Below are 115,343 nucleotides of genomic sequence, written 5' to 3'. Positions count from 1 at the left end.
CCGCTCCGCAGCTGGTCAAGCATATCGATGGCCACGTGCGCGCCTTCATCCAGGTGCAGAACGGCTGCGACCATCGCTGCACCTTCTGCATCATCCCCTATGGCCGCGGCAATTCACGCTCCGTGCCGATGGGCGCCGTCGTCGACCAGGCCCGCAGGCTCGTCGAAACCGGCTACTGCGAGATCGTCTTGACCGGCGTCGACGCCACCAGCTACGGCGCCGATCTGCCGGGCGCGCCGACCCTCGGGCTGCTCGCCAAGACGCTTCTGAAGCAGGTGCCGGAAATTCGCCGCCTGCGCCTTTCCTCGATCGACGGCATCGAGGCCGACGAGCACCTCTTCGACCTGATCGCCGACGAGGCGCGCTTCATGCCGCATCTGCACCTGTCGCTGCAGCATGGCGACGACATGATCCTGAAGCGCATGAAGCGCCGCCATTCGAGCGCCGATGCCCGCGCCTTTGCGGACCAGGTCCGGCGCTTGCGCCCCGATATCAGCCTCGGTGCCGACATGATCGCCGGCTTTCCGACCGAGACCGAAGAGATGTTCGAGAATGCCGCAAGGCTCGCCGAGGATTGCGGCATCGCGCATCTCCACGTCTTTCCCTATAGCCCCCGTCCCGGCACGCCGGCGGCACGCATGCCGCAGCTCGACCGGGCGCTCGTCAAGGATCGTGCCGCGCGGCTTCGTGCCGTCGGCGCGACGCTCTACGCCCGCCACCTCGAAGGCATGGTCGGCAGCGCGCAGACGATCCTGGTCGAGAACAACGGGCTTGCCCACACACAGAACTTCACGCTCGTCGACGCGGCTGGCCTGACGCCCCGTGCGCTTGTCCCGGTCTCAATCACCGGCCACAATGGCAAGCATCTGACGATGCAGGTAAAACAGATGGCTGCGGCCTGATTTATGCGGATTTCCTGAATGGCAATGGGTTTCATCAAGAGGATCTTCACCTTCGGCAAGGGCGCGGTGGAGGAAACGAAGCCGCCCGAGGGTGTGCCCGAGGAGGCCGTGGTATCTTCGCCTGAAGTCGAGGCGCAACCGGAGCCGCGTGCCGAGACGGTCGAACCGCCTGCCGCCGTTGTCGAGGCAGAGATCGTCGAAGAGATCGTCGAAGAGAGCCCCGAAGCCAACTTCGAACCGCCTGTCGATATCGAGACCTTGCCCTTGTCCGACGACGATCCGGTGCTTGAGGCCGAGATCGAGACGGCAGGCGGCCCGGCGTCGGACGAGGTGGCCGGCGGTGAGGCCATTGCATCGATGGACTCCGCCACCGACCGGCATGAACTGTCGCCGGCAGAGCAGGAGGCGCTGGACGCTTACGGCGACCTTCAGGAAACAGCACCTGAAGAACCGCCCGTAGAGCCCGAGGATCTGGCCGAGCAGGAAGAAATCGCCGACGCTGAAACTCAAGCGATCGACGACGAAGCAAGCCACGTGGCTGCCACAGACGAGGAGCGTGCGGAAGAGATCGTCGCCAAGAGCGACGTGGTTGCCGAGACGCCGGTTTCTGAGGCGTCGGCTTCTGAGGCGCCGGTTTCTGAAGCCCCGACCGTAGAGACGCCAGTCACCGAACAGTCCGCCCTCGAAGCACCCGTCGAGCCCGTCGCCGAAGCTCCCGCTGCAACCGCGGCCCTCCCGAAGGGCTTTGCAGCCACCGACAGCAGACCCAAGGAAGAGCCCGTTGCGGCGCCGAAGGAAAAGCTCTCCTGGTACCAGCGCCTGCGCCGCGGCCTTGCCCGCACCTCGTCGCAGCTGACCGGCCAGATCGCCAGCCTCTTTACCAAGCGCAAGCTCGATGAGGCGACGTTGCAGGATCTCGAAGATCTCCTGATCCAGGCCGACCTCGGCGTCGAGACCGCGATGCGCATCACCGACACGCTCGCCTCCGAGCGCTACGGCAAGGATGTCACGGGCGAGGACGTTTCACGCATCATGGCCGGCGAGATCACCAAGGTGCTTTCGCCCGTCGCCAAGCCGCTGGAGCTCGATCTCAGCCACAAGCCGCATGTGATCCTCGTCGTCGGCGTCAACGGCACCGGCAAGACGACGACGATCGGCAAGCTTGCCGCCAAGCTTTCGGGCGCGGGCCTGAAAGTGATGCTTGCCGCCGGCGACACCTTCCGTGCCGCGGCGATCGAGCAGCTGAAGATCTGGGCCGAGCGCACCAAGTCCGACATCGTCTCCTCCAAGCTCGGCGCCGATGCGGCAGGCCTTGCCTATGAAGCCTTCCAGCAGGCGCGCGAGAAGAAGTCCGACGTGCTGATCATCGACACCGCCGGCCGCCTGCAGAACAAGGCAGAGCTGATGGCGGAACTTGAAAAGATCGTGCGCGTGCTCGGCAAGCTCGATCCCGACGCGCCGCACACCGTGCTGCAGACGCTCGACGCGACCACCGGCCAGAACGCGCTGCAGCAGGTGGAAATCTTCCGCAATGTCGCCGGCGTCAGTGGTCTGATCATGACCAAGCTCGACGGCACGGCGCGCGGCGGCATCCTTGTCGCCATTTCTGCCAAGCACAAGCTGCCGGTCTATTTCATTGGCGTCGGCGAAGGCATCGACGATCTCGAACCGTTCGAGGCGAAGGATTTTGCCGAGGCGATCGCCGGCGTCGCCGCCTGACGTGGCAGTTTGGAGCCCGCGCGTTTGCGCGGGCCCGTTGCCTTGATATGGTTTTGCCGCAAAGCTGGTGTTATGAGCAGCAGGTACATGCAGAAACAGGACCCCCAGATGTCGTCGATCGAGGCTGCCAAGCCGCAGAAGGAAGTCAGCCCCTTGCTCAAGATGGTGCTGGAGCTTGGGCCACTGATGGTCTTCTTCTTTGCCAATTCGCGCGGCGAATGGCTGGCCGGGCATTTTCCCGCGCTCGCCGAACTCGGCGGCCCGATCTTCATCGCCACCGGCCTGTTCATGGCCGCGACCGCGATCGCGCTTGCCGTCTCCTGGATGCTCACCCGGACGCTGCCGATGATGCCGCTGATCTCGGGCATCGTCGTCTTCGTCTTCGGCGCGCTGACGCTCTGGCTGCAGAACGACACCTTCATCAAGATGAAGCCGACGATCGTCAACACGCTGTTCGGCGCGATCCTGCTCGGCGGCCTTCTCTTCGGTAAGTCGCTGCTCGGCTACGTCTTCCACTCCGCCTTCAAGCTCGACGAAGCAGGCTGGCGCAAGCTGACGCTGCGCTGGGGCCTGTTCTTCCTGGTGCTCGCGGTCCTCAACGAAGTGGTCTGGCGGTCGTTTTCGACCGACTTCTGGGTGGCGTTCAAGGTTTGGGGCACGATGCCGATCACTATCCTCTTCACGCTCGCCCAGATGCCCTTGATCATGAAGCACTCGCTTGACCAGGAGAACGCCGAGTGAGCACGACGCTTGAGGAGAATGACAGCCGCAACCGTCACGCGCTCCTCTGGCTGATCGCCTGTCTGGCGGTCCTCGCCCTTCAGATCGTCACCCAGCACCTGATGGGCCGCATCTGGATCTGCGACTGCGGCTACGTCAAACTGTTCGAGCCCGTCGTCAAATCCAGCGGCAACTCGCAGCACATCGCCGACTGGTACACGCCGTCGCACATCATCCACGGTTTCCTGTTCTACGGCCTCGGCCACCTGCTTTTGCGCAGGAAGCCGCTGACGGCAAAGCTCTTCCTGGCAATGATTATCGAATCCGCCTGGGAGATCGCCGAAAACACCCCGATGGTCATCAACCGCTACCGCTCGGCGACGATCTCGCTCGACTATTTCGGCGACAGCATCCTGAACTCGACCATGGACACGCTGGCCATGGTGGCCGGTTTCCTGTTCGCCGCCCGCATGCCCGTCTGGCTGACGGTGACGATCGCCATCGTCTTCGAGCTTTTCACCGGCTGGCTGATCCGCGACAATCTCACGCTCAACGTGCTGATGCTCGTCTGGCCGCTTGATGCCATCAGGGACTGGCAAGGCGCAATCTAGAGGCGCGGATCTAAACTTTAAAATCTTCTAATTTAGCGATTGCTATATATACTTGCACCGTTCAAACCTTTGAGCGTAACCAAGTGGAGGGAGTTATGCGCAACGCCTTGGCTATCCCCGCAGTATTTTTCGCTCTTGCCATGACGCAGGCTCCTGCAGGAGCGGCCGACAAGGTCCTGAGCGAAGCGGACCTGACCAAGCTTCTTGCCGGCGGCAAGACGCTCGCGTTGGGCGGCAAAGGCATGGGATACACCGGGTCGATCGATCTCACCGCCGATGGGAAAGGCGACGGCAGCGCCAAGACCGACGACGGAACCGTGATCCCGATCAACGGCACCTGGCACATCAAGGGGGACAGGTTCTGCCGGAAATGGAAGGATTTGGACGGCGGTAAGGAAGTCTGCGAAACTTGGCGGCTAACATCACCTGGCCACGTGGACGTCTACAACGGCAAGAAGAAGATCGGCGTCAATTCCTGGTAAGAACCGGCCGAGCCGCTCAGAGTGAGCGGGACGGCGCAGCCTTCTCGATCGCCGGCAGCAGCCCGTTCTTCACGCTGTCCGCATCAAACGGACCGACACGCTTGTAGAGGATCGTGCCGTCGGCGCCGACGAGATAGGATTCGGGGATACCGTAGACACCCCAGTCGATCGCCGCCTTGCCGCGCGGATCGACGCCAATCGCCGAGAAAGGATTGCCAAGCTCGCCGAGGAACCTGAGCGCGTTTTCGTTCTGGTCCTTGTAGTTGATGCCGACGACGGTAAGCCGCGGATCCTTCGACAGCTCCAGAATGAAGGGATGCTCCTGACGGCAGGGCACACACCAGGACGCCCAGACATTGACGAGCGTCAGCTTGCCCTTGATCGCCGCATCGGTCAAAGCCGGCATCGGCTGACCGTCGCGCACAGCCCCTTCGAGCGCCGGCATGTCGAGTTTAGGCGCCTTGGTGCCGATCAGCGCCGACGGGATCTCACTCACGTCCTTGCCGGAATTGAGCTGGCTCCAGAAGATCGCGGCAAGCGCCGCGAATATGATAAGCGGCAACGCAGCCAGCACGAAGCGCATCGGCCCAGGCTTGCGCTCCTCACCGCGCCGAGCGGGGATGTTTCTCATGGCGTTTCTCCCGGGGCTTTGGCCGCAGAGCGCCGGCGGATGCCGGAAGCCTCGAGTTCGGCAAGTTCTCGCCGACGGGCGCGGCCATCCAAGACGACCCAAGCGACCAGGCCAAGGACCGTCAGCGCCGCTATTCCATAGCTCGTGAAAACATAGGCGGCATGGCTCATCATTGCGTGCGGGCTCCCCGTCCGGCAGCGCGGGCGGCAAGCCGCCTGAGCGCGGTGACGCGCCGGCGCAGGATTTCATTGCGCATGGCGGCGACGTGCAGCGTGAAGAACAGCAGCGTGAACGCGATCGCCATGACGATCAGCGGCCACAGGAACTCCGGATCGATCGTCGGTCCGTCGAGCCGCATGACGCTCGCCGGCTGGTGCAGCGTGTTCCACCATTCGACCGAGAACTTGATGATCGGGATGTTGACGAAACCGACCAGCACCAGGATGGCGGAAACCTTGGACGAGCGCGCCGGATCGTCGATCGCCCGGTTCAGCGCCATCAGCCCCAGATACATCAGGAACAGCACGAAGACCGAGGTCAGTCGCGCATCCCAGACCCACCAGGTGCCCCACATCGGCTTGCCCCAGAGCGAGCCGGTAACAAGCGCCAGGAAGGTGAAACAGGCGCCGATCGGCGCTGCCGCCCGCGAAGACACGTCGGCGAGCGGGTGCCGCCAGACGAGCGTACCGAGGGCGGCCAGTGCCATCACCGAATAACACATCATCGACAGCCAGGCGGCCGGCACGTGCACATACATGATGCGCACCGTCTCGCCCTGCTGGTAGTCGCCTTCCGTCGTGATGGAGAGCCAGAGGCCGACGACGAAGAACAGCGCCGTCAGGCCGGCAAGCCACGGCAGCAGACGGTCGGCCAGCGCCAGGAACCGCGTCGGGTTGGCGAGATCGCTGAATTTGCGGATAGCCAGGCTGTTTTCGCTCATGCTGGCTCTTTAGCGCTTAAGGCGCCCGCCTGCAATTGATCCGCGTCAATCGGACGATCACGATCGAGTTGGGACCGAGATCACAAATGCGTTCGATCTGAACAGCTTAGCGCGACATCCTTGGCAACGTCGCAAACAGTTTCGCCAAATCTGCCCCGATTGCGTCAATCGGACGCGTGGCGAAGGGCAGCGGCTGCGGCAACCGGACCGATAACGGCGAAGAACAGGGTAATCGCCGCAAGGATCATCAGGGGCGGCAGGAACGGCGCCGGGTCCTCGATCACCGCATAGACGGCACTGACGCCGAAGATCAGCACCGGGATCGCCAGCGGCAGCACCAGGATGGAGACCAGGAGCCCGCCGCGCGGCAGCGACACGGCGACGGCCGCACCAACGGCACCGATGAAGGTGATCGCCGGCGTGCCGATCAGAAGCGTCAGCATCGTGGCGCCGATCGCGATCTCGCTCATGTTCATGAAGAGCCCGAGCAAAGGCGAAGCGATCACCAGCGGCAGGCCGGTTGCCGCCCAGTGGGCGGCGCATTTGACGAAGACGGTGAAGAGCAGCGGCGTTTCCTGCATCAGCATCAGGTCGAGCGAGCCGTCGTCGCGCTCGGCCTGGAACAGCCGGTCGAGACCGAGCAGCGAGGCGAGCAGCGCGCCGATCCACAGGATCGCCGGGCCGATCCGCGACAGCAGGTTGAGATCCGGGCCGACACCGAAGGGAATGACCGCGACCACCGTCATGAAGAAGAGCACGCCGATCATCGCCCCGCCGCCGGCGCGGATCGACAGTTTGAGATCGCGGAAGAACAGCGCCATCATGCCGGCATTCTCCGGCACGGCACAGGGCGGCTTCCAGGCGTTGCGTCCCTATGCATCATGCCAGTGATCTCCTGCCAGATGCTCGAACCCCGTCATGTGCAGTTCCTTCATGCGGTCGAGCCCGAGCGGCTGGTGTGTCGCCGCAACGACGATGCCGCCTTTGCCAAGATGCGCCTTCACCAGATCGGCAAACAGCCGGTCGGCGCCGGCGTCGAGCGCTGCGGTCGGCTCGTCGAGGATCCAGATCGGGCGATAGGCAACGATGAGCTTGGCCATCGCCATGCGCCGCTGCTGGCCGGCCGAAAGATACCCGAAGGGCAGATGGGCGATATCCGGGAGGCCGACCGCTTCGACAGCCTCGGCGAGCGTGGCGCCGCGCCCTCCGGGCGAATCGCCCATGAAGTCGCGCCAGAAGGAAAGATTTTCCGCGACGGTCAGTTCGCGCTTCATCGCGTTGCGGTGTCCGAGATAGTGGCTGAGCTCGGATGGATGGGCTATTTCCGGGGGGCCATTCTCAAGTTTCAGGTGGCCGCTTTCGGGCCTCAACAGCCCCGCCAGAACCCGCAGCAAAGTCGACTTGCCGGAGCCGTTCGGACCCGTCACGACAAGGGCCTCCGAGGCGTCGAGAACGAAGGAAATATCGTTAAAAATCAGGTCCTCACCGCGCTTTGCGCTCAACCCTTCAGCCATGAGGCGCATGAATTTTCAGCTTCCCTTCACTCTCTTTGTCGCAGGGCAAAAAAAAGTCCCGTTTCGACCTTCGTTGCTCTGGCACGTTTTGGAGAAATTATCTATAAGGCGGCCAACACGCCAGCGGTCGGCGTGAATTTCATCCTAGCGCCGAACATGGAATGAATTTCCACGTACGGACAGCGGAAATGGCCGCACCCGCATCCCAATTCGCGCTTCACAAGCGCTCGGGCGTTCGTACGTCAGTTTTTGGCGATCAGACGGAACGGGGTATTATCCAGTGTCCAAATCCCTAGACAGCTTCAATTGTCGCTCCACGCTCACCGTCAACGGTGTCGACTACGTCTATTACAGCCTGCCCAAGGCTGAGGCGAACGGTCTCGCCGGCGTATCCAAGCTGCCCTATTCGATGAAGGTTCTGCTCGAGAACCTGCTGCGCAACGAAGATGGCCGCTCCGTCACCAAGAAGGACATCGAGAACGTTGCCGCCTGGCTCAACGACAAGGGCACGGCTGAAAACGAAATCGCCTACCGTCCGGCCCGCGTGCTGATGCAGGACTTTACCGGCGTTCCCGCCGTCGTCGACCTCGCCGCGATGCGCGACGCCATGGTTTCGCTCGGCGGCGACCCGGAAAAGATCAACCCGCTGGTTCCCGTCGATCTCGTCATCGACCACTCCGTCATCGTCGACGAATTCGGCACGCCGAACGCCTTTGCCCGCAACGTCGAGCTCGAGTATGAGCGCAACGGCGAGCGCTACCGCTTCCTGAAGTGGGGCCAGCAGGCGTTCAAGAACTTCCGCGTCGTTCCGCCCGGCACCGGCATCTGTCACCAGGTCAATCTGGAGTATCTGGGCCAGACGGTCTGGACCCGCGAAGAAGACGGCGTCGTCACCGCCTACCCGGATACCTGCGTCGGCACCGACAGCCACACCACCATGATCAACGGTCTCGGCGTTCTCGGCTGGGGCGTCGGCGGCATCGAAGCGGAAGCTGCCATGCTCGGCCAGCCGGTCTCCATGCTCCTGCCCGAAGTCATCGGCTTCAAGCTGACCGGCAAGCTGAAGGAAGGCGTCACGGCGACCGACCTCGTGCTCATGGTCGTGCAGATGCTGCGCAAGAAGGGCGTGGTTTCGAAGTTCGTCGAATTCTTCGGCCCGGGCCTCGACAACATGACGCTCGCCGACCGCGCCACCATCGGCAACATGGGCCCGGAATACGGCGCGACCTGCGGCTTCTTCCCGGTCGACAGCGAAACCATCAACTACCTCACCATGTCCGGCCGCGAAGAGCAGCGCATCGCGCTGGTCGAAGCCTACTCCAAGGCGCAAGGCATGTGGCGCGACGGTGACGGTTCCGAGCTCGTCTTCACCGACACGCTCGAACTCGACCTCGGCGACGTCGTTCCGGCCATGGCCGGTCCGAAGCGTCCGGAAGGCCGCATCGCGCTCGAAAACATCGCCTCCGGTTTCGCAACCGCTCTCGAAAACGACTACAAGAAGCCGGGCCAGCTCTCGAACCGCTATGCGGTCGAAGGCACCGACTTCGACCTCGGCCATGGTGACGTCGCGATCGCCGCGATCACGTCCTGCACCAACACCTCCAACCCGTCGGTGCTGATCGCAGCCGGCCTTCTCGCCCGCAACGCCGTTGCCAAGGGCCTGAAGTCCAAGCCGTGGGTCAAGACCTCGCTCGCACCGGGAAGCCAAGTCGTCGGCGAATACCTCGCCAAGTCCGGCCTGCAGAAGGATCTCGACGCGCTCGGCTTCAACCTCGTCGGCTTCGGCTGCACGACCTGCATCGGCAACTCCGGCCCGCTGCCGGCACCGATCTCGAAGACGATCAACGACAAAGGCCTGATTGCGTCCGGCGTTCTCTCCGGCAACCGCAACTTCGAGGGCCGCATCTCGCCGGACGTCCAGGCGAACTACCTCGCCTCGCCGCCGCTCGTCGTCGCCTACGCGCTCGCAGGCACGGTCCAGAAGGACCTGACCAAGGAGCCGATCGGTGAGGACAAGGACGGCAAGCCGGTCTACCTCAAGGACATCTGGCCGACCTCGAAGGAAATCCAGGAGTTCATCTTCAAGTACGTCACCCGCGAACTCTACGCGACCAAGTACGCGGACGTGTTCAAGGGCGACGAAAACTGGCAGGCCGTGCAGGTTCCTCCGGGCCAGACCTACGCCTGGGACGATGCCTCGACCTACGTGCAGAACCCGCCCTACTTCGTCGGCATGGGCAAGTCCGGTTCGGGCATCTCCGACATCAAGGGCGCGCGCGTGCTCGGTCTCTTCGGCGACAAGATCACCACCGACCACATCTCGCCGGCCGGTTCGATCAAGGCCGCCTCGCCGGCCGGAGCCTACCTCATCGGTCATGGCGTCGGCGTTGCCGACTTCAACCAGTACGGTACGCGTCGCGGCAACCATGAGGTGATGATGCGCGGCACCTTTGCCAACATCCGCATCCGCAACCACATGCTCGGCCCGAACGGCAAGGAAGGTGGCTACACCATCCACTATCCGTCGAAGGAAGAGATGTCGATCTACGACGCCGCCATGCAGTACAAGGAAGAGGGCGTTCCGCTCGTCATCTTCGCCGGCGTCGAATACGGCAACGGTTCGTCGCGCGACTGGGCTGCAAAGGGCACCAACCTGCTCGGCGTCAAGGCCGTCATCGCGCAGTCCTTCGAGCGCATCCACCGTTCGAACCTCGTCGGCATGGGCGTCATTCCCTTCGTCTTCGAGGAAGGCACGACCTGGGAATCGCTGGGCCTCAAGGGCGACGAGATCGTCACGATCGAGAACCTCGCCAACGTCCAGCCGCGCGAAAAGCGCGTTGCCAAGGTCACCTATGGCGACGGCAGCGTGAAGGACGTGCCGCTCGTCTGCCGCATCGATACGCTGGACGAAGTCACCTACGTCAACAACGGCGGCATCCTGCAGACGGTTCTGCGCGACCTCGCCGCCTGATCGCACGACCACGTTCAAGGCTCTGGAGCCGGGACGCCGAAAGGCGCCCCGGCTCTTTCCTTGAGGGGCACCCGCAGGCGATCCGGTACTGGATCGCGCTCACCTGCCACCTCACTCCAACGTGACTTCCCGTTGATGGAGCGCCGTCGTATGTAGTGAACTCCCCCACAAGGAGTAGGCCGACGGCCGGTAACGAAGTGACGCCATGACATCCGCAGACCGTTCTTTCATTCGTCCTGTTGCACTGGCTTTCGGGCTGCTCGCAGCCGCCGGTGCCCCTGCCGGGGCGCAGGAGAAACAGGCGGTCAAGGGCGTTGTCGAACTGTTCACGAGCCAGGGCTGCTCTTCCTGTCCGCCGGCGGACGCGGCGCTGAAGACGCTGGTCGACGAGGGCGATGTGGTGGCGCTCGCCTATCACGTCGATTACTGGAACTATCTCGGCTGGGCCGACACGCTGGCATCGAAGGAAAACACCGAGCGGCAATATGCCTATGCGCGCATGCTCGGGCGCAACGGCGTTTACACACCGCAGGCGATCCTGAACGGCCGCGATCACCTGAACGGCGGCAACCTGCAGGCCATCAAGGCACGGCTGGAAACGATGAAGGCGGAAGGCAAGGGACTTGCCGTTCCCGTCGACGCCAGGATCCTCGGCGACGAAATCCAGATCACGATCGGCAACGGCATCGGCAAGGCCAATGTCGTCGTCGTCTATTTCGATCGCGCGAAAGTCGTCAAGATGGAGAAGGGCGAGAACACCGGCAAGGAAATCCCCTATTGGCATGCGGTGCGCGACATCCAGACGATCGGGATGTGGGACGGCCAGCCCGCAACGTTCACGCTGCCGGCAACGGTGCTGACAGAGCGCCCCGGCAACAGCGGTTGCGCGATCCTGCTGCAGTCGATGAAAGACAAGGAAACGCCGGGCGCGATCATCGGCGCCGCGGCCGTGCTCGCCGGCCCTCAGGGAAAATTGTAAGGGCGGCAAAGCGCAAGGGGTTGGTTCGGCCCGGCAGCATCGAGGGGCTGGGGCTGAGGGTTCGAAGTTACCGGACCGAACCGGCCATGGCTGCGTTCGGTGAACTCCCGCAGCATGACGACCTGACCGGACATACGGTGGCAACGACTCTGTCCGTCAGCGCTCGCGAGTTTTGCGATGAATTGGGGCGCCGGTTTGACTGAAATGGGGCAGAGGCAAGAAATGACGTCACCGTCCCATGGCTTCTGGCTTGCTTTTCGGCTCGTGTCAGGCACACTGTTATCGTTCTGTCACAACAGAAGGCCGGATTGCCGATGACCGATGAGCCGGACTTGCCGGAAGGCGAGGCGCGACTTCAGCGCCACACCACTTCGGATGTGGTTGTCGATTTTCACGAATACAGGAACGCCAAGGACCCCCTCCCCGTCACCTTTCATCGCCGTGAGCTGGACCAAATCCTCTGGGTCTATGGTCGCATGGTCGGCGAAGGTGAGTGGCGGGATTACGCCATCGACCACCTGAAGGATCGCGCGGTCTTTTCGGTGTTCAAGCGTTCGGGCGAGATGCCGCTCTATCGGATCGAAAAAAATCCGAAACTGGCGGCAAAGCAGGGCGCTTTCAGCGTGCTCAACGTCCACGGCACCATTCTCAAGCGCGGCCACGAGCTCGCGCAGGTGCTGAAGGTGTTCGACAAGGTGCTGCGACTGGTGGAAACCTAGAGCATCCTGCCCTCAAGTGGAATCACTTAAGGCACAAAGATGATCTAGAATCAAAGTGCTAGCGTCCTGGTGCGTTCATATGCACCCGCGGCGCTCCAGAACATCTCGCACAAAAGTGCGCAGCGGCTATGCGACGACATGCGTAAAAGCGCGTTGCATGAGGCCGTTTAAACGCAGCGCGTTTCAGAGCCTCCCTGGGAGAGGACGATGGCGAACGTATTGATCATTGGCGGCGCCGGATTTATCGGCTCGCACCTGGTGGCGCGCTTTCTGGAGGAGAAGCACACCGTCCACGTGCTGGCTCGGCCCGAAACCAACTTGCACCGTCTGGAGCAGGTACGTGCTGACATTCAGCTGCACATTTTGCACCTGGACGACCGCAAGGCACTTCAGCGCTGCTTTGAGACGGCCATGCCCCACTACGTCTTCTACCTTGCCGCCGCAACGAGACGTAAGCCGGAACCCGGGCTCGGCGATGCCTTTGGAAGCGTCCAGGAGGATCTGCTCGGCCTCCTGTCTACGATAGCGGTAGCCGCCGAGGCGCGTGTACCCCCGATCGCTTTCGTGCGCGCTGGAACTTTGGCCGCCTATGGTGGAACTCCCATGCCGCATGTGGAAACACAGCGGGAAGTGCCGAAAACAACCTATGCCGCCGCCCTCGTTGCAGGCGCCCACTATGTCGAGGCGTTGCAGCAGCGATTGCCGTTCCCGATCGTGACTGCCCGGCTTTCCCTTGTTTTCGGGCCGAACCAGTCAGACGAGTTCCTCATCCCGTCATTGATCCGGTGTTGCCTTGTTGGAGAGCACTCGATCGTCCGCCGACCGAACGAGCGACGGGACCTGTTGTTCGTGGATGATGCTGTGGAGGCGCTGTACCGTCTGTCCATGGTGCACGCACAGGGGGCATCAATCGTCAACATCGCCTCAGGCCATGCTCCGACCATGCGGGAGGTCGCGACGCTGATCATTGCAGCAAGCGGCGCGGACCCGGCACTGGTCGAGTTTCTTCGGACCGTCACATCCGGTGACATCGATCTATGCCCGTCTCCAGCTTTGGCAGAGGAAGTGGTTGGCTGGAAGGCACGCATCACGTTGGACCACGGCATCGCGCGAACCGTCGCCTGGTGGCGAGAGAACATGCGGCTTCCCGCCCCTTCGACGACGGCCGTGCAAACGCCTTGTCGCAACAACGGCTCACCGCCTGGACGGCCGTAAGCTTCTTGCCGGCCTGCAATTCAAAAGAGCCGACTGCAATCAGACTCCGTACAGTGTATCCGGATAAACATCCTCCGGTGGATCGCTCGATTGGCCCTCGCCGAGCGCAAGCTGCATGATCGCCGTGTCGAGCCAGCGGCCGTGCTTGAAACCGGTCGCCTTCATTGTTCCCTGGTGCTCGAAACCGACTGAGCGGTGCACGGCGATCGAGGCCGGATGGGCGCCACCGATGACCGCAACCATCTGGCGGAAGCCGAGCTCAGTGCAGCGACGGACGAGTTCGACCAGCAGCGCCTTGCCGGCCCCCTTGCCGCGCGCCTCCGGCGCCAGGTAGATGGAATCCTCGACCAGGAAGCGATAAGCCGCACGCGTGCGGAAGCCGGATGCGTAGGCATAACCGATGATCGTCCGGTCGCCGTCCACCGCGACCATATAGGGGTAGCCATTGCCGATGATCGTCTCGAACCGGCTCCGCATCTCCTTTTCGGATGGCGGGTTGATCTCGTAGGTCGCCACACCGTTCAATACGGATTCGCGATAGATCTCGGTGATGACGGGAAGATCGGCCAGCGTGGCGTCGCGCAGGGTCAAGGACATGGCGGAAGACTGGATCCCAAGGTTTCGTCGTCCTTTCACTCCCACGGAGCCCGGACGCTTTCAAGCCGCTTCAGGAAACAAAAAAGGCGGCCGAAGCCGCCTTTTCCGTCTGCTGTTCAGACTTAGTTGTTCCGGTTGCCCATGAACTGGAGCAGGAACATGAACAGGTTGATGAAGTCGAGGTAGAGCGTCAGCGCGCCCATGATCGCCTTGCGGCCGGCAACGGTGCTGTCATCGGCTTCGTAGTACATTTCCTTGATCTTCTGCGTGTCGTAGGCGGTAAGGCCTGCGAAGATCAGCACGCCGATCACGTTGATCGCAAAGGCGAGCGCCGAAGACGCCAGGAAGATGTTGACGATCGACGCGATGATGACGCCGAACAGACCCATGATCAGGAACGAGCCCATGCCTGACAGGCTCTTTTTCGTGGTGTAGCCGTAGAGCGACAGGGCGCCGAACGAAGCTGCGGTCACGAAGAACGTCTGAACGATGCTCTGGCCGGTGTAGATCACGAAGATCGACGACAGCGACAGGCCCATCAGGGCCGCATAGATCCAGAACGTCGTCTGCGCGGCAGAAACGCTCATGCTATTGATGCGGAAGCTCATGAAGAACACGAGCGCCAGCGGCGCCAGCATCACCACCCACTTCAGCGGGCTCGTATAGATCGCAGCACCGAAGGCGGTCAGCTGGCCATCCGAAAACGCCATCTGGAACGCCAGATAGGCGGCGACGCCAGTGATCGCCAGACCGAGCGCCATCAGGTTGTAGACCTTCAGCATGTATGCGCGAAGGCCTTCGTCGATCACGGCACCCGCCTGAGCGCCGGCGGGCGACATTCGGGTTTGGTAATTTCTCAGATCAGCCATTGTTTCCTCATTCAAGCTCCGGTGGATGTTACGGTGTCGGGCGGCGAGGTTCGCCCTGGAAGACTTGCTTCCACGCCCAGGCGCCGCTGCGGAGCTCCAGCATGCCTGTGGACAAATATGATGCCGAAACCCGCTGTACACAAGACCCGGCCGCTTTGGATTCGGTCGCACCGGACCGAATCGCGCCCGGTGCGACAGGGTTTACGGTTAACTCGGCCCGTCAAAGCTCGCGCAGGACCGGCGCCGCCTTCTGCCCGAGAATGCGCCATGTGCCGGCCAGGCCAATACCCACCGTCATGACCAGCGCCGCCAGAACCGTCACGATCGCCACGTCGGGCAGGAAGCTCGACGGCAGCGTCATGATGCGGTTGACGACGAACCAGGCGGCGATACCGCCGGCAAACAGCGCAAAAACTGCGGTTGCAAGACCAAGGATGGCATATTCGTAGCTGAACGCCTTGATCAGCGTCGCCCGCGTCGCGCCCAGCGTCTTCAGGACGACGGCGTCATGGACGCGCGCCCGGTTGCCGGCAGCAAGCGCGCCGGCAAGCACCAGCACGGAGGCGACGAGGGCCACTGCCGCAGCCGCCCGGATCGCCGTTGCCAGCTGTCCGAGCAGCCCGTTCACAATGTCGAGAGCGTCCTTCACCCGCACGCTGGTGATCGTCGGATAGGCATTGGTGACGGCCTTCAGAACCGCCGCTTCCTCTTCCGGCGTCGCCGAGGGATCGATCACGGTCGCCAGCCAGGCATGCGGCGCGCCGGCAAAGGTGTTCGGCGAGAACACCATGACGAAGTTGATCGACAGCGATTCCCACTCGACATTGCGGAAGTTGGCAATCTTGGCGGTGATGTTGCGACCGAGCACGTTGACGGTCACCGTGTCGCCGATCTTCAGGCCGAGTTCTCCGGCCTCCTCCGCCGAGAACGAGACGAGAGGCTCTCCGCTGTAGTCGGCCGGCCACCAGGCGCCCTCCGACAGCGTCGAGTTCTCCGGCTTGTTCTTGGCATAGGTGATGCCGCGGTCGCCGCGCAGCACCCATTGGCCGGCGGGCGGCACGTTGCGGCTGTTCACGTCCTCGCCGTTGAAGGCGATGATGCGACCGCGCAGCATCGGTACCTCGATGACCTTGCCCTTGGGTATCGTCTGGTTGAGGACCCCGCGGAAGCCTTCGATCTCGTTGCTCTGGATATCGACGAAGAAGAAGTTCGGCGCCCGCTCGGCCATGTTGCCGGTGAGTTCGCGGCGCAGGTTGCCGTCGATCAGCGCGAGCGTCACCAGGAGCGCGAGCCCGAGGCCGAGCGACAGAACGACCGAGGACGTCAGCGCACCGGGCCGATGGATGTTGCCGATCGCCAGTCTGAGTGCCGGCGAATTGACCCGCGGACTGCGGCGCGCAAGCCAGGCGATCGCGAGCGCCACCAGTCGGAGCACGATGAAGGCGAAGGCGATCGCACCGAGGAAGACAAGCGAAATATAGCGGTCGTAAGCCGTCCAGATCGCGAGGCCCGCGAGCGCGGCAAGACACGCGACGGCGCCAAGCAGATAGGGCCAGGCCGGAAAGCCCGAGGGATCGAAACCCTGCTGACGGAAGAGCGCGGTCGCCGGAATGGCGCGCGCCCGACCGAGCGGCAGGATGGCGAAGGTCAAGGCCGTCAGCACGCCGAAGAGGGCGGCAAGCCCAAGCGCGCCCGGATAGAGATGGAAGGCGGTCGAAATCGGCAGCAGCTCGGCCAGGAACTGCGCCGCGACGAAGGGGATCAGCGCGCCGATCGCGAGCCCGATGACGATGCCGATCAGGGCGATCATCAGGATCTGCGCGAGATAGATCATCGCCACCAGCGCGGCCGGCGCACCCAGGCATTTGAAGGTCGCGATCACGCTGCGCTTGGCATCGAGATAGGCCCGCACCGCATTGGCGACGCCGACGCCGCCGACGATCAGCGCCGTCAGGCCAACAAGCGTCAGGAACTGCGAGAAGCGCGTAATGTTGGCCGTCAGCGCCGGTGCTGCGTTACCGCTGGTGCGGATCGACCAGCCGGCGGCCGGATAACGCTTCTCCGCCTCCGCGCGAACGGTCGCGACCCGTGGCGGGTCGGCGAGCTTTAGCTTGTAGGTGTGTTCGACAAGGCTTCCGGTCTGCACCAGTCCCGTCGCCGCCAAGGCTTCTTCCGAGACCATCAGGCGCGGCGCGAAGCCGAATCCGTCGGAAAGCGCGTCCGGCTCGCGCGTGATCGTGCCGGTGATCCGGACACGGGCGTTGCCGAGAAGGATTTCGTCTCCCACTTTGACGTTCAGGCGGTCGAGCAGCAGAGGCGCGACGACGGCGCCGAAGACGTCGCCGTCGCGGGCGATGAGGTCGTGCAGCGGCCTGCCGGGTTCGCTTTCCAGCCTGCCATAGAGCGGATAGAGGGCATCGACCGCCTTCAGTTCCACCAGCGCCTGGTTGGAGCCGTCGGGCAGCCGCGCCATCGACCTGAGGCCGGCAGAAACCGCAACCGTTCCAAGACCGTCGAGATAGGCGCGCTCTTCGGTCGTCGCGACGCGATTGTTGAGTTCGAAGCGGATGTCGCCGGCGAGCAGCTCCTGCCCTTGCGAGGCGATCGTCGCCGTGATCGATTGCGACAGCGAGTTGACGCCGGCGATCGCCGCCGTCCCGAGCGCGATGCAGGCAAGGAAGATGTAGAAGCCCTTGAGCCCGCCGCGCATCTCGCGCAGCGCCAGCCGCAGGGCAAGCAGCGGCCGCAGCCGAACCGGTGACGCGCCGGTCATGCGGAGGCCGCCTGCTGAACCGGCGCCGCCGCCAGCGGACCAGCCTCGCCGCCGGCGACGATCTCGCCCGAACGCACCCGCACCTGCCGCGCGCAGCGATCGGCAAGGGCGGCATCATGGGTCACGAGAACGAGTGTCATGCCGCGGTCACGCTGTTCCGCGAAAAGCAGGTCGGCAATCTGGCGTCCGGTTTCGGCATCGAGGTTGCCGGTCGGCTCGTCGGCGATCAGAAGCTTCGGTGAGGGCGCCAGCGCCCGGGCGATCGCCACGCGCTGCTGCTCGCCGCCCGAGAGCTGGCCGGGATAGTGGCTGAGCCGCTCGCCAAGGCCGACGGCAACGAGTTCCTTGCGGGCGATCTCGAAGGCGCCGGCGACATTGGCAAGCTCGAGCGGCACGGCGACGTTTTCGAGCGCGGTCATGTTGGGAATGAGATGGAAGGACTGGAAGACGATGCCGATGTTGCGCCCGCGAAAATCCGCCACCCGGTCCTCGTCGAGCCGGTGCAGCGGCGTGCCGTCGATGACGATCTCGCCCCGATCCAGCCGCTCGAGCCCGGCAAGCACCATCAGAAGCGTCGACTTGCCCGAACCCGACGGGCCGACGATGCCGACGGATTCACCGGCATCGATGGTCAGGCTCATGCCTTTCAGCACATGCACCGAGGCGGCCGCCTCGCCCAGCGTCAGATCCGCGTTTTTGAGTTCGATGATGGTGCTGGCCAAGCGAAACAACCCTATATGAAACGAAGTGGGGAACAGAAACGGCATTCGGGATTTAGGAACAGGCCCATGGCATTAAAAGGATTTCAACGGGTTTTCTTGGCACTGATGATGACATTTGCGTTATCATGGACGGCACGTGCCGAGACGATCAGCCTCATCGGGTTCGGCGACAGCCTGATGGCCGGTTATCAGCTCCCGCCGCAGGACGCCTTCCCGGCCCGACTGGAAAAGGCGCTGAAGGAAAAGGGCTTCGACGTGACGATCGCGAACGCCGGCGTTTCCGGCGACACGAGTTCCGGCGGTCTTGCCCGCATCGACTGGTCGGTGCCGGACGGTACCAAGGGCGTGATCCTCGAACTCGGCGCCAATGACGCGTTGCGCGGCATTCCGCCTGAAGAGACCCGCAAGAACATCGAGGCGATGATCGCACGTCTCAAGGATCGTGGCATTGCGGTGCTTCTCGCCGGCATGATGGCGCCGCCGAACATGGGCGCCGACTACGCCGCCCGCTTCAACCCGATCTATCCGGAGCTCGCCGAAAAACACGGGCTGGAGCTCTATCCGTTCTTTCTCGACGGCGTGGTGACGGAGGCGAAACTCAAGCTGGAAGACGGCATGCATCCCAATGGCGACGGCGTCGGCGTCATGGTCGAAAGAGCGCTGCCCGTCGTCGAGCGGTTCCTGGCAACGCTGAACAAGACGGAGTGATGGCATCGTCCACAGTTAAGAGAACGTTAATATTCTGAAGTGTCAAATACCAGTTGCGTGCAGGTGCGATGCGTGATTCGCTAAGACATCTGCAAGAGATTCGGGGAGCTCGCCATGCCGAGACTATTCACCGCCCTCGAAATTCCGCGCAATGCTGCAATGAGTCTTTCATTGCTGCGCGGAGGTCTTCCCGGAGCTCGCTGGATCGATGTGGAGAACTACCACATCACCCTGCGCTTCATCGGTGACGTCGACTGGCGCACCGCCGACGAGATCATCGACAAGCTCGATCGCATCGAACGTCCCGAGTTTCAGTTGCAATTGACCGGCACCGGGGCCTTCGGCTCGAAGAAGCCGCACTCGGTCTGGGCCGGCGTCAGCAACCATCCGGAAATGTATGCGCTGCAGGCCGAAATCGAGCGCATCTGCCAGAGGCTCGGACTGGGGCCGGACCCGCGCAAGTTCACCCCGCACGTGACGCTTGCGCGATTGCGCTCCAGCCGCGTCGAGGATGTGGTCGAGTACCTTTCGGGGCGCGGCAATTTCATGACCTCGCTCTTTGCGGTCTCCCGCTTCGTGCTGCTCTCCTCGCGCGATTCGGTCGGCGGCGGACCGTACCTGACCGAAGAGGTCTTCCCGCTTCACGAGGCGCGTTCGCCGAGCCTTTCGAGCAACGACGAGCATCCGGCCTCCAGCATCTGGTAAAGCGCCTCGAAGGCTTCCGGCCCTTCGTAATAGGGGTCCGGCACGTCCTGGCCGTCACCGGACGCATAATCCAGAAAGAGGTGCACCTTCGCTGCCGTGCCTTCCGGCGCCAGCCTTTTCAGGGTGCCGACATTGTTCTCGTCCATGCCGAGGATAAGGTCGAAGTCGCTGAAATCTGCCGCCGCCACGCGGCGCCCGCGCAGCTCCGAAATATCGATGCCGTGCCGCCGCGCCGCCTCTATCGACCGCCGGTCGGGCGGATCGCCGACATGCCAGGCGCCGGTGCCGGCCGAATCCACCGTAAGCACCGGGCTCAGACCCTTGCGGCCTGCCAGTTCCCGCAGCACCCCCTCGGCCAGCGGCGACCGGCATATGTTGCCGAGACAAACGAAAAGAACTCTGACCGGTTTCATGCTATTCAGTTTCGAAAGGCTGGAGATTGCAGACGCTTATACGCGACAGCTCGGTCTGAGAACAGGCGGATGCGAGGGAGAGAGACGATGGCAGCGGAGAAACTGGACGAAGCGACGATTGCCGACAATCTGCACAAGATGGAAGGCTGGGTCAGGGGCGAAGACGGAAACTCGATCTGGAAGGCGTTCCGCTTCAAGAACTTCGTCGAAGCCTTCGGCTTCATGACCGAATGTGCGATCGTCGCCGAAAAACTCAACCACCATCCGGAATGGTTCAACGTCTACAATCGCGTCGACGTGACGCTGACGACCCATGACGCCGGCGGATTGACGGAACTCGACTTCAAGCTGGCGGCGCGCATGGACAAGGCAGCCGCCGGCCGCATGCCCGACCATTTGAAATAGACCTGCCAATCCCCATATTGAAAGCGCTGCAACAGCGGAAGCGGGACGATGGACGACATCAAGATTGGTGAAATTCTCTTGCCTGGCGAAGAATCCGAGCAGGAGCGCCGGGAAAAGCGCGTCAAGCGCCGCTTCTGGCCGACCTTTCGCCGGGCAGCGCGCCAGATCCCCTTCAGCCGCGATCTGGTGGCGGCCTATTATTGCGCGATCGATCCGAAGACGCCGACGCGGACCCGCGGCATCCTGCTCGCAGCACTTGCCTATTTCGTGCTGCCGATCGACATCATCCCCGATGTGCTGGCGGTCGTCGGCTTCTCGGACGACGTCGCCGTCTTGACCGCGGCCTTTGCCGCCATCAGCGGGCAGATCAAGGAAACGCACTATAGCAAGGCCGACGAGACGCTGGCCGATACGCCAGAGAGCTGACGCTGGAGGCAGCCGTTCGGTTGTGGCGCCGCATTCCCGCCCGAAAGTCAAACTCTTGCCCAATTCTTTGTGGCATAGATCTGCAAGTGACGCTGGTCGCGCGATTTGGCGCGACTGACGCCATGCAATGGCTTGGGGCAGGAAACCTTCTGGAACGGGCATTCCGAGGCAACGCGCATCCGGCATCGACCGCGGTTCGGCGAAGGCGCGAATCGGCGGTCGAAAGGCACTGTGCACTGGGGCAAACTGCTCCGTTTCGGGGCTAAAACCGCGGTTTTCGGCCATCGTTGACGGTTTGGTAACCTGAATTAAGTCAAAACAAATTCAAATCATGACTACGCGTCGCCCGTCTGACCTGTTTCGGGTGATCGAAAAGCAAGAAAAGCGGCAGGACCTCATGTTTGTAAGAAAGATCGCAACGGCAATCGCACTCGTTCTGGCGACCGCCAGCATGGCTGCCGCCCAGTCTCCGACACGCATCCAGCAGTTCAACGCCTGGGGCGCCTATTCCTACAATGCCGGCGGCGGCAAGGTCTGCTACGTCCTCTCCGTTCCGAAGGAAAAGAGCCCGGCCGGCGTCGACCACGGCGACATCTTCTTCCTCGTCTCCCAGCGCCCCGGCCAGAACATCAGCTATGAGCCGCAGGCGATGATGGGCTATGCTCTGCAGGAAAACTCCAAGGTCAACGTCGTCATCGACGGCCGCACCTTCGTGATGTTCACCAAGGGCAACTCCGCCTGGGTGGAAAACGCTGCTGAAGAGCCGGCACTCGTCGCCGCGATGAAGAACGGCAAGGCCATGTCGGTCAACGCCAAGTCGCGCAAGGGCACGGCAACCTCCTACTCCTACTCGCTCTCGGGCATCTCGGCCGCGCTGAAGCAGATCGAGGCCTGCAAGTAATCACGGGACGACACGTCACGCGCAAAAGGCCGGCTGCAAAGCCGGCCTTTTGCGTTCGAGGGGGCTGCCTCGTGACTCCGGGCCAAAACAATGCTAAAGCCCGGCCAACTTGAGAGCCTCCGCGCCCCGATTGGCCGCTTTCGATGGCTCGACCGATTTCAATTCGCGCATCAGGACGATTTCCGGACCCGCTCTCCGGACGGCCTCACGCCGTATGACAGGACATCATGAGCATGGCAGCCACTGAAATTCTGAACCGGGTGGAAATCGCCAAGGCGCCGCAGGTACGCGCAGCCGTAGAGGCGGAAAAGCCGTCGCTGATCGGCCTTCTGCGCGAGGACATGGCCAAGGCACTGGTCGAAAAGGGCGTGCCGGAACGCCAGGTCAAGATGCGCGTCAGCCAGCTCTGGCACTGGCTCTACGTGCGCGGCGTCTCCGACTTCGATCACATGACAAACGTGTCGAAAGACATGCGCGAGATGCTGAAGCAGCATTTCACCATTGCCCGGCCCGAAATCGTCGAGGAGCAGATTTCCGGCGACGGCACCCGCAAGTGGCTGCTGCGTTTCCCGGCGCGCGGCGCCGGCCGACCGGTCGAGATCGAAACCGTCTACATTCCCGAGGAAGGCCGCGGCACGCTCTGTATCTCGAGCCAGGTCGGCTGCACGCTCACCTGCTCCTTCTGTCACACCGGAACGCAGAAGCTGGTGCGCAACCTGACGGCCGAGGAAATCCTGGCGCAGCTCTTGCTTGCCCGCGACCGGCTCGGCGACTTCCCGGAGCGCGACACGCCGCAGGGCGCGATCGTGCCCGCCGAAGGCCGCAAGATCACCAACATCGTCATGATGGGCATGGGCGAGCCGCTCTACAACTTCGAGCACGTGAAGACCGCGCTTTTGATCGCGTCTGACGGCGAGGGCCTGTCGCTCTCCAAGCGCCGCATCACGCTGTCGACCTCCGGCATCGTGCCGGAAATCTACCGCACCGGCGAGGAGATCGGCGTCATGCTGGCGATCTCGCTGCATGCGGTGCGCGACGACCTGCGCGACATGCTCGTGCCGATCAACAAGAAGTACCCGCTGAAGGAGCTGATGGACGCCTGCCGCGCCTATCCTGGCCTGTCGAACGCCCGCCGCATCACCTTCGAATACGTGATGCTGAAGGACGTCAACGACAGCCTCGAGGACGCCAAGCAATTGGTAAAGCTCCTGAAGGGCGTGCCCGCGAAGATCAACCTCATCCCCTTCAACCCCTGGCCCGGCACCAACTACCAGTGTTCCGACTGGGAGCACATCGAGAAGTTCGCCGACTTCATCAACCAGGCCGGCTACGCCTCGCCGATCCGCACCCCGCGCGGTCGCGACATCCTCGCCGCCTGCGGCCAGCTGAAATCGGAATCCGAGCGCATGCGCAAGGTCGATCGCCTCGCCTTCGAGGCGATGATGATCGCCAATCACGGCGAGGATTGAGACGAAGCGTCCGCTCGGGTCCTTCGTTCCTCGCCATCACCCATCGATGAAGAACTTTGATGGGTGATGCAGTTCCTATCGATTGATTTCATGTCACCGGTTTCCTAAGAAAGCGGGACATCAATTGGAGGACAACCCATGCGCTCACTTCTCATCGCCCTTGCCGCCACGGTGGCATTCACCCTGCCCGCCCGTGCCGATGAGGTGACCGTCGCCGTAACCGCGATCGTCGAGCATCCGGCACTCGACGCGGCACGCGACGGCGTCAAGGACGCGCTGGCAGCCGCCGGCTACAAGGAAGGCGAGAACCTCAAGTTCATCTACGAGTCGGCCCAGGGCAACCCGGCAACCGCCGCCCAGATCGCCCGCCAGTTCGCAGGCGAAGGCCCGAACGTGATCGTTCCGATCTCGACGCCGTCGGCCCAGGCCGTCGTTTCCTCGACCCGCGACATTCCGGTTGTCTTCACCGCCGTTTCCGACCCGCTCGGTGCCCAGCTCGTCAAGGACATGGACAAGCCCGGCGGCAACGTCACCGGCCTCTCCGACATGTCGCCGGTTGCCGAACACGTAGCGCTGATCAAGGAAATCCTGCCGAACGCCAAGTCGATCGGCTACCTCTACAACTCCGGCGAAGCCAACTCCGTCTCGCTGCTCGCCGTGCTCAAGACCGAAGCCGAAAAGGCCGGCCTGACCGTCGTCGAATCCGCCGCCACCAAGTCGGCTGAAGTTCAGGGTGCCGCCCGCGCGCTCGTCGGTCGCGCCGATGCGATCTACGTGCCGACCGACAACACGATCATCTCCGCGCTCGAAGGCGCCGTCGCCGTTGCCGAAGAAGCCAAGCTGCCGCTCTTCACCGCCGACACGGATTCCGTTGCCCGCGGCTCGCTCGCAGCCCTCGGCTTCAACTACTATGACGTCGGCAAGCAGACCGGCGACGTGGTCGTTCGCATCCTCAAGGGCGAAAACCCCGGCGACATCGCCGTGAAGGTCGCCGCCGGTTCCGACCTGGTGATCAACAAGAAGGCCGCCGAGAAGATGGGCGTCACCCTTCCGGAAAGTGTCGTAAAGCGCGCAACCCGCGTCGTTGAGTAAGGCTTTCGGCCTTTTCAGGTTCAAGTTTGTTGCGTTTTGCCCGCCTCCGTTCCATACGGGGGCGGTTCGCTATGAGGGCCCGGGATCCTTGCGATACCGGCCTTCCAGAGTTTTGAGCCGCATGTGCGCCGTCACGGATCGCGCAATGCGCCAAGCGGGAGCGTCGCGCCCATAACGACAACCACGCGCGACAGGTAGAAAAGAGGGTCTGGGCTTGAGTCTTATCGCTTTCTGGGGAGCCGTGGAGCTGGGGCTGGTCTACGCCTTCGTCGCCGTCGGCGTCTTTCTTGCATTCCGGGTTCTCGACTTCCCTGACCTCACGGTCGACGGGTCGTTTCCGCTGGGCGCCGCCGTCACTGCCGTGCTGATCATCGCCGGCGTCAATCCGTGGCTTGCCGCTTGCGTGGCGATGGTCGCGGGTGCCGCGGCCGGCATCGTCACGGCGATGCTCAACGTACGCTTCAAGATCCTCAATCTGCTTGCATCGATCCTGACGATGATCGCGCTGTTCTCGGTCAACCTGCGCGTCATGGGCAAGCCCAACGTCGCGCTGATCAATGCCGACACAATGCTGTCGCCCTTCTATGGTCTTGGCCTGCGCGATTTCTACGTCCGGCCGCTGTTCATCGGCGTGCTCGTCGTCATCGCCGTCATCGTCGTCTGGCGCTTCCTTGAAAGCGATGCCGGCCTTGCGATGCGCGCCACCGGCGCCAATGCCCGCATGGCCCGCGCTCAAGGGGTCGACACCAACCGCCAGATCTATCTGGGCATGGCGATCTCCAACGCGCTGGTCGCCTTCGGCGGCGCGCTCTTTGCCCAGACAAACGGTTTCGCCGACGTGACTTCGGGCGTCGGCACCATCGTCGTCGGTCTCGCCGCCGTCATCATCGGCGAGACGCTGCTTGGCGCCCGCGGCATCCTGATCGCGCTGATCGGCTGCGTGCTCGGCTCGATCCTCTACCGCATCGCCATTCAGCTGGCGCTGTCGACCGATATGCTCGGCCTGCAGGCTTCCGATCTCAACTTCGTGACCGCGGCGCTCGTCACCTTCGCCCTCGTCCTTCCCCGCCTGCGTCGTGGAGGTGCGGCATGATCAGCGTCAACAACATCGAAGTCATCTTCGGCAAGGGCACGCCGCTGCAGAAGCAGGCGCTGAACGGCGTCAGCCTGACGATCGAGCAGGGCTCCTTCGTCACCGTCATCGGCTCCAACGGCGCCGGCAAGTCGACGCTGCTCGGCGTTCTTGCCGGCGACGTGCTGCCGAGTGCCGGACAGGTGACGATCGGCAAGACCGACGTGACCCGCAAGGGCACGGCTGCCCGCGCCGGCCTCGTCGCCCGCGTCTTCCAGGATCCGCTGACGGGAAGCTGCGGCGCGCTGTCGATCGAGGAAAACCTGGCGCTCGCCGCCAGGCGCGGCGAGGCACGCGGCCTGGCCTCTGCCCTCGGGCCGAAACGGCGCGAGCATTTCCGCGAGCGTATCGGCGAGCTCAATCTCGGGCTTGAAAACCGCATGGGCGACCGCATGGATCTGCTTTCGGGCGGCCAGCGTCAGGCGGTCTCACTGGTGATGGCAACGCTCGCCGGCTCCGAAGTCCTGCTGCTCGATGAACATACGGCAGCCCTCGATCCGGGCATGGCCGAGTTCGTGATGAACCTCACCCAGAAGATCGTCTCGGAGCGCAAGCTGACGACTATGATGGTGACCCACTCGATGCGCCAGGCACTCGATTACGGCCACCGCACCATCATGCTGCACGGCGGCGAGATCGTGCTCGACGTCGCCGGCGACAGCCGCAAGGAATTGCAGGTCGAGGACCTGATCGCCATGTTCCGCCGCATCCGCGGCCAGACGCTCGACGACGACGCGTTGCTGATCGGCTGAGTACAGAAGACTACTTCATGACAGGGCCCGGACATCCACGATGTCCGGGCTTTTTGTTTACCGCGCCGTCGTCATAAAAATCTTCACCGCGAACACCGAAAAGACGCCGGCAAAGCTGAAGTCGAGTGCCCGCATCACGCCCCTGTTGCGCTGCAGCCAGGAGGCAAGCCAGTCGGCCGTGCAGACGACCAGCATGTTCACCGGCATGCCGATGGTGATGAAGAACAGGCCGAGGAACAGAAGCTTGCCGGTGACCGAGGGATCATCGGCGCTGACGAACTGCGGCAGGAAGGTCATGAAGAAGATGATGACCTTGGGGTTCAACAGGTTCACCCAGAAGCCAGCCGAGATATTGGCAAGCGCCTTGCCTTCCGTCGCCTCGACCTTCTGGACGGAAATGCTGGAGCCGAAGCGGATCGCCTGCACTGCGAGCCAGAGCAGATAGGCGGCACCACCGGTCTTCAGGATGGTGAATGCGGTTGGCGAGGCGGTGATCAGCGCAGAGATGCCGAACGCGGCGAGCAGCGTATGGACAACGATGCCGAAGCTGGTGCCGAGCACGACGAAGAGCGCGGCCTTCTTGCCCTGGGCGAGCGCGCGGCTGATCGACAGCGTCATGTCCGGGCCGGGTGTGGCCGCCAGAAGCAGCGTCGCAGCCGCAAAGGTCAGGAGGGTTGGAAGGCTGGGGATGAAGTCCATCGTCGTTTCCTCGGCATAGGTTCATCTCCCCTAATCCCGCGCCCGCGCTTTTGCCAACGGATTCGCGACATCCGGCGTTCTAATGCTTGTATCCCAGCAGGTTCTGGCTAAAGTGCCGCAGATTTACACGCGGCATCGCCGCCCTCCCCAAGACCAGACGGACGGAAACCATGGCATCGCATAAAGACGTGAAAAAGGTCGTTCTCGCCTATTCGGGCGGTCTCGACACCTCGATCATCCTGAAGTGGCTGCAGACCGAACTCGGCGCGGAAGTCGTCACCTTCACCGCCGACCTCGGCCAGGGCGAAGAGCTCGAGCCGGCCCGCAAGAAGGCCGAAATGCTCGGCATCAAGGAGATCTACATCGAGGACGTCCGCGAGGAATTCGTGAAGGATTTCGTCTTCCCGATGTTCCGCGCCAACGCCGTCTATGAAGGCGTCTACCTGCTCGGCACCTCGATCGCCCGCCCGCTGATCTCCAAGCACCTGATCGACATCGCCAAGAAGACCGGCGCCGACGCGATCGCCCATGGCGCCACCGGCAAGGGCAACGACCAGGTCCGCTTCGAGCTTTCGGCCTATGCACTGAACCCCGACATCAAGATCATCGCTCCGTGGCGCGACTGGTCGTTCAAGAGCCGCACCGACCTGCTCGAATTCGCCGAGAAGCACCAGATCCCGGTCGCCAAGGACAAGAAGGGCGAAGCGCCGTTCTCCGTCGACGCCAACCTCCTGCACTCCTCGTCCGAAGGCAAGGTTCTCGAAGATCCGGCCCAGGAAGCCCCTGAATACGTGCACATGCGCACGATCTCGCCGGAAGCAGCTCCGGATCAGGCCACCGTCATCAAGATCGGCTTCGAGCGTGGTGACGCCGTCTCGATCAACGGTGTGCGCTTGTCCCCGGCCACCCTGCTTGCAAAGCTCAACGATTACGGTCGCGACAACGGCATCGGCCGCCTCGATCTCGTCGAGAACCGCTTCGTCGGCATGAAGTCGCGCGGCGTCTACGAGACCCCCGGCGGCACCATCCTGCTTGCCGCTCATCGCGCGATCGAATCGATCACGCTCGACCGGGGTGCAGCCCACCTCAAGGACGAGCTGATGCCGCGTTACGCCGAGCTGATCTACTACGGCTTCTGGTTCTCGCCGGAACGCGAGATGCTGCAGGCGGCGATCGACAAGAGCCAGGAACATGTCGAGGGCGAAGTGACGCTGAAGCTCTACAAGGGCAATGTCATGACCATCGGCCGCGAAAGCGACAAGTCGCTCTATTCCGACAAGCTCGTCACCTTCGAGGACGACCAGGGCGCCTACGACCAGAAGGACGCCGCCGGCTTCATCAAGCTCAACGCGCTGCGCCTGCGCACGCTGGCCGCGCGCAACCGCTAAGGCGACGACAGCTCAAAAAGAAAGCCTCCGCGACCCGCTCGCGGAGGCTTTTTTGTATGCAGGCCGAATCCATCCCTTTTCCGCGCGGCGTTCTACTCCGCCGCTCCCGAAAGCGGATCCTTGACCGGCACGGCGAGCAGCTGCGAGCGAACGGTGCGGCGATACCAGACATAGCTCGCGATACAGACAAGGCCGAAGCACGGGATGATCGTGCCGAGCGCCAGCACCGGAGCGCCGACCGCAGCGGCGATCGCGCCACCAAGCAGCCCCGAGCCCATCTGGACGAAACCCATCACTGCCGACGCCGTGCCAGCGATGTCCGGAAACGGCGCCATCGCCGCCGTCATCATATAGGGCATGACGAAGGCGATGCCGAAGGCATAAATCCCGATCGGCAGCATGACCGAGAGGAAGCTCGGCGGCAGCATGTGCATGGTGTAGGCAAGCGCGAGGCTGGCCGCACCGATGAAGACGAGGCCGGCCGGCACCAGCGCCTGCGGCGTGAAACGCCGCATCAGCAGCCGCACCACCACGGTTCCCGAAAAGAAAAGGCCCGACTGCATCAGCATGCCGACACCGAACTCGGTCGGTGTCAGCCCCACCGCATTGATCAGCACGAAGGGCAGCATGGTCGCCCATGCATAAAGTGCGCCGACCGCCCCGCCGATCACGAGTGTCGAGGAAACGAAGCGGCTGTCGCTCACCAACCGCCGATAGGCCGCAAGGATCGGCTTCAGGTGGCCCTTGGCCGGATCCGGGGTCGCGGTCTCGGCCATGAAGAACTGCACGGTGAAACAGGCCATGGCGGCAAAACCGACCATCAGGAAGAAGATCGACTGCCAGCCGAAAAGCCCGAGCGCCAGGCCACCAAGCGTCGGTGACACGGCGGGTCCGAGGGCCAGCATCATGCCGATCATGTTCATGATGCGTGCGGCTTCAGTCCCGGTGAACTGGTCGCGCACGATCGCCCGCGCAACCGTCATCCCGACGGAGGCGCCGATGCCCTGGACCAGGCGGCCGGCGAGCAGCACCGCAACCGAAGGCGCAAAGGCCGCCATCAGGCTGCCGACGAGGTAGATCGCCATGAAGATCAGCGTCGCCCGGCGGCGGCCGATGACGTCGGAAAGCGTGCCTGAGACAAGCTGGGCAAAGGCGAAGCCGGCGAAATAGAGCGACAGCGTCATCTTGATCGCCGCTTCGCTGGAAGAGAAGGCCCGCACCAGTTCGGGCATCGCCGGCGTATAGAGCGCCATGGAAACGGGGCCGAGCGCCACCAGGAAGGCACCGATGATGCTCGTGCGCCGCTCGCTCATGCGACGCGTCATTGCGCGGCTCCGACCCGGACTTCGGCCTTCTCCCCTGTTGTTTCCTTGCCGGCAAGGCACGGATCGAGCTGACGCAGGTTGTCGCGCAGGATGCGCAGGTTGGAGCAGAGAAGCGCGCGCGCTTCCGCATCGAGCCCTTCGGTATAGGCGTTCATCATGTCGCGAAGCCCGGTCATCAGCGCGTGAAGCAGTGGACCGGCCTTTTCGGTAATGACGACGTTCTTGGCGCGGCGATCGGCCGGATCCTGAACACGGGCGACGAGCCCGGTCGCCTCCAGCCGGTCGAGATAGGCCGACAGCGTCATCGGCTCGATGCCCATGCGCGTGGCGATTTCGGCCTGCTTGATGCCTTCGGTGAGCGCCACCTGGATCAGCGTGCGCGCCTCGCCGGGCGTGATGCCCAGATCCATGGCATTGACCTTGCGGTCGAAGGCCCCGCGCAGGAGGCGCGAGACATCGGTCAGAAGCATTCCAATGGTTTCGGATTCAAGCTTGAAGGGCATCGGGATCGTTCACAATGACATAATAAGCTTTACTTATCATACCCTGTGAGAACGTTCAACGCGCGACACCGTCGTTCCTTTACCAGTTTAACGGTAAAACCTGCAAGGATTCAACGTATTACCTGCCCACCACGCGCGGAACCGTCGTGGTTGCGCTTCAGCCCTCAAGCTCCTCGCGCAACATCTCGAGCTCCAGCCATTCCTCTTCCATGCGAGCGAGGTCGGCGCGCAGCTTCTCCAGTTCCTTGGCGAGTTTCGCAAAAGCATTTGGATCTTTTGTGAAGAGGTTGGGATCCGCCATCTTTTCTTCGCGCTTGGCGGCTTCCGCCTCCGCCTTGGCGATCTCCTTCGGCAGGTTTTCAAGTGCGAATTTCTGTTTGTAGGAGAGCTTGCCCTTGGCCGCCTTCGGCGCTTCGGCGGCAGGCGCGGCCGCATCGGCCTTGGCCTTTTCCGCCTTCTCCGCCTTGCGCTTCTCCTCGATCGCGCCCTTGCGCTGCGCCATCATGTCGGTATAGCCGCCGGCATACTCGATCCAGCGTCCATCCGGCGCATCCGGGTTCGCCGGCGCGATCGTCGAGGTGACGGTGCGATCGAGGAAGTCACGGTCGTGGCTGACGAGGATGACCGTTCCGGCAAAGCCGGCGACAATCTCCTGAAGCAAGTCGAGCGTCTCGATGTCGAGGTCGTTGGTCGGCTCGTCGAGGATCAGAAGGTTGGTTGCCCGCGAAAGGATGCGCGCCAGCATCAGCCGCGCGCGCTCACCGCCCGAAAGCTCGCGGATCGGGGTGCGCGCCTGCTCCGGTTGGAACAGGAAATCCTTCATGTAGCCGGTGACGTGGCGCTGCTCGCCATTGACCAGCAGGTTGTCGCCGCGCCCGTCCGTCAGGTAGTGCGCCAGCGTGTCGTCGAGATTGAGGTCCTCGCGCTTCTGGTCGAGCGTCGCGATTTCCAGATTGGTGCCGAGCTTCACCGTGCCCGTATCCGGTTCGATCTGCCCGGTCAGGATCTTCAGGAGCGTCGTCTTGCCGGCGCCGTTCGGGCCGACGAGACCGATGCGGTCGCCACGATGCACGCGGATCGAGAAGGGCGCGACGATGGTCCGGTCGCCATAGGCCTTGGTGATCTTCTCGGCCTCGATCACCAGCTTGCCGGATTCCCTGGCATCGGCGGCCGTCGCCTGTACGGTCCCCTGCGGCCCCTTGTGGCCACGATAGGTCGCCCGCATGGTCTGCAGCTCGCCGAGACGACGCATGTTGCGCTTGCGCCGCGCCGTCACGCCGTAGCGCAGCCAGTGCTCTTCGCGCTCGATCGCCTTGCCGAGCTTGTGCTGCTCCAGTTCTTCCGCCTCCAGAACCTCGTCGCGCCATGCCTCGAAATGGGCAAAGCCGCGGTCGAGCCGGCGCGACTGGCCGCGATCGAGCCAGACGGTCGCGGTCGACACCTTCTCCAGGAAGCGTCGGTCGTGCGAGATCAGCACCAGGGCCGAGCGGCTGCGAATGAGTTCGTCTTCGAGCCACTCGATCGTCGGCAGGTCGAGATGGTTGGTCGGTTCGTCGAGCAACAGGATGTCCGGCTCCGGCGCCATGACGCGGGCGAGTGCCGCGCGTCGGGCTTCGCCACCCGAAAGCCGCTTCGGATCTTCCTCGCCGGTCAGACCCAGATGCTGCAGCAGATAGGCGACGCGATAGGGATCGTCGCTCGGGCCAAGGCCCGCCTCGGCATAGGCCTGCACCGTGTCGTAGCCGTCGAAATCCGGCGCCTGGTGCAGATAGCGGATGGTCGCCGAGGGATGGCGGAACACCTCGCCCGACTGTGCCTCGGCAAGCCCCGCGGCGATCTTCATCAGCGTCGACTTGCCCGAGCCGTTGCGGCCGACCAGGCAGATGCGGTCGCCCGGCTCCACCTGCAGGTTGGCGCCAGCCAGAAGCGGCGTGCCGCCGAAGGTGAGGAAGATGTCGTCGAGTTTCAGAATGGGAGGCGCCAAGGCTCAGGCTCCGGAAAGATCATAGGGGCGGGCGAGCACGATGGCGCGGCCGCTTTTGAGAGAAAAGCGAAGGGGACCCTCCGCAACGTTGGAGACGGTTCGGGACGAACCGAACGGCAAGGTGAAATCGTCGAGCGGATAGCGTGCATTGACGATCGAAAGGCCGGTAAGCTCAGTCAAGCCCAGCACCGAGAAGAGGCAACCCTTGGGCAGGTCGAGTTCAAGCGAACCGGCCAGCAGCGGATAGGCCTCTTCCTCGCCCGAGGTCATCAACACGGAAAGGCCGCGTTCGGCAAGGGCGACGGCGTGCAGCAGGTGCATGAAGGCATGATCGCTGCGGGTGCCGCCAAGGGCTCCTGCGAAAATCAGGCGATCGGCGCCGCGCGACAGGGCGGCCTCGACCGCGATCTCGCCGTCCGTCGCGGCCTTTGCCGCCGGATAGGGCTCGCGCGGGACGGAAGCGTAGTCCGCAAGAAGGGCCTCTTCGGTCGAGTCGAAATCGCCGACCCAGACATCGGGCACGATGCCGAGCAATCGGGCATGGCGCATGCCGCCGTCAGCTGCAATGAAGCGACTTGCGGCCAGCTGGTGAGCCAGCCGGTCGGTCGGCGAAAGGGCGCCGCCAAGCAGTATGGTGAAGGTCGATCGAGCCATGGCAAAGCCCATAGCGCAAAGGACCGCCGAAGGAAAACGAAGAAAACCGTCGGACGACCGGTTCTGCAGATTTTGCGGAAACCGTCAGTGACCTTCCGGCACCGGATCGGGGAAAAGCATGCCGGCATAAATGCCGGGGGTCGAATCCGGAATCTCGATGGCGCCGGCGACCCGCTCGTAGAACTTCGCCGGCCCGACGCCGCCGATGACGGCGTAACCGTAGCCGGCCTCGCGCATGGCCTTGAGACTCGCAAGCAGCAACGCCTCGCCGATCCCCTGCCCGCGCATGCTTTCGTCGACGCCAGTCGGGCCGAAGAAACCGAGCGCCGTCACATCGTGGCAGGCAAAGCCGACGATCCTGTCGTCCTCAACCGCGATATGCATGCGCGTCGGGGTGGAGGAAAAGGCGGCTTCCGCCTCGCCCGCCCAGCCGGCACCAAAGGTCTCTTCGATCCAGGAGACGACCAGGCGGCGTTCCGGCGCCATGGCGCGGCGAATGCTGATGCCGGCACCGAGCCGCGACTGCGGCTCGGCCGGCAGGGCATACAGTCGAACGAGCATATCGGGCATGGCGGCCTCCTCACGGTTGCTTGCATGACGTCATAACGCAATTGCCGATGAGCGGGAACGCCCGACGCGCGCTGTGTCGCCTCCGCAAACATTGCTTGCCATGGAACCAACGCGGCGGTAAATCTCTTGCCGCTCTAACGGGGTGCCTCCCGACCGCATGACGGCCGGAGGCTGAGAGGCGTGAAACGCCAACCCGCGGAACCTGATCCGGCTCATACCGGCGGAGGGATTAGACGCGATCGGATCGATACGCCCTTTTCCCATGCAACAACGAACTTTGGGAGAGAGGTGCTCGCCATGTCCAATTCATCGCAACTCAAATTGTTTAGCCGGCTAGCTCTGGCTGCCGCCGCAGGCCTTGTTTTCGCCCACCACGCCGTGGCGGCCGACAAGACGCTGACCGTCTACACCTATGAGAGCTTCATCACCGAATGGGGACCCGGCGCCAAGGTCGCGGAAGCCTTCGAGAAGACCTGCGAATGCAAGGTCAACTATGTCGGCGTCGCCGATGGCGTCGAGCTCTTGACCCGCCTGAAGCTCGAAGGCGAGGCCTCGAAGGCCGATATCGTGCTCGGTCTCGACACCAACCTTGTCGCCGAAGCCAAGGCCACGGGTTTCTTCGCGCGGCACGGCATCGAAGCAACCGGCCTGACGGTGCCCGGCAACTTTTCCGACGACACCTTCCTGCCCTATGACTACGGCCATTTCGCCGTCGTCTATGACACCGAGACGCTGAAGACGCCGCCGAAGAGCCTGAAGGAACTGGTCGAAGGCGACGCATCGCAGAAGATCGTCATCGAGGATCCGCGCACTTCGACGCCGGGCCTCGGCCTCCTGCTCTGGGTCAAGGCGGTCTATGGCGACGAGGCGGGCGCTGCCTGGGCGAAACTGAAGGACCGCGTGCTGACGGTCACCCCCGGCTGGTCGGAAGCCTACGGCCTCTTCACCAAGGGCGAGGCGCCGATGGTGCTTTCCTACACCACGTCGCCCGCCTACCACATGGTCGCCGAGAACAGCGAGCGCTATCAGGCGGCCGCCTTTTCCGAAGGGCATTACATCCAGATCGAAGTCGCCGGCATGACCAGGAATGCCGGGGAACCGGAACTGGCAAAGCAGTTCCTCGCCTTCATGACCGGTCCGGACTTCCAGTCGATCATCCCGACGACCAACTGGATGATGCCGGTCGCAGCGACCAAGGAGCCGCTGCCGGACGCCTTCAACAGGCTGGTCAAGCCGGAAAACACCTTCCTGCTGCCGTCGGAAGAGGTCGCGAAGAACCGCAAGGCCTGGATCGACGAATGGCTCGCCGCCATGAGCAAGAACTGAGGCCGGATTGTTCGCACTGCGCGAAAACCGCATGACAGTGGTCGCCGGGGCAGTCTGCCTCGGCACCTTCGTGCTTTTCGTCGGCCTTGCGATCGTTGCTCTCTTGAGCCAGACGGGCGGCGCGAGCGACGATGCGCTGTTCGACGCCTATATCTGGCGCGTCACCCGCTTCACGCTGCTGCAGGCGACCCTCTCGACGCTACTGTCGGTGCTCTTTGCCATCCCCGTCGCCCGGTCGCTGGCGCGACGGCCGCAATTCCAGGGCCGCATCTGGCTGTTGCGGTTGATGGCGCTGCCGCTCGGCCTGCCCGTGCTGGTCGGCGCGCTCGGGCTGATCGAGATCTGGGGGCGCCAGGGCTTCCTCAATTCCGGCCTGCGCTGGCTCGGTCTTGAGCAACCCGTCAGCATCTACGGCCTGTTCGGCATCCTCATCGCCCATGTCTTCTTCAACATGCCGCTAGCCACACGCCTGTTTCTGGCCGGGCTCGAGCGTATTCCCGCCGAATACTGGCGAAGCGCCGCCAATCTCGGCATGCCGTCCCACGCGCTCTTCCGCTTCATCGAATGGCCGGTCCTGCGCGGCCTCCTGCCCGGCGCGGCAGGCCTCGTCTTCATGCTCTGCGCCACCAGCTTCACCCTGGTGCTGACGCTTGGCGGCGGACCTGCGGCCAGCACCATCGAGGTGGCGATCTACCAGGCGCTGCGCTTCGATTTCGATCCGCCGCGCGCCATCGCGCTGTCGGCCCTGCAGATCGCCATGACCGGCCTGCTGCTGCTCCTGCTGCGTCACCTGGCGACCGAGCCGGAAGAGGGCATGACCGGTGGTCGCACCGTGCGCCGCTTCGACGGCGCGTCAAGCATCGCGCGCCTCGGTGATGGCGCCTGGATCACCCTTGCTTTTCTGTTCCTCGTCGCGCCGCTCCTCGCCGTCGCCTTCTCCGGCCTCGAGGCCGATCTGCTGAAGCTCGCCCGCGATCCGGCAGTGCACCGGGCGCTGCTGACGAGTGCGGCGATCGCGCTTGCCTCGGCGCTCGCCTCCGTCACCATGGCAGCCGTGATGATCCGGGCGGCAGCGACGGTCGCCGCGCCACGCCGAGCCACGTCGCTCGCCCGCGGCTTTGCCGGCGCCATCGCCGCCAGCACCTCGCTGATCCTGCTGGTGCCGCCGGTGGTGCTTGGCGCGGGTTGGTTCCTGCTTCTGCGTCCGCTCGGCGATGTCGCGCGCTTTGCGCCTGCCATCGTCGTTGCGATCAACGCCCTGATGGCGCTGCCCTTCGTCCATCGCATCCTCGCGCCGGCGATGGCGACCCACGCGGCACGGACCGAACGACTGACGGCGAGCCTTGGCATCCGCGGCGTTCATCGCCTGCGATGGATCGACGTTCCGGCGCTGCGCAAGCCCCTGCTGATGGCGCTTTCCTTTGCCATGGCGCTGTCGCTCGGCGACCTCGGCGCCGTCGCACTCTTCGGCAGCCAAGACATGGTGACACTACCCTGGCTGCTCTATAGCCGCATGGGCAGCTACCGCACCGCCGATGCCGCCGGCCTCGCCCTTTTCCTCGGGCTTCTCTGCCTGATCTTTACCATCCTCGGCACGGCGGAAAACGACCGCCGGCGGGAAGGACGCAAAGCATGAGCCATCCTGTCCCTGCAATCGAGTTGCGCGGTGTCGAGGTCCGTTTCGAAACGGCCACGCTCAACTTCGACTGCACCATCGCCGCCGGCGGCATCGTCGCCGTCGCCGGCGCCTCCGGGTCCGGCAAATCGACGCTGCTCCACCTCATTGCCGGATTTGAGGATCCCGATCGCGGCGAGATCCGCATTCTCGGCGAGAACGTCGCCGACCGGGCACCGTCGGAGCGACCGGTCTCGATGATCTTCCAGGACAACAATCTCTTTGCGCATCTCGACGTCGCGACCAATATCGGCCTCGGCATCGACCCGGCGCTTCGGCTGAGCGCAATCGACCGCCAGAGGATCGAAGACGCACTCCGTCGCGTCGGGCTTGAAGGCTTCGGAAAACGGCTGCCGCCGACCCTTTCCGGCGGCGAGCGCCAGCGCGTTGCGCTCGCCCGCGCGCTCGTGCGAAACCGACCGCTGCTCTTGCTCGACGAGCCCTTCGCAGCGCTTGATCCCGGCATGCGCGCCGGCATGCGCACGCTCCTGCGCGAGCTGCACGAAGAGGAGGGCAACACGATCCTGATGATCACGCACCATCCCGAAGACGTGAAGGCACTGGCCGATAGCGTGCTTTTTCTCGACCGGGGGCGTATCATTGCCAACGACGCCCTCGACCGCTTTCTGGAGCGGCGGGACAATGCGGCGATCGACCGCTTTCTCGGTAATGCTTGAGGCTACGGGCCGGATTCTCGGCGCCTTCGGCCGATTGCCACAATTTGACCGCGGCGCCATGCGACGCGCGAAATATCCGGCAGGGCGCGAATATTCGCGCATCCGTTGCCGTGATACCACGGGGCAACTATTTCTACCTCGACAAACTAGGCAGGTGGCGCTGAAATCAGATACAGCAAGACCAGGACCGAGAGGTCGCGGTAGGGCAACGCTGCCGCGCTAAAAAAGTAGGACTTTCAACGCTGTCGCTCCATTTTCCCGCAACATGCGGGCGGGGCGGCGGACGGGAAACGGGCTGAGGCATGGAGACGCATACAGTCACACACGACCGGTTCCCGCCGAAGGGCGGACGGCTGCGTGGACGCGCCGTGGTTGCGCTGCTTGCGACCACGCTTCTCTCCGCATGCCAATCCGTGATCGAACAGACCTACGAGCCGACCGTCTCGCCCTCGTCCAATCCGCAGATCGTCGAGGAAGTCCAGAAGAACGACCCCCGGGCGCAGCTCGGCGCCCGCGAGCATCCGCGTATCGTCGCAAGCTACGGGGGAGAGTACAAGGACGCCAAGACCGAACGCCTGGTCGCGCGCATCACCGGCGCGCTGACGGCGGTCTCCGAGAACCCGCAGCAGTCCTACCGCATCACCATCCTGAACTCGCCAGCGATCAACGCCTTCGCGCTGCCCGGTGGCTATCTCTATGTCACCCGCGGCCTGCTGGCCCTTGCCAACGATGCCTCCGAGGTGGCTGCGGTGCTCTCGCACGAGATGGCCCACGTCACCGCCAACCACGGCATTGAGCGCCAGCAGCGCGAGGAAGCGGAAGTGATCGCCAGCCGGGTTGTCTCCGAGGTCCTGTCCTCCGACATCGCCGGCAAGCAGGCGCTCGCCCGCGGCAAGCTGAGGCTCGCGGCCTTCTCCCGCAACCAGGAGCTCCAGGCCGACGTGATCGGCGTGCGCATGCTAGGCGAAGCCGGCTACGACCCCTATGCCGCGGCGCGCTTCCTCGATTCGATGGCCGCCTATAGCCGCTTTACGGCCGTCGACCCCGAATCCGACCAGAGCCTCGACTTCCTGTCGAGCCATCCGAACGCGCCGCAGCGCGTCGACCTCGCGCGCCGGCACGCCCGCGCCTTCGGTCCGGAAGGCACCAGCGGCGATCGCGGCCGCGACTACTATCTCGCCGGCATCGATGGCCTGCTCTACGGCGACAGCCCGCAGGAAGGCTATGTGCGCGGCCAGACCTTCCTGCACGGCCAACTCGGCATCCGCTTCGACGTACCCGCCGGCTTCCAGATCGACAACAAAGCGGAAGCGGTTCTGGCGACCGGCGCCGGCGACATTGCCGTGCGCTTCGACGGCGTCGCCGACACGGGCGGCCGAAGCCTGACGGACTATATCGCCAGTGGCTGGGTCACCGGCCTGAAGCCGGACACGATCAGGCCGATCAGCGTCAACGGCCTGGAGGCCGCAACCGCGCGCGCCTCGGCCGACCGCTGGGATTTCGACGTGACCGTCATCCGCATCGACACGCGGATCTACCGCTTCCTCACCGCCGTACCCAAGGGCTCGAACGCGCTTGAGCCGACCGCAAATCAGCTCCGCAGCTCGTTCCGCCGCATGACGCCTGCGGAAACGCAATCGCTGAAGCCGCTGCGGATCCGGGTGGTGACGGTCAGGTCCGGCGACACGATCGCCACATTGTCGGCCCGCATGATGGGAACGGACCGCAAGCTCGACCTCTTCCGGGTCATCAACGCGATGCAGGTCAGCTCGACGGTGAAGCCGGGCGACAAGGTGAAAATCGTTTCCGAATAGGCTGGCGGCAAAGGCCGTTTGCGAGCAGTCGATCGCGCAGGCGAAAAGGCCCGCGCCTACGCCGGGCAGGCGCGTCTCCGAATGCCTGTGCCCTCACCGATGGAGGCACCCGGCATCCGATCGCCACAGCGACGACGGTACAGGCTTTGCGCGGCGCAGACCGCAATCCTGCGCACGAACCACGCGAGGCGCAAAGGATCAATGAATGCCCGCGGTCAGCGCCGGCGCTCTCGTCGCGAGCGCCGCCCGGAGCTTTTCCAGCGCCCGGGTCTCGATCTGCCGGACGCGCTCCTTGGAAATACCGAGATCGAGGCCGAGCTCTTCGAGCGTGGCCCCCTCTTCGGTAAGCCGCCGGGCGCGGATGATGCGCATCTCGCGCTCCGTCAGTGCACCCAGCGCATCGCGGAGCCACACGCGGGCCCGTTCGCCATCGATCATGTCGCTTACCTGCTCGTCTGGCAATGGCGCATCGCTGGCGAGGAAATCCAGCCTTTCGCCGCCGTCGGAATCGCTGCCGCCGACCGGCGCCTGCAGCGAGGTATCGCTTCCGGAAAGCCGTGCATCCATCGTTTGCACATCGGCGATGCTGACGCCGAGGGCGGCGGCGATCTCCTCATGCATAGCCTGCGATGTAAGCTGCCTGTCCCCCTGGGCGAGCCGGGCGCGAAGGCGCCGGAGGTTGAAGAACAGGGCCTTTTGCGCCGAACTCGTGCCGCCGCGAACGATCGACCAGTTGCGCAGGACATAGTCCTGCATCGACGCCCGGATCCACCAGGTGGCGTAGGTCGAGAAGCGAACCTCGCGGCTCGGCTCGAAACGGGCAGCCGCCTCCAGAAGGCCGATATGGCCTTCCTGCACGAGATCGCCCATCGGCAGTCCGAAGTTGCGAAACTTTGCCGCCATCGAAATCACCAGGCGCATGTGCGACATGGCGATCTTGTTGCGGGCTTCCTGATCGTTGTCGTTTCGCCAGGCCTGGGCCAGCTTATGCTCCTCGTCGCGCTCGAGATAGGGCGCCTCCATGGCGATCTTGATCATCCGCCGGTCTGCAGTGAGAGTCTTCATCGATCACTCCGTGACTGGCGCCCGGGCGCCATTGCGCGTGAAGTCCAAATGGCCGGACGGATGAGGGGTCCGGCAGCAGGGGCGTCTCGCGCCGCGACATCGAAACTTGAAGAAACGACGCGGCGCCCTAACTTCGAAGTCACGAACCTGAACGGTGACGGATCACAGAACCAAGATCGCCCGGCGCGAAAGCGGCGCATTTCTGCCGGCTAATAGAAATGCGCCCGAACGGCAAAAGTTCCATGCGATCAAAGAAAAAGCCCGGCGCGATGGCCGGGCTTTTTGGTAGTCTCAGTACAATCGGACAGCTTATGCGGCTTCGTCCTGAGCGTCGTCTTCGTCGATTGCCTTGCCGCGCTTCGGACCCTTGCTGAGATTGGTCTCGACGAGGCGAACAGCTTCGGTTTCCGACATTTTGTTGACGGCAGCGATCTCGCGCGCCATGCGGTCGAGGGCAGCTTCATAGAGCTGGCGTTCGGAATAGGACTGTTCCGGCTGGTTTTCGGCGCGGTAGAGATCGCGCACGACTTCCGCGATGGAAATCAGGTCGCCGGAATTGATCTTGGCATCGTATTCCTGGGCGCGGCGCGACCACATGGTGCGCTTCACGCGAGCCTTGCCCTGCACAACCTTCAACGCGCGGTCGACGAAATCGGTTTCGGAGAGCTTGCGCATGCCGATGCTGACGGCCTTGGCCACCGGCACTTTCAGGCGCATCTTGTCCTTCTCGAAATCGATGACAAAAAGCTCAAGCTTCATGCCGGCGACTTCCTGCTCTTCGATCGCCACGATCTGGCCAACGCCGTGGGCCGGATAGACGATCGATTCACCGGTCTTGAAGCCCTGGCGTGTCGAAGATTTTTTCTGCTGGGTCGTCATTCGTTTCAAAAACTCCCTGTTTCGCGCCGGCCATTCTGGCCGGGGCCGGGTCAGTGAGGCCCGGGATAGACGGGGATACCGCCGGGTGGGTACATCCTGGTCCGTCCAAGGAATGCAAACAGCCTCATGAAATGCGGTCACAACAGAGCAACGCCATGTTGCGTACTAGGAAGAAACCGCGTTTTGGAGATCGTTTGCTTTCGTGATGGTTTTCGGGCGCGCAAAAACACCCTCTGTGGATCAGTAGAAGGAACCTATCACAAAAAACTGCCGAAATCAATAATTTGCTGCATGGCAGCCATCAAGCCACCATTCTCGCAACTGCGAGCGCAGTGCGTGTTTTCCCCAAGTTTGGCGCTCGGGGTCGCTTTCGCTGCGTCAGCGCCGGCGAACGGTCGGAGCCGTTCCGCCTCAGTCGCCCTGACCGGGTTCCGTCGAGAAGAACTTCTCGTACTTGCCTTCGACGCCATCCATCTCCTTGGCTTCCGGCATCGGGTCGCGCTTGACCGTGATGTTCGGCCACTTGGAGGCGAAATCAGCGTTCAGTTTCAGCCACATATCAAGGCCCGGCTCGGTATCCGGCTTGATCGCCTCGGCAGGACATTCCGGCTCGCAAACGCCACAGTCGATGCACTCGTCGGGATGGATGACGAGGAAATTTTCGCCTTCGTAGAAGCAGTCCACGGGGCAGACTTCGACACAGTCGGTATACTTGCAGCGAATGCAATTGTCGGTCACGACATACGTCATGAGGTACTCCAGCCAATGCTCACGTTTGATGGCAAACGGCAATCAATGGTGATGCTCGTCGTCTGCCGCATGCTAGGAATGTCCGGCGCGCATAGCTGCCGAAGCAACCCCGATGCACCCAACGTGGGTCTGTCAGGTAAAGGCTTTATGGACCCTTTGCAAGAATATTCAATGCGCGAAAAGGCGCAGCAAAGGCAGAGTTTTCTAAAGCATGGCGCACAAAAGTGGAGAGCGGTTTTGCGGGTAAGCCCAGCGAAAAAACAAACGCCTCAGGCACAAAGAGCGGATCTGAAAGATCGCGGCGCGCTTCAGTCCTCGCGCCGATCGAAATCGGGTTTTAGCCGATCGGTCTCCCGGCGCTCCTTCTTCGTCGGCCGTCCAGCCCCGCGGTCGCGCGTGGCGAGATCGTAGGCCGACAATCTCTCTTTCGGCTGCTCCGGCGTGAGATCGTCGTAAAGCAGCCGCGCTTCCTCGTAGGGACCACGCCGGTCGCCCGGTCCAAGGACCCGCACGATCAGGTCGCGCCGGTCCAATGAAAGCGCCAGAACGTCGCCCGCCTTCACCTGAAACGAAGACTGCGTCACGCGCTGGTCGTTGACCGCGACGCGACCATCCTCGATCGCCTTTTGCGCAAGCGATCGGGATTTGATCAGCCGCGTGAAAAACAGCCACTTGTCGAGACGCTGGCGCGATGCCGGGTTGGACGCTGGCTGTTTTTCCATGACCTGCCTTACTTCTTCATCTGCTCCTTGAGCGCAGCGAGCTTGGCGAAGGGCGAATCCGGATCCACCGGCTTTTCGCGGCGCGGCGGACGCGCCTCGAACTTGCCCTGGCCGGGCTTGCCGCCGCGGTCGTGACGATCGTGACGATCACCGCGATCCTGGCGCGGCCCGCCTTCCGGCTTGCCGCCGTCATGGCGTTTGCCGCGGGCCTGCTGACCGCCCTTGCGACCGGTATCGCGACCTTCGTCACGACCCTGTCCCTGACCTTGCCCATGGCGCTGGCCGCCGCGACGCTGGTCGCCCTGATGGCGACCGCCACCCTGGCGCTGATTGTCCTGGCGGGTGCCCGGACGCCACAGCAGAACCGGCTTGGCTTCGACCGGCTCGCCAGTCTCGGTCACCTGCGCTTCGGCGGGCTGCGCATCGCCTGCGACGGCGGCTTCGCCTTCGGCCTGCTCGACCTCGGCAGCAGGCGCCTCGACGGTTGCAGTCTCGGCTTCCGCCGCGCTGTCACCGGCATCGGCATCATCAATGGAGGCCACCGGCTCGGAAGCGGCGGCGGCAACGGCTGCGGCACCATCCTGGCCGGCGAGGAAGGCCTGGGCCTCCTCGGCCTTGACGCTGTCAGCCCGGTAGCCGAGGCCCTTCAGGATCTCTTCCATATCGTCGGGGGTCGCACCGAGGATCGACAGCATCGATGTCGTCGCGGTGAAGCGGCGACCGTCATAGGCGCCTTCCGGGCGCGGCTGCGCGCCGGGCTTCCACTGCAACAGCGGCCGGATAAGGTCGGCGAGGCGCTCGAGGATATCGATGCGCACCGCACGCTTTCCGAGGAAACGGAAGCCGGCGAGCTTGTAGAAGGTCCGCTCGAAGGATGGATCGGTGACAACAGAGGTGCGGCCGGCGGCGAGCATCGGAATGAGGTCGCCATAACCGGGCTTGTCGAGACCGTCATTCTTCAGCGCCCAGAGAAGCGTGATGAGTTCGGCCGGAGCCGGCTTCAGGAGCGCCGGCAGGAAGATGTGATAGGCGCCGAAGCGAACGCCGTATTTGCGGATCGAGGCGCGACCGTCCTGGTCGAGCGACTTGACGTCGTCGGCGACATCGCGACGGAAGAGCACGCCGAGGTTCTCGACGAGCTGGAAGGCGAGGCCCTTGGCCAAGCCTTCGAGGTCCTCGGCGCGCGAGATATCGTCGAGCGGCTTCAGAACCGTACCGATGTGATGGTTCACGAAACGCTCGATGCGCGCGACCACGTGCTCGCGGGCGTTCGCCTGCAATTGGTCGTCGGCAAGCAGGATGACACGCGGGCGCATGACGTGATCGCTGGCCGAAAGCCGCGCCACGGGATCGCCGAGCCAACGCACGAGACCGTCCGACGAAAGCGCCAGGTCGTTGTTGCCGGAAGCATGCAGCCGTGCGGCCCGCGCCTCGAACTCGAGCGCCAGCGCCTTCTGGGCAGCACCCTGCACGGCCTTGGCATCCGGGCCGTCGCCGCCGGTCGCCAGCGTAAACCGGAAACCGGTTAGTTGTCCCACGTGGTGTCCTTCGACGAAGACATCACCATTCACACTGATTTCAGCTTCCAGCATAGCATTCTCTCTCAGGCGCTTCATGAGCACAGATGTCCTGCGATCAACAAAGCGTTTCGTCAACCGTTCATGTAGTGCGTCGGATAATCGATCTTCAATTTCCCGCGTCTTTTCTTGCCAGTGTGTCGGATCGGCCAGCCATCCCGGCCGGTTCGACACATAAGTCCATGTCCTGATCTGCGCGATTCGCGCCGAAAGTGTGTCGATCTCGCCATCCGTATGATCGGCGCGCCGAACCTGTTCGGCCATGAAGTCCTCGTTTACGGTGCCACGGCGGACGAGATCCGCGTAGATCGTCGAGATCAGGTCGGCATGTTGAGCCGGTGTAATGCGCCGATAGTCCGGCAGCGCGCAGGCTTCCCACAGTTTTTCCACCCGCTCGGAATTGGTGGTGATGTCGACGACCTCCGGGTAGCGGGTCAAATGTTCGAACGCCTGCTGGTCTACCGCAGGTAGCGCCCGGGCAAGGCCCGGAACCGTCGGCCCCGCATCGAGACTCTTCTTCAGCGCCGCAATCGAGGAATAATCGAACGCCTTCGAGCGCCACTGCAGAACCCTTACCGGATCGAACTCGTGCGCCTCGATGCGGTGGACGAGCTCGTTGTCGAAGGGGTCGACACGCCCCGTCACGCCAAAGGTGCCGTCGCGCAGATGGCGGCCGGCACGGCCGGCAATCTGCGCCAGTTCGGCCGGGTTGAGGTTGCGGAACTGGTAGCCGTCGAACTTGCGGTCCTGCGCGAAGGCGACATGGTCGACATCGAGGTTGAGGCCCATGCCGATCGCATCGGTCGCGACCAGGTATTCGACGTCGCCTTCCTGGTAGAGCGCCACCTGCGCATTGCGCGTGCGCGGCGAAAGGGCGCCGAGGACGACGGCCGCACCGCCGCGCTGGCGGCGGATCAGTTCGGCGATCGCATAGACCTCGTCGGCCGAGAAGGCGACGATTGCCGAGCGATGCGGCAGGCGGGTGATCTTCTTCGAGCCGGCATAGAGCAGTTGCGACATGCGCGGCCGCTCGACAACGGTGATGCCGGGCAACAGCTGCTCAAGGATCGGCCGCATCGTCCCGGCACCGAGCAGCAGCGTCTCGCCGCGACCGCGCAGATGCAGGATCCGGTCGGTGAAGATGTGCCCGCGCTCGAGGTCGCCGGCAAGCTGCACCTCGTCGATCGCGACGAAGGACGCCGTCGTCTCGCGCGGCATCGCCTCGACGGTGCAGACCGAGTAGCGGGCGCGATGCGGGGTGATCTTCTCCTCGCCGGTGATCAGCGCGACGTTGTGATGGCCGACCTTTTCGACAAGGCGCGTGTAGACCTCGCGCGCGAGCAGCCGCAGCGGCAGGCCGATGACGCCACTGTCGTGCGCGATCATGCGCTCGATCGCGTAGTGCGTCTTGCCGGTATTGGTGGGCCCGAGCACCGCAGTTACGCCGCGGCCGCTCAGGATCATGGGGTGAACGGACACGTCATCGATCCCGGGCATTCAGAAATTACGGCAGCGTCATTTGAACGCTGGCGGCAAACACATGCCCACGCACCGAGCCAAACGCAAGGGGCGCAGACAACTAAAACTTCTCGGCGGCGCTCTCAATCCCTTGCACCACCTGTTGTGGTTGGCACGATCGGGATTCGGAACAGCCGTGGAACGAATCGGCGACGAATCGAAGACTCGCTGCGATTCACTGTATGTTCACGACTACATATAGATTTCAACACCGAAGGTGGCACCACATGCTGAATCCGGTGGTGAATCCGCACAGAGCGCCCCGGAAGCCGCATCAACAGCGACGGTTTTGTCGGCGGATAACCCCAAGGATTCGGAATCCAAGACTCTGGAAAGCCTGGAAAATTTTTAACGATTTTCGTCAGGGATTCACCTGATGAAGAGAATGAGAATCGCACTCCGGCGCCGCGACCAATGCGGGAACATGCGGCGGCGACTCGCAGGCCGAGCGTGATTCCAGCTTTGTTCTCCACAAGATATAGTGTCTACGCCGCAATCCGGAAACGGAGGCGCCAGCGCAACTTCAGGATTTCGTGCAGGAGCCGCGCGCCGCTCCACACATGAAAACGGCGCCTCGAAAGGCGCCGTCCGCAAGCGTTTTGCGCACCTGATGCTCAGACGAAAAACTGTCCGCCATTGGCCGAAATCGTGGAACCGGTGATGAAGCCGGCGTCGTCGGACGCGAGGAACACCACGCAACGCGCGATTTCCTCCGGCTCGCCGAGCCGGCCGACCGGGATCTGCGGGATGATGCGCTCGTTGAGCACCTTCTCCGGCACCGCCCGCACCATCTCCGTGCCGATGTAACCCGGGCAGATGGCGTTGACCGTGATGCCCTTGGCGGCCCCTTCCTGGGCAAGCGCCTTGGTGAAGCCGAGATCGCCGGCCTTGGCCGCCGAATAGTTGGCCTGGCCCATCTGGCCCTTCTGGCCGTTGATCGACGAGATGTTGATGACGCGGCCGAAGCCGCGGTCGCGCATGGCCGACCACAGCGGATGCGTCATGTTGAAGAGACCGGTCAGGTTGGTGCCGATCACCTCGCCCCACTGCTCCGGCGTCATCTTGTGAAACATCGCGTCGCGGGTGATGCCGGCATTGTTGACGAGCACCTCGACCGGTCCGAGATCCGCCTCGACCTTGGCGATGCCTTCGGCACAGGCCTGGTAGCTGGAGACGTCCCACTTGTAGACCGGGATGCCGGTTTCCTGCTTGAAGGCCTGCGCCTTCTCGTCATTGCCGGCATAGTTGGCAGCCACCCTGTAGCCGGCATTCTTGAGTGCGATGGAAATTGCAGCACCAATGCCGCGCGACCCACCCGTGACCAATGCTACCCTGCTCATATGCGCCTCCCACTTGATCAGTTCAGTTTTTCGAATGCCTTCTTCATCAGCTTTTCGCCGACCTGTTGTCCGTAGAGCCCGGCGGCCGTTTGAAACTGCGGCGTCGCAAGCGCGGACAGAGCCACCTCGCACTTCGTCAGAGCGAGATCCATCATCACTGTGGAGAGTTGGTCCAGCGACACCTTCAGCGCGTCGTTGTCATCTCTCAAGGCCGCGACCATCACGTCCTTGAAAACGCTCTCCTCGTCGGAAGTCGTATTTTCCAGCATGCACTGAGCCAGCCGCACCTCGTCGAGAGGTGCGGGATTGGCATGCGCGGAAACGATCGGCGAACCGGCCAGAAGCAGGGAAAACGGAACCCATCTGGCGCTGTTCATGCCGCCAGACCGATCAGAGCCGTTCGACGCACATGGCGACGCCCATGCCGCCGCCGATGCAAAGCGTTGCGAGCCCCTTGGAAACGCCCCGGCGCTTCATCTCGAAGAGCAGCGTGTTGAGCACGCGGGCGCCGGAGGCGCCGATCGGGTGGCCGATGGCGATCGCGCCGCCGTTGACGTTGACGATCGACGGATCCCAGCCGAGATCCTTGTTGACGGCGCAGGCCTGGGCGGCGAAGGCCTCGTTGGCTTCCACCAGTTCGACGTCGCCGATCGCCCAGCCGGCTCTTGCCAGCGCCTTTCGCGATGCCGGGATCGGGCCAGTGCCCATGACCTGCGGATCGACGCCGGCGGTTGCCCAGGACACGATGCGGGCGAGCGGCTGGATGCCGCGCTTGGAGGCCTGTGCCTCGGTCATCAGCAGCGTTGCGGCGGCGCCGTCATTGAGGCCGGAGGCGTTGCCGGCGGTGACCGTGCCTTCCTTGTCGAAGGCGGGACGCAGCTTGGTCATCTGGTCGAGCGTTGCACCGTGGCGGATATATTCGTCCTGGTCGACGGTGACGTCGCCCTTGCGGCCCTTGACGATGAAGGGAATGATCTCGTCGACGAAGCGCCCGGCCTTCTGTGCTGCCTCGGCCTTGTTCTGCGAGGCAAGCGCAAACGCATCCTGCTCCTCGCGGCTGAGCTGCCACTGGCGGGCGACATTTTCGGCGGTGATGCCCATGTGATAGCCGTAGAAGGCGTCGGTCAGGCCGTCCTTGATCATCGTGTCGATCATCTTGAAGTCGCCCATCTTCACGCCGCCGCGAAGATGCGAGCAATGCGGCGCCATCGACATGGATTCCATGCCGCCGGCGACGATGATTTCAGCATCACCGGTTGCAATCTGCTGCATGCCGAGCGCGACGGCACGAAGACCCGAGCCGCAGAGCTGGTTCATGCCCCAGGCGGTCTTTTCCTGAGGAACGCCGGCTTTCATGGCCGCCTGGCGCGCCGGGTTCTGGCCTTCGCCGGCCTGCAGCACCTGGCCGAGGATAACCTCGTCGACCTCGCCTGCTTCGACGCCTGCGCGCTCGAGCACGCCCTTGATGACGGCGGCGCCCAGTTCGTGCGCCGGCGTGTTGCCAAAGGCACCGTTGAAGGATCCGACCGCGGTGCGGCCGGCGCTGGCGATCACGATGGAGGGATTGCTCATGGGACGTTTCCTCAGTTTTTCGTGCCTAATGCAGGCAGACTGGCAAAGCGCGCGACGCAAGTCAAACGCCTTGATGCAGTGCCACAAAAGCGTCACCTGAGACGCAACCGCAAGATTTCGCACTTGCGTCGCCGCAACGCACAAAGACATTGTCAGCGGCGCTCTTTTGCGGATACTCTGAAAAACGCAATAAAGACGGGATGATGGGGGAGAGGAGACCCTGATGGCGAAGCACGAAGGCCAGATCGTTATCAAGAAATATGCGAACCGGCGGCTCTACAACACCGGGACCAGCACCTATGTCACGCTCGACGACCTGGCCGTGATGGTGAAGAAGGGCGAAGACTTCGTCGTTCAGGATGCGAAATCCGGCGAGGACATCACCCATTCCGTGCTGACGCAGATCATCTTCGAGCAGGAATCCAAGACCGGCAACACGCTGCTGCCGATCTCCTTCCTGCGCCAGCTGATCTCCTTCTATGGCGACCAGATGCAGATGGTCGTGCCGAGCTATCTCGAGCACTCGATGCAGGCTTTCACCGAGCAGCAATCGCAGATGCGCGAACAGATCAACAAGGCCTTCGGCGACACGCCGCTCGGCAAGAATCTGCAGGTTCCGCTGCAACTTGTCGAAGAGCAGGTACGCCGCAACACCGAGATGTTCCATCAGGCGATGCAGATGTTTTCGCCCTTCATCACCGCCCCGCCGGTGAAGGAAACCAAGAAGGCCGAGGCGAAGGATATCGACGAACTGAAGGAGCAGCTGCGCGCGCTCCAGACCAAGCTCGACAATCTCGGCTGAGCAGGGCCACCAGGCAGGGAGAATGGCTTCCTGCCTTCACCTCACCTGAAACAGCGATCGCGGAAATCGGGGCGACGCGCCCCGAACCGTCTGCCCCTAGAGGCCGATAGACACGTCCCGGCCGGCCGAGCGCATCGACACGGCAAAGCCGGCGATGACGTCGATGAAGCTGATGGTCATCAGGATGAAGAAGAGCTGGGTTGCCGCCGGCGCCAAAAGCAGGAACTCGATCAGGAAGACGATGAACAGGATCATCGACAGCAGATGGTCCATCAGCGCGCGGCTGCTCGTGCGCGTCGCCTTCAACAGTTCGACGAAGAGCAGCAGCAGGGCGCCGACGATCAGAAGGTCGCCGAAGCGCATCGTCCATGTGGCGCCTGACAGCATGGAGAGCGACACCATATCGGCGTTCAGGCCGGCGAGGCCGCCAAACATTCCGATCATCGCGAGATTGTAGATGGCAAAAGGCAGGATCAGCAGCGGTATGGCAGCAAGCATCGGAACTCCTTGACCACGTCATGCCGTGTCTTCGCATGAGGTTCCAGCGATAGCATGGCGCCCCAGCAAGATCATGTCAGATGCAAAACAAAAGGGCCGGCAGAGCCAGCCCTTTGTAAATCGTCCACGAATGGAAACGCTTATGCGTTTTCCTTCGGGGTCAGAACCTGACGGCCGCGATACATGCCGGTCTTCAGGTCGATGTGGTGCGGGCGACGCAGTTCGCCGGAGTTCTTGTCTTCGACGTAGGTCGGGGTCTTCAGAGCGTCAGCCGAACGGCGCATGCCACGCTTGGACGGGCTCGTTTTTCTTTTAGGTACAGCCATTTCATTCTCCACTTATCGGGCAAACACTGTTCAGCAGCCGAAATGGCCGTGTCAAACAGATGTCAATCACGGAAATTTGGCGCGCTTATACATGGCCAACTGCTGTTTGACCAGTCCCCACGGCCAATTTTTCGACTCGACCTTTTCAGACCTCGTCTTCAGCAACGACCCAGGGCTCGGCGCGGGCGGCCTCTTCCCATTTGAGGAAAGCCGGATGTGCCTTCATGCGCTTCATGTAACCGAGCGTTTCTGGATCCGCAACGAGATCATAGGCGTCGAAGCGGTTGACCACAGGAGCGTACATCGCATCGGCCGCGCTGAAGGCGCCGAAGAGGAGCGGGCCGCCGGATCGGGCGAGCGCCTCCTTCCAGATCTCTTCGATACGGGCGACGTCGGCGCGAACGTCCGCAGTCACGTCGAGTGCCTTTTTCGGACGGCGAATGTTCATCGGGCAGGCGCCACGCAGCGCCCGAAAGCCCGAGAGCATTTCCATCGAATAGCTGCGCGCCCGGGCGCGGGCCTGACGGTCCGCCGGCCACAGACCGGCATCGGGAAAGAGCTCGGAGACGTATTCGATGATCGCAAGCGACTCCCACACGAGCAGGTCGCCATGGCGCAGCAGCGGCACCTTCCCGGTCGGCGAGATCGCCCGAATCTCCGGGTTGCCGGCGGCGAAATCGAACGGAATGACCACGTCCGTAAAATCGATGCCGGCGGCCGTCATCGCCATCCACGGCCGCATCGACCAGGACGAATAGTTCTTGTTGCCGACGTAAAGGGTAAGTCCGGTCATTTCTGTTCCTTGATGGCTGATTTCTCCGAGAAAACGATCAGTTCCTCGAAATGGTTCATGTCCTCGAAGGAACAGAAGGCCGGCGGATCGAGTTCGATCACCGGCGCCCGCTCCGTGAGGTAGGCAAGCTGTTCGTCCAGCATCCTCTGCCAGCGCGGCAGCGCCGCGTCGGCGAGCCAGTCGACGGGGTAAGCATAGGTGATGTGGAATGCGTAGTTTTCATGGTCCGGGTGGCGATAGCCGAAGGCGTCGGCGAAAGCATCGCGCCACGCCCTGAGGCACGCGCGATCGGCCGCACCGTCGCCTTCGAGCGCGAGGCCGGTCGGGGTGATCTCGGTCACCCGCGCCAGGAACGGCTGCAGCGGTGCAAAATGCTTCAGCCGTTCGCGGTAATGCTCGGTCATCGCGTCGATCGATGTGTCGAGCGGCATGTCAGCTGGCCAGTACGGGAGTTTGCGGCGATATTCGATGATACCCTGGAAGATCGTCATGTGCAGGCTGGAGGGCGCGGTAAAGGCGAATTGCCCCGCCTCGGGCATCGCCATCAATCGTTCGCGCACCGCAAGGACAGCCACCTCGGACGGCGTTCCGGCGGTAACGTGAGACACGACCGTGTTGCCCGGTTCCGGCAGGAAGCGGCCATCGGTGTTGTAGCGCGTTCGGAGATGTCGCGGCGGAGCATCGTTGGCGCTGCGGCCAAAGGCGAGAAGCGAAGGGGATACCAGGGTCATGGGAGCAATCGGGCCTTCCAGGTTGAGAGAGGCCCAGATGGCAGAACTCTACTACGCGAGCATGACATCGCCCGGCGAGCGCATCCAATGAAAAGGTCTGATCCTAGTTATAAAGGCAGGTGATGTAACCGCCGGAGCGGCTGGCGCGGCGTTCGATCAGGTTTGCAAGACGCTTGAGCCCACGGCCGGGTTTGCCGGCGTTGCGTTCCTTCGGATTGGGCAGGGACACCGCAAGCAAGGCTGCCTGACGCCGCGACAGCTTGGCCGCGGAAACGCCGAAATGATGGCGGGCGGCGGCCTCGATACCGTAGATCCCGTCGCCCCATTCGGCGACGTTCAGGTAGATCTCCATCATCCGACGCTTGCTCCAGACGAAATCGGCGGCCACCGCCAGAGGCAGTTCCATGCCCTTGCGCAGGAACGAACGGCCGTTCCAGAGGTAGAGGTTCTTGACCGTCTGCATCGGAATGGTGCTGGCGCCGCGGGTCGATTCCCCTTCGAGCGCATCCTCGACGACACCGCGCATCTGCCCCCAGTCGACGCCGTCATGGGCGCAGAACTGGCCATCCTCCGACATCATCACCGACTGCACCAGGACCGGGGCGATGTTCTCGAATTCCACCCATTGCCGGTCATAGCCGCGCAGAAGCACGAGGTCGCGCAGCATCAGCGTCGAGACGGGGTGGATGAACTCGACGAGATAGAGAACGATGAGGACATAGGGCAGGGCGATGAGACCCAGGAGGGCCAGGACGATCTGGCGACGTCGCGTGCGCAATGTCCGGCGAAGCGAAGACCAGCGACTGGAAGGCACTTCGCCCTCCTCGCACGCTTCCGGAACGACGTTCGCGGCCTGACTGTTCACCTCGCTGTCCATCCGCTTCTCTTAGTGCATGCGCAGGCAGAGTTGAACGGGCTTTATGGCAAAAGGCAAGGCGCGCAGCAGGCTGTCCCAGGGAAAGCGCGCGGCTGCGACACGAATCCCCGTTGAAAGCCCTCTTCGCCCATGCCAAAGAGCGCGCATGAGCCAGGAACCATCGCCCTTTACCCGCCGCCTCGCCAGCAATACCCGCGCCGTCGGAGCTCTGCTCGAGCGTCTGCTCGGCTCGACGATGGAAGAGGGCGAGATCGCCCGGCCGGCAAACCTGCTCGCCGCCATGCGGCACGGCGTGCTGAACGGCGGCAAGCGCTTGCGGCCCTTCCTGGTGATCGAATGCGCCGATCTGCTCGGCGGCGACGGCGATGCCGCCTTGCGCGTCGGCGCAGCACTCGAATGCGTGCATTGCTATTCGCTCGTCCATGACGACCTTCCGGCCATGGACGACGACGATATGCGCCGCGGCCAGCCGACCGTGCACAAGGCCTTCGACGAGGCGACGGCGATCCTCGCCGGCGACAGCCTGCTGACCTTCGCTTTCGACATTATCGCTGCTCCCGAGACATCGCTTTCGGATGCGCAGAAGGTGGAGCTGGTTCTGGCCCTTGGACGCGCTGCCGGTCACGGCGGCATGGCCGGCGGACAGGCGCTCGATCTGGCCGCGGAAAAGTCGGCCCCCGACGAGGCCGGGATCGTCACGCTGCAGGCGATGAAAACGGGCGCGCTCATCCGTTTCGCCTGCGAGGCCGGCGCCATCGTCGCCGGCGCCTCAAAGGACGATCGCGCGCAGCTTCGCGCCTTCGGCGAAAAGATCGGCCTCGCCTTCCAGCTCGCCGACGACCTGCTCGACCTGACCGCCGACGCTGAGACCATGGGCAAGGCCACCGGCAAGGACGCCGCCCGCGGCAAGGGCACGCTCGTCGCACTGCGTGGCCAGGCTTGGGCAGAAGAACGACTGGAGCAGCTGGTCGCGGAAGCCGAAGCGCTGCTTGCGCCCTATGGCGAGCGCTCGGCCATTCTCGTCGAAACCGCCCGCTTCATCGCCAACCGCAGGAGCTAGATCCATGAGCAAATACTGGTCCCCGATCGTCTCCGCACTGAAGCCCTATGTGCCGGGCGAACAGCCGCGCATCGAAAACCTGGTGAAGCTCAACACCAACGAATGCCCCTACGGCCCTTCTGAAAAGGTGCTCGACGCGGTCCGCGCGGCCGCGAGCGATGACCTGAGGCTCTATCCCGACCCGCTGGCGCTGAAGCTTCGCGAGGCGATTGCCGCACGCGTTGGGGTCACGGCAGCCGAAGTCTTCGTCGGCAATGGCTCCGACGAGGTGCTGGCGCACATCTTCGCTGGCTTGCTCAAGCACGATGCGCCGCTGCTCTACCCGGATATCTCCTACAGCTTCTATTCGACCTATGCGCGGCTCTTCGAGATCGACACGGTCGAGGTGCCGCTCAACAATCGCTTCGAGATCGATCTCGCCGATTACGACCGGCCCTGCGGCGCGATCATCCTGCCGAACCCCAACGCTCCGACCGGCATCGCTTTGCCGCTCGCCGCCATCGAACGCCTGGTCGCAAGCCATCCGGACCAGCCCGTCGTCATCGACGAGGCCTATGTCGATTTCGGCGGCCAGTCGGCGGCAGAACTGGTTTCGAAATACGAGAACCTGCTGGTCGTCCAGACCTTCTCCAAGTCGCGTGCGCTTGCGGGCTTGCGCGTCGGCTTCGCCATCGGCCAGCGGCCGCTGATCGAGGCGCTGGAACGGGTGAAGGACAGCTTCAACTCCTATCCGCTCGGCCGCCCGGCCCAGGCCGGCGCCATTGCCGCGATCGAGGACGAGGCCTGGTTCGAGGAGACGCGGACAAAAATCATCGCGTCGCGCGAGCGCCTCACCATGGACCTCACCAGGCGTGGCTTCGAGGTTCTGCCATCAGGGGCCAATTTCGTCTTTGCCCGCCATCCCGGCCATAGCGGCGAAACGCTGATGAAGGCGCTCCGCGAGCGCGCCGTGCTGGTGCGCCATTTCGCCAAGCCGCGCATTTCCGATTTCCTGCGCATCACCATCGGCACCGATCAGGAATGCGCGCGGCTGACCGAAGCGCTCGACGAGATCCTCTGAGATCTTGTCTCGGTGACATTTCGCCGTTTCAAACGGGCGACGAACTGATCTAGCCTCCGGCGACCGAGCCGGAGCTTTTCTCGCATGTTCGACCCGACGCCCTATCTGCCGCAGCTTCTCGTCGCCTGGACCGCCTATCTGATCGCCACCGCCTCCCCGGGGCCGGCGATCCTTGCCATTATTACCACCTCGGTCAGCCAGGGACGCAAGGCGGGCCTGTCGCTTGCCCTCGGCGTACTGACGGGAAGTTATACCTGGGCGATGCTGACGGCCTCCGGCCTCTCGGCGCTGATCCGCGCCTATGGCCATGCGATCATCGTCCTGAAGATCGCCGGCGCCTGTTACCTCTTCTGGCTCGCCTACAATGCGCTGCGCGCCGCCATGCGCAGCGACAGAAGCGCGATCGTGGCGACGGCGAAGGTGCAGACCTCTCTGAAGCGGCTCTATCTCAAGGGCCTCGGTATCCACCTGACCAACCCCAAGGCGATCTTTTCCTGGATCATGCTGGTTTCGCTCGGCATGCCCGCGGGCGCGCCGGTCGGCGTTACCGCCGTCTTCATCGGCGGCTGCATGATGCTCGGCCTGATGACCTTCTGTGGCTTTGCGATCGTCTTCTCGCTGACGCCGGTGCACCGCGCCTATCTGAAGTCCCGGCGCTGGATCGAAAGCCTGATGGCCGGCTTCTTCGCCTTTGCCGGCTTCAAGCTGCTGACGTCGCGGCTTTAGATTCGAGACCGTCCGGCGTCGGACGGCCCCTTCAGCGAAACCGATTACTCGGCGGCCGCCTGGCCGCGGCCGTAGCGCTTCTCGATATAGTCGGAAACCAGCGTCTCGAAGTCACCGGCAATGTTCGGCCCACGAAGGGTCATCGCCTTCTCGCCGTCGATGAAGACGGGAGCGGCCGGCATTTCGCCGGTGCCCGGCAAGGAGATGCCGATATCGGCATGTTTGCTTTCGCCGGGGCCGTTGACGATGCAGCCCATGACCGCGACCTTCAGGCCCTCGACGCCGGGATACTTCTCGCGCCAGACCGGCATGTTGCGGCGGATGTCGTCCTGGATCTTCTGGGCGAGCTCCTGGAACACGGTCGATGTGGTGCGGCCACAGCCGGGACAGGCGGCAACAACAGGAATGAACTGGCGGAAGCCCATGACCTGTAGCAGTTCCTGGGCCACCTGCACCTCGCGGGTGCGGTCGCCGCCGGGCTCGGGCGTCAGCGAGATGCGGATCGTGTCGCCGATGCCCTGCTGCATCAGGATGCCGAGCGAAGCGGAGGAGGCGACGATGCCCTTGGTGCCCATGCCGGCTTCGGTAAGGCCGAGATGCAGCGCATGGTCGGAGCGGGCCGACAACATGGCGTAGACGGCGATCAGGTCCTGGACGCCGGAAACCTTGGCCGAGAGGATGATGCGATTGCGTGCCAGACCAATCTCTTCGGCAAGATCCGCCGAGAGCAGCGCCGACTGCACGATCGTTTCGCGCGTCACCTGCTGGGCGGTCAGCGGAAAGCCGTTCGCCTGGTTTTCGTCCATCAGCCGCGTCAGCAGTTCCTGGTCGAGCGACCCCCAGTTGACGCCGATGCGCACCGGCTTGTCGTAGCGGATCGCCATCTCGATGATCTCGGCGAACTGCTTGTCCTTCTTGTCCTTGAAGCCGACATTGCCCGGATTGATGCGGTATTTCGCCAGCGCCTCGGCGCAGGCCGGGTGGTCGGCCAGGAGCTTGTGGCCGATGTAGTGGAAGTCGCCGACGAGCGGCACGTCGAGACCAAGGCGCTCGAGCCGCTCGCGGATCTTCGGCACGGCGGCGGCACTTTCGTCGCGGTCGACGGTGATGCGCACCAGTTCCGAGCCGGCCTTGTGCAGGGCCGCCACCTGGGCCACGGTCCCATCGATATCGGCCGTGTCGGTGTTGGTCATCGACTGGACCACGACCGGCGCGCCGCCCCCGACGATGACGCCGCCGACATCGACGGCAACAGAGGCGCGGCGGGGCTGCGGATCGAAATCGAAGGCGGAAGACATGAAGGCCTCTTCGTGGGTCACTGAGCCGGGCGAGGATGCGGGGCGCAACCCGCATGGACTTTCCTCAACTCGCCCTGACCATTTGCCCATCAGGTGGATGAGGAAAGCCTGATTGTCAACGGCGACATCATGCCCTGACGGCGATTTGATGGCGGCCTCGGGCGTGAAGGCCCCTCATCCCGCTGCCGCGACCTTCTCCCCGCAGGCGGGGAGAAGGGACACGCCGAGCGCTCGTGGCTCTGTCCGCAACGTACGCTGAGTATGCGAGGAGGCTGGAGACCGCCCCGTATTTCCTTCTCCCTGCGAGCGGGGAGAGGGTGGCCGGCAGGCCGGATGAGGGGCATATGTACGGCACGCGCCCTCCGCGGCTCAGTGTCCCTTGGCGTGGTCCGCATGCGCCGCATGGTGCGACAGCAGGAGCACGACGATGAAGAGCACCGGCACCGAGGCAAAGATGATCGCAAAGCCCGTATGCTCGGCAACGAAGCCGATCAACGACGGTGCGAACAGCATGCCCGAGTAACCCATGAAGGTCGCGACCGAGAGGCCGATACCCGGCTGCAGGCCCGGCATGTTGCCGGCGGCCGAAAACGCGATCGGCACCATGTTGGAGATGCCGATGCCGGCGATCGCAAAGCCGAGGATGGCGATATAGGCATTGGGCGCCGTGCCCGCGATGACCATGCCGACGAGGGCGGTGACCGTGCAGATGCGCAGCGTCCTCCTGGCGCCGAAACGATCGCGCACGAAATCGCCGGCAAAACGCATGGTCGCCATGGTGGCGGAGAAGGCGGCAAAGCCGAAGCCGGAAAGCTCAATGGAGGCGCCAAGCTCGTTGCGCAGATAGAGCGCGCCCCAGTCGAGCACTGTGCCCTCGGGCACCATCGAGAACAGCGCCATGATGCCGATCAGCCAGGGAAGCGGGGTCATCGGCAGGCGCAGCTTCTCCTTGGCGGCGCCCGGATGCGGCTTGTCGGCCAGGATCATCGGCCAGGCGATCGCGATCAATACCAGGCAGATTGCCGTGACGACCAGCACATGCGGCAGCACGCCGAAGCGGGCCATGAGGAAGCCGCCGATACCGGCACCGATCAGACCGCCGAGGCTCCAATAGGCATGGCAGGACGACATGATCGCCCGGCGCATCGATTTTTCGACCTCGACCGCATTGGCGTTCATCGCGACGTCCATCGCGCCGGCAAAACCGCCGAGCAGGAACATGGCGATGGCCGCCGTCCAGACATCTGGCACAAGCGTCAAGAGCAGGAGCAACGGCGACAGGACGATGGCGGTGACCTTGACGACCTTCTGCGAACCCACACGGGCGATATACCCCCCGGCAATCGGCATCAGCACCAGTGAGCCGATACCGAACATCAGGATCAACAGGCCGAGCACGCTTTCGCTGATGCCGAGCCGGTCCTTGAATTCGGGGATCTTCGGCGCCCAGCTGCCGATGACGAAGCCGTTCAACAGGAAGAGCAGCGAAACCGCCAGCCGGTTGCGGGTCATGTAGCCCTGGCGGCCGGTCGCGGTGGGAGAACGTTGGTCCATGGTCTTGCCTCTGTGCCGGCTCGTCCGGCTCAAACTGTGATTTCGATCAGATTTCCGTCAGGGTCGCGAACGACCGCCTCATAGAAGCCGTCGCCGGTAAGACGCGGCTTTGCCACCAGAATGCCCTCGGCTTCGGCGCGCGCGGCCATGGCATCGACCGCCTGCTCGCTGCCGAGCGACAGCGCCACATGGGCAAGGCCGGTTCGCTCTTCGGCGGGATCGGCAGGCCCGACCCAGGGGCCTTCCATGATCTCGAATGCCGGCCCGTCGCCAAGCGTCAGGAAACGCGAGCGAAAACCCGGGCGGCGCCGGCTTTCATAGATTTCGCCGACCTCGGCGCCGAAGAATGCCGACCAGAAGCCGGCGATCGCCTCGAGATCACGGGTCCAGAGCGCCACATGCGTGATCGTCGTCATTCCGTCTCTCCCGCCATCAGGATCTCTGCCCCTGTTGCCTCGAATGCCGTGCGATGCTCGGCCGACGCATCCGCCTCGAGCAGCAGCGTCACCTTGTCATTGATATTGACGACCCCGTGCGCTGCGGCCGTACCGAGCTTGTCGCTGGTGACGGCGACAACAAGGCGCTGGCTGCGCAAGGCAATGAGCCGCTTGAATTCCGCGTCTTCGAAATAGATCGCCGTCAGGCCCGCGATCGCGTCGGCGCCGCAGGTGCCGAGAAAACAGAGATCCGGCCGAAGCAGTTCGGCATCGCGCTGCGCCCGCGCGCTGATGGCGGCGCCAACCGCGCGGTTGAGCGGGCCACCGAGCAGAATGAGGTCGACACCCGGCTTCTCCATGAGTGCCACGGCTATCAGCGGCGTATTGGTGACGATGGTGACCGGCAGCTCCGGCTCGATCAGCTGGGCAATAGCCAAGTTGGTGGAGCCGGCATCGAGAAACACGGTCATGCCCGACTTGATCAGGCCGACCGCCGTGCGCGCCAGCGCCGCCTTGCGTTCCGGCGCCATGGCCACCCGCTCGCTCAAGGTGCTGTGCGCCGCCGGGGCAAGAGGCAGGGCACCGCCATAGACGCGCTCGCACAGTCCCGCCGCGGCCATTTCCCGGAGATCGCGGCGGATCGTGTCTTCGGAAACGCTGAGCTCGGCCGCAAGGTCAGCAGCCAGCACCCGGCCGTTGGCCTTCAGCCGCTCCTGGATCAGCGTCTTTCGCTCACGAAGAAGGAGTTCGCCTGACATTTTCATCAACCGTGCATAAACGTGCATGAATCGCTATAAATGTGCATAACAACTCTTGAAACCGTTTTCAAGTCGATGCAGCGACCAAATCGGATCGGGAAGCGATTTTCCGCAAACCGCGGCTCTTGCGCGCCACCAGCACGATTTCGAGGAAAATTCTTCATCAAAACGCTCGGGAATTGGTGTTTTATACGCTCAGATCGCCGATTTTTTATGCGATTGTCCGCTCAATCCGGACGACGGGCCGGGCCAGAAAGAAGATGGAAAATCAAGATGAAACTCCTCCCCACGCTGTTTGCCGCCGCTCTGATTCAGGTTGCCGCGCTGTCCGCCGCTGAAGCCGGCGAAAACCTCAATGCGATCAAGTCCGCCGGTGTGCTGAAGATCGGCACCGAGGGCACCTATGCCCCCTTCACCTATCACGACGCCTCGGGCGCGCTCGTCGGCTTCGACGTAGAGATCGGCCAGGCGGTTGCGGAAAAGCTCGGCGTGAAGGCCGAATTCCTCGAAGGCAAGTGGGATGGCCTGATCGCCGGCCTCGACGCCAACCGCTACGACACGGTCATCAACCAGGTCGGCATCACCGACGAGCGCAAGAAAAAGTACGATTTCTCCGAGCCCTATATCGCCTCCAAGGCCGTGCTGATCGTCAAGAGCGACAACGAGGAGATCAAGGGCTTTGCCGATCTCAAGGGCAAGAACGCCGCCCAGTCGCTGACCAGCAACTTCGGCAAGCTCGCGACCGCATCGGGCGCCGAACTCGTCGGCACCGACGGTTTCGACCAGTCGATCCAGCTCGTCCTGACCGGCCGCGCCGATGCGACGATCAACGACAGCCTCTCCTTCCTCGACTTCAAGAAGAAGAAGCCCGATGCGCCGGTGAAGATCGCCGCCGAACAGGCCGATGCCGACTTCTCTGGCATCATCATCCGCAAGGGCGAGCCGGAATTGCTGGAAGCGATCAACAAGGCGCTCGTCGACATCAAGGCCGACGGCACCTACGACAAGATCTCGCAGAAGTACTTCGGCGCCGACGTCTCGAAGTAACCTCCGACCGACGTTGCGGCCGGTTTCTCAGCCGGCCGTTCTCGGCTATGAAAAGCGATCCGTTCCGGTCCCCGGGGCGGATCGCGCTTTTTGAAAGGCCCGCCCCTTGCCTACCTGGCTCCAATTGATGCTGGATTCGCTGCCGTCCCTGCTGTGGGCCGGCCTTACCTTCACCATCCCGCTGACGCTGCTGTCCTTCATCTTCGGCCTGATCCTCGGTCTCGTCACCGCCGTTGCCCGCCTGTTCGGGCCGGCGCCGGTCGTCGCCATCGCCAGGTTCTACGTCTGGGTGATCCGCGGCACGCCGCTGCTCGTCCAGCTGTTCGTGATCTTCTACGGCCTTCCCAGCGCCGGCATCTTGCTCGACGCCTTCACCGCCGCCCTCATCGGCTTCTCGCTGAACGTCGGCGCCTATACGTCCGAAATCATCCGCGCAGTCATCTCGTCGGTGCCCCGTGGCCAATGGGAGGCGGCTTACTCCATCGGCATGAGCTGGAGCCAGGCCATGCGCCGCACCATCCTGCCGCAGGCGACCCGCGTCGCCGTGCCGCCGCTTTCGAATACCTTCATCTCGCTGGTGAAAGACACCTCGCTTGCCGCCGCCATCACCGTGCCGGAGATGTTCCAGACGGCGCAGCGCATCGTCGCCACCACCTACGAGCCGCTGATCCTCTACATTCTGGCGGCACTGATCTATCTCGCCATGAGCTCGGTGCTCTCGGCCTTGCAGGTCAGGCTGGAGCGACGCTTCGCCCGCTATGGCGGCTTCCTGGAGGCACGTGCATGATCGAGCTCTCCCACATCGAAAAGCGTTTCGGCGACAATCTCGTGCTGAAGGATATTTCCGTCGCACTCGCCGAGGGCACGGTGACCGCACTGGTCGGCCCATCCGGCGGCGGCAAGAGCACGCTGCTGCGTTGCATCAATCTCTTGGAGATCCCGACCTCCGGAGCGATCAAGCTCGGCGACGAGAAGCTCGAATTCTCTCCCGGCCGCAAGATCGGCTGGACGGCGATCCAGCGTCTGCGCCGGCAGACCGGCATGGTGTTCCAGAACTTCCAGCTCTTCCCGCACCAGACGGCACTCGGCAATGTCATGGAAGGCCTCGTCACCGTGCTGAAATGGCCGGCGGACAGGGCGAAGACGCGGGCCATGGAACTGCTCGAAAAGGTCGGCATGGCGCACAAGGCCGACGCTTGGCCGGCGACGCTTTCCGGCGGCCAGCAGCAGCGCGTGGCGATCGCCCGCGCCCTTGCCCCGTCGCCGCGCGTGCTTCTCTGCGACGAGCCGACCTCGGCGCTCGACCCTGAACTGGCGGAAGAAGTCGTCGAAGTCCTGAGCCGCCTTGCCCGCGAAGGCACCACCATGGTCATGGCCACCCACGATCTCCGGCTCGCCTCGCGCGTTGCCGACAAGGTGATCTTCCTCGACGGCGGCCTCATCGTCGAAAGCGGCGCGCCGAAGACGATCTTCTCGGCACCGGAGCGCGAGCGCACCAAGAAGTTCATTGCTTCGCTGAGCGCCCCGCACGACTACGAAATTTGAAGGGAAGCATTGGGACCGGTTCCGTTGGATAGGAAGCGGGAGGCAACATGCGTCTCCAGTCCTCGCTTCTTCACGGTCATCCTCGGGCTCGACCCGAGGATCCAAACGCAAGCCTGCTTCAGACCAGGGGGTGCGCGATGTCCCCTGCCTGGGAGTGGATCCTCGGGTCAAGCCCGAGGATGACGGAGGGAGAAGCTGGCCCAGGCGCTAAGCAGCCGCCGTCTCATCCATCGCAAAACAGAAACGGCCGGATTCGCATCCGGCCGTTTCTGTCTGTCGGTGTGGCAAACGCTTACGCGTCGAAGACGATCAGCAGGTCCTTGGCGTCGATCTGGTCGCCGGCGCGCACCAGCACTTCGGCAACCGTGCCGTCCTTCTCGGCGTGCAGCGCCGTTTCCATCTTCATCGCCTCGATCGACAGAAGCACGTCGCCGGCCTTGACCGCCTGACCGGCGCTAACGGCGACGGTCGAGATGACGCCCGGCATCGGTGCGCCGAGCTGGGCGGCATTGCCGCCTTCGGCCTTGCGGCGCACGGCGCTCGTCGCACTGCGGTTGCGGTCCGGAACCTTGATCAGGCGCGGCTGGCCGTTGAGTTCGAAGAACACTTTGACCATGCCCTTCTCGTCCGGCTCGCTCTTGGCCTGGTGCAGGATCACCAGCGATTTGCCCTTCTCGATTTCCGGCTGCAGCTCCTCGCCCGGCGCAAGGCCGTAGAAATAGGCGGGCGTCGGCAGCACGCTGACCGGACCATAGGTATCGGCAGCGACCGCATAGTCGGTGAAGACCTTCGGATACATCAGGTAGGAAGCGAATTCGAAGTCGTCGACCTTGCGCTCGAGCTTGTCCTCGATCGCCTTGCGCTCCGCATCGAGGTCGGCCGGCGGCAGCAGCGAGCCGGGAACGGCGGTATAGGCCTTCTCTCCCTTCAGCGCCTTCTTCTGCAGCGCTTCCGGCCAGCCGCCCGGGGGCTGACCGAGATCGCCCTTCAGCATCGAGACGACCGAATCCGGGAAAGCGATGTCCTTGGCCGGGTTCTCGACGTCGGCAACCGTCAGGTCCTGGGAGACCATCATCAGCGCCATGTCGCCGACGACCTTGGAGGACGGCGTCACCTTGACGATATCGCCGAACATCTGGTTGGCGTCGGCATAGGCCTGGGCGACCCGGTGCCACTTGGTCTCAAGCCCCAGCGAGCGCGCCTGTTCCTTGAGATTGGTGAACTGGCCGCCCGGCATTTCATGCAGGTAGACTTCGGACGCCGGCCCCTTGAGGTCGCTTTCAAAGGCCGCGTACTGGTAGCGCACCGCTTCCCAATAGAAGGAGATGCGGCGGATCCATTCGGGATCGAGACCGGGATCGCGATCCGAGCCGCGCAGCGCCTCGACGATCGAGCCGAGGCACGGCTGCGAGGTGTTGCCGGAGAGTGCGTCCATCGCCGCGTCGACCACATCAACGCCGCTATCGACCGCAGCAAGCACGGTTGCAGCGGCGATGCCCGAGGTGTCGTGCGTGTGGAAATGGATCGGCAGATCCGTCGCTTCGCGCAGCGCCTTGAAGAGCACGCGTGCGGCCGCCGGCTTCAACAGGCCCGCCATGTCCTTGACGGCGATCATGTGCGCGCCGGCCTTTTCGAGCTCGGCGGCCAGCGCCGTGTAGTACTTGAGATCGTACTTCGGGCGCGCCGAGTTCAGGATGTCACCGGTGTAGCAGATCGCCGCCTCGCAGATGCGGTTTTCCTCGGCAACCGCCTCCATCGACACCCGCATGTTGTCGACCCAGTTGAGGCAGTCGAAGACGCGGAAGACGTCGATGCCGCCCTTCGCCGCCTGGCGGACGAAGTACTTCACGACGTTGTCGGGATAGTTCTTGTAGCCGACGCCGTTGGCGCCGCGCAGAAGCATCTGCAGCAGCAGGTTCGGCGCATCCTCGCGAATGCGCGCCAGGCGGTCCCACGGATCTTCGGTGAGGAAGCGCATGGAAACGTCGAAGGTCGCACCACCCCAGCATTCGAGCGAGAACAGCTGCGGCAGGGCGCGGGCATAGGTGCCGGCGACGCGGGCGATATCATGCGTGCGCATGCGGGTCGCCAAGAGCGACTGATGGCCATCGCGCATGGTCGTGTCGGTGAGGAAAACGCGGCTTTCACCGCGCACCCACTCGGCGAACTTCTTCGGGCCGAGTGCGTCGAGCTTCTGCTTGGTGCCATCAGGGATTTCGCCCTGAATGAACGGCACGACCGGCTTTGCCGCATCCGCCGGCGGCCTCGGGCGGCCCTTGGCCTCCGGGTGGCCGTTGACGGTGACGTCCGCCAGATAGGTCAGGAGCTTGGTCGCGCGGTCCTGGCGCCTCACCTGCTGGAACAGCTCCGGCGTCGTGTCGATGAAGCGGGTCGTGTAGGTGTTGTTGCGGAACTGCTCGTGGCCGATGATCGCCTCGAGGAAGGTGAGGTTGGTGGCGACGCCGCGGATGCGGAACTCGCGCAGCGCCCGGTCCATGCGGCTGATGGCTTCGGCCGGCGTGCTGCCCGAAGCCGTGACCTTCACCAGCAGCGGATCGTAGTAGCGGGTGATGTAGGCGCCGGTATAGGCGGTGCCGCCGTCGAGCCGGATGCCGAAACCGGCTGCCGAACGATAGCCGGTGATGCGGCCATAGTCGGGAATGAAGTTCTGCTCCGGATCCTCGGTGGTGATGCGGCACTGCAGCGCGTGGCCGTTGAGGCGGATGTCAGCCTGCTCAGGCACACCGGATGCCGGCGTGCCGATCGCCTCGCCGTCGAGGATGTGGATCTGCGCCTTGACGATATCGATGCCGGTCACCACTTCGGTGACGGTGTGCTCGACCTGGATGCGCGGGTTGACCTCGATGAAGTAGAACTTGCCGCTATCGACGTCCATCAGGTACTCGACCGTGCCGGCGCCGACATAGCTCGTCGCCGCGGCGATCTTCAGCGAATAATTGGCCAGTTCCTGGCGCTGCGCATCCGAGAGGTAGGGCGCCGGCGCGCGCTCGACGACCTTCTGGTTGCGGCGCTGGATGGAGCAGTCGCGCTCGAACAGATGCACGACATTGCCGTGGGTATCGCCGAGGATCTGGCTTTCGACGTGACGGGCGCGCTCGACCAGCTTTTCGAGATAGACCTCGTCCTTGCCGAAGGCGGCCTTGGCTTCGCGCTTGGCCTCCGTCACCTCGCGGATCAGGTCCTTCGGGTCGCGGATGGCGCGCATGCCGCGACCGCCGCCGCCCCAGGAAGCCTTGAGCATGACCGGATAGCCGATTTCGGCCGCCAGGCGATGGATTTCCTTTTCGTCATCGGGCAGCGGATCGGTGGCCGGCACGACCGGAACGCCAACGGAAATGGCAAGGTTGCGCGCCGCCACCTTGTTGCCGAGCTGGCGCATCGTCGCCGGCCGCGGACCGATGAAGATGATGCCGGCGGCGTCACAGGCATCGACAAATTCCGGGCTTTCCGACAGCAGGCCGTAGCCCGGATGAATGGCGTCGGCGCCCGAGAGCTTGGCGACCCGGATGACTTCCTCGATCGAGAGATAGCTTTCGATCGGCCCGAGGTCGCGGGCAAGATGCGGACCGCGGCCGATCTGGTAGCTTTCGTCCGCCTTGAAGCGGTGCAGCGCCAGTTTATCCTCTTCCGCCCATATCGCGACCGTTTTCAGACCGAGTTCGTTTGCAGCGCGAAAAACGCGGATGGCAATTTCAGAACGGTTGGCAACAAGGATCTTCGAGATAGGCAAGTCGGTCTCCTCAATGACTTGATATTGCGGGAAATGCTGCACCCGCGAAATAAAGTATTAGCGAGTCACCGGGCAGAGCGCAATTTCAGAAGCGACAGGAAACCGAATGCCTTTCGACTTTAGGAAATCAGGCCGAGACGGAAGGCGATCGCCACGACGTGGTGGCGGTTCTTGGCCTTCAGCTTCTCCTGGATTCCGTTCATGTACCAATCGACGGTGTGGCTCGAAATATCGAGCACCTTGCCGATGTCGTTGGAGGTCATGCCGTCGGCCAGATAGTTGAGCGCTTCCATTTCGCGCCGCGTCATCTGCACCTCGACGCGCGAACCGAGCTCGGCCGAAACCTCCGGGTCGGTCAGGTCGAGCAGCTTCCAGAACAGCCGCTTGGCAATCGAATCGAACAGGCTGATCTCGACCGGGCTCAGATCGACGACGCGACCGCCGACCGTCAGGTTGCCAAGCAGGCCACGCCGGCCGTGCACCGGGAAGATATAGCCGTCGTAGAGGCCGTGGTTGCGCGCCTCGATCATCATGCTTTCCATACGCTTGCGATGCGGATCGGAGCGGAAGGCAAACAGCGTGTCGCGCCAGCGAAAACCACGCTGGGCGTGGCCGAGATAGCGGATGGTCGGGTCGATCACCACGAACTTCTTGCGGATGTAGATCTGTGGCCAGCCTTCCGGCCAGCGACCGGCAAGAAGCAGCCTGAGCGGGTTGTCATGCGGCTTGGGCTGGCGCACGACGCCGTAGAAGTCGAATCCGCAGCGATCGAGCAGGCGCTCGAACTCCGGGATGATTTCCTCGCGAGTCTTCATCTCCTCCAGAAGCGCGAGAAACTGTACGAGCAGCGTAATGTTCATGGATCACCTTCCAGGTCGATGCATATGGTCGCATTTCCGAATCCGGACATAAAGGCACCGTTCAGCGACCATTCATGTTGCACCCGCGATAATCCGTCATACCACGCCCGGTCTTATGCGAAATATGCAAGAAATCGGAGTTGGCACGACAGATAGCAGACTATGAATATTCTCGCCAAGCTCGCAGACGAGCGAAACGGGAAAACGAGTGGCTGTCCATGCGTCCGGCTACGGCTTCCCATTGCCGCCAAAGACCGTCTCAGCGCGGCCCCGAGTGCTCCTGAAGGCGCGAAGCTTTACCGCCCGCCGAAGCGAACCTCGAGGACGCGGGTGCATCCGCCGCAGAAGGTCTGCGGCGCGTCAAATCCGGTACCCGGAAGGGGTGAGACAGTGTCATTGTTCCAGGTGTATGCAAGAGCGCTCCAGTATCTTGCGGTTCACAAGTTTCGTGTCTCGGCGATCGTTCTAGCCAACGTCGTTCTGGCAGCCATCACGATTGCCGAACCGATCCTGTTCGGCCGCATCATCGACGCCATTTCGTCGAAGGGCGAGGTCACGCCGATGCTCTTGATGTGGGCCGGCCTTGGCGTCTTCAACACCGTTGCCTTCGTGCTCGTCGCCCGCGAGGCGGACCGGCTCGCCCACGGCCGCCGCGCCACGCTTTTGACGGAAGCCTTCGGTCGTATCGTTTCCATGCCGCTCGCCTGGCATAGCCAGCGCGGCACGTCGAACGCGCTGCATACGCTGCTGCGCGCCTGCGAAACCCTCTTCGGCCTCTGGCTCGAATTCATGCGCCAGCACCTGGCGACCGCCGTTGCGCTGGTTCTGCTCGTTCCGACCGCCTTTGCCATGGACGTGCGCCTGTCGCTCGTGCTCGTCGTTCTCGGCGCGCTCTATGTGGTGATCAGCAAGGTGGTCATGAGCCGCACCAAGGAAGGCCAGGCTTCGGTCGAGAACCACTACCACACGGTTTTCTCCCACGTTTCCGACGCCATCAGCAACGTTTCGGTCGTGCACAGCTACAACCGCATCGAGGCTGAAACCCGCGAGCTGAAGAAGTTCACCGAGCGGCTGATCTCCGCCCAGTTCCCGGTGCTCGACTGGTGGGCGCTGGCAAGTGGCCTGAACCGCGTCGCCTCGACCATTTCGATGATGGCGATCCTCGTGATCGGCACCGTGCTGGTGCAGCGCGGCGAGCTCGGCGTCGGCGAAGTCATCGCCTTCATCGGCTTTGCCAACCTTCTGATCGGTCGCCTCGACCAGATGAAGGCCTTCGTCACGCAGATCTTCGAGGCCCGCGCCAAGCTCGAGGACTTCTTCACGCTCGAAGACGCCGTGCGCGAACGCGACGAACCGGCCGGTGCGACAGAGCTTCCGGCTGTTTCCGGCGAAGTCGAGTTCCGCAACGTTTCCTTCGACTTTGCGAACACGAACCAGGGCGTGCACAACGTCTCGTTCACCGCCAAGGCCGGCCAGACGATCGCCATCGTCGGCCCGACCGGCGCCGGCAAGACGACGCTCGTCAACCTGTTGCAGCGTGTCCATGACCCGCGCGACGGCCAGATCCTGATCGACGGCAACGACATCTCGAAGGTGACGCGCAAGTCGCTGCGCCGCTCGATCGCCACCGTCTTCCAGGATGCGGGCCTGATGAACCGTTCGATCTCGGACAACATCCGGCTTGGCCGCGACGACGCGACGATCGAGGAAGTCATGGCCGCAGCGGAAGCTGCCGCCGCCTGCGACTTCATCGAGGGCCGCACGACCGGTTACGACACGGTGGTCGGCGAGCGCGGCAACCGGCTTTCTGGCGGCGAGCGCCAGCGTGTGGCGATCGCCCGCGCCATCCTCAAGAACGCGCCGATCCTGGTGCTCGACGAGGCGACCAGCGCGCTCGACGTCGAGACCGAGAACCGCGTCAAGGATGCGATCGATGCGCTGCGCAAGAACCGCACGACCTTCATCATCGCCCACCGCCTGTCGACGGTGCGCGAGGCCGACCTGGTGATCTTCATGGATCAGGGCCGGATCGTCGAGATGGGCGGCTTCAACGAGCTCAGCCAGAGCAACGGCCGCTTCGCAGCCCTGCTTCGCGCCAGCGGCATCCTGACGGACGAAGACGTCCGCATGAGCCACACGGCGGCGTAACGCTCGCCCGACGTCAGGCAAATCGTACATCAAGCCACCCGCGGTCAGCCGCGGGTGGCTTTTCTTTTTTTGGGCGAGCGCCGCATCGGGAGGTCTTGTCATTCGCCAAATTGTTGGTAGACGGGAATTCCGGCTTCAATTCCAAGGGAATCACCAATGCCGGATATCTCAACCATCGCTCTGTTTGCCGCCGCAAGCCTCGTGCTCACCGCCACGCCAGGCCCCGACATGCTGCTCATTGCCTCGCGCAGTGTCAGCCAGGGACGCGCAGCCGGCTTCCTCACCTATGCCGGCATTGCGCTTGGCACCTACTGCCATGCGCTCGCGGCGGCGCTCGGCCTCTCGCAGCTCTTCGTCTCCGTACCGGTTGCCTACGAGATCGTCCGCTGGGCGGGCTGCGTCTATCTGCTTTATCTCGCCTGGAAGACCGTCCGCTCGGATCCCTTGGGCGCATCCCCGGCTTCGACGCTCAAGCGGCTCTCAGGCCAGCGGATCTTCGGCGAGGGACTGATGACGAACCTGCTCAATCCGAAGATGGCGCTCTTCGTGCTGGCCCTGTTTCCGCAATTCGTCGACCCGAATGGCGGGTCGATGGTCCTGCAGATGCTTCTGCTTGCGACCATCCTGAACGGCATCGGCCTGCTCGTGAACGGCTCGGTCATCCTCGCCGGCAGCCATCTGCGCGCGAGGCTCTCCGGATTCCGGCGTTTCCCGAAGCTGCCGCAATACCTCCTCGCCGGCGTGTTCACGGGGCTGGCCTGCCGTCTGGCGCTGGGTTCCCGAACCTGACGCTGATGCACGGTCAAGGGCGGCGATTGCTACGCCGCCCTTAGCGGTTTGGCAGACGCGATGCCGCGCAGCCATTCGAGATAGTAGGCATAGGCGAAGTGCAGGCCGATGCCGACGATCACGAAGAGGCTGCCGAAGACCGGGTTTCGCCCGGTGACGAACAGGAGCACCTGGCCGGACATCGCCAGGATCGTGCCGAAGATGAAGATCGGCAGCGAATGCCGCCCGACGACCGCCAGCGGATGATCGCCGTCGAGCTTGGCAAGGTTGCTGATCCGAGGCGTCACGGCGATGAGGTAGCCAAGCGCCAGTACATGCAAAAGCCGCGGCAGAGACAGGAAGGTCTTGTCGAAGCCGGTGAGCACTGCCGGAAGGCCGAAGGAAAGGTCGATGCTCCAGAAGGAAAAAAGCACCCAGACGGCGGATACGGCAAGGTAGGCACAGGACAGCACGATCAGCCAGGGCCATCGCGGCAACGTTCCACCGTTGCGCACATAGGTCATCATGACGACGCCGATGACGAACAGGAACTGCCAGGACCAGGGATTGAGAAACCAGTAGCCCTCGTCGAGGAAGTTCGACGGCACGAACTTGAAGATGCCCGCGGCGAGCCAAAGCGTGGCCGAGAGCAACAGCAGCAATTTCTTGCTGATGCCATTCAGCCAGAGAATGCCCGGCAGCATCAGGAACAGCGCCGCATACATCGACAGGATGTTGTTGTAGCCGAGCTGATGTCCGAGCAGCACCATGGCGACGATGCCCTGCTCCGTCTGCTCCACCATCGGGCGGATGTTGATCTCACCGATCAGGTCCTGCCTTCCGAAATAGATCGCGCCCCCGGCAAAGATCGCCAGCGTGACGATGCTGGTCATGATATGGGCGACGTAGAGCGCCAGCGCCCGGCGCCAGATCTTCAGCGTCATCGCCAGCCGGCCGCCGGCGACGAATTTGCCGCCATAGGCGATCCCGACCGACAGGCCGGAGATCAGCACGAAGGCTTCAGCGGAATCGGAGAAGCCCAAGTTCTTGTGCGTCAAGTATTCGAGATACTGTCCGGGAACGTGATTGACGAAGATCGTCAGCAGACACAGCGCCCTGAACACGTCGAGACGGGTGTCGCGCTCCTTCGGAACCATCCGGGCGGTCGCAGAATTTGCGCCGCCCTGAAAAGTCTTTTGCAGCATGCAGTCCGTTTTCCAGGATTTGGCGCCCCGCCCCATCCCTGTTGAAACGGGCGCCGGTGGCCCATACCGTCAATCGAGCGGAATGGCCGGCACCATGAGGAGCGGCACCGCACATCTTGAAACGCGCGGGGTCGCATCAGCTTGAATTGACACGACACCCGGCCTTCGAGGTCGTGCCGCCGGTCGATCCGCAAAGAAAAACCGGCCTTGCCCTTGCGGGAACAAAGCCGGTTTGATCCTGTCTTCAGTGCCGGCAATTACAGCAAAATGCCTTCATGCGCGTTTTTTGTGACACTATTGTTGACGCTGACGATCGGCTCGCCACTTTTCTTGTCGCGCTTGACCGAAATCTTGTGGCGCGCGCCGTTGAGCGTCACTTCCGCCGCGTAGCCGTCCCAGGCCGCCGGCAGCACCGGCCGGATGACCAGCTTCTCGCCTTGCCTGCGGATGCCGAGGATGCCTTCGACGCCGACGCGGTAGAGCCAGCCGGCAGATCCCGTATACCAGGTCCAGCCGCCGCGACCCGCCAGATCGCCTTCGCCATAGATGTCGGCGGCAACCACATAGGGTTCGACGCGGTAGTGCTCCGCCGCTTCGCGGTTTTCGGCATGCGAGATCGGGTTCAGCATCTGGAAGACGCGCCAGGCCTCTTCCGCCCTGCCCTGTTCAGCAAAGGCCAAGGCGACCCAGGTGGCGGCGTGGGTGTATTGCCCGCCGTTTTCGCGCACACCGGGCGGATAGGCCTTGATGTAGCCCGGATCCTGCGACGTGCGCTCGAGCGGCGGCGTGAACAGCCGGACGATGCGCTGGTCGGGATCGACCAATTCCGCCATGACCGCATCCATCGCCTTCAGCGAGCGCTGCTCGTCGCCTTCGCCTGAAAGCACGCTCCAGGACTGACCGATCGAATCGATCCGGCACTCCAGCGCCTCGCTGGTGCCAAGCGGCGTGCCGTCGTCATAGTAGCCGCGACGGTAGTAGTCGCCATCCCATCCGGCGGTCGCAAGCGCCTTCTTGAGCGCATCGAGGTGCGCCTCCCAGCGGGTAACGCGGGCCTCGTCCTTGCGCTCGCGGGCGTAAGGCAGGAAGCCGCGCAGAGTGCCCGCCAGGAACCAGCCGAGCCAGGTGCTCGTGCCTTGGCCCTTCTCGCCAACCCTGTTCATGCCGTCGTTCCAGTCGCCGGCGAGGAACAGCGGCAAGCCGTTCTCGCCGGTCCGCTTGATCGCAAGATCGAGCGCACGGGCGCAATGCTCGTAGACGTCGCCGACCTCTTCGGAAATCTCCGGCTTGTAGAAGGCGTCATGCTGCCCCGCTTCGAGCGCCGGGCCGGTGATGAAGGCAAGCTTCTCGGCAAGGAGATCGGACGTGCCGGTCACCGTGTTGTAGCGGGTCACGGCATGGGCGAGCCAGACGACGTCGTCGGAAATCATCGTGCGCACGCCGGCGCCGGTTCCCGGCAGCCACCAATGCTGCACGTCGCCTTCGGTAAACTGGCGGGAGGCAGCGTTGAGGATCTGTGCCCGGGCGAGTTCCGGACGATGGATCAGGAACGCCAGCGTATCCTGCAACTGGTCGCGGAAGCCGAAGGCACCACTTGCCTGATAGAAGGCCGAGCGCGCCATGATGCGGCAGCCGAGGCTCTGATAGGGCAGCCAGTTGTTGATCATGGCGTCGAAGGCCGGATCCGGCGTTTCCACCTTCACGATGTCGGTGAATTCGCGCCAGAACGTCTTGTTCGCCTCAAGCACCGTGTCGAACGCGGTCTCACGCAGTTCGCCGACAATGGCTCGAACCTGATCTTCCGTATCGGTATCGCCGAGGATGAACGTGACCTGCCGTTCGGCACCGGGCTCGATCGTCAGGTCGGTCGCGACGACCGCGCAAGGATCGCCGTCGACATCGACGGAGCCCGAAAGATCCGCCCCCGAAAGCACGGCCTGCGGCATGAGGATGCCACCGAGCGAGCCCAGGAACTCGCGCCGGCTCGCGGTGTGGCCGGCTGCTTCCCCGCCGTCCACCGCGAAGAAGGCGGAACGGCCTGAGAAGTCGATGCTGTAGGGATTGGTCGCCACCAGCGCCTCGGCCGCCTCGTCCCACTTCGACAACACGAAGGGTGCGCTGCGGGCGCGATTGTTGCCGAGCACCCACTCGTTGTAGCCATAGAGCCTCAGCTGCCGGGCCGATGCCGCACGGTTGCGGATCGACACGCGGATGAGCTTGACCGGCAGGCTGCGATGCACCGTCTGGATGGCCTCGATCTCGAGGTCGTCCTGGGCGCTGCGGAAGGTCGAGTAGCCAAGCCCGTGCGCCGTCTCGAAGACGACGGAACGGCGGCGCGAGAGCGCCGCATAAGGCGTCGAAACCGTGCCGCTTGCCATATCGCGGATGAAGATCGCTTCGCCCGGGCGGTTGACGACCGTGTCGTTGGTCCAGGGCGTCAGCTGGTAGTCGCGCGAGTTGCGGCTCCAGGAATAGGCCGCACCTTCGGCCGAAATGTGGAAGCCGAAAGCATCATTGGAGATCACGTTGATCCACGGCTGCGGCGTCGCTTCGCCGCCGCGCAGGCGCACGACATACTCCCGTCCGCCTGCGGCAAAGCCGCCGAAGCCGTTCCAGAAGGAAAGGCCGTCGCCCTTGATCTCGGCCGGAGTGGCGTCCGCGTTCTCCTGCGGCGCCGCCAGCAGCGGCCCGACGAACTCGCTGCTCTTCTCGGATCCCTTCACCGGCGCCGGCGAATAGAGCGAGTTGGCGCGGGCGATCTGGTCGGAGATCGTACCGTTGCGGGCATGGAAGACGGCGCGCGAGGCCGACAGCAGCGTCGACCAGGTCTCCGCCTCCATCAGGTCGCGGCGCACCGAGAAGATGTGCTGGCGCGGACCGTCCGAAAGACCGCGCAGCCTCAGGTTCTCGCACATGGAATCGAGCGCGTGCTGCATGTCCTGCGCATAGGACGAGGCCCGCTCGTTGATGATGACGAGATCGGCGGTGATGCCGCGGGCGCGCAGGTATTCCTGGGCGCGCAGAGCCTCACGGGCAATGCCGAGGTCACCGTCGTCGTTGATCCTGAGGCAGAAGATCGGGTAGTCGCCGGAAATCGCCAGCGGCCAGAGCTTCGACTGCGAATCGAGCCCCGCCTGCACGGTCGCCGTATCGGCACGCAGGTGCATGTCCGGATAGACGAGGTATCGGCCGAGCATCTGGAAGCTTGCCGCCTCCTGCGAGGTCACCCCGACATGGCGCATCTGCACCTGGCTGCGGGTCCAGGCGTGGATGAGCTCCTGGTTGAAGGTTTCCGGGTGGCGGTAGCGATCGATCGCGCGATCGACCTCCTCGCGGCTCGGTGCGGCGATCGTCCAGAAGACGACGCTGACCTTCTTGCCGGCCGGCACGCGCACGACGCGGCGCAGCGACATGATCGGATCGAGCGTGAAGCCGTCCGTGCCCGAAAGCACCGCATCCGTATCGAAGGCCGCGGCCTCCGCCAGCGTGCGGCCCGGGCCGATGAAGCGGCGGCGGTCGGTCTCGGCCTCGGTGTGGCGGTCGCTGCCGGCATTGTCTGTGACGAGATGCGCCACTTCCATGTCCGGATCGCCGGAGCTGCGCTTGTTGCGGCTGACGCGGATGACGTCGCCGCGGCGGCTGATTTCCGTGCGCAGGAACATCTTCGAAAACGCCGGGTGGGCGCTGTCGGCCTCGTCGGTCGACAGCACCGGCTCGGCATAGGAGGTCACTTCGATGAAGCGGTCCTGGGTGCCGGTGTTGAGCAGGATGACCCGGCGGCCTTCGGCGTCGTGCTCGGTGGCGACGATGCATTCCACCTCGCTGGTGAGATCGCCGACGGTCTTGACGAATTCGGCCTTGTCGTCGCCGAAGCGGGTCAGCACCTTCTCGCCCACCGCACGGCGCGGCTCAGACGTCGCCGACCACCAGTCACCGGTCGTCGTGTCGCGCAGGAAGATGAAGGTGCCGGTGCGGTCCTCGACCGGATCCGGCTTCCAGCGGGTGACGGCCTGGCCGTTCCAGCGGGCATAGCCGGCGCCGTTGGCCGTCAGCATCACCGAATAATGGCCGTTCGACAGGAACACGGTCTCACGGTCCTGCGAAAGCGGATTCTCGATGATGCGGACTTCCGGCCGCAGCAGATCGTCCTGGCCCTTGCCGACCGATTCCGGCTCGCGCTTGGCATTCATGATCGGAATGTCGCGCGGCGCCTTTTCCTGCAGCAGCAGCTCGGCAGCCTCGATCACCGGATCGGCATGGAACCACTCGCGCAGGCGACCGTTGAAGACGACGTTGGCGACGGCCGCGATCGACATGCCATGGTGGTGCGCATAGTAGTTGCGAACGACCGCGCATTTCTGCCCTTCCGGCACGCGCGTCGGCGTGAAGTCGACCGCATCATGGTAGCCGTAGGCACCAAGCGCGCCGACTTCGCGAAGGCGCCCGAGGTTGGCGAGCGCCGATTTCGGATCGTACATGCAGGCAAGGATCGAGGCGTAGGGCGCGATGACCGCGTTTTGGCCGAGACCGCGCTTCAGGCCGAGCGTCGGCACGCCGAAGTTGGTGTACTGATAGGTGAGCTCATGATCACGCGCGTTGAACGCGGCCTCGGAGATGCCCCATGGCGTGCCGAGGCGGCGGCCATGGTTGATCTGCTCTTTTACGACCAGATTGTTGGTCTGGTTGAGGATGCCGCCCTGCCGTTCCTGCATGACCAGCGGCGGCATCAGATACTCGAACATCGAGCCGGACCAGGAGATCAGCGCACCGCGCGCGCCGATCGGCACGATCGGACGGCCGAGCTTGTACCAGTGCTCCGTCGGGAGATCCCCCTTGGCGATCGCAAACAGGCTGGTGAGGCGCGCTTCCGATGCCAGAAGGTCGTAGCAGGCCTCGTCGAGCTCGTTGGCGTTGACGCGGAAGCCGATCGACAGCAGCCGCCGCTCCGGCCGGAACAGGAAGCCGAAGTCCATCGAGAAGGCGATGTCACGCGCCCGGTCCTTCAGCACCAGCAGGCGCTGGCGCAGCGATTCGATCGCGCCGAGGTCAAAGACGCCATCGGCGATATGGGCTTCGCAGGTGGTGACGAGCGAATTGGCCCACTTCGTCACTTCGCTGCTTTGCGACGTGCGCACCTCGTGGTCGAGATTGACCGTGAGCTTGTGCATGTCGCGCGCCAGAACCGCCAGATTGATCACCCGGATCGAGGCGAACTCGTGCTCGCGCTTGATCGCCTCGAGCGCATTCTGGAAGCCGACGATGCGCTCCTCGATCAGGCGACGCAGCGGACGCACCGTCTTGCGGTCGTCGGGCAGGTCGCGCAGGACCTCCTGCAGGATCGCGACGACGTCGCCGATACCGGTGAGGCTGCCCTGCACATGCGCCGACGGCGCTTCCGCCCAATCGCGACACATTGACGAGACGGCGATCAGATGACCGGCCAGATTGCCGCTGTCGACCGACGAAATGTAGCGCGGCTCCATGGTTTCGAGCGTGTTCGTCCGGTACCAGTTGAAGAGGTGCCCGCGGTACTTCGGCATCCGGTCGATGGTCGCGATCGTCTGCTCCAGCCGGTTGATCGTCTCTTCGAAGCCGATCCAGCCGAAATCGCGCGCCGACATCACCGACAGCAGGTAGACGCCGATATTGGTGGGCGACGTCCGCTCGGCGAGCACCGGCTGCGGCGTCTCCTGGAAGTTGTCCGGCGGCAGGAAGTGCTGCTCGGCGGTGACGAAGGTCTCGAAGTAGCGCCAGGTGCGGCGCGCTATCAGGCGCATCTCGTCGATCGCCTCGTCGGAAACGACGAGCTGGTCTTCCGTTTCCGCCGACTGGCTGACGAACCAGGCAACGGCCGGCGAAAGCGCCCAGAGCAGCGCGAAGGGAATGCCGATGAAGGGCAGGCCGGTATCGGAAATCGCCGCGAGTGCCAGCGAGATCGCCGAAAGCGCCGGCGCAATCCACATGGCGCGGTAATAGTCGCCGATGGTGCCGTGGCCGGCGCTCTGCACCTGCGCGGCCGTACGCCATTCCAACATCAGCTTGCCGCTGACGAAGGTGCGGTAGAGCGAGCGCACGATCGCGTCGCCCATCATCGCCGCATTGTGGGCGATGAAGACGATGCGTAGCGCGACCTGCGCGTTGGCGGCACGGACTTCGGTCAGGACCGCATGCAGGTGCGCTCGGGCGACGATGTCGTTGCGGCGCGGCAGGAGCCCGTTGATGAGCGAAAGCGTCGGCGCCACGAACAGGCTGAAGATCAGGACGATCTGCCAGATCAGCGCTTCGGTCGGCTCCATGTAGTACCAGCCCATGACCGAGGCGACGAGCCAGGCGAGCGGGATCAACGAGCGGCGCAGGTTGTCGTACATCTTCCAGCGTCCGAGCATCGACAGCCCGTTCGACAGGTTGAAAATGTAAGGCAGAAGCTGCCAGTCGCCGCGCGCCCAGCGATGCTGGCGCGACATCTCGACCTCGTAGCGGGTCGGGAAGTCCTCGACGAGCTCGACGTCGGTCACCAGCGCGCAGCGCACATAGGAGCCTTCGAGCAGGTCATGGCTGAGGACGGCATTTTCCTGGATGCGTCCCTTCAGCGCCGCCTCGAAGGCGTCGACATGATAGAGGCCCTTGCCGGTGAAGCTGCCTTCGCCGGCGATGTCCTGGTAGACGTCGGACACCGTGAAGACATAGGGGTCGATACCGCGGTTGGAAGAGAAGATGCGCTGGAAGGCGGAGGCCTCGCTGCCCGTCGTCAGCGACGGCGTCACGCGCGGCTGCAGCAGGCTGTAGCCGGCGATCACATTCTGCGTCTTCGGATCGACAACCGGGCGGTTGATCGGATGGTACATCTTGCCGACGAGCTTCGTCACCGCGTCGCGCATCAGGCGCGTGTCGGAATCGAGCGTCATCACGTACTGGACGTTGTCAGGCACCGTGTTGGCGCCCTGCAGGAACGAGGTGTCGCGGTCGCCGCGCAAGAGCATGTTCAGTTCGTGCAGCTTGCCGCGCTTGCGCTCCCAGCCCATCCACACGCCTTCCTGCTCGTTATACAGGCGGCGGCGATGCAAGAGGTAGAATCGGGTCTTGCCGTCATAGGCATAACGCGCCGAAAGCTGGGCGATTTCGCGCTTGGCGTAGTCGAGCACATCGGCGTCGGCGCTCGATTCCTCAACCTTGCTGTCGGCCCAGTCGCTGACCAGGGCGAAGTAGATCTCGCCACGCGGGTTGGCGAGGTAGTGGACCTCGAGATTGCGCACGAGTTCGTCGACGTGATCGCGCTTGGAAATCAGGCACGGCACCGCAACGAGCGTGCGGGCGTCCTCGGGGATGCCGTCGAGGAACTCGTAGCCGACCAGCCGCGACGGTTTGACGAACAGCGTCACCAGCGTGTTGAAAAGGCCCATCGCGCCTTCCGAGGCCGGCAGCGCGAAAAGAAGCAGCATGATCAGCTTCGCGCCGCTCGGGATCGCCATCGGGCTGACGAACGAATAGACGGCGATCATCGCCAGGATGGTCAGGAGGATGTTCGGCCCGGCGATCGCGAACCAATCGAGCGTGCGGCTGAGGCGAATGATGGTCTGCAGCACCGACGGCCGGTAGCTGATCTTCTTTTCCAGAAGCTTGCGCTGCTTGCCGACCAGGAACGAGCCGACGTTGGGCTGCTGTAGCGGCGCTTCCGTCTCCGCCGCGACTTCCGCCTCGCGCACCATCTGGATGGCGATCTGGGTCACTTCGAATTCGCTGTGTCCCGAACGGCGCGCCAGCTTTTCGATCGTGTCGCGGTACTTGTTGCGCGAACCGAAATCGAGCGCCGCGTAATCGGAGCCTTCGCGAAGTGCAGCGTCGATCTTGCTGACGCTTTCGAACCAGACGGCCCAGTCGGTGTCGTCGATTTCACGCAGGCTGCGGATGATGTTGCTCATCGTCGCGTTGCCGGACGACAGGCGGTTTTGCTCGGCGACCAGCGCGCTTTCGACGTCGCTGCCGCGCTTTTCAAGCTGTTCCTCGATCCAGCCGATGACGGCGCCCGAGGTCTGCGATCCATCACGCATGCGGTAGAGCAGTTGCGCGACGAAGGTGTTGTCGGCCGCCAGCGCTTCCGATTCCGCAAGCAGCGTGCGCGACTTTTCCGGATCGCTGAGGCGGATGATCTGGTCGGCGACGTCGTTTGCCTTGCGCCGCATGCCGCGCGAGCGTTCGACGCGGATGGCGATCCGTCTGAGGTTCTCGATCAGCACGAAGCGCAGGATCGACGGCAGTGCCCAGAGTTCGCCGATCTTGAAGGTGTCGTGCTTCTGGAAGCCCTCGACCATGGCCGTGATGCTTTCGCGCGTCACTGTGCTGTGGGTATGGGCAGCGTAGAGCCAGGCGAGAGCCATGGTGCGCGGGATCACCGTGCCCGAAACCGAAATGGTCGGAAGCTGGCGATAGAACCGGCGCGGGAAATCGCGCCGCACTTCCTGGATCGCTTCTTCGACGACGTGATGGTTGTCGAGCAGCCATTCGGCAGCCGGCGTGATCGTCGCCCCTGCCTCGACATCAGCGGCCGTCGCCCGGTAGACGCGCAGGATCTCGTTTTCGTTTTCGCGATGTCGCGGCCGGAACTCGAACGGGAAGAAGCCCGGCAACGAGGACACACCCTTCGACGCGAGATCCTCGCCGCATTGCCGGAGGTCCTCCATCGAGAAGAAGGTGGCGCGGATCGAATCGTTGTAATCGATCTGCTTGGCTTCCGGTTCGCGCGGAGAGGTGGGCGGCGTAGTTTGAAGCTGCATGGGTACGGGTTCTGAGTCCAACCGGGGTTGATCGGCCCGGCCCTCGGTAGGGGTCCGGGTTGGCTGTGGCCCTGCGAAATCAGGCTGAGCCGGCGCGTTGCTAGACACGGTCATGTGTCCTCCCATCCACCGTCATGTCCCGGGAAACCGGAACCTGGCGGTAACAGGCACCGCCCGCGACTGGGCATCGGAGATCGCAAAGCCGGCGGCGCATTGATTTTCAAGGCCGCGGTGATGCATGAAAATGGCATTTTTTAGCCGTGGTGCCAACAGCTTGCAAGGATTGCTCATACAAGATTGGACGATTTGCGCACAGTCGTTCCAGGCCGAAATCGGCCGATGTGCGGACCCCCTTGGCACTTCGATACAGCTCTCTCAAATGCCCCTTCTCAAGCTTCATCGCGGATGGCAGACAAGGCGAAACGTGAAGGGGCGGCGAAGGTTCCCTCGAAATGCACAAAAGCGCAGCGAGCGTTAGCCCACCTGCTCGGTGATCCACTCGCGGAAAGCAAGGCTGATCGGGTTTTCGAGCTTGCCCTCAGGCACGGCGAGATAATAGCTGTTTTCCGTCTGCATCGGCCGGTCGAGCACGATTTTCAGCGTTCCGGCGGCAATTTCCTGCTCGATCAGATAACGTGGCAGCAGGGCGAAACCGAGCCCTGCGGTCGCCGCCTCGATAACCATCGAAAACTGGTCGAAACGGTTGCCGCGATAGGCACCGCGCCCATCCATGTCGTTGGCCTCGAACCATTGCGCCCAGAGTTTCGGGCGGGTGGCGAGATGGAGCATGGGTCCCGTGACGATATCTTCCGGGGACGCAACCGGATGCGTTGCCAGCATGGCCGGGCTTGCGGCCGGCACGATGATCTCGCTGCAGAGATAGCTGCAGGTCGCCCGCGCCCAGACCGGCTGGCCGTAGTGGATAGCGAGATCGAAGTTCTGCTCCTCGAAATCGAAAGGCGCCGACCGCGAGGCGATATTGATCACCGTGTCGGGATGGCGCTTGAGGAAATCGGGAAGACGCGGCACCAGCCAGCGGCTGCCGAAGGTCGGGAGCGACGCGATCGACAGCGTCGAGTCCGCCCGGGCGGATGCCATCGCCCGCACCATCAGCTCTTCGGTCTGGTTGAGCAGGCGGCGCACCTCCGGCAGAAACTTCTGGCCGGCATCCGACAGGATCACCCGCTGCCGCACGCGCTCGAACAAAAGCACGCCGAGCTGGTTTTCGAGATCCTTGATCTGGCGGCTGACCGCACTCTGGGTGAGGTTCAGCTCGGCGGCGGCCTGCGTGAAGCTGCCGTGTCGCGCCGCGCATTCGAACGCCTGCAGCGTCGTCACGTCGGGAACCAGTCTGCGGCTCAACTTCATTCCGCCCTCGCATCAACATAGTCAGAAGCAACGCGATCAATGGCCAGTTCGATCGGATATGATCCGAAATGAGAATGACCTTGTCCTTCACCCATAGCGCGAGGCGAGCCCCAGTGAAAGAGAATAGTTTCGTATCCGCCGACGACATCCGCTCGGCCTTTTCCGCAGCCATGTCGGTCATGTACCGCGAAGAGGTGCCGGCTTACGGCACGCTGATGGAGCTGGTCGCCAAGGTCAACGACGATACGCTCGCCGCCGACCCCGAGCTGAAGGAGCGCCTCGACGCGACGGACACGCTCGACCGCATCTCCGAGGAACGCCACGGCGCGATCCGGCTCGGCACCCCGGCCGAACTCGCTATGATGCGCCGCGTCTTCGCCGTCATGGGCATGTATCCGGTCGGCTACTACGACCTGTCGACCGCCGGCGTTCCCGTCCATTCGACCGCGTTCCGCCCAGTCGGCGACGCCGCGCTCAAGCGCAACCCGTTCCGCGTCTTCACCTCGCTCTTGCGTCTCGACCTCATCGCCGACGAAGCGCTGCGCGCCGAAGCCGAGGTCATCCTGGCTGCACGCCAGATCTTCACCGCCGGCGCAGTCGAGCTGGCCGAAAAGGCCGAGCGCGACGGCGGCCTCGACAAGGCCGATGCCGAACGTTTCGTCTTGGAAGTGCTCGAAACCTTCCGCTGGCACGACAAGGCCAATGTCAGCGCCGACATGTACAAGCGCCTGCACGACGCCCATCGCCTGATCGCCGATGTCGTGTCCTTCAAGGGCCCGCACATCAACCACCTGACGCCGCGCACGCTCGATATCGACAAGGTGCAGGCGTTGATGCCGGAATACGAAATCGCGCCGAAGGCCGTCGTCGAGGGCCCGCCGACCCGCAAGTGCCCGATTCTGCTTCGCCAGACCTCGTTCAAGGCGCTGGAAGAGCCGGTATCCTTCAAGGATGCCGACGGCACCTGGAAGGAAGGTTCGCACACCGCCCGTTTCGGCGAGATCGAACAACGCGGCATCGCGCTGACGCCGAAGGGCCGCGCGCTCTACGACGACCTGCTCGACGCCTCGCGCAAGATCGTCCGCCCGGCGGCCGACGGTTCGAATGCCCGCGAATACGAAGCGGCGCTCGCCAAGGCTTTCGCGCCCTTCCCGGACACCTGGGCAGGCATCCGCGAAGCCGGCCTCGGCTATTTCAGCTACTCGCTGACGGAGAAGGGCCGCAAGGCCGGTGTCTCCCCGGCGCGTGACATCGAAGCCCTCATCGCCAACGGCCTCGTCCAGTTCGACGCCATCGTCTATGAAGACTTCCTGCCGGTCAGCGCCGCGGGTATCTTCCAATCGAACCTCGGCGACGGCGCCCAGCAGGATTTCGTCGCCAGCCCGAACCAGAAGCGTTTCGAGAGCGATCTCGGCGCCACCGTTCTCAACGAGTTCGACCACTACGCCGGCATCGAGCAGGCTTCGATCGAAAGCTGCATTCAGGCCTTGACCGGCGCGATCGCTGCGGAATGATACTGATCCGATGATCGACAAACGGCATATCGACGCGCTCACCGGCATCCTTGGAGACAAGGGTGTCGTGACGCGTCCCGAAGACCTGGAAGCCTATGAGACCGGCGCGCGCTACGATCGCGGCCGGACCCCGCTGGTGCTGCGGCCTGCGACGACCGAGGAAGCCTCGGCCGTTGTCGCCTATTGCGTGACGAACGGCATCGCGCTGATCCCGCAATCCGGCAATACCGGCCTCGTTTCCGGCTCGACCCCGGATCAATCCGGCGACGAAGCCGTGCTCAGCCTCGACCGGCTGACGAAGCGCTTCGAGCTCGATCTCGACAACCGCTCGGTCCGGCTCGACGCCGGTTTCCGGCTGTCGGATCTCAACCGGCGGCTGGAGGAACACGGGCTGTTCTTCCCGATCGACCTCGGCGCCGACCCGCGCATCGGCGGCATGATCGCCACCAACACCGGCGGCTCACGTTTCCTGAAATACGGCGACGTGCGCCGCAATACGCTGGGCCTCAAGGTCGTGCTGGCGGACGCGGACGGCACCGTGCTCGACCTACAATGCGACCTTCGCAAGAACAACACCGGCGTCGACTGGAAGCAGCTCTTCGTCGGCACCTCAGGTGCCTTCGGCATCGTCACCGAATGCGTGTTGAACCTCGAACGCCTGCCACAGCAGACGGCGACCGCGTTGCTGGTTCCGGCGAGCGGCGCGCAGGTGCTGCCGCTGCTGCGCGCCATGGAAGAACGCCTCGGAGCCTATCTCTCGGCCTTCGAGGGCATGTCGAGCAATGCCGTCAAGGCGGCCTTTGCCCACGTGCCGTCACTTAAGAACCCGTTCCAGGCTGGCCAAGTCCCCGACTACGTCATCCTCGCCGAGATCAGCCGCACCTGGGGCCAACGCGAAGGCGAGCAGTCGCTCGACGCCGTCTTGGAAACCGCACTCGCGGAGATCTGGGAAATGGAGCAGGCGCCGCTCGCCGACGCCTTCGTCGGCCCGCCGCACGAAATCTGGGCGTTGCGCCATGCCCTGTCCGAGGGCGTCAAGCACTTGGGTAAGCTGATCGCCTTCGATGTCTCCTTCCGCCGGGGTGACATCATGGCCTTCTGCGACCATATGAAGGCCGAAATGCCCTCGAAGTTCCCCGATGTGACCGTCTGCGATTTCGGCCATATCGGCGATGGCGGCGTGCACTTCAACCTCGTCGTGCCGAAGGACAGCGACCTTCTCAAGGACGAGACTTTCGAACCGCGGCTGCGCGAATGGGTTTTCGCCGTCGCCGTCGAGGAGTATCACGGCAGCTTCAGCGCGGAACATGCGATCGGCCGCCGCAATCAGGCCTATTACGACTTTTATACGCCAGACAAACTCAAGGACATGGCCGCGGGCCTGAAGACGCTGACCTCGCCGGGAAAGCTCGGCAGCGTGCGTTTCGGATAGGCCAGAGCGGAATGAGGAAAAGCCAGTGCGGTCTTCTGCCGACATTCCGCTCCAACCAATGATCTAAACCAATAAGACGGGAGTCAGACCATGAACATCGCAACCAAGAAAGTCGACGTGACCAAGGAAGCCGCAGCGCTTCTCGAAAAGATGGGCGTCGCCAAGGAACTCTACACCGGCGGCAACATGCCGTCCTTTAGCCCGGTCACCGGCGAAAAGATCGGCAATCTCAAGACGGTTTCGGCCGCTGAAGCCGCCGCCAAGATCGAGCAGGCCCACGAAGCCTTCAAGGTCTGGCGCCTGGTGCCGGCGCCGAAGCGCGGCGAACTGATCCGCCTGCTCGGCGAAGAGCTGCGCACGTTCAAGGCCGATCTCGGCCGCCTGGTTTCGATCGAAGCCGGCAAGATCACCTCCGAAGGTCTCGGCGAAGTCCAGGAAATGATCGACATCTGCGATTTCGCCGTCGGTCTTTCCCGCCAGCTCTACGGCCTGACGATCGCCACCGAGCGCCCCGGCCACCGCATGATGGAAACCTGGCATCCGCTCGGCGTCGTCGGCGTCATCTCGGCCTTCAACTTCCCGGTCGCCGTCTGGTCGTGGAACGCAGCACTTGCCATCGTCTGCGGCAACTCGGTCGTCTGGAAGCCCTCGGAAAAGACCCCGCTCACGGCCCTTGCATCGCAGGCGATCTTCGAGCGTGCGCTTGCCCGCTTCGGCGATGCGCCGGCAGGCCTGTCGCAGGTGCTGATCGGCGACCGCGCCATCGGCGAAGTCCTCGTCGACAACCCGAAGGTTCCGCTCGTTTCGGCTACCGGCTCGACCCGCATGGGCCGCGACGTCGGCCCGCGCCTTGCCAAGCGCTTTGCCCGCGCCATCCTCGAACTCGGCGGCAACAACGCCGGCATCGTCTGCCCCTCGGCCGATCTCGACATGGCGCTGCGCGCCATCGCTTTTGGCGCCATGGGCACCGCCGGCCAGCGTTGCACCACCATGCGCCGCCTCTTCGTGCATGAGAGCGTCTACGACCAGCTCGTTCCGCGCCTGAAGAAGGCCTATGGTTCGGTCTCGGTCGGCAACCCGCTGGAATCGACCGCGCTCGTCGGTCCGCTCGTCGACAAGGCTGCCTTCGACGGCATGCAGAAGGCGATCGCGGAAGCCAAGTCGCACGGCGGCAGCGTCACCGGCGGCGAGCGCGTCGAGCTCGGCTACGACAACGGCTACTACGCCAAGCCGGCTCTCGTCGAAATGCCTGTCCAGGCCGGCCCGGTCTTCGAAGAAACCTTCGCGCCGATCCTCTACGTCATGAAGTACAGCGACTTCGACGCCGTACTTTCCGACCACAATGCGGTCGCAGCCGGTCTCTCGTCCTCGATCTTCACCCGCGACATGCAGGAATCCGAACGATTCCTCGCCGTCGACGGCTCGGATTGCGGGATCGCCAACGTCAACATCGGCACATCCGGTGCTGAAATCGGCGGCGCCTTTGGCGGTGAAAAGGAAACCGGCGGCGGTCGCGAATCCGGTTCGGACTCGTGGAAGGCCTACATGCGCCGCGCCACCAACACGGTGAACTATTCGAAGGCTCTGCCGCTGGCGCAGGGCGTGTCGTTCGACATCGAATAAGCGGCACCTGAGTAGGCAACGACCATGACCATCAACCAAACGGTCAAGGAGGCGGGCTTTCAGCCCGCCTCGCGGATCTCCTCGATCGGAGTGTCCGAAATCCTGAAGATCGGCGCCCGCGCGCAAGCGATGAAGCGCGAAGGCAAGCCGGTGATCATCCTTGGCGCCGGCGAGCCGGACTTCGACACGCCTGATTATGTCAAGGATGCCGCCTGCGAAGCGATCAAGCGCGGCGACACCAAGTACACGGCCCTCGACGGCACGCCGGAGCTGAAGAAGGCGATCCGCGAAAAATTCCAGCGTGAAAACGGCCTTGCCTACGAGCAGGACGAGATCACGGTGGCAACCGGCGCCAAGCAGATCCTGTTCAACGCCATGATGGCGTCGATCAATCCCGGCGACGAAGTGGTCATCCCGACGCCCTACTGGACCTCCTATTCGGACATCGTCCAGATCTGCGAAGGCAAGCCGGTTCTGATCCCCTGCGACGCCTCCTCCGGCTTCCGGCTGACCGCCGACAAGCTCGAGGCTGCAATCACGCCGAAGACGCGCTGGGTGCTCTTGAATTCGCCGTCGAACCCGTCGGGTGCCGCCTACGGTGCGAGCGACTACCGGCCGCTGCTCGACGTGCTCCTCAAGCATCCGCATGTGTGGCTGCTGGTCGACGACATGTACGAGCACATCGTCTATGACGGCTTCCGCTTCGTCACCCCGGCGCAGCTCGAGCCTCGCCTCAAGGACCGGACGCTCACGGTCAACGGCGTTTCCAAGGCCTATGCCATGACCGGCTGGCGCATCGGCTATGCCGGTGGCCCGCGGGATCTGATCAAGGCAATGGCCGTCGTCCAGAGCCAGGCGACCTCCTGCCCCTCGTCCGTCAGCCAGGCCGCCTCGGTTGCCGCGCTGACCGGTCCGCAGGAGTTCCTGAAGGAACGCACCGCCAGCTTCCAGCGCCGCCGCGATCTCGTCGTTACCGGCCTCAACGCCGTCGACGGCCTCGATTGCCGCGTTCCGGAAGGTGCCTTCTACACCTTCTCCGGCTGCGCCGGCATGCTCGGCAAGGTCACCCCTGCGGGCAAGAAGATCGAGACGGACACGGACTTCTGCGCCTACCTGCTCGACGACGCCCACGTCGCCGTCGTTCCGGGCTCGGCTTTCGGTCTCTCGCCGTTCTTCCGCATCTCCTACGCCACGTCGGAAGCGGAACTGAAGGAAGCGCTGACGCGCATCGCCGACGCCTGCGCAAGGCTTTCCTGATCGATTACTCTGAGCTCGGGATTGCCCCTCACCCTAACCCTCTCCCCGCCCGCGGGGAGAGGGGACGTGCCCTACGCAACAGACCAGTATGCGGTCACGTGGAGCGAATGGGTGCGGCATATCCCTTCTCCCCGTCAAAACGGGGAGAAGGTCGCGGCAGCGGGATGAGGGGCATTCGTCCACTTCGCACTGCGATTGGAACGCCTCTCCCTCAAAACGTCGGCGGCGTACAGGCGCTGATGACTTCGCAAGGCACAGGCCCGACGCAGCGAAAGCGATGCGGTCGCCGGCTCTCGAAGTAGTAGGCATCCCCCGGCCCGAGGATCCGCCGCTCGTCATCGACCGTAACCTCGATGCGGCCCGAGAGCACGATGCCCCCTTCCTCGCCATCGTGCACAAGCGGCACCTTTCCGGTGTCGGCACCCGGTTGATAAACCTCCTTCAGGATCTGCAGGCTGCGGCCGAAGAGGTTTTCGCCGATCTGGCGATAGGAAATCGGCCACTTGCCGATCTCGACCAGTTCCTCGGCAGCATAAAACGCTTTGCGCGGCTTCTCCGGCTCGAAGGAGAAGAACTCCGCAAGCCCGATCGGAATACCGTCGAGAATCCTCTTCAGCGCCCCGACGGACGGATTGGACGCGTTCGATTCGATCAGCGAGATGGTCGAATTGGTGACGCCTGCCCGCTTGGCGAGTTCACGCTGCGAGAGATTGTGCATCAGCCTGATATGGCGAAGCCGGTTTCCGATATCGACGCTCACGGGTGCTCGATTCCCTGTTCAGGTTGTTCGAAATAGCGCAAACATGCCGACTAGCAGCATTATAAATCAATGCGTTAACTGACAGCAGAAAAGGACTTGTTTGGCAAATCAAATCATGGCGTCAATCGCCGACCTCAGGAGGATGCCATGAACCAGCACACCAAACCCAACGCCCCCGTTCTCGACAGCTATTGGATGCCGTTTACCGCCAACCGGCAGTTCAAGCAGGCCCCGCGCCTGCTCGCCTCGGCCGAAGGCATGCACTACACCAGCACCGATGGCCGCACGATCCTCGACGGCACCGCCGGGCTCTGGTGTGTGAACGCCGGCCACGGCCGCCGCCAGATCGCGGCTGCCGTCGAGCGCCAGCTTTCGACGATGGATTTTGCGCCCTCCTTCCAGATGGGCCATCCGATTGCTTTCGACTTCGCCGAGCGCCTCGCCGAAATCGCTCCGGGCCCGGCTGGACAGAAGCTCGACCGCGTCTTCTTCACCGGCTCCGGTTCTGAATCGGTCGACACCGCCCTGAAGATGGCGATCGCCTATCAGCGTGCGATCGGCCAGGGCACGCGTACGCGCCTGATCGGCCGCGAGCGCGGTTATCACGGCGTCGGCTTCGGCGGCATTTCGGTCGGCGGCATCCTCAACAACCGCCGCGTCTTCCCGCAGCTTCCGGGTTCGGATCATCTGCGCCATACGCATGACCCCGCCAAGAACGCCTTCGTCAAGGGCCAGCCGGAACACGGCGCCGAGCTCGCCGACGATCTCGAGCGGCTGGTCGCGCTGCATGGTGCGGAAACCATCGCCGCCTGCATCGTCGAGCCCGTCGCCGGCTCGACCGGCGTGCTCATTCCGCCGAAGGGTTATCTGGAGCGGCTGCGCGCGATCTGCGACAAGCACGGCATCCTGCTGATCTTCGACGAAGTCATCACCGGCTTCGGCCGCCTCGGCGCGCCATTTGCAACCGACTTCTTCGGCGTCACGCCGGATCTGGTGACGACCGCCAAGGGGCTGACCAACGGCGCGATCCCGATGGGCGCGGTCTTTGCCAGCCGCAAGGTGCACGACGCGCTGATGCACGGTCCGGAAAACGCGATCGAGCTCTTCCACGGCTACACCTATTCCGGCCACCCGGCCGCCTGCGCCGCCGGCATCGCCACGCTCGACATCTACCGCGACGAGGGGCTGATGACCCGCGCCGTCGAGCTGCAGGACGCCTGGCACGACGCCATGCATTCGCTGAAAGGCCTGCCCAACGTCATCGATATCCGCACGATCGGCCTGATCGCCGGCATCGAGCTGCAATCGCGCGACGGCGCCATCGGCGCCCGCGCCTACGACGTCTTCGTCGATTGCTTCGAAAAGGGTCTGCTCATCCGCGTCACCGGCGACATCATCGCCTTCTCGCCGCCGCTGATCGCCGAAGAGAAGCACTTTGGCGAGATCGTCTCGATCCTCGGCGATGCGCTGAAGCGCGCCAAGTAAGCGAAAGCAAGTCAAGACAACGCCGCCGCCGAAGACTTCGGCGGCGGCGTTGGTATTTCGATACGGAACCGAATCCGGCTAACGTCTATGTAGGTGGTTCCGCCCTAACGGATCAGCAGCGCCCGGAAATCATTGACATTGGTGCCGGTCGGGCCGGGCACAAAGAGATCGCCGCTCGCGTCAAACGCCGACCAGGCATCATGGCGGGCGAGATTGAGCCGCGGGTCGATGCCGGCGGCGCGCATGCGGGCGATGCTCTCACCATCGGCAAAGGCCCCGGCATTGTCTTCCGAGCCGTCGATGCCATCCGTATCGGCGGCCAGCGCATCGATCCCCACCACACCATCGATATCGAGCGCCAGCGACAGCAGGAACTCGCTGTTGCGCCCGCCCTTGCCATAGTCCTTGCCGGATATCGTCACGGTCGTTTCACCGCCGGATAAAAGCACCACCGGCTTGGCGAAGGGGCGGTTCCTCAGTGCCACCTCGCGGGCAAGCGCGGCATGCATGCGGCCGATATCGCGGGCTTCGCCCTCGATCGCATCGGAGAGGATCCGTGCCTCGACCCCGAGTTCACGCGCCTTCGCCGCGACCGCTTCGAGCGAAACGGCAGCCGAAGCGATGACGTGACATTCATGCCCGGCAAATCGCTGATCATTCGGATCGGGTGCTCCGGCCGCCTCCGAGCGCAGGTGCGCCATCACGCCGTCCGGTAGTCCCATGCGGTAGCGGGCAACGATCTCAAGCGCCTCCGCTGCCGTACTGCGATCGGGCACGGTCGGCCCCGAGGCGACGAAGGCCGGATTGTCGCCGGGAACGTCGGAGACCACCAGACTGACGACACGCGCCGGGAAGGCGGCCGCAGCAAGCCGCCCGCCCTTGATTCGCGACACGTGCTTGCGCACGACGTTCATCGCCGAAATCGGCGCCCCTGAGGCAAGCAGTGCCTTGTTGACGGCGATTTCGTCTGCAAGCGTCAAACCCGCGGGCGGCGCCGGCAGCAACGCCGAGCCGCCGCCCGAAATCAATGCGATGACGAGATCGTCCGAGGTCAGCCCGGCAACGGCCTTGAGCAACGCATCCGATGCGGCGATCCCGGCTTCGTCCGGCACCGGATGGGCTGATTGCAGCACCGTGATCGTCTCGCACGGCTCCACCGGCCCGTGGCGGGCGACAACCGTTCCGCTGAAGGGATGCTGCCAAAGCTTTTCAAAAGCGGCCGCCATCTGGCTTGCCGCCTTGCCGGCGCCGACGACCACGGTCCGACCCTTCGGCGGATCGGGCAGGTGCGCCTTGATCGCCTCGTAAGGATCGGCGGCTCGGACGGCCGCCTCGAACAATCGGGTGAGGAATGGGCGCGCATCGATCATCGCCGTCGCTCAACCGGCAATTTCGAGATCGTAGACGAAGATGCCGGCAACGCCGCCTTCGGCCGCCGCCACGATCTTCGCGCCGGTCTTGCGGTGCTCCTCGTCCTCCAGATAGGCATCGCGCGCGGCCGCATCGGTGAAGTCGACGATGAAGCCCAGGCCATGGCCCTTGTCCATGCCCACTTCCGGGCTGACATTGCCGCCGACATGGGCGGCCATGAAACCCGGCAGCCGCGATTTCAGCGCGACGATCTCGTCGAAGATCGCCACCTTTTCCTCCTTGGTGATTTCAGGACGGAAGCGGATGAAGACACAATGGCGGATCATCTGGGACCTCAACGGATATCGGCGCGGGCGCGCGGGCGGCTGTCGTTGCGTTCGTGGGCGAAGATCGCCGGCGGCAGGGGCTGGCGCTCGCGGATGATGTCGGCGCCCTTCTCCCCCATCATGATCGTCGGCCCGTTGGTGTTGCAAGAGGGAACGCGCGGCATCACCGAGCTGTCGCAGACCCGCAGACCTTCAAGACCACGCACCTTGAGGTCGAGCCCGACCACGGCCGAGGCATCCGTGCCCATCTTGCAGGTGCCGACAGGATGGTGATCGGTCTTGGCATTGGCGCAGCCATAGTCGAAGAACTGCGCGTCGCTCATGACCGAATTGCCCGGCAGGCGCTCGGCCAGCACGAAGGGCTTCAGTGCTGCCTGCTGCATGATCTCGCGGGCGATCTTCAGGCCCTCGATCGACATCTTGCGGTCGTGCGGATCCTCCCAGTAGTTGGGATCGATCAGAGGTGCTGCCGCCGGATCGGAGGATTTGAGCCGTACCGTGCCGCGCGAGCGCGGATGCAGATAGGCGGAATTGAGCGTCACGCCGGCATTCTTCAGCTTTTCGACACCGGCCTCGATGCCGGAGCCGAGCCCGAGATGGAACTGGATATCCGGCGACCGGGCGTTCGGATCGGCATACCAGAAGCCGCCGGTCTCAAACAGCGACGAGGCGACCGGGCCCGAGCGGAAGAGCACATATTGCAACCCGGCCCATAGCGTACGATGGAGTTTCGCCACGCCGTCGTAGGTGTGGTCGCCCGTGCACTCGGAAATCACGAAGAGATCGAGGTGGTCCTGCAGGTTGCCGCCGACACCGGGCAGGTCGTGCTTTACCGAAACGCCCACCGACTTCAGATGATCTGCGGGGCCGATGCCCGACTGCAGGAGAAGCTTCGGCGAACCGATGGCGCCGGAGGACACGAGTACTTCCCGTTCCGCCCGGATGATCTCGCTGCCCTTGCCGGTGACGACCTCGACGCCGACGGCGCGCGTGCCTTCAAGCACGATCCGGGCGACACGGGCGCCGGTGCGAACGTCCAAGTTGCGGCGATCCTTGATCGGCGAGAGATAGGCAAGCGACGCGCTCGACCGGCGGCGATTGCGCTGGGTGAGCTGGTAGAAGCCGACGCCCGCCTGCTGGCGGCCGTTGAAATCGTGATTGTAGGGAATGCCGAGTTCCTGGCCGGCGCGGATATAGGCGTCGCAGATCGGCAGCGCCGAGACCGGCATCGAGACGCCGAGCGGTCCACCATAGGCGTGGTAGTCGTCAGCAAAACGCTGGTTGTCTTCGCAGCGCTTGAAATAGGGAAGCACGCTGCGATAGTCCCAGCCGGTGCAGCCGTCCTCCGACGCCCAGAGATCGTAGTCGGCGGCATTGCCACGCGTATAGAGCTGCGCGTTGATCGACGAGCCACCGCCGATCACCTTGGCCTGGGTGTAGCGCAACACCCTGCCCTTCATGTGCTTCTGCGGCACGGTTTCCCAGCCCCAGCTCGCGACCCCCTTGGTCATCTTGGCAAAGCCCGCCGGCATGTGGAACAACGGGTTCCAGTCGCCGCCACCGGCTTCCAGCAGAAGCACACGCACCGACGGATCCTCGGAGAGGCGATTGGCGAGAACGCAGCCGGCCGGGCCGGCACCGGTGATGATGTAGTCGTAGCTCATTCCCTGTCTTCCTCCGCCGCCGTCATTTGGAACGTTCCAAATTTTCGACGTGTTCAATTCAAACCCTGCCCGCTTGCGAGCTTCAAAACGTCTGCCTGTTTCCTAGAGCCGGCCGATCGAAAGGCCGCCATCCGCCTGGATGACCGAGCCCGTTGCAAAGCCGAATTTTCCGCCGGCAAGCGAGGCCGCGATGTTGCCTATGTCCTCGGGCTCGCCCCAGCGCCGCATCGGCACCAATCCGCCATCGATCAGCGCGTCGTATTTGCCCGAAACGCCTGAAGTCATGTCGGAACGGATGATGCCCGGCCGGATTTCAAAGACCGAAATGCCGGTATTGGCGAGCCGGAGCGCCAGCCCCTGGCTGAAGGCCGCAAGGCCGGCCTTGGTCATGCAATAGTCGAGCCGCTCCGGCGACGTCATCGTTGCCGATACCGAGGTGATGTTGATGATCGAGCGTGGCGTCACGTCGGCCGGGTCGGTCAGCATCGACACCAGCACCGCCTGGGTGAAAAACACCGTGCCGCGCAGGTTGGTGGCGACGATCGTGTCGAAATTCTCCGGCAGCAGATCGAGGAAATCACCCCGCACCACCGAGGCGATGCCGGCATTGTTGACGAGGCAGCGGATCGGACCGAGCTCGGCGCGGACACGCTCGACGGTCGCAGCATGGCCGCTGACATCGGCAAGATTGGCCTCGATGTAGATCGCCCGGCCGTGGTCGCCGGAAAGTTCGGACAAGGTCTGGGCGGTTGTCGCGTCTGCCGCGCCGAGACCGGTGATCGCGATGTCGAAGCCGTCGCGGGCGAGCGCGCGGGCGACACCGAGGCCGATGCCACGGCGGCCGCCAGTGACGATGGCGACGGGGCGCGTCGAGGACGTCATGATCGGAACTCCCCAGTGACGATATGGTCGGCGACCCTGAGCGCCTGCGCGGCAACGGTCAGTGCCGGATTGACCGCGGCCGATGTGGGCAGGAAGCTCGCGTCGACGACGAAGAGGTTCGGGTGGTCGAAAGCGCGACAATAGACGTCGAGCGGCGCGTTCTTCGGGTCCTTGCCCATCCGCACCGTGCCGCATTGATGTGACGGCGTGCGCTTGTCGAAGGCCTGGGACAGCACGATCGGATAGCCGGCCGCCTTGAAATGCGTGCGCATCTTCGCTTCGAGCCCGGAAAGCGCCTCCATGTTCGAGCGCCGCCACTGCATGATGATGCCCTTGCCGTCGACCATGATGCGGCTTTCCGGGTTCGGCAGGTCCTCGGTCATCATGTACCAGTCGACCGCATGGCCGGCCATGAGATCGAAGGCGAAGCGCGGGCCCCAGACAGGTGCATTGGCCTTGAGGATGTCGGCGTTGATCTTGCCGAGAAGCTGAACGTTGCCGAGCGGCCGGCCGTCCCTGCCGCCGGTCAGGTAATAGTCGTTCAGCATCAGCGTCTTCTGGTAGATGCTGTCGTTGCGCTTGAACGGATTGATCGCCAGCATGGCGCTGCAATTGTGGTTCATGAAGTTGCGGCCGACCTGGTCGGACGCGTTCGCCAGCCCCCTGCCCTCGCCGGAGCGCAACAGGATCGCAGCCGAATTGATCGCGCCCGCCGACAGAATCACCAGCTTCGGCGACAGGCGCTTCTTCTCGCCTCTGTGGGTGTAATGGATCGTCTCGATCCGCCCGCCCGGTCCTGCCTCAAGCGTGTCGACATGGGCCGAGGTGATCAGCTCGATGTTCGGATCGTTCAGCGCAACGGCGAGCGGTGCGGTCTCGGCATCCTTCTTGCCCTTGCCGGTGTTCGGAAACCCATCCCAGGGCGTGCGCCCGCCGGAAAGCCACGTGTCGATATCGACGCCGAGCGGCAAGGTCGCCGGATGCAGCCCCTGCGCCTTCAGCTCAGTGCGGGCACGGGCAATGGCCGGCTCGTCCGGCACCGGGCCGAATGCGTAGGGCGCGCTATGGAACGGCTCGGTCGGGTCGTCGCCCAGTTCGCCGCGCACCTCGAACAGTTGCTCGGCCTTTCCGTACCACGGCTCCAGTTCGTCATAGGGAAACGGCCAGGCCGGCGAAATGCCGCCGAGATGCTGCATCTCGGTGAAGTCCTCGGCGCGGTAGCGCAGGAGCACCGCGCCGAAGAGCTTGGAATTGCCGCCGACGAAATAGAAGTTCCCCGGATTGAACTCGGTGCCATCGGGCTCGCGCCACATCTCCCTCGGGCGGAAATGGCCCTTGACGAAGATCGAGCTGTAGCTGCGTGCCTCCGGCGTGTCCGGCAGGCGCTCTCCGCGCTCGAGGATCGCGATGCGGGCACCGGAGCCGGCAAGCCCCGCCGCGAGCGTGGAGCCGCCGATCCCCGAGCCGATGATGACGATGTCCGGCTGCTCCTGCATGATCGGTTACGCGATCCGCTGCTGGCTCTGCGGGTCGAAGAACACCGCCTTGTCGAGATTGAAGGCAAGCCGCGAGGTCTGGCCGGCGGCAATGCGGGCATCGGCTCGGAGCCGAGCAACGATCTCCTTGCCGCCGAGACGGGTGACGGCAAAGGTATCGGAACCGGCGGGCTCCACCACCTCGATCAGGCAGTCGCCCTCGGCCACTACCTTGGCGTTGCGGTCGGCGCCGTCAGGGTCGGTCAGCGCTTCCGGGCGAATGCCGAAGACGACGTCCTTGCCGGCATAAGCCGACAGCGCACCATTGGCCTGCGGCACCGCAAGCTTCAGCGGCTCGGCATTCGGGCGCGCCAGCGCCACGGCAATGTCAGAACCACTTTTTTCGATGCGCGCGGTCAAAAGGTTCATCGCCGGCGAACCCATGAAGTCGGCGACGAACATGTTTGCCGGGTTGTTGTAGATTTCGGCGGGCGTCCCGAACTGCTGCAGCACGCCGTCCTTCAAAACGGCGATCTTGGTCGCGAGCGTCATCGCCTCGATCTGGTCGTGGGTGACGTAGACGATTGTCGTCTTCATGCGATTGTGCAGCCGCTTGATTTCCGTGCGCATGTCGACGCGCAGCTTGGCGTCAAGGTTGGACAACGGCTCGTCGAACAGGAAGACCTGCGGGTTGCGCACCAGCGCCCGGCCCATGGCGACACGCTGGCGCTGGCCGCCGGAGAGCTGGCTCGGCTTGCGGTCGAGCAGGTGGCCGATCTGCAGCATGTCGGCGACCTGCTTGATCGCCTTCTCGCGCTCTTCCTTCGGCACGCCGCGGATTTCCATGCCGAAGGCGATGTTTCCGGCAACGGTCATGTTGGGATAGAGCGCGTAGGACTGGAACACCATGGCGATGTCGCGCTTGGAGGGATGCAGGTCGGAGACCGAGCGGCCCTTGATGGCGATGTCGCCGGAGGTGATCGGCTCAAGGCCCGCAATCGTGTTGAGAAGCGTGGACTTGCCGCAGCCGGACGGGCCGACCAGCACCAGGAAGCCGCCTTCCTCGATCTCCAGATTGATGTCCTTCAGGATCTCGAGCGAGCCGTAGGATTTGCGCAGGTTGCTGATTTTCAAGAAAGACATGAGCTTATCCTTTCACGGCGCCCGACATCAGCCCGCGAACGAAGTAGCGGCCGGACACGATGTAGACGATGAGCGTTGGCAGGGCGGCGAGGATCGCGCCCGCGAAGTGAACGTTGTATTCCTTGACGCCTGTCGAGGACGAAACGAGGTTGTTGAGCGCGACCGTCATCGGCGTCGAATAGGGTCCGGAGAAGGACGCGCCGAACAGGAAGTCGTTCCAGATGTTGGTGAACTGCCAGATGACCGAAACGACGATGATCGGGCCGGACGACGGCAAGAGGATGCGCCAGAAGATCTGGAAGAAGCTCGCACCATCGATCTGCGCTGCGCGCACCAGTTCGGTCGGAAACGCCTCGTAGTAGTTGCGGAAATAGAGCGTCGTGAAGCCGATGCCGTAGATCACATGCACGAAGATCAGGCCCCAGATCGAACCGGCGAGCCCGAGGATGCCAAGGATGCGCGCCATCGGGATCAGCACGATCTGGAACGGGATGAAGCAGGACAGAAGCAGCATGCCGAAGAAGATGTTGGCACCCGGGAAGCGCCACTTCGTCAGGACGTAGCCGTTGAGCGCGCCGACGATCGTCGAGATCGCCACCGCCGGCACGACCATCAGGATCGAGTTGATGAAGAAGGGCTTGAGGCCGGTCGGCTGAACGCCGATCTGCGCCGTCGACCAGGCCTGCAGCCAAGGCTCGACCGTGAAAGTCTGCGGCAGGTTGAGCATGCCGCCCTGGCGGATCTCGTCGAGCGGCTTCACCGAATTCACCAGCATGACGTAGAGCGGCAGCAGCGAATAGAGCGCGAAGAGGATCAGCGCGGTGTAGATCAGCGCGCGGGTGAGGCGGTTGTGCGAAATGATGTTGTCTGGGCTCGGAGCGCTCATCAGCGTTTTGCTCCCCGGATTTCGGAATAGAGATAGGGAACGATGATCGAGAAGATCATCACCAGCATGATGATCGCCGAAGACGCGCCGATGCCCATCTGGTTGCGGGTGAAGGTATAGGAATACATGAAGGTCGCCGGCAGTTCCGTCGCCTGCCCCGGGCCACCGCCGGTGAGCGCGATGATCAGGTCGTAGGCCTTGATCGCCAGATGCGCGAGCACCACGAAGGCGGACAGAAACACCGGGCGCATCAAGGGAATGATGATGCGGCGATAGATCGTCGAGGTCTTGGCGCCGTCGATCTGGGCTGCCTTGATAATCTCGTTGTCGACGCCGCGAAGGCCCGCCAGGAACATCGCCATGATGAAGCCGGTCGACTGCCAGACGGCGGCGATGACGACGCAGTAGATGGCGTAGTTGCGGTCCTTGATCCAGTTGAAGGAGAAGCTCTCCCAACCCCAGAGATGCATGGTGTTCTCAAGCCCGATGCCCGGGTCGAGGAACCACTTCCAGGCGGTACCGGTCACGATGAAGGAAAGCGCCATCGGATAGAGATAGATCGGGCGCAGGAACCCTTCGGCGCGGATTTTCTGATCGAGCAGGATCGCCAGTCCAAGGCCAAGGATGGAGCAGATGGCGATGTAAAGTGCTGCGAAGATCGCCAGGTTGCTCACCGCCCGCCACCAGTGCGGCAGCGCCCACAGCTTCGCATAGTTGCTCAAACCGACGAAATTGTAGGACGGCAGCATCTTGCTGTCCGTCATCGACAGAAAGCCGGTATAGGCAATGAAACCATAGACAAAGATCAGGACGATAAGGAAGCTCGGGGCAAGCACCAGCTTCGGTATCAGGTCCTGCAGTCGGCTGCGGCTATCCATGAACGTTCACCACTTCTGGCGCGGCCGTCGGGAAGTCCCTGATATCGGCATCCGCGCGAGGTTCTGGGTATCAATGCGCCCTTCCCCGCGTCCCATTGGCCACGGCGGTTCGACGGCGCTTGCATGTCGGAGTGGGTGTCCGGGGCGCTTTGGTTGCGCCCCGGAACGAGCCCGTTACTTCGCTGCCTCGACGGCAGAGACCAGTTCCTTGACGGCCTGTTCGGACGTCAGTTCGCCGTTGAACTCACGCGTCACGACGTCGTAGATCGCGTTCTTGACGGCAGCCGGGTTGGCATGGCCATGGGCCATGGAACCGAAGAGCTTGCCGCTGGCATTGGCTTCGGCGAGGTCCTTGATGCCCTTCTTGCCGCAAGCGTCGAAGTCCGTGTCCGGAACGTCGGTGCGGGCCGGGACCGAGCCCTTGACCACGTTGAAGGCCGACTGGAAGGTCGGGCTTTCAATGGCCGAAGCCATGGCGAGCTGTGCCGGAACCTTGTCGTCGGCAACCTTGAACATCGCGAACTGGTCGGAGTTGAAGGTGACGGCGCCCTGCGTGCCCGGGAAGCGCATGCAGACGAAGTCGGTGCCCGGGACCTTCTTGGCCTTCAGGAACTCGCCCTTGGCCCAGTCGCCCATGAACTGCAGGCCGGCCTTGTTCTCGATGACCATGGCGGAAGCGAGGTTCCAGTCGCGACCCGAGAAATTGTCGTCGACATAGGAGCGCAGCTTCGTCATGCGATCGAAGGCTTCCTTCATCTTGTCGCCGCCGAGCGCTGCCGGGTCGAGGTCGATGAAGGCCTGCTTGTAGAAGTCGGTGCCGAGCGAAAGCACGACGGCGTCGAAGATCGTCGCATCCTGCCAGGGCTGGCCGCCATGGGCGATCGGGGTGATGCCTTGGGCCTTGAAGTTGTCGAGCAGCGCGATCAGCTCGTCCCAGTTGGTCGGCTCCTTGCCGCCAGCCTTGTCGAGTGCTGCCTTGTTGATCCAGACCCAGTTGGTCGAGTGCACGTTGACCGGCGCTGCGATCCAGTGGCCGTCATACTTCGAGAATTGCTGCAGTGCGGTCGGGACCACCTTGTCCCAGCCTTCCTTGGCAGCGGTCTCGTCGAGGTTGCCAAGCGCGCCTTCCTTGGCCCAGTCGAGAATGTCGAAGCCGAGCATCTGAACGGCGGTCGGGGCGTTGCCCGCGGTGACGCGAGCGCGCAGAACGGTCATGGCTTCCGTACCGCCACCACCGGCAACCGGCATGTCGGTCCAGGAAATGCCCTTGCTTTCCAGATCCTTCTTCAGAACGTCGAGCGCGGCGGCTTCGCCGCCGGATGTCCACCAGTGCAGAACTTCCACGTTTTCGGCTGCGCGCGCGGCGGTGGCCGCCATCATCAGCGCCACAACGGCCGTCGTCGTCATCAACTTGCGCATCGTTATCCTCCCGTTTGCAAGTTTTCGAAGTGGAACCTCCTTCCACCCCGGAATTCGCGCCGCTTGAGCCAGCGGCTGGCCATTTAAAACGTTATAAATTCAGCAAGTCAAGCATTCCACAGTCTTGTATTTTAGCAGCTTCGGAACCGGTTGAATTTACTGAATTATATAGCACGGATTAGCTGTTGCAGCGCAACAAATCATACCGCGATGCGAGATTTAAAACGTTTGCATGATTCGATTGCCTAAGCGTTCGCACCACGTTACAAAACCCGCTCTTGCCCGCTTTCAGGATGACTAGCATTGGCCGATCCCTCCAAGCCCGCCCACGCCGAAGACAGTGGTTTGGCCGTCAAACGCGGCAAGCCGACCCTTCGCACGATCGCGGAAATAACCGGCCTTGCGGTCACCACCGTTTCGCGCGCGCTTTCCGATGCCCCGCAGATCTCCATCGAGACGCGAAGGCGCGTGCGCGAGGTCGCCGACGAGATCGGCTACTCGCCCGACCGCGCCGCCCAGCGCCTGAAGACCGGGCGCACCAACGTCATCGGCGTGCTGCTCGACCCGCACGAGGAAATTCTCGGCTACGGCACCTCGATCATGAGCGGCATCGCCAAGGCGCTGCAGGGCACCGCCTACCACCTGATCGTCATGCCCAATTTTCTCAACTCGACCAATGTCGAGGCGGTCAACTACATCACCCGCAACGGCATGGCCGACGGCCTGATCTTCTCGCGCACCGAGCCGCTCGATCCGCGTGTGCGGCTGCTTTCCGATCTCGGCTTTCCCTTCGTCACCCATGGACGCACGGAGCTTTCCACCCCGCATCCCTATGTCGACTACGACAATTTCACCTTCTCCTACCAGGCGACGAAGCGCCTGATCGCCAAGGGCAGGCGCAAGCCCGCACTGATCAGCGGTCCCGCCGATTTCACCTTTGCCGGCCATCTGCAGCACGGCTTCATGACCGCGGTGCGCGAAGCGGGCTGCGCTTACGAAATCCTCTCCGGCATCGATCTCGACAGCCCTGCCGGCGCGATCCGCGATCGCGTCCGCCAGCGCTACGCCGAGCCCGATCCGCCCGACAGTTTCATGTGCGGCGGCGAAGTCTGCGCGCTGGCGACCATCACCGGCATGAGCGATTGCGGGCTGACGCTCGGTCGCGAGTACGACATCGTCGCCAAGCAGACCTCGCATCTCTTGAGCGCCATCCAGCCGCAGGTCGAGACGATCTACGAGGACCTGACGGCAACCGGCGAGGACATGGGCCGGGTTCTGCTGCAGAAGATCGGCGGCGAAAGCGACGTCAGCAAGCTGCAACTGCTGCTCTGTCCGCAGATCCCGTCGAGCTTCGGCACTGCCGGCTGAGCGCACGGAAGGGGCGCGTAGAACGGCGGCGCCCGGCGCTGCCCTCCGCTCCTGTTTTCCGCCCGCGATCCGCATGTCCTCTCCTCCCAGAGCTCGAAACCTAGCGCGGCATCCACCAGCCGGTGCGCGCGCCCATATGCATGTTGAGTGTCTTGGTCTCGGTGTAGTCCTCCACCGCATGCCTTCCGAGTTCGCGACCAAGACCGGACTGGCGATAGCCGCCGAACGGAAGCTCGGACGCACCGTCCATGAAGGTGTTCATCCAGATGGTGCCGGCGCGCACGCGGCGGCCGATCGTCAGGCAGGTGTCGAAATCGCGGCTCCACACACCAGCCGAAAGCCCGTAGTCGATCGCATTGGCGATCCGGATCGCCTCTTCCGTCGTCTCGAAGGTCAGCACCGAGAGAACCGGGCCGAACACTTCCTCGCGCGCCACCGCCATGTCCGGACGCACGGAAGAAAGGATCGTCGGCGCCATGAACTGGCCCATGCCGAGATCGAGCGCCGTGCCGCCATGGGCGACCGCTGCTCCATCCCTGGAAGCGGCAGAAACATAGCCGGCAATCTTTTCCAGGTGCTGCGGCGTGATGATCGCGCCGACCTGGGTTTCCGGGTCGAGCGGATCGCCCACCTTCACCTTGGCCGAGAGCGCGGCGATGCGGCGCGTCACCTCGTCGGCGATGTCACGGTGCAGGATCAGTCGCGAGCCGGCATTGCAGCATTCGCCGGCGTTGAAATAGGCGCCGAAGACGGCGGCATCGATGAACTCGTCGAGATTGGCGTCCGGAAAGACGATCTGCGGGTTCTTGCCGCCGAGCTCCAGCGACACCTTCTTCAGCGTCTGCGCCGCATTGGCCATGGTCAGCCGGCCGACACCGGTCGAACCGGTGAAGGACACCATGTCGACGTCGGGATGAGTCGTCATCGGCGCGCCGACCTCGGGCCCCGTGCCGGTGATGATGTTGACGACACCTGAGGGAACGCCCGCCGCCTCAAGAATTTCGCCAAGCAGCAGCGTCGAGGCCGAGGTCAGTTCCGACGGCTTGACGACCGTGGTGCAGCCCGCAGCAAGCGCAAAAGGCAGCTTCTGGCTGACGATCAGGAACGGGAAGTTCCAGGGCGTGATGATCGAGACGACGCCGATCGCCTCGCGCAGCACAACGCCGAGCGTGCCGTCGCCGAGCGTATTGTAGCTTTCGCCATGCAGATCGCGGGCAAGGGCCGCGGCATAGCGCCAGATATCGGCGGCACCGCCGAGTTCGCCCTTGGCCTGGCTGATCGGCTTGCCGGATTCGATCGCGTCGAGATAGGCGAGTTCGTCGGCGCGCTCGGCAATCATGTCGGCTGCGCGCAGCAGCACCAGCGAGCGCTCAGACGCGGTCATGCGCGGCCAGGCGCCTTCATCGAAGGCGCGACGGGCGGCGGCGATCGCCTTTTCGGCGTCGGCCTTGGTGCCCGCCTGATAGCGGCTGACGGTGACGCCATGGCCCGGCGCCACGCGCTCGATCGTGCGCCCTTCGGCGCTGTCCACCCATTTGCCATCGATCAGCATCTGGAACGCACGGACCTTGTGGCCCTCGATCGGCTTGGGTTTCACCAGCACGGTCATTACCATTCTCCCTTGAATTGGGCTTCACGCTTCTGCGAGAACGCGGCGACGCCTTCCTTGAGGTCGCCGGTCTTGGCAACAAGGATCGAGCCGAGGGCCTCGACGGCGGACCCGTTGTCCTCGCCATTCGCCGAAGCGATCATCAGTTTCGAAATTTCGAGTGCCGCCGGCCCGCGCTTGGCGATACGCGCCGCATAGTCGCGGGCAGCTGTAAGCACCGTGCCGGTCTCGACGACGGCATCGACGAGACCTTGCTTGAGAGCTGCCTCGGCCGTGAACATCTCGCCGCCGAGCACCATGCGCCTGACAATCTGGGCGCCGAAGCGTGAGACAAGGCGCTGCGTTCCGGACCAGCCGGGCACCATGCCGAGGCTTGTTTCCGGCAGGCCGATCTTGATCTGGGCCTCGGCCAGGCGGAAATCCGCCGCCGCCGCAAGCTCCAGCCCGCCGCCGAGCGCATGGCCGTTCAGCGCCGCGATCACGGGCATGCGCAGCGTCGCCAGCCGCTCGAACACCCGATGACCGAACCGCACCCAGTCATGACCGAACGCGGGCGCATCCATGCCGCCCCAGGCCTTGATGTCACCGCCGGCCGAAAACGCCTTGCCTTCGCCGGTCAGGATGACGACGCGGATCTTGCGGTCGGCCTCGACCGTGTCGCAGGCGGACGCCAGCGCCTTCAGCATGTCGATGTCGAAGGCGTTGAGCTTTTCCGGACGCGCGACCGTCATCGTCGCGATCGCGCCTTCGACCTCGATGCGGATACGTCCCTCAGCCACGGTCGCCTCCCTGAAGCCGGCGCGCCGGCTTCTTCGGCAGCTCCAATCCGATCGACGCCTCTTGGAACAGTGCCGCGTCCATGGTCTTCAGCTTGTCCGACACGATCAGCGGGAACTCGGACTGGTCGAGGATATGTGCCTGCAGATCGACACCCGGCGCGATCTCCGTCAGCATCACGCCTTGAGGCGTCAGCTTCATCACGCAGCGCTCGGTCACATAGGTGATGTCCTGACCCTGCTCGATGCCGCGACGGCCGGAGAAGGTGACGTGTTCGACCTCGTTGACCAGCTTCTTCAGCTTGCCTTCCTTCTCGATCACCAGCTTGCCACCCTCGATCGAAAGCTTGGCGCCGGCATTGAACATGCCGGAGAAGACGATCTTCTTCGCCCGCGCGGTGATGTCGACGAAACCGCCGGCGCCAGCCGTCACATGCGGACGGAAGGAGAGCTTCGACACGTTGACCGAGCCATGGCGGTCGATCTCGAGGAACGAGAGCAGCGAAGCATCGAAGCCGGCGCCCTGGAAGTAGGTGAACTGGTAGGGCGAGGGCATGAAGGCGTCCGCGTTCGACGCGCAGCCGAAGGCGAAGTCCAAGAGCGGCACGCCACCGACGGCGCCCTGCTCGATCACCCAGGTGACGGCACCGTGCAGGCCTTCTTCAAGCAGGATGCGCGGCACGTTGGCCGAGATGCCGAAGCCGAGGTTGACGGCGCTGCCGGCCTCAAGCTCCTGCGCGACGCGGCGGGCAATCACCTTCTGAATGTTGAATTCCGGCACGCGGAAACTGTCGAGCGGCCGGAAGATCTCGCCCGATATCGCCGGATCATAGAGCGTCTGGGTCGTCTGCTTCTGGTCGGGATCGACGATGACGTAGTCGACCAGCACGCCGGGCACGCGCACGTCGTGGGGTTTGAGCGATCCTTCCTTGGTGATGCGCTTGACCTGGGCAATGACGATGCCGCCATTATTGCGAGCGGCGAGCGCCTGGTCGAGGCCGCCGAGATAGGCGCCCTCGTGCTCATAGGTGAGGTTGCCGCGCTCGTCGGCCGTCGTCGCACGGATGATCGCCACTTCTGGCGCGATCGCCTTGAAATAGAGCCAGTCCTCGCCTTCGAACGAAACCTTCTTCACCACGGGTTCGGACGCGGCCGAGGCGTTCATCGCGCAGCCTTCGCGCGACGGGTCGACGAAGGTGTCGAGACCGACCTTGGTCATCACGCCCGGCCGCTTGGCTGCCGCTTCGCGGTGCATGTCGAAGAGGATGCCGGAGGGAATGTTGTAGGCAGCCACGTCGTTGGCGCCGATCATCTGCCAGATCAGCGGCGGTTCGGCACTCGACGGGCCGGACGGGTAGGAGCCGCCGATGATCTTTTTCAGCAGGCCCTTCTTCGCGATGTAATCGACACCCTTGATGCCGCTCATGTCGCCGGCGGCGATCGGATGCAACGTCGTCAGGTTGCGCGGGTGACCGGTTGCATCAAAGCGCTCGCCGATCGCCTTCAACATCAGGTCCGGGCAGCCGAGGCCGCTGGACGACGAGACGGAAACCACCGCACCATCCGGGATCATAGCGGCCGCTTCGGCCGGCGAGATATGCTTGCTCATCGACATCTGTTCAAAGTCCCGTTTCGATCGCCACGGCCTGGCCGGTGGCTGCCGCCTTGACGACGGCAAGGCCTGTCGCCAGCGACCAGACGCCGTCCTCGCCCGAGGCCGACGGTTGGCCGTTGCCCTCGACTGCGGCATGGAAGGCGGAAAGCGCGGTTTCGTAGAGATTGCCATGGTCGAGTGTCAGCGCGGTTTCGCCATCGGCATTGCGCAGCGTCACGGTACCCGTCGGCTTCTGGGTCATGACGTTGCGGCCGATCAGCGATCCTTCGGTGCCATGCACTTCAAGGCCGGTCTCGGCGAACTTGGTGGTGAAGGCATCGTGGAACTGGGCGATCACACCGGACCGGAAGTGAATGACGCCCATGACGCCGTCCTCCAGCCCTTCCTTGCCCATGCCGGCGCTGTGGCTGATGGCGACCGCTTCCATCGGATCGTCGTTGAGGACGAAGCGCAGCGTATCGGCATCATGTACGGTGATGTCGAGGATGACGCCGCCGCCGGCATCCGGCCGCTCCAGCCGCCAGCCCTGCAGATGCGGCGGCAGATAGACGGCGTGAAACACGCGCGCGGCAATCGGTCGGCCGATCCTGCCCTCGGCGATCGCCTCGCGCATGGCGCGGTGGGTGGCGGCGTTGCGCAGGTGGTGGTTCGTGGCGAGCACGACGCCGGCATCACGCGCCGCGCTCACCATGTCGCGCGCGTCCTCGAGCGTCATCGCCAGCGGCTTTTCGCAAAGCACGTGTTTGCCGGCGGCAATGGCCGCCAGCGTCTGCTCGCGATGCAATTCGTTGGTGGTCGATACATAGACGGCATCGACATCGGGGTCGCCGACCAGTTCCGCGACCGAGGTCACCGATTTCGGGATGCCGTTCTCTTCGGCATAGGTGGCACCGCGCTCGGCATTGGTGCTCATGACGGAGACGACTTCGCCGCCGGCGGCGCGGATCGCGCCGATCACCCATTCGCGCGCAATCGTGCTTGCGCCGATCAGACCCCATCGCGTCATGCCAAAACCTCCCTTTTTCTCTCGACCGCGGCGCCGCAGCTCTGGCGGACAACGAGGCGGACCGAACCGACGATCGCTTCGGGCTCCGCCTTGCCGGCCTTGATCTGCTTCAAGAGCAGTTCGGCGGCCCGCTGGCCCATGCCTTGCGGATCGACGGAAACCGTCGTCAGCGCCGGCACGGCTGTCTTCGCCTCGATCACGTCGTCGAAGCCGATGACGGCGAAGTCGGCGCCCGGCTCAAGCCGCCGGGCCCTGAGACCATCGCAGACACCGAAGGCGACCGCATCGTTGAAGCACAGGGCTGCCGTCGGCCGGTCGGCGAGCATCATCGCCTGCTCGACCGCCGTCACCCCGCCGGCGCGCGACGGCGCCGAGCCGATGATCAGCGCCTCGGACACCGGCAAGCCCGCCTCGATCAGGGCGTCGCGGTAGCCGCGCATGCGCGCCTCGAAGACGGCGGTGTCGGGAAAGCCGCCAAGAAAGGCGATGCGCTGGTGCCCGCGCTCGATCAGATGCCTGACGGCGGCCATGGCGCCGGCATGGTTGTCGGATGTCAGCGACGAAACCTCGGCACCCGCGATGTCGCGAACGACCAGCACGACGGGAATGCCGCTTTCGACCAGCGGCGCAAGATCGGTCGCCTCGGTGCCGCGCGCCGGCGAGACGATCAGGCCGGAAACGCCATGCTCGCGCATCGATGCCACGACTTCGCGCTGGCGCTCGATCTTTTCGCCGGTATTGGCAAGGAACTGCACGAAGCCCGCCGATTGCACGACCGCATCGACGCCGACGGCAAGCTCGGCAAAGAAGCTGTTGGTCAGATCGTTGACGACGATGCCGATGATCTTGGATTTGGCCTGGCGAAGATTGGCGGCGCCGCGGTTATAGACATAGCCGAGATCGCGGATGGCGGCGTTCACCTTGGCACGCGTCGCCTCGTTGACGAGCGAACTGCCCTGGAGGACGAGCGACACGGTCGACTTCGACACGCCGGCGGCGCGCGCTATATCGATGACCGTTACCCTTTCCTTGACCACAGCATCCTCCCGAATTTTCTCACCTGCTTTTCTCTTTCATAATTGGAACGTTCCAATTTCGTCAAGAGTTGGGTGATCACTTTTTTCGATCTCGCTCGCCCACAATATGGCCAGACAGTCGAGATCACCGACATCGGAGGGAGGCTTGCTGCACACATAAATCTATGAAAAATAACGATATATCTTGGCGTACCTCCTAAGGATCCGGCATGGGGCGGACGCCCAAAAACATTGCCGCTTGCCATTTGGAACGATCCAAAGTATTCCAAGACAAACGTCCGCGGAGGAGACCGACCCCAATGACAAGCCTGACGCTGCCGCGCCAAGACGGTTCGCTTGAACAGTTCCACCTGACCGGAACGCCAATCGAACGGCCCAAGACGCCGCCGACCTTCAACCGCATCGCCTATGCGGCCGCCCATGTGGTCTCGGATCCGCTCCGCGACCTCGATCCCTGGGGCAATCCGGCGATCGACTGGGACGCGACGATGGCGTTTCGCCATCACCTCTGGAGCCTCGGCTTCAAGATCGCCGAGGCGATGGACACGGCCCAGCGCGGCATGGGCCTTGCCTGGCCGGGCGCGCAGGAGCTGATCCGTCGCTCGCTGGCAGATGCACGCCAGGTCCCGGACGCCGACCTTGCCTGCGGCGCCGGTACCGATCATCTGGCGCCGGCCGACACGCGATCGCTGGACGACGTGATTGCCGCCTATGAGGAACAGGTCGGCTTCGTCGAAGGCGAGGGGGGCAGGGCGATCATGATGGCGAGCCGGGCGCTTGCCCGCGTCGCCCGCTCCGCCGACGACTATCGCCTTGTCTATGGCCGCATCCTTGGTCAGGTCAGGCACAAGGTCGTGCTGCACTGGCTCGGCGACATGTTCGATCCGCAGCTTCGAGGCTATTGGGGCTCGGAGGATTTCGATGAGGCGCTCGACACCGTGCTGTCGATCATCGGGGCCAACCGCGACAAGGTCGAAGGCATCAAGATCTCGCTGCTCGACAATGCCAAGGAAGTGGCGCTGCGCAATCGCTTACCCGATGGCGTGCTCTGCTTTACCGGCGACGACTTCAACTACGCCGAACTGATCGAAGGCGACGGCCGCAAATACAGCCATGCGCTGCTGGGCATCTTCGATGCGGTGGCCCCCTCCGCCTCCAAGGCGCTCGCCGCACTCGCCAGGGATGATCTTTCCACCTTCCGCGGCGTGATCGAACCGACGGTCCCCTTGTCGCGCAAGATCTTCGAGGCGCCGACGCAGTACTACAAGGCCGGCGTCGTCTTCCTTGCCTGGCTGAACGGGCACCAGCGCCATTTCACAATGCCTTCGGGCATGCAGTCGGCCCGCGGGGTGCTGCACTACGCGGACATCTTCCGCCTTGCCGACCGCGCCAATGTGCTCGATCGGCCGGAACTGGCAGCCCAAAGAATGCAAAGCCTGCTATCGACTTTGGGGGTAGAGCAGGGCGCCTGAACAGACAGACGGCGCCCGGGAAGGCGCCGTCTGTTCTCGACCGGAGGCCGGGCGGGCCGCCGCGTGATCAGAATGTCGCCGTCAGGCTCAGCCAAAAGCGGCGGCCTTCCCCGACCGCATTGAAATCGGTCGGCTCGACCTCCTTGTCGAAGAGGTTGTAGACGGCCGCATTGAGCGTCAGCCCTTCGCCGACATCGTATTTCGTGCCGACATCGACAGTGGTGTAGGCGTCATACTTGTAGCCTGTCTTGCCGTTGATCCTCACCGGCTTGCCGCTGGTGGTGGAGACACGCGGGCCGGCGGAGATTTCCTCGCCGTGATAGTTGACCGAGGCCCAGGCCTCGAGGCCTTCGATCGGCGTGTACCAGTCGGCCCTGATATTGGCCATGTGCTCCGGCGTGCGCGCCAGCGGGAAGCCGGCGAAATCTCCGGTCTTCTGTTCCGACTGGGTATAGGTATAGCTGGCGCGCAGCGTCAGATCCGAGGTCGCATTCCACGTCGCCGTCAGTTCCACACCCTGGATGACCGCGTCGTCGATATTGTAGTTGTACCAGAGGCGGTAGTTCGGATCCTCGCTCCAGCGCACCGGATTGCCGGAAGCGTCGACCACCGGCAGGTTGGAAATCTTGTCCTTGAAATCGGTGTAGAAATAGGTGCCGCCGAGGATGACGTCGCCATTGTCCCAGACCGCGCCGATTTCATAGCTGGTGCTCGATTCGGCCTTGAGGTTCGGGTCGGCGATGATGACGCCGCAGGTGCCGGTCGGCCCGTAGGTGCAACCGCCGCCGCCGGTCGTATAGGCATAGCCCGGTGCAATGCTGCGGATATCGGGCGCGCGAAAGCCGGTGGAAACGCCACCCTTGACCGTCAGCATGTCGGTCGCGTCCCAGACGCCGTAAATGCGCGGGCTGAGGTGGTAACCGTACACCTCGTGATGATCCAGGCGCAGACCGGTGGTCAGCGCGAAGCTGTCCACCATGCGCCACTCGTCCTCGGCAAACAGCGCCCATTGCGTCGCCGAGAAGGTCTCGTTCTTGCCCGTGCGGCGTCCCGGGTTCTGATCGGACAGCCGCGCCTCGAAATACTGCCCGCCGGTCACCAGCGTATGGCTGCCGCCGAGTTCGAACGGTGTGGTGAACTTGCCGTCGATCACCGTGTTGCGCACCTGAGGCGCGCGCGGCTGCTTGATGAAACGGCCATCCGCCTGGCTGTAATTGTAGTTCCGCCGCTCCGCCCATTCCTGCAGGATGGAGAAGTCCGAGGTCGTCGGCCCCCAACGTCCCGTATGCGAGAACGACCAATGATCGCGGTCGTTTTCGTTGTAGGTGCTGACGGCCCGCGGTCCGGGCGCGATGGTGTTGCCGACATTGGCGTCGCGCTTCAGCCGCGCCTTCCCGCCTTCCAGGAAGAAGTCGTGATCCTCGTTCGGCGTATAGGAGAGGCGGGCGGTCAGATCATGCTCCTTCGCGCCGGTGATGCCGGAGAGGAAGTTGTCCTCGCCGCGCTTCAGGCCACGACCCCAGATCTGCACGCCGAGCGTATCCTTCAGGATCGGCCCGCTCGTATAGAACGACATTTGCCCGGAATTGCCGAAGCGCTTGTGCTGCTGCATCGTGCCGTCGGTCGTGACCGAGCCGGTCCATGTATCGGCAACCTTGCGGGTGATGATGTTGATGACCCCGCCCATGGCATCGGAACCATAGAGCGACGACATCGGGCCGCGCACGATCTCGATGCGTTCGATGGCGGCCGCCGGCGGAACGAAGCTCTGCTCGAAGCCGGAATTGCCGTTGGTGCGCGCGTCGCGCGTGCTCTGGCGTTTGCCGTCGACGAGGATCAGCGTGTAGGAGCCGGGCAGGCCGCGGATGAAGATGTCGCGCTCGTTGGCGACGCCGGTCACCGCCACGCCTTGTGCGTCGCGCAGCGCGTCGGTCAGATCGCGGAACGACCGCTTCTGCAGGTCTTCGCCCGAGATGACCGTAATGCTCGCCGGCGCCTCCTTGACGTTCTGCTCGAAGCCGGTCGCCGTCACCACGATCTGCTCGAGTTCGGTCGCCTTCTCCTTGTCCTTTTCCTTGGCCTTCTGCGCCAACGCTTCCGCCGGTGCCGTCAACGCCGTGCCGGCAAGGCAGGCGCAGACGAAACGACGCGACCATCCGGCCGGGCCGCGCCGGCCCGGTTGACCGGTCCGTTGCCGCCGGCCATCGGTTTCCGTCGCAAGCCCCATCCGCTTCATCATCTTCGCCCCACATATATCTTGAGTAATGAACTCCACTTAGTTATTGGCGAAGGAGGCGGTCAACGGCGCTGTTTTAGAACCGTTCCAATTACGAAACGACGCAAAACAGCGCCGGCGAATATGCCGGACGAGCAGAAAGGCGGGACGGGACCATGGCGCAAGAACGAACGGGCGAAGCGGTGGGCAAGCCGGTCTCGAACGACCGTCAGACGGACCTGAGCAAGCTGCGCCTCCTCGTGGCGCTCGATGCGCTGTTGCGCGAAAACAGCGTCAGCCGCGCGGCCGCGAGCGTCGGACTTCAGCCCTCGGCGATGAGCCGCTTGCTCGGTCAATTACGCAAAGACTATGCCGATCCCCTGTTCCTGCGCACCGGCCACGGCCTTCGCCCGACGCCGCTTGCCGAGTCGCTGCGACTGCGCGTGCGCGCTCTTGCCGCAGAGACCGAGGCGCTGTTTGGCGCTCATGCAGTGGGTGGCCCGTCAGCGCCACCGCAAGCGGGGCACGCAGGCTGGGGAGGGCAGGCCCTGAGCGAAGCACCACCCTTGTCAGTCCGTCCGAGCCGCCTGCTCGAAGGCGAACCGGCACCGGAGCAATTCGCGGCAAAACTGGCCGAGATCGGCGGCGATGCCGCGCCCGAACGCCGGCTGGCCCGTTGCATCGCCACTGTTGGTACCGGTGCAGGCCGCAGCCGCCCCTTGAGCGAAGAGGAGGCCGAGGATGCGCTGGCGATCATCCTTGCCGGCGAGGCCGATCCGGTGCAGATCGGCGCTCTGATGACCGTGCTGCATTATCGCGGACCGACCGCGGTGGAAGTGGCCGGTTTCGTGCGCGCCATGCGCCGCCATGTCGGCGCGATCGCACCGGCAGGCCGTATCGCCGATCTCGACTGGCCCTGCTATCTCTCGCCGAAACTGAAGACCGCGCCCTGGTTCCTGCATTCAGCACGGCTTGTCGCCGACGCCGGTCATCGCGTCGTGCTGCATGGGAACTACGGCGAGGCAAGCGAGGAACGGCACAAGCTCGAGATCGCCGCCTCCGCAGCCGGCATCCCGATCTGCACGTCGATCGCCGCAGCCAAGACGGCGCTTGGATCGGCAGGAATCGCCTACCTGCCGCTGTCTGCCTTTGCCCCGCAGATCTATCGTTTGCTGGGGCTCTATCGGCTGATGGAAATGCGCATGCCGCTGAACGCGGCCATCCATCTCATCAACCCGATGGGCGGGCGGGCAAGCCTGCTCGGCGTCGCCAATCCCTCGAGCCGCACGCTCAGCCGCGACATCGCCCTGCTGCTCGGCACGAGGGAACTGACGATCCTCGGCAATACCCGCGACCACGCCGAGTTCACGCCCTACCGCCAGACGCCGCTTTTCCGCCTTGTCGGCGGCGAAGTTTCCGACCTCATCGTCCCCGCAAGGACGGCGCCGCCGGCCGAGCCGCGCACGGGCCTCAGCAGCCGCGAATACTGGCAGGCCGTCTGGACCGGTGCCGCCCGCGACGAGCGCGCCGAAACAATCATCATCACGACCACGGCTGCCGCTCTCATCAGCCTGCGCAATCACGATGATTTCGAGGCGGCCTGCGAGACGGCGCGGGGACTTTGGAACAACCGATCACGCCGGATGGCGTGACCGGAGATGGGTGCCGCTCAGGCGGCAAGGCCCTTTTTCGCCAGCATCGCGTCCGGGCTCGGCAACTTGCCGCGAAAGGCCCTGTAAGCCTCTTCCGGATCGATCGAGCCGCCGACCGAATAGATGTTGTCCTTGAGCCGGGCGGCCATGGCCGGGTCGAACGCGTTGCCGGTTTCCTCGAAGGCAGCGAAGGCGTCAGCGTCGAGCACTTCCGACCACATGTAGGAATAGTAGCCGGCCGAGTAGCCGTCGCCCGAGAAGACGTGCAGGAAATGCGGGCTGCGATGTCGCATGACGATGGATTTCGGCATGCCGATCTCATCGAGCTTCTTGGCTTCGAGCGCCATCGGCTCCGCCGTCACCCCGGCCGTGTGATAGGCCATGTCGACGAGCGCCGAGGAGGTGAACTCGACCGTTGTGAAGCCCGAGTTGAAGGTGCGAGCCGCCAGCACCTTGTCGAGCAGCGCCTCAGGCATCGGCTCGCCGGTCTGGTAGTGCACCGCATAGCGCTTGAGGATTTCGGGCACCGTCAGCCAATGCTCGTAGAGCTGCGACGGCAATTCGACGAAGTCGCGCGACACACCCGTGCCCGAAACCGAAGGATAGGTGACGTTGGATAGCATGCCATGCAATGCGTGCCCGAACTCGTGGAAGAGCGTACGGGCGTCGTCGAGTGACAGCAGCGCCGGCTTGCCTTCGGCGGGCTTGGCAAAATTGCAGACGTTGTAGATGATCGGCAGCTCGCCCTCGGCACCGTTCTTCAGCTTGAGCTTGTGCTGCGACTGGAAGGCGCTCATCCACGCGCCGGAGCGCTTCGAGGAACGGGCAAAGTAGTCGCCGAGGAAGAGCGCCACCAGCTTGCCGGATGCGTCCTTGATCTCGAAGACGCGCACATCGGGATGGTAGGCAGCAACGCCTTTTTTCTCCGTCGCGGTGATGCCGAACAGGCGCTTGGCAACGTCGAAGCAGGCTTCGATGATCTTTTCGAGCTGCAGGTAGGGCTTGAGTTCGCCCTCGGAGAAGTTGAACTTCTCGGCCCGGAGCTTCTCGGCGTAATGGCGCCAGTCCCAGGGCATGACGTCGTGATTGCGGCCTTCGCCGGCAACGAGCCTGGCAAGCTCGGCCTCTTCCTCGCGAGCACGCGCAACCGCCTTTTCCCAGACCTGCATCAGGAGACCGTTCACCGCGGCGGGCGTCTTCGCCATGGTGTCGTCGAGCTTCAGCGCTGCGAAGTTGTCATAGCCGAGCAGCTTCGCTTTTTCGGCGCGCAGCGCCAGCATCTCGGCGATCAGCCCGCGATTGTCGGTCTCACCACCGTTTTCGCCACGGGCAATCCAGGCGCGGAAGGCCTGCTCGCGAAGCTCGCGATTGTCGGAGAAGGTGAGGAACGGCTCGATGATCGAGCGCGAAAGGGTGACCGCATATTTGCCCTTCTGGCCGCGATCCTCGGCGACCGCCGCCATGGCGTCGCGCAGGAAGTCCGGCAGGCCGGCGAGCTGTTCCTCGCTTTCGAGGAACAGAACCCAATTCTTCTCGTCGGCGAGCACGTTCTGGCCGAACCTGGCGCCAAGGCCCGCAAGCTTCTCGTTGATCGCTGCCAGCCGTTCCTGCTCGGGCTTTTCGAGCTTGGCGCCGGATTTGACGAAACCCTTCCAGTGCCGCTCCAGCACGCGCGTCGCTTCGAGATCGAGGCCCAGCGCCTGGCGTCCTTCCCACAGCGTATCGATGCGCTTGAACAGCGCCGCATTCATGCCGATCTTCGAATAGTGCCGGGACATTTTTGGCGCGATGTCCCGTTCAAGCGCCTGGATCGTCTCGTTGGTGTCGGAACCGGCCTTGTTCCAGAAGATCGAAGACACCCGCGAAAGGGCGTCGCCCGCAATCTCGAGCGCAACGATGGTGTTGTCGAAAGTCGGCGCCGCGGGACTGCCGGCGATTGCATCGATCTCCGCCTCATGCTCGCGAAAGGCGGCATCGAACGCCGGTGCGAAATCCTCGTCCTTCACCAGATCGAACCGCGGCAGGCCCTCATGGCCGGTCCACGAGGTGAGCGCAGGGTTGAGCGGGGTGCTGGTGGTCATCAGAAATCCTTTCGCATGCGGTCCGACGCGGGGCCGGGGAGGGACGCCGCTGACTGATGACATCAGGAAGCGGCGAAAATGAAGGTGGTTGCCGGCAGGGAAGGCGTCAAGGCTTGCGCAGGCCGAGGAGGCCGGGGGCAGCGTGCCAGACCGCCTGAACGGCGAAGCCGATGAACAGGAGACCGGAGAGCCGAACGATCGCGAGTTCGTGGCGTCGGTAGAAGCGACGCACCACGGACGTGCCGATGATGACGATCAGGATCAGGTCGGCAACAAGAAAGCCGATCAGCGAAACTGCGAGCAGCGCCGGCAGCGCATCGAAATCAAGCGCGTTGGCCGAGCTGGCGAGCAGTGCGGTGAAGGTTGCCAGCGCCACCGGATAGCCTTTGGGATTGGTCAGCCCGAAGATCAGTCCACGCCTCAAGGGACGCTCGACCGTGAGCAGCGCCCGGCTCTCGCCGGCGGGACGAGCGCGCAGCGCCGTCCAGCCGATCCAGCCGAGATAGGCACCGCAGAAGAGGCCGAGAATATCGAAGATGGTGGTTCCGACCGAGCGCGCACCGACAATGGCGACCAGCGCCAGGGTCGACCAGAGAATGTCACCGGCCAGATGCCCACCCATGAAAAGGGCGCCTGCCTTGCGCCCCTGGCCGGCGCCGATGCCGAGCAGGGCCAGAAAGGCAGGTCCGGGAATGAGGACATAGGAAAGGGCGGCGAGAAAGGCTCCAATCAGCAGCGTCTCGGACATGGCGGGTTCCCGGTTGAGTTGCCCGCATTCGATCCGGAGGCACCGATTCAGTCAAGAGGAAAGCTAAGCCAGCTATAGGACGACGCAGGGGAGCGCTTGCCACGCTGCCTGCCGGAAAATGTTAGGTTCCTGGTCGTGGCGCGGATATGTGCGGCGACGGCGTGGACGAAATTGTACATGTTCTTCTCCTCGAAGGGTCGATGGCCGGGCAGGTGCGCGGCTTTCGAACAACATGGCACTCCCTCGCCGGAGCAGCTGTTCCGTCGGGAACGTGCCCCTCGTGAGCGCGCACAAATCTTTCGTTTCGCCGATTTCCCTCGATACGAAGTTGCGCTAGAACGCGGCCGAGTTTTCCCCGCGAGAAGGACTATCCATGACTGTGCGCAACCTCTTCCTTCTGCCCGGCGACGGCATCGGCCCGGAAGCCATGGCGGAAGTCCGCAAGATCATCGCCTACATGAACGCCGAGCTTGGCTCCGGCTTCGTGACCGACGAGGGCCTGGTCGGCGGTTCGGCCTATGACGCCCACGGCCAGGCGATCTCGGAAGAGGACATGGCAAAGGCGCTTGCCGCCGACGCGGTGCTGTTCGGCGCCGTCGGCGGTCCGAAATGGGATGCGGTGCCTTACGAGGTGCGTCCGGAAGCCGGCCTGTTGCGCCTGCGCAAGGATCTCGAACTCTTCGCCAACCTGCGTCCGGCGATCTGCTACCCGGCGCTGGCGGACGCCTCGTCGCTGAAGCCCGAGCTGGTCGAAGGCCTCGACATCCTGATCGTGCGCGAGCTCACCGGCGGCGTCTATTTCGGCGAGCCGAAGGAGATCATCGATCTCGGCAACGGCCAGAAGCGCGGCATCGACACCCA

Annotated in this window: 97 protein-coding genes and 1 riboswitch (1 of these 98 running past the window's edge); of the genes, 41 read left to right on the top strand and 56 right to left on the bottom strand. The window is 63.7% G+C overall.

From position 1 onward, the window contains the following. The 5 genes from mtaB to C1A35_RS16915 all read left to right on the top strand — a co-directional run. Nucleotides 1-902, top strand: the 3' portion of a protein-coding gene (gene mtaB, locus C1A35_RS16935) for a tRNA (N(6)-L-threonylcarbamoyladenosine(37)-C(2))-methylthiotransferase MtaB (RefSeq protein ID WP_104665466.1). It extends 373 nt beyond the left edge of the window; only the last 902 of its 1,275 coding nucleotides appear in the window; the start codon falls outside the window, past its left edge; it ends in the stop codon at nucleotides 900-902. Nucleotides 903-920: 18 nt separating this feature from the next. Next, a complete protein-coding gene (ftsY, locus tag C1A35_RS16930; protein ID WP_104665465.1) occupies nucleotides 921-2,621 on the top strand; it encodes a signal recognition particle-docking protein FtsY in 1,701 nt (566 codons plus the stop codon). Nucleotides 2,622-2,729: 108 nt separating this feature from the next. Further along, nucleotides 2,730-3,362 (top strand): septation protein A, encoded by a 633-nt coding sequence (locus C1A35_RS16925; protein ID WP_104665635.1) that lies wholly within the window; start codon nucleotides 2,730-2,732, stop codon nucleotides 3,360-3,362. After that, a complete protein-coding gene (locus C1A35_RS16920; RefSeq protein ID WP_104665464.1) occupies nucleotides 3,359-3,952 on the top strand; it encodes a DUF2585 domain-containing protein in 594 nt (197 codons plus the stop codon). The genes C1A35_RS16925 and C1A35_RS16920 overlap by 4 nt, the downstream gene beginning before the upstream one ends. A gap of 95 nt (nucleotides 3,953-4,047) precedes the next feature. Continuing rightward, nucleotides 4,048-4,434, top strand: a complete 387-nt coding sequence (locus tag C1A35_RS16915) for a hypothetical protein (RefSeq protein WP_104665463.1) — start codon at nucleotides 4,048-4,050, stop codon at nucleotides 4,432-4,434. A gap of 16 nt (nucleotides 4,435-4,450) precedes the next feature. On the opposite strand, the gene C1A35_RS16910 is transcribed toward C1A35_RS16915, so the two are convergent. From C1A35_RS16910 to ccmA, 5 genes are all read right to left on the bottom strand, one after another. Then, nucleotides 4,451-5,065 carry a DsbE family thiol:disulfide interchange protein gene (locus C1A35_RS16910; protein WP_104665462.1) on the bottom strand — a complete coding sequence of 205 codons (615 nt, stop codon included), beginning with the start codon at nucleotides 5,063-5,065 and terminating at the stop codon, nucleotides 4,451-4,453. Beyond that, entirely contained in the window at nucleotides 5,062-5,238 is a 177-nt protein-coding gene (gene ccmD / locus C1A35_RS16905) for a heme exporter protein CcmD (protein WP_199772961.1), read from the bottom strand. Before ccmD ends, C1A35_RS16910 begins: the two co-directional genes overlap by 4 nt. Further along, entirely contained in the window at nucleotides 5,235-6,005 is a 771-nt protein-coding gene (locus tag C1A35_RS16900) for a heme ABC transporter permease (protein WP_104665461.1), read from the bottom strand. Before C1A35_RS16900 ends, ccmD begins: the two co-directional genes overlap by 4 nt. A gap of 164 nt (nucleotides 6,006-6,169) precedes the next feature. Continuing rightward, complete coding sequence (ccmB, locus tag C1A35_RS16895) at nucleotides 6,170-6,829, bottom strand: heme exporter protein CcmB (protein ID WP_104665460.1); 660 nt, start codon at nucleotides 6,827-6,829, stop codon at nucleotides 6,170-6,172. 48 nt (nucleotides 6,830-6,877) lie between these two features. Further along, nucleotides 6,878-7,528 (bottom strand): heme ABC exporter ATP-binding protein CcmA, encoded by a 651-nt coding sequence (gene ccmA, locus C1A35_RS16890; protein ID WP_104665459.1) that lies wholly within the window; start codon nucleotides 7,526-7,528, stop codon nucleotides 6,878-6,880. A 271-nt stretch (nucleotides 7,529-7,799) separates the two neighbouring features. On the opposite strand from ccmA, the gene acnA reads away from it, so the two are divergent. The 4 genes from acnA to C1A35_RS16865 all read left to right on the top strand — a co-directional run bounded on the left by acnA (nucleotide 7,800) and on the right by C1A35_RS16865 (nucleotide 13,403). Beyond that, nucleotides 7,800-10,490 carry an aconitate hydratase AcnA gene (gene acnA, locus C1A35_RS16885; RefSeq protein ID WP_104665458.1) on the top strand — a complete coding sequence of 897 codons (2,691 nt, stop codon included), beginning with the start codon at nucleotides 7,800-7,802 and terminating at the stop codon, nucleotides 10,488-10,490. A gap of 205 nt (nucleotides 10,491-10,695) precedes the next feature. Next, nucleotides 10,696-11,469: a DUF1223 domain-containing protein gene (locus C1A35_RS16880; RefSeq protein ID WP_104665457.1), complete on the top strand. Its 774-nt coding sequence runs from the start codon at nucleotides 10,696-10,698 to the stop codon at nucleotides 11,467-11,469. A gap of 314 nt (nucleotides 11,470-11,783) precedes the next feature. Continuing rightward, complete coding sequence (locus C1A35_RS16870) at nucleotides 11,784-12,188, top strand: DUF2794 domain-containing protein (RefSeq protein WP_199772960.1); 405 nt, start codon at nucleotides 11,784-11,786, stop codon at nucleotides 12,186-12,188. A 207-nt stretch (nucleotides 12,189-12,395) separates the two neighbouring features. Continuing rightward, a complete protein-coding gene (locus C1A35_RS16865) occupies nucleotides 12,396-13,403 on the top strand; it encodes an NAD-dependent epimerase/dehydratase family protein (protein ID WP_104665454.1) in 1,008 nt (335 codons plus the stop codon). A gap of 39 nt (nucleotides 13,404-13,442) precedes the next feature. Here the strand turns inward: C1A35_RS16865 and C1A35_RS16860 are convergent, their stop codons facing one another. The 4 genes from C1A35_RS16860 to C1A35_RS16845 form a co-directional block, all read right to left on the bottom strand. Then, on the bottom strand, nucleotides 13,443-14,000 hold the full coding sequence (locus tag C1A35_RS16860) for a GNAT family N-acetyltransferase (protein ID WP_104665453.1): 558 nt from the start codon (nucleotides 13,998-14,000) through the stop codon (nucleotides 13,443-13,445). A gap of 122 nt (nucleotides 14,001-14,122) precedes the next feature. After that, entirely contained in the window at nucleotides 14,123-14,869 is a 747-nt protein-coding gene (locus C1A35_RS16855; RefSeq protein ID WP_104665452.1) for a Bax inhibitor-1/YccA family protein, read from the bottom strand. A 220-nt stretch (nucleotides 14,870-15,089) separates the two neighbouring features. Next, complete coding sequence (locus tag C1A35_RS16850; RefSeq protein ID WP_104665451.1) at nucleotides 15,090-17,642, bottom strand: ABC transporter permease; 2,553 nt, start codon at nucleotides 17,640-17,642, stop codon at nucleotides 15,090-15,092. Beyond that, on the bottom strand, nucleotides 17,639-18,364 hold the full coding sequence (locus C1A35_RS16845; protein WP_104665633.1) for an ABC transporter ATP-binding protein: 726 nt from the start codon (nucleotides 18,362-18,364) through the stop codon (nucleotides 17,639-17,641). The genes C1A35_RS16850 and C1A35_RS16845 overlap by 4 nt, the downstream gene beginning before the upstream one ends. 66 nt (nucleotides 18,365-18,430) lie before the next feature. Between C1A35_RS16845 and C1A35_RS16840 the strand changes: the two genes are divergently transcribed. Both C1A35_RS16840 and thpR read left to right on the top strand, forming a co-directional pair. Beyond that, nucleotides 18,431-19,072, top strand: a complete 642-nt coding sequence (locus tag C1A35_RS16840; protein ID WP_104665450.1) for an arylesterase — start codon at nucleotides 18,431-18,433, stop codon at nucleotides 19,070-19,072. Nucleotides 19,073-19,186: 114 nt separating this feature from the next. Beyond that, nucleotides 19,187-19,777, top strand: coding sequence for an RNA 2',3'-cyclic phosphodiesterase (gene thpR, locus C1A35_RS16835; protein ID WP_104665449.1), 591 nt, complete (start codon nucleotides 19,187-19,189; stop codon nucleotides 19,775-19,777). Here thpR and C1A35_RS16830 read toward each other — a convergent pair. Beyond that, complete coding sequence (locus tag C1A35_RS16830) at nucleotides 19,714-20,190, bottom strand: low molecular weight protein-tyrosine-phosphatase (RefSeq protein ID WP_104665448.1); 477 nt, start codon at nucleotides 20,188-20,190, stop codon at nucleotides 19,714-19,716. The genes thpR and C1A35_RS16830 overlap by 64 nt on opposite strands. 87 nt (nucleotides 20,191-20,277) lie before the next feature. Between C1A35_RS16830 and C1A35_RS16825 the strand changes: the two genes are divergently transcribed. From C1A35_RS16825 to C1A35_RS16795, 7 genes are all read left to right on the top strand, one after another. Beyond that, the gene (locus C1A35_RS16825; protein ID WP_104665447.1) at nucleotides 20,278-20,595 is read left to right on the top strand and encodes a 4a-hydroxytetrahydrobiopterin dehydratase; all 318 of its coding nucleotides are present in this window, start codon (nucleotides 20,278-20,280) and stop codon (nucleotides 20,593-20,595) included. Between the two features lie 48 nt (nucleotides 20,596-20,643). Further along, the gene (locus C1A35_RS16820) at nucleotides 20,644-21,021 is read left to right on the top strand and encodes a YkvA family protein (protein WP_104665446.1); all 378 of its coding nucleotides are present in this window, start codon (nucleotides 20,644-20,646) and stop codon (nucleotides 21,019-21,021) included. A 397-nt stretch (nucleotides 21,022-21,418) separates the two neighbouring features. Next, nucleotides 21,419-21,922 carry an invasion associated locus B family protein gene (locus tag C1A35_RS16815; protein ID WP_034803141.1) on the top strand — a complete coding sequence of 168 codons (504 nt, stop codon included), beginning with the start codon at nucleotides 21,419-21,421 and terminating at the stop codon, nucleotides 21,920-21,922. A gap of 233 nt (nucleotides 21,923-22,155) precedes the next feature. Further along, nucleotides 22,156-23,391, top strand: coding sequence for a 23S rRNA (adenine(2503)-C(2))-methyltransferase RlmN (gene rlmN, locus C1A35_RS16810; RefSeq protein ID WP_104665632.1), 1,236 nt, complete (start codon nucleotides 22,156-22,158; stop codon nucleotides 23,389-23,391). A gap of 138 nt (nucleotides 23,392-23,529) precedes the next feature. After that, on the top strand, nucleotides 23,530-24,483 hold the full coding sequence (locus C1A35_RS16805) for an ABC transporter substrate-binding protein (RefSeq protein ID WP_104665445.1): 954 nt from the start codon (nucleotides 23,530-23,532) through the stop codon (nucleotides 24,481-24,483). A gap of 214 nt (nucleotides 24,484-24,697) precedes the next feature. Next, nucleotides 24,698-25,576, top strand: coding sequence for an ABC transporter permease (locus tag C1A35_RS16800; RefSeq protein WP_057254900.1), 879 nt, complete (start codon nucleotides 24,698-24,700; stop codon nucleotides 25,574-25,576). Next, complete coding sequence (locus tag C1A35_RS16795) at nucleotides 25,573-26,367, top strand: ABC transporter ATP-binding protein (RefSeq protein WP_104665444.1); 795 nt, start codon at nucleotides 25,573-25,575, stop codon at nucleotides 26,365-26,367. The genes C1A35_RS16800 and C1A35_RS16795 overlap by 4 nt, the downstream gene beginning before the upstream one ends. A gap of 57 nt (nucleotides 26,368-26,424) precedes the next feature. Here the strand turns inward: C1A35_RS16795 and C1A35_RS16790 are convergent, their stop codons facing one another. Continuing rightward, entirely contained in the window at nucleotides 26,425-27,066 is a 642-nt protein-coding gene (locus C1A35_RS16790) for a LysE family translocator (protein ID WP_104665443.1), read from the bottom strand. Between the two features lie 170 nt (nucleotides 27,067-27,236). Between C1A35_RS16790 and C1A35_RS16785 the strand changes: the two genes are divergently transcribed. Further along, nucleotides 27,237-28,454: an argininosuccinate synthase gene (locus tag C1A35_RS16785; RefSeq protein WP_104665442.1), complete on the top strand. Its 1,218-nt coding sequence runs from the start codon at nucleotides 27,237-27,239 to the stop codon at nucleotides 28,452-28,454. Nucleotides 28,455-28,546: 92 nt separating this feature from the next. On the opposite strand, the gene C1A35_RS16780 is transcribed toward C1A35_RS16785, so the two are convergent. The 5 genes from C1A35_RS16780 to C1A35_RS16760 form a co-directional block, all read right to left on the bottom strand. Next, nucleotides 28,547-29,779, bottom strand: a complete 1,233-nt coding sequence (locus C1A35_RS16780; protein ID WP_104665441.1) for a multidrug effflux MFS transporter — start codon at nucleotides 29,777-29,779, stop codon at nucleotides 28,547-28,549. Next, on the bottom strand, nucleotides 29,776-30,282 hold the full coding sequence (locus tag C1A35_RS16775) for a MarR family winged helix-turn-helix transcriptional regulator (RefSeq protein WP_104665440.1): 507 nt from the start codon (nucleotides 30,280-30,282) through the stop codon (nucleotides 29,776-29,778). The genes C1A35_RS16780 and C1A35_RS16775 overlap by 4 nt, the downstream gene beginning before the upstream one ends. 157 nt (nucleotides 30,283-30,439) lie before the next feature. Beyond that, nucleotides 30,440-32,266, bottom strand: a complete 1,827-nt coding sequence (locus tag C1A35_RS16770; RefSeq protein ID WP_104665439.1) for an ABC-F family ATP-binding cassette domain-containing protein — start codon at nucleotides 32,264-32,266, stop codon at nucleotides 30,440-30,442. Between the two features lie 3 nt (nucleotides 32,267-32,269). Further along, complete coding sequence (locus C1A35_RS16765; RefSeq protein WP_104665631.1) at nucleotides 32,270-32,920, bottom strand: thiamine diphosphokinase; 651 nt, start codon at nucleotides 32,918-32,920, stop codon at nucleotides 32,270-32,272. Nucleotides 32,921-33,004: 84 nt separating this feature from the next. After that, nucleotides 33,005-33,490, bottom strand: coding sequence for a GNAT family N-acetyltransferase (locus tag C1A35_RS16760; protein WP_104665438.1), 486 nt, complete (start codon nucleotides 33,488-33,490; stop codon nucleotides 33,005-33,007). A gap of 128 nt (nucleotides 33,491-33,618) precedes the next feature. Then, nucleotides 33,619-33,736: riboswitch (TPP riboswitch) on the top strand. A 51-nt stretch (nucleotides 33,737-33,787) separates the two neighbouring features. On the opposite strand from C1A35_RS16760, the gene thiB reads away from it, so the two are divergent. The 4 genes from thiB (at nucleotide 33,788) to C1A35_RS16740 (ending at nucleotide 38,982) form a co-directional block, all read left to right on the top strand. Further along, a complete protein-coding gene (gene thiB / locus C1A35_RS16755) occupies nucleotides 33,788-34,816 on the top strand; it encodes a thiamine ABC transporter substrate binding subunit (RefSeq protein ID WP_104665437.1) in 1,029 nt (342 codons plus the stop codon). Between the two features lie 31 nt (nucleotides 34,817-34,847). After that, nucleotides 34,848-36,452, top strand: a complete 1,605-nt coding sequence (gene thiP / locus C1A35_RS16750; RefSeq protein ID WP_104665630.1) for a thiamine/thiamine pyrophosphate ABC transporter permease ThiP — start codon at nucleotides 34,848-34,850, stop codon at nucleotides 36,450-36,452. Beyond that, nucleotides 36,449-37,168: a thiamine ABC transporter ATP-binding protein gene (thiQ, locus tag C1A35_RS16745; RefSeq protein WP_104665436.1), complete on the top strand. Its 720-nt coding sequence runs from the start codon at nucleotides 36,449-36,451 to the stop codon at nucleotides 37,166-37,168. Before thiP ends, thiQ begins: the two co-directional genes overlap by 4 nt. Nucleotides 37,169-37,470: 302 nt before the next feature. Then, nucleotides 37,471-38,982: a M48 family metalloprotease gene (locus C1A35_RS16740; protein WP_104665435.1), complete on the top strand. Its 1,512-nt coding sequence runs from the start codon at nucleotides 37,471-37,473 to the stop codon at nucleotides 38,980-38,982. Between the two features lie 198 nt (nucleotides 38,983-39,180). Here the strand turns inward: C1A35_RS16740 and C1A35_RS16735 are convergent, their stop codons facing one another. From C1A35_RS16735 to C1A35_RS16700, 8 genes are all read right to left on the bottom strand, one after another. Beyond that, nucleotides 39,181-40,047 (bottom strand): RNA polymerase factor sigma-32, encoded by an 867-nt coding sequence (locus C1A35_RS16735; RefSeq protein ID WP_104665434.1) that lies wholly within the window; start codon nucleotides 40,045-40,047, stop codon nucleotides 39,181-39,183. Nucleotides 40,048-40,356: 309 nt separating this feature from the next. Then, nucleotides 40,357-40,926 carry a CarD family transcriptional regulator gene (locus tag C1A35_RS16730; protein WP_077968346.1) on the bottom strand — a complete coding sequence of 190 codons (570 nt, stop codon included), beginning with the start codon at nucleotides 40,924-40,926 and terminating at the stop codon, nucleotides 40,357-40,359. A 411-nt stretch (nucleotides 40,927-41,337) separates the two neighbouring features. Further along, a complete protein-coding gene (gene fdxA / locus C1A35_RS16725) occupies nucleotides 41,338-41,676 on the bottom strand; it encodes a ferredoxin FdxA (RefSeq protein ID WP_034802896.1) in 339 nt (112 codons plus the stop codon). A 308-nt stretch (nucleotides 41,677-41,984) separates the two neighbouring features. Then, on the bottom strand, nucleotides 41,985-42,398 hold the full coding sequence (locus C1A35_RS16720; RefSeq protein ID WP_104665433.1) for an RNA-binding S4 domain-containing protein: 414 nt from the start codon (nucleotides 42,396-42,398) through the stop codon (nucleotides 41,985-41,987). A gap of 8 nt (nucleotides 42,399-42,406) precedes the next feature. Beyond that, nucleotides 42,407-45,439: a helicase-related protein gene (locus C1A35_RS16715; protein ID WP_199772966.1), complete on the bottom strand. Its 3,033-nt coding sequence runs from the start codon at nucleotides 45,437-45,439 to the stop codon at nucleotides 42,407-42,409. 668 nt (nucleotides 45,440-46,107) lie between these two features. Next, nucleotides 46,108-46,833, bottom strand: a complete 726-nt coding sequence (locus tag C1A35_RS16710) for a beta-ketoacyl-ACP reductase (protein ID WP_104665431.1) — start codon at nucleotides 46,831-46,833, stop codon at nucleotides 46,108-46,110. Between the two features lie 17 nt (nucleotides 46,834-46,850). Further along, complete coding sequence (locus C1A35_RS16705; RefSeq protein WP_104665430.1) at nucleotides 46,851-47,210, bottom strand: hypothetical protein; 360 nt, start codon at nucleotides 47,208-47,210, stop codon at nucleotides 46,851-46,853. A gap of 13 nt (nucleotides 47,211-47,223) precedes the next feature. After that, entirely contained in the window at nucleotides 47,224-48,405 is a 1,182-nt protein-coding gene (locus tag C1A35_RS16700; protein WP_043622249.1) for an acetyl-CoA C-acetyltransferase, read from the bottom strand. Between the two features lie 223 nt (nucleotides 48,406-48,628). Between C1A35_RS16700 and phaR the strand changes: the two genes are divergently transcribed. Continuing rightward, nucleotides 48,629-49,207, top strand: coding sequence for a polyhydroxyalkanoate synthesis repressor PhaR (gene phaR / locus C1A35_RS16695; RefSeq protein ID WP_104665429.1), 579 nt, complete (start codon nucleotides 48,629-48,631; stop codon nucleotides 49,205-49,207). Between the two features lie 96 nt (nucleotides 49,208-49,303). Here the strand turns inward: phaR and C1A35_RS16690 are convergent, their stop codons facing one another. The 5 genes from C1A35_RS16690 to mtgA all read right to left on the bottom strand — a co-directional run bounded on the left by C1A35_RS16690 (nucleotide 49,304) and on the right by mtgA (nucleotide 52,432). Then, nucleotides 49,304-49,705 carry a membrane protein gene (locus C1A35_RS16690; RefSeq protein ID WP_034802925.1) on the bottom strand — a complete coding sequence of 134 codons (402 nt, stop codon included), beginning with the start codon at nucleotides 49,703-49,705 and terminating at the stop codon, nucleotides 49,304-49,306. A gap of 140 nt (nucleotides 49,706-49,845) precedes the next feature. Further along, nucleotides 49,846-50,031 (bottom strand): 50S ribosomal protein L32, encoded by a 186-nt coding sequence (gene rpmF / locus C1A35_RS16685; RefSeq protein WP_057254881.1) that lies wholly within the window; start codon nucleotides 50,029-50,031, stop codon nucleotides 49,846-49,848. 145 nt (nucleotides 50,032-50,176) lie between these two features. After that, the gene (locus tag C1A35_RS16680; protein ID WP_104665428.1) at nucleotides 50,177-50,824 is read right to left on the bottom strand and encodes a glutathione S-transferase family protein; all 648 of its coding nucleotides are present in this window, start codon (nucleotides 50,822-50,824) and stop codon (nucleotides 50,177-50,179) included. After that, nucleotides 50,821-51,555: a DUF1868 domain-containing protein gene (locus tag C1A35_RS16675; protein WP_104665427.1), complete on the bottom strand. Its 735-nt coding sequence runs from the start codon at nucleotides 51,553-51,555 to the stop codon at nucleotides 50,821-50,823. The genes C1A35_RS16680 and C1A35_RS16675 overlap by 4 nt, the downstream gene beginning before the upstream one ends. Before the next feature lie 103 nt (nucleotides 51,556-51,658). Further along, nucleotides 51,659-52,432, bottom strand: a complete 774-nt coding sequence (mtgA, locus tag C1A35_RS16670; protein WP_104665426.1) for a monofunctional biosynthetic peptidoglycan transglycosylase — start codon at nucleotides 52,430-52,432, stop codon at nucleotides 51,659-51,661. 145 nt (nucleotides 52,433-52,577) lie between these two features. Between mtgA and C1A35_RS16665 the strand changes: the two genes are divergently transcribed. From C1A35_RS16665 to C1A35_RS16655, 3 genes are all read left to right on the top strand, one after another. Next, a complete protein-coding gene (locus tag C1A35_RS16665; RefSeq protein ID WP_104665425.1) occupies nucleotides 52,578-53,492 on the top strand; it encodes a polyprenyl synthetase family protein in 915 nt (304 codons plus the stop codon). A gap of 4 nt (nucleotides 53,493-53,496) precedes the next feature. Beyond that, nucleotides 53,497-54,552 (top strand): histidinol-phosphate transaminase, encoded by a 1,056-nt coding sequence (gene hisC, locus C1A35_RS16660; protein WP_104665424.1) that lies wholly within the window; start codon nucleotides 53,497-53,499, stop codon nucleotides 54,550-54,552. Between the two features lie 84 nt (nucleotides 54,553-54,636). Next, the gene (locus tag C1A35_RS16655; protein ID WP_104665423.1) at nucleotides 54,637-55,278 is read left to right on the top strand and encodes a LysE family translocator; all 642 of its coding nucleotides are present in this window, start codon (nucleotides 54,637-54,639) and stop codon (nucleotides 55,276-55,278) included. Between the two features lie 44 nt (nucleotides 55,279-55,322). Here the strand turns inward: C1A35_RS16655 and ispG are convergent, their stop codons facing one another. The 4 genes from ispG to C1A35_RS16635 form a co-directional block, all read right to left on the bottom strand. Continuing rightward, the gene (gene ispG / locus C1A35_RS16650) at nucleotides 55,323-56,576 is read right to left on the bottom strand and encodes a flavodoxin-dependent (E)-4-hydroxy-3-methylbut-2-enyl-diphosphate synthase (RefSeq protein WP_104665422.1); all 1,254 of its coding nucleotides are present in this window, start codon (nucleotides 56,574-56,576) and stop codon (nucleotides 55,323-55,325) included. A 369-nt stretch (nucleotides 56,577-56,945) separates the two neighbouring features. Continuing rightward, nucleotides 56,946-58,130 (bottom strand): MFS transporter, encoded by a 1,185-nt coding sequence (locus C1A35_RS16645; RefSeq protein WP_199772959.1) that lies wholly within the window; start codon nucleotides 58,128-58,130, stop codon nucleotides 56,946-56,948. Between the two features lie 29 nt (nucleotides 58,131-58,159). Then, nucleotides 58,160-58,546 carry a VOC family protein gene (locus C1A35_RS16640; protein WP_104665421.1) on the bottom strand — a complete coding sequence of 129 codons (387 nt, stop codon included), beginning with the start codon at nucleotides 58,544-58,546 and terminating at the stop codon, nucleotides 58,160-58,162. Further along, nucleotides 58,543-59,325 (bottom strand): DeoR/GlpR family DNA-binding transcription regulator, encoded by a 783-nt coding sequence (locus tag C1A35_RS16635; protein ID WP_104665420.1) that lies wholly within the window; start codon nucleotides 59,323-59,325, stop codon nucleotides 58,543-58,545. The genes C1A35_RS16640 and C1A35_RS16635 overlap by 4 nt, the downstream gene beginning before the upstream one ends. Before the next feature lie 273 nt (nucleotides 59,326-59,598). Between C1A35_RS16635 and C1A35_RS16630 the strand changes: the two genes are divergently transcribed. The 3 genes from C1A35_RS16630 (at nucleotide 59,599) to C1A35_RS16620 (ending at nucleotide 61,917) form a co-directional block, all read left to right on the top strand. After that, the gene (locus C1A35_RS16630; protein WP_104665419.1) at nucleotides 59,599-60,372 is read left to right on the top strand and encodes an amino acid ABC transporter substrate-binding protein; all 774 of its coding nucleotides are present in this window, start codon (nucleotides 59,599-59,601) and stop codon (nucleotides 60,370-60,372) included. Nucleotides 60,373-60,478: 106 nt separating this feature from the next. Then, complete coding sequence (locus C1A35_RS16625; RefSeq protein WP_104665418.1) at nucleotides 60,479-61,159, top strand: amino acid ABC transporter permease; 681 nt, start codon at nucleotides 60,479-60,481, stop codon at nucleotides 61,157-61,159. Next, a complete protein-coding gene (locus tag C1A35_RS16620) occupies nucleotides 61,156-61,917 on the top strand; it encodes an amino acid ABC transporter ATP-binding protein (RefSeq protein WP_104665417.1) in 762 nt (253 codons plus the stop codon). The genes C1A35_RS16625 and C1A35_RS16620 overlap by 4 nt, the downstream gene beginning before the upstream one ends. A gap of 292 nt (nucleotides 61,918-62,209) precedes the next feature. On the opposite strand, the gene pyc is transcribed toward C1A35_RS16620, so the two are convergent. Further along, on the bottom strand, nucleotides 62,210-65,668 hold the full coding sequence (gene pyc / locus C1A35_RS16615; RefSeq protein ID WP_104665416.1) for a pyruvate carboxylase: 3,459 nt from the start codon (nucleotides 65,666-65,668) through the stop codon (nucleotides 62,210-62,212). A gap of 119 nt (nucleotides 65,669-65,787) precedes the next feature. Beyond that, complete coding sequence (locus C1A35_RS16610; RefSeq protein ID WP_077968407.1) at nucleotides 65,788-66,528, bottom strand: helix-turn-helix transcriptional regulator; 741 nt, start codon at nucleotides 66,526-66,528, stop codon at nucleotides 65,788-65,790. Between the two features lie 390 nt (nucleotides 66,529-66,918). Here C1A35_RS16610 and C1A35_RS16605 point away from each other — a divergent pair, with 390 nt between their 5' ends. Together C1A35_RS16605 and C1A35_RS16600 are read left to right on the top strand one after the other, a co-directional pair. Beyond that, complete coding sequence (locus tag C1A35_RS16605; protein WP_104665415.1) at nucleotides 66,919-68,676, top strand: glucan ABC transporter ATP-binding protein/ permease; 1,758 nt, start codon at nucleotides 66,919-66,921, stop codon at nucleotides 68,674-68,676. Nucleotides 68,677-68,832: 156 nt separating this feature from the next. Further along, complete coding sequence (locus C1A35_RS16600) at nucleotides 68,833-69,465, top strand: LysE family translocator (RefSeq protein ID WP_104665414.1); 633 nt, start codon at nucleotides 68,833-68,835, stop codon at nucleotides 69,463-69,465. Between the two features lie 29 nt (nucleotides 69,466-69,494). On the opposite strand, the gene C1A35_RS16595 is transcribed toward C1A35_RS16600, so the two are convergent. The 3 genes from C1A35_RS16595 to C1A35_RS16585 form a co-directional block, all read right to left on the bottom strand. Continuing rightward, nucleotides 69,495-70,649, bottom strand: a complete 1,155-nt coding sequence (locus C1A35_RS16595) for an OpgC family protein (RefSeq protein ID WP_104665413.1) — start codon at nucleotides 70,647-70,649, stop codon at nucleotides 69,495-69,497. 257 nt (nucleotides 70,650-70,906) lie between these two features. Beyond that, on the bottom strand, nucleotides 70,907-79,534 hold the full coding sequence (ndvB, locus tag C1A35_RS16590; protein ID WP_104665412.1) for a cyclic beta-(1,2)-glucan synthase: 8,628 nt from the start codon (nucleotides 79,532-79,534) through the stop codon (nucleotides 70,907-70,909). Between the two features lie 360 nt (nucleotides 79,535-79,894). Then, entirely contained in the window at nucleotides 79,895-80,788 is an 894-nt protein-coding gene (locus C1A35_RS16585) for a LysR family transcriptional regulator (RefSeq protein ID WP_104665411.1), read from the bottom strand. A 113-nt stretch (nucleotides 80,789-80,901) separates the two neighbouring features. Here C1A35_RS16585 and hglS point away from each other — a divergent pair, with 113 nt between their 5' ends. The 4 genes from hglS (at nucleotide 80,902) to C1A35_RS16565 (ending at nucleotide 86,614) form a co-directional block, all read left to right on the top strand. Next, nucleotides 80,902-82,302: a 2-oxoadipate dioxygenase/decarboxylase HglS gene (hglS, locus tag C1A35_RS16580; protein WP_104665410.1), complete on the top strand. Its 1,401-nt coding sequence runs from the start codon at nucleotides 80,902-80,904 to the stop codon at nucleotides 82,300-82,302. Between the two features lie 10 nt (nucleotides 82,303-82,312). Next, entirely contained in the window at nucleotides 82,313-83,734 is a 1,422-nt protein-coding gene (locus C1A35_RS16575; protein WP_104665409.1) for an FAD-binding oxidoreductase, read from the top strand. 90 nt (nucleotides 83,735-83,824) lie between these two features. Continuing rightward, a complete protein-coding gene (amaB, locus tag C1A35_RS16570; protein WP_104665408.1) occupies nucleotides 83,825-85,357 on the top strand; it encodes an L-piperidine-6-carboxylate dehydrogenase in 1,533 nt (510 codons plus the stop codon). Nucleotides 85,358-85,381: 24 nt separating this feature from the next. Continuing rightward, a complete protein-coding gene (locus C1A35_RS16565; protein ID WP_104665407.1) occupies nucleotides 85,382-86,614 on the top strand; it encodes a pyridoxal phosphate-dependent aminotransferase in 1,233 nt (410 codons plus the stop codon). 211 nt (nucleotides 86,615-86,825) lie between these two features. On the opposite strand, the gene C1A35_RS16560 is transcribed toward C1A35_RS16565, so the two are convergent. Continuing rightward, nucleotides 86,826-87,374, bottom strand: a complete 549-nt coding sequence (locus tag C1A35_RS16560; RefSeq protein ID WP_104665406.1) for a cupin domain-containing protein — start codon at nucleotides 87,372-87,374, stop codon at nucleotides 86,826-86,828. 147 nt (nucleotides 87,375-87,521) lie between these two features. On the opposite strand from C1A35_RS16560, the gene C1A35_RS16555 reads away from it, so the two are divergent. Continuing rightward, entirely contained in the window at nucleotides 87,522-88,859 is a 1,338-nt protein-coding gene (locus tag C1A35_RS16555; protein WP_104665405.1) for an aspartate aminotransferase family protein, read from the top strand. Nucleotides 88,860-88,963: 104 nt separating this feature from the next. On the opposite strand, the gene C1A35_RS16550 is transcribed toward C1A35_RS16555, so the two are convergent. The 9 genes from C1A35_RS16550 to C1A35_RS16510 form a co-directional block, all read right to left on the bottom strand. Further along, the gene (locus C1A35_RS16550) at nucleotides 88,964-90,229 is read right to left on the bottom strand and encodes a glycerate kinase type-2 family protein (protein WP_104665404.1); all 1,266 of its coding nucleotides are present in this window, start codon (nucleotides 90,227-90,229) and stop codon (nucleotides 88,964-88,966) included. A gap of 9 nt (nucleotides 90,230-90,238) precedes the next feature. Then, nucleotides 90,239-90,556 carry a Dabb family protein gene (locus C1A35_RS16545; protein ID WP_104665403.1) on the bottom strand — a complete coding sequence of 106 codons (318 nt, stop codon included), beginning with the start codon at nucleotides 90,554-90,556 and terminating at the stop codon, nucleotides 90,239-90,241. Between the two features lie 8 nt (nucleotides 90,557-90,564). Next, complete coding sequence (locus tag C1A35_RS16540) at nucleotides 90,565-92,220, bottom strand: GMC family oxidoreductase (protein ID WP_104665402.1); 1,656 nt, start codon at nucleotides 92,218-92,220, stop codon at nucleotides 90,565-90,567. Nucleotides 92,221-92,322: 102 nt separating this feature from the next. After that, entirely contained in the window at nucleotides 92,323-93,102 is a 780-nt protein-coding gene (locus C1A35_RS16535; protein WP_104665401.1) for a 3-ketoacyl-ACP reductase, read from the bottom strand. Next, on the bottom strand, nucleotides 93,099-94,598 hold the full coding sequence (locus C1A35_RS16530) for a GMC oxidoreductase (RefSeq protein WP_104665400.1): 1,500 nt from the start codon (nucleotides 94,596-94,598) through the stop codon (nucleotides 93,099-93,101). Before C1A35_RS16530 ends, C1A35_RS16535 begins: the two co-directional genes overlap by 4 nt. 6 nt (nucleotides 94,599-94,604) lie before the next feature. Continuing rightward, complete coding sequence (locus tag C1A35_RS16525; protein WP_104665399.1) at nucleotides 94,605-95,720, bottom strand: ABC transporter ATP-binding protein; 1,116 nt, start codon at nucleotides 95,718-95,720, stop codon at nucleotides 94,605-94,607. A gap of 4 nt (nucleotides 95,721-95,724) precedes the next feature. Continuing rightward, the gene (locus tag C1A35_RS16520) at nucleotides 95,725-96,606 is read right to left on the bottom strand and encodes a carbohydrate ABC transporter permease (protein ID WP_104665398.1); all 882 of its coding nucleotides are present in this window, start codon (nucleotides 96,604-96,606) and stop codon (nucleotides 95,725-95,727) included. Next, entirely contained in the window at nucleotides 96,606-97,484 is an 879-nt protein-coding gene (locus C1A35_RS16515) for a carbohydrate ABC transporter permease (protein WP_104665397.1), read from the bottom strand. The genes C1A35_RS16520 and C1A35_RS16515 overlap by 1 nt, the downstream gene beginning before the upstream one ends. Before the next feature lie 174 nt (nucleotides 97,485-97,658). Continuing rightward, entirely contained in the window at nucleotides 97,659-98,891 is a 1,233-nt protein-coding gene (locus C1A35_RS16510; protein WP_440271537.1) for an ABC transporter substrate-binding protein, read from the bottom strand. Nucleotides 98,892-99,206: 315 nt separating this feature from the next. On the opposite strand from C1A35_RS16510, the gene C1A35_RS16505 reads away from it, so the two are divergent. Continuing rightward, entirely contained in the window at nucleotides 99,207-100,271 is a 1,065-nt protein-coding gene (locus C1A35_RS16505; RefSeq protein ID WP_234822896.1) for a LacI family transcriptional regulator, read from the top strand. Between the two features lie 100 nt (nucleotides 100,272-100,371). Here C1A35_RS16505 and C1A35_RS16500 read toward each other — a convergent pair whose 3' ends face one another. The 5 genes from C1A35_RS16500 to C1A35_RS16480 are packed head-to-tail and all read right to left on the bottom strand — an operon-like array spanning nucleotide 100,372 to nucleotide 106,314. Continuing rightward, nucleotides 100,372-101,880 carry an aldehyde dehydrogenase family protein gene (locus C1A35_RS16500; RefSeq protein WP_104665395.1) on the bottom strand — a complete coding sequence of 503 codons (1,509 nt, stop codon included), beginning with the start codon at nucleotides 101,878-101,880 and terminating at the stop codon, nucleotides 100,372-100,374. After that, nucleotides 101,880-102,659: an enoyl-CoA hydratase/isomerase family protein gene (locus C1A35_RS16495; RefSeq protein WP_104665394.1), complete on the bottom strand. Its 780-nt coding sequence runs from the start codon at nucleotides 102,657-102,659 to the stop codon at nucleotides 101,880-101,882. The genes C1A35_RS16500 and C1A35_RS16495 overlap by 1 nt, the downstream gene beginning before the upstream one ends. Continuing rightward, on the bottom strand, nucleotides 102,652-104,271 hold the full coding sequence (locus tag C1A35_RS16490) for an acyl CoA:acetate/3-ketoacid CoA transferase (RefSeq protein WP_104665393.1): 1,620 nt from the start codon (nucleotides 104,269-104,271) through the stop codon (nucleotides 102,652-102,654). The genes C1A35_RS16495 and C1A35_RS16490 overlap by 8 nt, the downstream gene beginning before the upstream one ends. Before the next feature lie 4 nt (nucleotides 104,272-104,275). Further along, complete coding sequence (locus C1A35_RS16485; protein WP_104665392.1) at nucleotides 104,276-105,277, bottom strand: Gfo/Idh/MocA family protein; 1,002 nt, start codon at nucleotides 105,275-105,277, stop codon at nucleotides 104,276-104,278. Further along, nucleotides 105,274-106,314 carry a LacI family DNA-binding transcriptional regulator gene (locus tag C1A35_RS16480; protein ID WP_104665391.1) on the bottom strand — a complete coding sequence of 347 codons (1,041 nt, stop codon included), beginning with the start codon at nucleotides 106,312-106,314 and terminating at the stop codon, nucleotides 105,274-105,276. Before C1A35_RS16480 ends, C1A35_RS16485 begins: the two co-directional genes overlap by 4 nt. A gap of 299 nt (nucleotides 106,315-106,613) precedes the next feature. Between C1A35_RS16480 and C1A35_RS16475 the strand changes: the two genes are divergently transcribed. Beyond that, nucleotides 106,614-107,786, top strand: coding sequence for a dihydrodipicolinate synthase family protein (locus C1A35_RS16475; RefSeq protein WP_104665390.1), 1,173 nt, complete (start codon nucleotides 106,614-106,616; stop codon nucleotides 107,784-107,786). 67 nt (nucleotides 107,787-107,853) lie between these two features. On the opposite strand, the gene C1A35_RS16470 is transcribed toward C1A35_RS16475, so the two are convergent. After that, entirely contained in the window at nucleotides 107,854-110,025 is a 2,172-nt protein-coding gene (locus C1A35_RS16470) for a TonB-dependent receptor domain-containing protein (RefSeq protein ID WP_234822895.1), read from the bottom strand. A 152-nt stretch (nucleotides 110,026-110,177) separates the two neighbouring features. Here C1A35_RS16470 and C1A35_RS16465 point away from each other — a divergent pair, with 152 nt between their 5' ends. After that, on the top strand, nucleotides 110,178-111,653 hold the full coding sequence (locus C1A35_RS16465; RefSeq protein WP_104665389.1) for a glycosyl transferase family protein: 1,476 nt from the start codon (nucleotides 110,178-110,180) through the stop codon (nucleotides 111,651-111,653). Between the two features lie 17 nt (nucleotides 111,654-111,670). On the opposite strand, the gene C1A35_RS16460 is transcribed toward C1A35_RS16465, so the two are convergent. Together C1A35_RS16460 and C1A35_RS16455 are read right to left on the bottom strand one after the other, a co-directional pair. Beyond that, the gene (locus C1A35_RS16460; protein ID WP_104665388.1) at nucleotides 111,671-113,734 is read right to left on the bottom strand and encodes a M3 family metallopeptidase; all 2,064 of its coding nucleotides are present in this window, start codon (nucleotides 113,732-113,734) and stop codon (nucleotides 111,671-111,673) included. Between the two features lie 106 nt (nucleotides 113,735-113,840). Further along, a complete protein-coding gene (locus C1A35_RS16455) occupies nucleotides 113,841-114,482 on the bottom strand; it encodes a LysE family translocator (RefSeq protein ID WP_104665387.1) in 642 nt (213 codons plus the stop codon). Nucleotides 114,483-114,855: 373 nt separating this feature from the next. On the opposite strand from C1A35_RS16455, the gene C1A35_RS16450 reads away from it, so the two are divergent. Continuing rightward, the coding region (locus tag C1A35_RS16450) for an isocitrate/isopropylmalate family dehydrogenase (protein WP_234822894.1) at nucleotides 114,856-115,343 on the top strand (488 nt) is incomplete at its 3' end.

Origin of the sequence: Ensifer adhaerens (assembly GCF_002940685.1) — a bacterium.
GTDB classification, from domain to species: Bacteria; Pseudomonadota; Alphaproteobacteria; order Rhizobiales; family Rhizobiaceae; genus Ensifer; species Ensifer adhaerens_E.
Note: the sequence above shows the minus strand (reverse complement) of the source record. Positions and strands in the feature narration are given on the sequence as shown.

Bases quoted from the DNA above. Each gene is read 5' to 3' on its own strand.
- ftsY (WP_104665465.1), top strand. From the start codon at position 921: ATGGCAATGGGTTTCATCAAGAGGATCTTCACCTTCGGCAAGGGCGCG.
- C1A35_RS16925 (WP_104665635.1), top strand. From the start codon at position 2,730: ATGTCGTCGATCGAGGCTGCCAAGCCGCAGAAGGAAGTCAGCCCCTTG.
- C1A35_RS16915 (WP_104665463.1), top strand. From the start codon at position 4,048: ATGCGCAACGCCTTGGCTATCCCCGCAGTATTTTTCGCTCTTGCCATG.
- C1A35_RS16910 (WP_104665462.1), bottom strand. From the start codon at position 5,065: ATGAGAAACATCCCCGCTCGGCGCGGTGAGGAGCGCAAGCCTGGGCCG.
- ccmD (WP_199772961.1), bottom strand. From the start codon at position 5,238: ATGATGAGCCATGCCGCCTATGTTTTCACGAGCTATGGAATAGCGGCG.
- C1A35_RS16900 (WP_104665461.1), bottom strand. From the start codon at position 6,005: ATGAGCGAAAACAGCCTGGCTATCCGCAAATTCAGCGATCTCGCCAAC.
- ccmB (WP_104665460.1), bottom strand. From the start codon at position 6,829: ATGATGGCGCTGTTCTTCCGCGATCTCAAACTGTCGATCCGCGCCGGC.
- ccmA (WP_104665459.1), bottom strand. From the start codon at position 7,528: ATGCGCCTCATGGCTGAAGGGTTGAGCGCAAAGCGCGGTGAGGACCTG.
- C1A35_RS16880 (WP_104665457.1), top strand. From the start codon at position 10,696: ATGACATCCGCAGACCGTTCTTTCATTCGTCCTGTTGCACTGGCTTTC.
- C1A35_RS16870 (WP_199772960.1), top strand. From the start codon at position 11,784: ATGACCGATGAGCCGGACTTGCCGGAAGGCGAGGCGCGACTTCAGCGC.
- C1A35_RS16865 (WP_104665454.1), top strand. From the start codon at position 12,396: ATGGCGAACGTATTGATCATTGGCGGCGCCGGATTTATCGGCTCGCAC.
- C1A35_RS16860 (WP_104665453.1), bottom strand. From the start codon at position 14,000: ATGTCCTTGACCCTGCGCGACGCCACGCTGGCCGATCTTCCCGTCATC.
- C1A35_RS16855 (WP_104665452.1), bottom strand. From the start codon at position 14,869: ATGGCTGATCTGAGAAATTACCAAACCCGAATGTCGCCCGCCGGCGCT.
- C1A35_RS16850 (WP_104665451.1), bottom strand. From the start codon at position 17,642: ATGACCGGCGCGTCACCGGTTCGGCTGCGGCCGCTGCTTGCCCTGCGG.
- C1A35_RS16840 (WP_104665450.1), top strand. From the start codon at position 18,431: ATGGCATTAAAAGGATTTCAACGGGTTTTCTTGGCACTGATGATGACA.
- thpR (WP_104665449.1), top strand. From the start codon at position 19,187: ATGCCGAGACTATTCACCGCCCTCGAAATTCCGCGCAATGCTGCAATG.
- C1A35_RS16830 (WP_104665448.1), bottom strand. From the start codon at position 20,190: ATGAAACCGGTCAGAGTTCTTTTCGTTTGTCTCGGCAACATATGCCGG.
- C1A35_RS16825 (WP_104665447.1), top strand. From the start codon at position 20,278: ATGGCAGCGGAGAAACTGGACGAAGCGACGATTGCCGACAATCTGCAC.
- C1A35_RS16820 (WP_104665446.1), top strand. From the start codon at position 20,644: ATGGACGACATCAAGATTGGTGAAATTCTCTTGCCTGGCGAAGAATCC.
- C1A35_RS16815 (WP_034803141.1), top strand. From the start codon at position 21,419: ATGTTTGTAAGAAAGATCGCAACGGCAATCGCACTCGTTCTGGCGACC.
- rlmN (WP_104665632.1), top strand. From the start codon at position 22,156: ATGGCAGCCACTGAAATTCTGAACCGGGTGGAAATCGCCAAGGCGCCG.
- C1A35_RS16805 (WP_104665445.1), top strand. From the start codon at position 23,530: ATGCGCTCACTTCTCATCGCCCTTGCCGCCACGGTGGCATTCACCCTG.
- C1A35_RS16795 (WP_104665444.1), top strand. From the start codon at position 25,573: ATGATCAGCGTCAACAACATCGAAGTCATCTTCGGCAAGGGCACGCCG.
- C1A35_RS16790 (WP_104665443.1), bottom strand. From the start codon at position 27,066: ATGGACTTCATCCCCAGCCTTCCAACCCTCCTGACCTTTGCGGCTGCG.
- C1A35_RS16785 (WP_104665442.1), top strand. From the start codon at position 27,237: ATGGCATCGCATAAAGACGTGAAAAAGGTCGTTCTCGCCTATTCGGGC.
- C1A35_RS16780 (WP_104665441.1), bottom strand. From the start codon at position 29,779: ATGACGCGTCGCATGAGCGAGCGGCGCACGAGCATCATCGGTGCCTTC.
- C1A35_RS16775 (WP_104665440.1), bottom strand. From the start codon at position 30,282: ATGCCCTTCAAGCTTGAATCCGAAACCATTGGAATGCTTCTGACCGAT.
- C1A35_RS16765 (WP_104665631.1), bottom strand. From the start codon at position 32,920: ATGGCTCGATCGACCTTCACCATACTGCTTGGCGGCGCCCTTTCGCCG.
- C1A35_RS16760 (WP_104665438.1), bottom strand. From the start codon at position 33,490: ATGCCCGATATGCTCGTTCGACTGTATGCCCTGCCGGCCGAGCCGCAG.
- thiB (WP_104665437.1), top strand. From the start codon at position 33,788: ATGTCCAATTCATCGCAACTCAAATTGTTTAGCCGGCTAGCTCTGGCT.
- thiP (WP_104665630.1), top strand. From the start codon at position 34,848: ATGACAGTGGTCGCCGGGGCAGTCTGCCTCGGCACCTTCGTGCTTTTC.
- thiQ (WP_104665436.1), top strand. From the start codon at position 36,449: ATGAGCCATCCTGTCCCTGCAATCGAGTTGCGCGGTGTCGAGGTCCGT.
- C1A35_RS16740 (WP_104665435.1), top strand. From the start codon at position 37,471: ATGGAGACGCATACAGTCACACACGACCGGTTCCCGCCGAAGGGCGGA.
- C1A35_RS16735 (WP_104665434.1), bottom strand. From the start codon at position 40,047: ATGAAGACTCTCACTGCAGACCGGCGGATGATCAAGATCGCCATGGAG.
- C1A35_RS16730 (WP_077968346.1), bottom strand. From the start codon at position 40,926: ATGACGACCCAGCAGAAAAAATCTTCGACACGCCAGGGCTTCAAGACC.
- fdxA (WP_034802896.1), bottom strand. From the start codon at position 41,676: ATGACGTATGTCGTGACCGACAATTGCATTCGCTGCAAGTATACCGAC.
- C1A35_RS16720 (WP_104665433.1), bottom strand. From the start codon at position 42,398: ATGGAAAAACAGCCAGCGTCCAACCCGGCATCGCGCCAGCGTCTCGAC.
- C1A35_RS16715 (WP_199772966.1), bottom strand. From the start codon at position 45,439: ATGATCCTGAGCGGCCGCGGCGTAACTGCGGTGCTCGGGCCCACCAAT.
- C1A35_RS16710 (WP_104665431.1), bottom strand. From the start codon at position 46,833: ATGAGCAGGGTAGCATTGGTCACGGGTGGGTCGCGCGGCATTGGTGCT.
- C1A35_RS16705 (WP_104665430.1), bottom strand. From the start codon at position 47,210: ATGAACAGCGCCAGATGGGTTCCGTTTTCCCTGCTTCTGGCCGGTTCG.
- C1A35_RS16700 (WP_043622249.1), bottom strand. From the start codon at position 48,405: ATGAGCAATCCCTCCATCGTGATCGCCAGCGCCGGCCGCACCGCGGTC.
- phaR (WP_104665429.1), top strand. From the start codon at position 48,629: ATGGCGAAGCACGAAGGCCAGATCGTTATCAAGAAATATGCGAACCGG.
- C1A35_RS16690 (WP_034802925.1), bottom strand. From the start codon at position 49,705: ATGCTTGCTGCCATACCGCTGCTGATCCTGCCTTTTGCCATCTACAAT.
- rpmF (WP_057254881.1), bottom strand. From the start codon at position 50,031: ATGGCTGTACCTAAAAGAAAAACGAGCCCGTCCAAGCGTGGCATGCGC.
- C1A35_RS16680 (WP_104665428.1), bottom strand. From the start codon at position 50,824: ATGACCGGACTTACCCTTTACGTCGGCAACAAGAACTATTCGTCCTGG.
- C1A35_RS16675 (WP_104665427.1), bottom strand. From the start codon at position 51,555: ATGACCCTGGTATCCCCTTCGCTTCTCGCCTTTGGCCGCAGCGCCAAC.
- mtgA (WP_104665426.1), bottom strand. From the start codon at position 52,432: ATGGACAGCGAGGTGAACAGTCAGGCCGCGAACGTCGTTCCGGAAGCG.
- C1A35_RS16665 (WP_104665425.1), top strand. From the start codon at position 52,578: ATGAGCCAGGAACCATCGCCCTTTACCCGCCGCCTCGCCAGCAATACC.
- hisC (WP_104665424.1), top strand. From the start codon at position 53,497: ATGAGCAAATACTGGTCCCCGATCGTCTCCGCACTGAAGCCCTATGTG.
- C1A35_RS16655 (WP_104665423.1), top strand. From the start codon at position 54,637: ATGTTCGACCCGACGCCCTATCTGCCGCAGCTTCTCGTCGCCTGGACC.
- ispG (WP_104665422.1), bottom strand. From the start codon at position 56,576: ATGTCTTCCGCCTTCGATTTCGATCCGCAGCCCCGCCGCGCCTCTGTT.
- C1A35_RS16645 (WP_199772959.1), bottom strand. From the start codon at position 58,130: ATGGACCAACGTTCTCCCACCGCGACCGGCCGCCAGGGCTACATGACC.
- C1A35_RS16640 (WP_104665421.1), bottom strand. From the start codon at position 58,546: ATGACGACGATCACGCATGTGGCGCTCTGGACCCGTGATCTCGAGGCG.
- C1A35_RS16635 (WP_104665420.1), bottom strand. From the start codon at position 59,325: ATGTCAGGCGAACTCCTTCTTCGTGAGCGAAAGACGCTGATCCAGGAG.
- C1A35_RS16630 (WP_104665419.1), top strand. From the start codon at position 59,599: ATGAAACTCCTCCCCACGCTGTTTGCCGCCGCTCTGATTCAGGTTGCC.
- C1A35_RS16620 (WP_104665417.1), top strand. From the start codon at position 61,156: ATGATCGAGCTCTCCCACATCGAAAAGCGTTTCGGCGACAATCTCGTG.
- C1A35_RS16610 (WP_077968407.1), bottom strand. From the start codon at position 66,528: ATGAACATTACGCTGCTCGTACAGTTTCTCGCGCTTCTGGAGGAGATG.
- C1A35_RS16600 (WP_104665414.1), top strand. From the start codon at position 68,833: ATGCCGGATATCTCAACCATCGCTCTGTTTGCCGCCGCAAGCCTCGTG.
- C1A35_RS16595 (WP_104665413.1), bottom strand. From the start codon at position 70,649: ATGCTGCAAAAGACTTTTCAGGGCGGCGCAAATTCTGCGACCGCCCGG.
- ndvB (WP_104665412.1), bottom strand. From the start codon at position 79,534: ATGACCGTGTCTAGCAACGCGCCGGCTCAGCCTGATTTCGCAGGGCCA.
- C1A35_RS16585 (WP_104665411.1), bottom strand. From the start codon at position 80,788: ATGAAGTTGAGCCGCAGACTGGTTCCCGACGTGACGACGCTGCAGGCG.
- C1A35_RS16575 (WP_104665409.1), top strand. From the start codon at position 82,313: ATGATCGACAAACGGCATATCGACGCGCTCACCGGCATCCTTGGAGAC.
- amaB (WP_104665408.1), top strand. From the start codon at position 83,825: ATGAACATCGCAACCAAGAAAGTCGACGTGACCAAGGAAGCCGCAGCG.
- C1A35_RS16565 (WP_104665407.1), top strand. From the start codon at position 85,382: ATGACCATCAACCAAACGGTCAAGGAGGCGGGCTTTCAGCCCGCCTCG.
- C1A35_RS16555 (WP_104665405.1), top strand. From the start codon at position 87,522: ATGAACCAGCACACCAAACCCAACGCCCCCGTTCTCGACAGCTATTGG.
- C1A35_RS16550 (WP_104665404.1), bottom strand. From the start codon at position 90,229: ATGATCGATGCGCGCCCATTCCTCACCCGATTGTTCGAGGCGGCCGTC.
- C1A35_RS16545 (WP_104665403.1), bottom strand. From the start codon at position 90,556: ATGATCCGCCATTGTGTCTTCATCCGCTTCCGTCCTGAAATCACCAAG.
- C1A35_RS16540 (WP_104665402.1), bottom strand. From the start codon at position 92,220: ATGAGCTACGACTACATCATCACCGGTGCCGGCCCGGCCGGCTGCGTT.
- C1A35_RS16535 (WP_104665401.1), bottom strand. From the start codon at position 93,102: ATGACGTCCTCGACGCGCCCCGTCGCCATCGTCACTGGCGGCCGCCGT.
- C1A35_RS16530 (WP_104665400.1), bottom strand. From the start codon at position 94,598: ATGCAGGAGCAGCCGGACATCGTCATCATCGGCTCGGGGATCGGCGGC.
- C1A35_RS16525 (WP_104665399.1), bottom strand. From the start codon at position 95,720: ATGTCTTTCTTGAAAATCAGCAACCTGCGCAAATCCTACGGCTCGCTC.
- C1A35_RS16520 (WP_104665398.1), bottom strand. From the start codon at position 96,606: ATGAGCGCTCCGAGCCCAGACAACATCATTTCGCACAACCGCCTCACC.
- C1A35_RS16515 (WP_104665397.1), bottom strand. From the start codon at position 97,484: ATGGATAGCCGCAGCCGACTGCAGGACCTGATACCGAAGCTGGTGCTT.
- C1A35_RS16510 (WP_440271537.1), bottom strand. From the start codon at position 98,891: ATGACGACGACGGCCGTTGTGGCGCTGATGATGGCGGCCACCGCCGCG.
- C1A35_RS16500 (WP_104665395.1), bottom strand. From the start codon at position 101,880: ATGACCGTGCTGGTGAAACCCAAGCCGATCGAGGGCCACAAGGTCCGT.
- C1A35_RS16490 (WP_104665393.1), bottom strand. From the start codon at position 104,271: ATGTCGATGAGCAAGCATATCTCGCCGGCCGAAGCGGCCGCTATGATC.
- C1A35_RS16485 (WP_104665392.1), bottom strand. From the start codon at position 105,277: ATGACGCGATGGGGTCTGATCGGCGCAAGCACGATTGCGCGCGAATGG.
- C1A35_RS16475 (WP_104665390.1), top strand. From the start codon at position 106,614: ATGACAAGCCTGACGCTGCCGCGCCAAGACGGTTCGCTTGAACAGTTC.
- C1A35_RS16470 (WP_234822895.1), bottom strand. From the start codon at position 110,025: ATGATGAAGCGGATGGGGCTTGCGACGGAAACCGATGGCCGGCGGCAA.
- C1A35_RS16465 (WP_104665389.1), top strand. From the start codon at position 110,178: ATGGCGCAAGAACGAACGGGCGAAGCGGTGGGCAAGCCGGTCTCGAAC.
- C1A35_RS16460 (WP_104665388.1), bottom strand. From the start codon at position 113,734: ATGACCACCAGCACCCCGCTCAACCCTGCGCTCACCTCGTGGACCGGC.
- C1A35_RS16455 (WP_104665387.1), bottom strand. From the start codon at position 114,482: ATGTCCGAGACGCTGCTGATTGGAGCCTTTCTCGCCGCCCTTTCCTAT.